Origin of the sequence: Crossiella sp. SN42, from assembly GCF_023897065.1 — a bacterium.
In the GTDB taxonomy this organism is placed as follows: domain Bacteria; phylum Actinomycetota; class Actinomycetes; order Mycobacteriales; family Pseudonocardiaceae; genus Crossiella.
Genome location: NZ_JAMHIV010000004.1, coordinates 171,061 through 286,403 on the forward strand (window position 1 = coordinate 171,061; position 115,343 = coordinate 286,403).

The following is a 115,343-nucleotide window of genomic DNA, read 5'->3' on the forward strand; positions in this document are numbered from 1 at the left end:
GGGTTGGAAGCGTTGCAGCGGGCCTTGATCTCCGCGTCGGTCATCGCCGCGCGGATCGCGCTGCGAACATGCGCGGCGGTGGAGGCATCGAGCGTCCAGGTCACCTGGTATGGCCCGTGCAGGACATCGGCCAGGAGGGCGGTTGAACCGGCGTCCATGGGATCAGCGGCGACCTGGATGGCAGTGGCGGTCGGGCGGGTGAGGCTCACGGCGCGGGGCTGCTGTGGCATGCCAGGTCGTCGCAGGGCGGTGTCCTCGCCACGCAGCCAGGCAGCCAGCTCATCGATCGACTGCACGCCGAGCACCTCAAGGTCGGCGCCGTACCTGGCCGCCTCGACATCGGCGGCCGTCTCGACACTAGCGGCGGGCACGATGACCCGGCGGATGCCGCGGACCGCGGCGTCCTGCACCATGGCCTGCACTCCGGGGACCTGGTGGAGGACGCCCCTGGCATCGAGCTCGCCCAGCACCGCGGTGTCTTCCAGTCTCTGGGCGCCATCACCGGTGGTGGCGCCCACAACGGCCACAGTCGCGCCCAGAGCCAGGGTGCCGGCCCTGGGCAGTGCGAAGTCCGGCAGGTCGAGGTGCACCTCGACGCGGTGGCTGGGTTCGGACTGGCCGCAGAGGGCCAGGGCCGCGCCCAGGCCCTGCAGTTCGCGCCCGTAGCGCCAGAACCCGTTGCTGAGGATGACCTCGAGCGGGCCGGGGACAAGCACGGCGGCGAGGGTGCTCAGGCGGCGGGTCGGGCCATCCAGGACCACCGTGCTGACGGTGGAGACGGTGCTGGCTACCGCGACGTCCAGGACGCCGGGGCCTGCGTACTTGGCGGACACGGTGCCGGAGCAGGCGCGGCAGTACATGCCGGTGTCTGCGTTGTTGCCCTGGGCGCGGGCGTGGCAACACGGGGTCAGGGGGATGAGATAGTCGGTGCCGTCGATGTGGCGAATCCGGCCGGTGAAGTCACCGAGCGGGGTGAGCACGTCGCCGTCGGAGTCGATACCGCGCACCCGGCCAGCGATCCTCGGGTGAACGTGGACAAGTTTGCCGTTGGCCAGGGCGAGTTCTACGTTGGCGAACCGGGTCGGTTTCGGCATGGCCAGGGTCCTCTCCAGGGGAAGAAGTGGGACAGAACAGCGCGCCGCGGCCGCTGCCGGCCGGGTGCTGGCGCGGTCACAGAGGCGCACCGGAGGTCCCTGCGGCCTGGTCCAACAGGGCAGGCCGTCACGCGAGCGGCCGGTCTCCCGCGTGACAGCGGCCTGTTCAGGTGTGCAGGGCGGTGAGCGAGTCGATCCCGGAATCGGGCTGTCGGCGAGGGCACGCAGGGCGGCTGCTGAGGTGTTCGGCCGCCCGCCCAGGGTCTTCATCTCCCCTACGAGGGGTGACAACGCCCGCATGGTCCCGGCGCGCGCCGCCTCCTCGCCAGCAGGTTCTAAACTGGCGCGGTGTCCAGCCAGACCGACCAGCTCATGGTGAACGGTTCGGGGCTGCCCCGTCCATGTGTGGACGGCATGCCGCTTCCCTGGGTAACCCGAATGGATCCGGATGGCCCCGCCTGGTCCCACATTGACCGGTTCCGTATCTGGCGTTGCCAGACCGAGTGGCTGTGCCAGGTCTGCGGCGTGACGCTTCCGGATCGCGCTGAACGGGAGGAATTGCATCTAACGCAACACGGCATTTGAGGGTGAGTCGCCGTCGGCGTCACGACCGTCAATGGCGTCGAGTTGCTGTTGTATCCGCTCGGCAGCCGGGCTGCGTCCCTGCTCTCGCAACAGTTCCAGCGCCTTCTGCCACGCCGCCCGTGCTTCGGCGCGCTGCCCCAGCACGGCATGCGGATGACCGAGTCGTGCCAGGGTGTCGGCGGCCTCGAAGTTGTTGCCGACCTCTGTAAACAGCGAGTGCGCCCGTTGATAGTGGGCGATGGCTCGGTGGTGGTCGCCGGTGCAGTGCTCGATGTAGCCGAGAGTGTCACGGGTGGACGCTTCACAGGCGAGGTCCCGATCCCGGCGGGCCAGCTGGAGTGCGGCATCGCAGTGTGCGCGGGCGCTGTCGTACTCGCCGCACTGAGCCAGGCACCACCCGAGTTGACCGCGTGCGTGGGCTTCCCGTGTCGGCGGTGGGAGCGTGAGGTAGATGTCGAGGGTCCGCCTGGCATGGGTGAGTGCCAGCTGATGCTGACCCAACTTGCCGTAGACGAAGGACAGTGCGTGATGGACGCGAGCCTGGCTGGAGGGCCACTCGGCCAGGGCGAGGGAGTGGTGGAGGTGCTCGGCTGCCTCCTCGTGGCGTTCCAGGTGAGACAAGGCGTTACCCAGCAGCCGGTGTGACGTGGCGAGCTGCGACCGATCGAGGTGCGCGGCGGCGGCTAGTCCGACTTGCTGGGAGGCCAATTTCTCCCGGAGGTGCCCCCGGCGTCCCTGGTAGACGCACAAGATCATCGCGAGATAGTGCGCGTCGATATGCCAGCCGTGGTTCATGGCGGTGTGCTGGGCGGCAAGCAGGCACCGGTGTTCGGCGTCAAACCAGGCCAGCGCCGCTGACTGGTCCGTGAGCAGCAGGGCGTAGCTGCCGGGCTCGGGCGGATCAGGCTTGTCGTGGGGCTCGGCGCGCACGAGCTGATCGGCGTGCACGGCGGTGTCGATGTAGAACGTCGACACCTGCTGGAGTGCAGTGTCCCGAACGTGCTCGTTGAGCTCGCGTGCGGCGATGTCGATGGCGTAGCGGCGGATCAGGTCGTGCATGGAGTAGCGGAAACACGCTTGCCGGATCAGCAGGGACGCGTCTGCCAGAGCGCGCAGTGCCTGGTCTACCCGCGGCACCGGAAGACCGGTGAGGCTGGCAGCGGCGGGTATGCCGATGTCGGGGCCAGGGGCGATGCCCAGCAGTGCAAACACCATGTGCTGGTCGGTGGTCAGGCCGCGCAAGGACAGGGACAACACGGCGGGCAGGCTGGCGGTCGGGTCGACGTCGTCCAGTGCGTCCACCCCGGACTCGCGCAGCTCTGCGGTGAACTCCGCCAGGGGCACCTGCGGGTGGCCGCGGGCACGTCCGGCGATCAGGCCCAGCGCCAGGGGAAAGCCGCCACACAGACCGATCAGTTCGGTGACCGCCTCCTCCTCGGCCGCCACACGTGCGGCGCCCAGCCGCTTGGCCAGCAAAGCGCGGGACTCGACGTCGGAGAGTGGGTTCAGCCGCAGAGGGTGGGCACTGTGCCGGGTAACCAGCCCACTCAACCGGCTGCGGCTGGTCACCAATACCGTGCAGGATCCGCTGCCCGGCAACAGAGGCGTCACTTGCTCGGTGGTGGCGGCGTTGTCCAACACGATCAGCATCTGTTTGTGCGCGACCAGGCTTCGGTAGAGCGCTGCCTGCGCGTTGAGGTCGGCTGGGATGCGGCCGGGCTCGACCCCGAGAGCGTCGAGGAACCCGCGCACCGCCACTGCTGGTGCCGTCGGCTCTCCTGCCGGACTGAAACCGTGCAGGTCGACGAATAGTTGCCCGTCGGGGAATCGTTGTGCGTGGCGATGCGCCCAGGTCAAGGCCAACCAGGGGGCCAGCCGGAATACGCCAGAAACGGGCCACGGGCGGTTCCAGACACTGGTAGAGGGCGCTAGCGAGTCGGCCGGTCAAGGTCGCTAAGGTGCGCCACGTCCGGGTGATGATCGTTTCTGGGGTGTGTGGGTGGCATCGATCGATCGCACCGCCTACCCGCGGTTCGCGCGGGTGGTGTCGGCGCGGGAACTGGCCGAGGGATTCACGCCGACGGCCGCCGAGGCCCAGTGGGCTCGTGGCCGAACGCAGGATGTGCAGCATCTGCTGGTCCTGGTGGTGTGGCTGAAGTCCTACCAGCGTCTGGGCTACTTCCCGAAGCTGCCCGACGTGCCCGAGGTCGTCGCCGCGCACGTGCGTGGCGCACTGGAGTTGTCGGCCGACGTGGTCTTGGAACAGGACGCGGAGCGCACTGCCAAGCGGCATCGGCAGCTCGTCCGGGACCGGCTGGGTGTGGTCTACGAGCCTGTCCGGGTCCGGGAGATCGCGGAGACCGCGATCCGCAAGACGGTGCAGACCAAGGACAACCCGGCCGACCTGATCAACGTGGCGTTGGAGGAACTGGTCCGCGCTCGCTGCGAGTTACCCGGCTACACGACTCTGGACGCGATGGCCTCGACGATCCGGACCGAGGTCAACATGGCACTGTTCACGCTGGTCGCCACCCGCCTGGACGGGATTGAGCGGTCCCGGCTGGCCCGGCTGCTGCTGGTCGACCCGATCACCCGGCGCAGCGGGTTCGACCGGTTGAAGGACGCGGCCAAGGCCGCGTCGCTGGGCAAGTTCAAGGCCCGCCTGGCGCACCTGCGGGACCTGGACGCGCTCGGTCCGACCGAGGTGTGGTTGCGGGGTGTGTCGCCGGGGAAGATCGCGCACTTCGCCGGGGAGGCGAAGGTGACCGACGTGGCCGACCTGCGCAAGATCGGCGAGGACAAGCGGATCATCCTGGTCGTCAGCCTCCTGCACACCGCCCGCACGAGTGCGCGGGACGAGGTGGTGACCATGTTCTGCAAGCGCATGGGCGTGATCCACAAGAAGGGCCGCGACCACCTGGAGGCCCTGCACGAGGTGTCGTGGAGGGTGTCCACGGCCTCGATCACGAGGGCGTCGTGGGCGTCGTGGGCGTCGTGGGCATCCCAGCATGAGTCGGTGGCCGACCTGTGGGTGAGGGAGCGGATCTGGTCGAGCGTCAGCGCGACCCGAGCACCGCAGAAGGCCACGTGCGCGCCCCACTCGTACTCGCAGCCGCAGCGGGCCGTGGTGCGGTCGATCACGAGCTCGCGGTCGCGGAGCGCCAGCGACAGCTGTCGACTCAGGTAGTAGCTACCCATGCGTTCAGGCCGGCAGCCATCGGCAGGTTCTGTACGAACGTGCGAAACAGCCGGATCGGTGGCTCACCCGGCGGCATCATCGCCTCGAGACGTTTGGCGACCTCAGGTGCATAGGGCTCGGACAGCGGCGCGATCCGCGGTGCCACGGAGAACCGCTCAGCCGAAGTCACGGCGGCGCAACGCCAGCAGCCCGCTCCCGACGAGCAAGGCGGACAGCGCACACATCACCAACAAGGGTGCCGGGTCGAGCGGTGCTCCGGCGGGCGTGTTCGGGATGTAGTGGAACGGCTCGAAGGGAGTTCCGCCCCACTGCCCGTACAGCGGCCCGACGACCTGCCCCACGGCCAGGGTCGCCAGCCAGACCGTCCACGAGATGGCGACCGCGGCCCGGGGCAGCAGACCGTAGGCGAGCACGCAGACCGCGGCCACCAGCAAGGCGGCCGGGAGGGTCGCCATCGTGCCGGCGAGGACGCGGGGCACGTCGGTCACCGGGTCGCCGACGAGCGCCGCGAAGATCGTGCCGAAGACGAGCCCGGCGACGGCCAGCAGCGCCGCCGTGCCCAGGCCGGCGACCAGTAGATGACCGACCGCCCAGCGCAGCCGGGTCGTCGGCGTGGCCTGCACGACATCGGCCCGCCCGCTGCGCTCCTCGGCGCGCAGCCGCTGCACCATGAGCACCGGGTAGAGCGTGATGACCTGGGCGAAGATGAGGATGATCGGCCAGAGGTAGGCATCCTCGATCCCCCCGGACCGACCGCCGAAGGCATCCAGCAGGAGGGCCACCGTGTCGCCGGGCGCGGCGGTCAGCTGATACGCCAGCGTGCTCGCGCCTCCGGCGCCGGCCGCGAAGACGGCGATCCCGCCCGCCCACGCCGCCAGCAGGCGCCGGTGCAACCGCCAGGACAGGGCGACCGGGCCGCGCAGCCGCGGCGCCGTCGCCGGTCCGAGGCGCTCGGGGATGAGCCCCGCGCCGAGGTCGCGACGGGCGGCCAGCCGGTAGGCCAGGGCCGACAGGGCCACCGTCACCGCCAGCGGAACGGCGAGGATCCACCACCGCTCGTCCCGGTAGGGCTCCACCAGGTGGCTCCACCCGATTGGGGAGATGTACTTCATCCAGAGCTGCCCGGTGAAGTCGCCGGCGTAACGCAGGAAATAGGAGGCGCCGAGAACAGACAGGCCGATGCTCCGGGCGGTCCCGGCGTTGCGGGTGAGTTGCGCGGCGACCGCGCCGACCGCGCCGAACACCCAGCCGGCCGCGGTGATGGCCGCGCCGTAGGCGATCGACCCCGTCGGCTCCAGCCCGACCGTGACGAGCGCGAGGGTGGTCGCCGTCCCACCCGCCAGGCCGACCCCGCCGGCCACCAGCAGCGCGGCGGTCAGCGGACTGAACGGGCCGACCACCCCCGCGCGCAGCAACTCGATGCGGCCAGAATCCTCATCGGCCCGGGTGTAGCGCACGACCGCCATCAGCGCGGCGAGCCCGTTCAGCACGTACAGCAACCCGCCGCTGCGCCAAGACGACATGACACCGAGGTCCGGTACGACGGTCCCGCCGCCGAGCGCCTGGAAGAAGGCGTTACGGCCGATCATCTCGGCGTAGACGGACTTCAGCTCCGGTGTGGGCATGTGCCGCTCGATGTAGGCGACCAGAAGCAAGGCCCCGGTTACCAGCAGGAGGATCCACCAGGGTGCGATGCTCCGTTCCCGGCGCAGGGCGAGCCGGACGAGACCGGCGACGCCGTTCACCGGTCCGCCGGTGCGTAGTGCCGCAGGAACAGTTCCTCCAGCGTGGGCGGCCCGCTGACCAGGCTGCGTACCCCGACCGAGCCGAGGTGGCGCAGAACCGGATCGAGGGCGTCGGGGTCGACGTCGAAGCGCACCAGTCCATCCTCGGTGCGCAGGTCGTGCACCCCGGGCAGCGACGCGAGGCCGTCCGCCGGGCCGGCGAACTCGGCCCGGACCGAGGTGCGGGCCAGGTGCCGCAGGTCGGCAAGGCTGCCGGAGTCGACCGCCCGGCCGGCGCGGATGATCGTGACGCGGTCGCACAGGGCCTCGACCTCGCCGAGGATGTGGCTGGACAGCAGCACGGTGCGGTCACCGCGGTGTTGCTCCTCACGGACGATCTCGCGGAACACCGACTCCATCAGCGGGTCGAGGCCCGAGGTGGGCTCGTCGAGGATCAGCAGCTCGGCGCCCGAAGCGAAGGCGGCGACCAGCAGCACCTTCTGCCGGTTACCCCGGGAATAGGCGCGGATCTTCGTCCGCGGGTTCAGGTCGAAGCGCTCCACCAGCTCCCGGCGCCGGATCCGGTCACCACCCCCGTGCAGCTGCAGCAGCAGGTCGATGACCTCGCCGCCGGTCAGGCCAGGCCAGAGCATGACATCGGAGGGCACGTAGGCGAGCCTCCGGTGCAAAGCCGTGGCGTCGGCCCACGGGTCGCCGCCCAGCAGCCGGACGATGCCGGCGTCCACGCGCAGCATGCCCAGCAGGATCCGGACGGTGGTGGTCTTCCCGGCGCCGTTGGGCCCGAGGAAACCGTGTACCTCACCGGGGGCGACCGTCAGGTCCAACCCGTCGAGTGCCGTGGTGCGGCCGTAGGTCTTGACCAGGCCGAGCACCGAGATCGCGTCAGTCATCAGGGCCTTCCTTCGGCGCGGTCAGCCCGGGGAGCCGGGATCGCATGGTCTCGGCCTCCTCCGGGCTGAGGTACGGGTGCGAGTAGAGGTCGAGCAGGATCCGGGCCATCAGGTCCACACCTTCCGAGCTGAGCAGGTCGACGCCGAGCCGTCGGGACACGTGCTCCTGCAGCACACTGACGGCCAGCGACATCGCCGCCACCACGGTCGCCCTGGCCTCAACCGGCACCTCGGGGCTGTCGGGGCGGCGGCGGTCGAGCTCGGCCAGCCAGTGCCCGCTCTGATCGACCAGCATGTCGAACATCGGCGCCGCCCTGCCCTCCACCAGTGCGCGGGTCACGTAGCTGCGGTAGGGGCCGAAGGCCGCCTGGGCGACCGCCACGTAGTTGACGCTGCCCGGCGCACTGTCCGCCTGGGCCCGGTCGCTGATCGCCTGCACGGTGCGGGCCAGGTAGGAATCGCAGGCATCGCGCAACCCCTCCTTGGAACCGAAGTGGTGGCGCACCAGGCCGGACGAGACGCCTGCGGCCTCGGCGATGCTACGGATAGTGGCCTGGTCGAAGCCGCGTTCCCCGAACTGACGCATCGCCGCGTCACGGATGCGGGCGCGCGCGGTGAAGTCCTTAGGATCGGGCGCGACCATTCCTACCTCAACGTGTCGTCTGCTACACGGACGGACATCAAACTACACACCGGTGTAGTCGCCTGGCAACCTCTCGGCGGTCGGGTCGGTACGCACGTCTCCGAGGGTCGGGCGGATCGCACGCCGGCGTCATGGCGACGGTGCCCGCTGCGGCGGGCCACCGGCCAACGCCCCTCGGTCGCCTCGCTCTACCGCGCCCTCGCCGACACCGACGCCTGACCAGCAGTTAGCCGATCCTGTGGCCCGTTTCTGGCGTATTCCGGCCGACCCCCAACCACGTCTTGCCGATCCCGCCCGCCCCGGCGAGGGCGGTGATCAGCACCGTCCCGCGGATGCGGCGTCCGGCGGACTCGCGCCGGGTCGGACGCCCGGGAAGCGGGATATGGCGTCGGCGATCCGGTCCAGCTCGATCAACGCGGCGGCTCGTCCTGCGAACAGGTCCGGCGCTCCGGGCAGTTGACGCGGCACCACGTGTACTGGCGGGGCGTGCACGTGCAGGCCACCGTGCACTACACCGGCCTGAACCACACCACTCACCGAGGTTGCGGAAACCTCGTTGTGTACCACCGGGCCGCTGCCCGGCTCGCCCACCATCGCGAAACACCTCCCCGTGACCGCACGCGCCCAGAGGCACACCCGGCAGCATGCACCTGGCGCCACCCCACCCCCGCCAAGGACGCACAGGTTCACCCGTCCGCCTGCATCGCTTCCAGCACATCGGCGCGGTTGCGGCCATCAACGAGACAGGACACGACTGGTTGCCCCCGTAGCCCGGCGCCAACGAACTCACTCAGCGGCCGTTGCTTAGCCTCCTGCCGGCGGCCCAGAGCGTTCGGGCCGGATCAAGCGCCCGCAATGCTGCGGGGCGCCTGGAGGCGCACCTCCACGCCCAGGAGCCGTCCCACTTCCGCATCAATGATGCATCTGATACAACCTGGGAGGTGACGAGTGAAGCCCCGGGATCAGCGCACCTGGTGCTGGCGGGCAACGTCGTTCACCTGGCGCCGGAGAAGGCAGGCTTCGAGGCGATGCTGGAGGGGTGGGCTCGGCAACAGGCCGCGAGGTTCTTGAAGACCTCGACAATCGAGGCCCGGCTGCGGCTGGTGCGTCGAATGGAGGAGTTTACCAACGCCTACCCATGGCAGTGGACGCCGGCCGACGGTGAGGCGTTCATCGCCCATCTGCGTGGCGGAGACAACGGGATCAAACTGACCACAGCTCGGACCTACGAGGTCGAGATCGGCCTGTTCGTGAACTACCTGCTCGACGGCCGCTACGACTGGGCGCGGGTGTGCCAGCAGCGGTTCGGCGAGGTGCCCCAGATGGTCTTCCACGAGGGCAACTCGGTGGTCCACGTCGCGGAGTACGAGGGCGACCCGCGGCGGAGGCCGTTGGACTATGACGAGGTCCAGGCATTATTCGACGCGGCCGATGCCCGTCCGGGAAAGATCAGGGGCCGGGGGCGCAAGGGCGCTCTCTGCGCGTTGCGGGACTCGGCGGTACTCAAGACGGCCTACGCCTTCGGGCTACGCCGGACCGAGTCGTCGATGCTGGACCTGGTGGATCTGCGGCGCAACCACAAGGTGCCGATGTTCGGCCGGTTCGGCAGCGTGAGGGTCCGCTTCGGCAAGGCGTCCAAGGGCGGGCCGCCCAAGCGGCGGACGGTGCTGACGGTCGGGGAGATGAGCTGGGTGGTTGAGGCCTTGGAGCATTGGCTGACCGAGGTCCGCCCACAGTTCGGAGCCGGACGGCATCCGGCGTTGTGGGTCACCGAGCGGGTCGGGCGCCTGTCACCGAAATCGATCAACACCGCGTTCGTCGCGGCCCGTGACGACGCCGGGCTGGACCCAGAGCTGGATCTGCACTGCCTGCGGTACTCCTTCGTCACGCACCTGATCGAGTTCGGCTATCCGGAGAGGTTCGTGCAGGAGCAGGTGGGTCATCGCAGCGCCTCGACCACGGCCATCTACAGCGGGGTGAGCAACGAGTACCGCAACACGATGCTGGCCTCCAGGCTGAGGGCGCGACTGGGCAAGGATTGGGGCGGGCAGGCGTGATCAAGAAGATGGGCTTCCGGTGGCGGTTGCGGCTGCGCATGGCTGAGCAGGAGTTGCACCAGACCACCGATCTGGTCCCGCTGCTGGCCGAGCGAGGCGTGGTGTTGTCCCGGGAACAGGTCTATCGCCTCGTCACCCAGCCGCCGCAGCGGCTGAACATGGACGTGCTGGTGGCGCTCTGCGACATCCTGGACTGCACCCCCAACGACCTGATCGAGCCGACCGTGGTCAATCAACAACTGCGCAAATCCGCCAAGAGCGAAGACGGGGCGACCGACATCACGGCGCCACCAGTCGCGCGGCGCAGCATCATCCGGCGGCCGGGCCAGTGACCTCGGCGGCGGTGCCGCCCATGCCCGCCAGGCGGGGACCTCGACGCGTCTACTCCGGAACCCTCGACCAGGCGCGCGACGAACTGGTCGCCCATCTGCGCAACCGGGTGGGCCCGGACCTGACCGAGCAGGCCGCGCAGGAGATGCTGACCGTGGCCGGGCTGACCGGGCCGCAGACGCTGCGCCCGCTGGTCGAGCACTTCCGGCTGCAAGCGACGGCGTTGATCGCGCCCGCCCGTGACTGCCCGGCGTCACTGGTCCGACTGCTGCTGGCGCTCGACGCCGCCGGGCACGGCGCGGCGGTCACCCTGCCGGCCTGCGCCGAGTGCGGCCGCACCGGCGTCAGGCTGCCCAGGACTTCGGCCGCCGGGCGGGTCTGCACCGCCTGCACGGACCGAGGCGCGCTGCGGCCCTGCGGGCACTGCGGCCAACCGGGTCCGATCGTCACGCGTTCGGCCGACGGCGTCGGCACCTGCCGACGTTGCTACCGCGCCGATCCCGACCGGCTACGTCACTGCGCGGGCTGCGGCAAGCTGCGTGTCGCCGCACGGCGCACGGGACCGGACTCCTGGCTCTGCCAGAGCTGCAACCCGCGGCCCCTGCACGAGTGCTCACGCTGTGGCACCAGGGCTCCGGCTCACGCCGTCGATCCGGGCCACGGCCCGGTCTGTCGGGCCTGCTACACCCAACCGCCGCGCACCTGCGGCACCTGCGGCCGGCAGCGACCCATCGCCAGACGCGCCACCGACGACCAGGCCGACATCTGCGTCGACTGCTACCGCGGCCGCATCGACCAATGCAGCGTCTGCCTTCGGGTCCGCACCAATGTCAGCCGCCTACGCGGCGGCGACCTGATCTGCACCAACTGCCGCCCGCGCACGCCTCGCACGTGCGGCCTCTGCGGCAGCCGCCGCGCGGTCAAGGCCAACTGGCCGGTCGGCGCGGTCTGCTCCCACTGCTACGACACCGCCACCAGGGCGCCCGCGGTCTGCGCGCGCTGCGACACCACCCGAGTGCTCGTCGGCCGCACCGAGGACAGCGAGCGCCTCTGCGGTCCCTGCTGCGGGGTCGACATCGACTTCTCCTGCCGCACCTGCGCCCACCCCGGCGACATCTACGCCGAGGGCCGCTGCGCCCGCTGCGTGGTCGACGACCGCGTCACCGACCTGCTCAGCCATCCCGGCCAACCCGTCGCCCCCGAACTACTGCCCTTGGCCGATGCCTTCGTCCGCGCCCGCCATCCCAGGTCGGTGATCGGTTGGCTGCGCACCAGCCCGACCGCCCGGCTCCTGGCGGGCCTGGTCGAGCAGCACGCCACGATCGACCACGACACCCTCGACGCCCTGCCGCCCCATCGCAACGTCGACTTCCTGCGCGCCATGCTCGTCGCCACTGGCATCCTGCCCCCACGCAAGGAACAGCTGGCCAAGCTCCGGCCCTGGCTCGACTCGGTATTCACTGACCTGCCGGCACGCCACCTGGGCTACCTGCGGCCCTTCGCCGAGTGGGAAGTCCTGCGCATCGCACGAAGCCAGGCCGCCCGACGCCGCTACACCGCCGGCTCCGCCGCCAACGACCGCTGCGAGATCCGCGTCGCGATCGAGTTTCTGGCCTGGCTCGACGGGCATCACCGCGACCTGCCCTCAACCACGCAGGCCGACGTGGACCTCTGGCTCACCACCGGGCCGTCCAACCGCCGCAAACTGCGCGCCTTTCTCCGCTGGACCAGCGCACGCAAGATCACCACGACACTGACCATCGCCGACCGGAGCCGAGCACTGCCCACCCGTTTCCTGGACGAGGAAGACCACATCGAGCAGCTCCGACGATGTCTGACCGACTCGTCGCTGCCGACCGAACTTCGCGTCGCCGCAGCGCTAATCCGGCTCTACGCCATGCCCCTGACCCGGGTTGTCGAACTCACCACCGACCACTACCGCCGCGACGGCAACGACGCCTTCCTCATCCTGGGCAAGAACCCCGTCATCCTGCCGCCTAGTCTCGGCGTCTTGGTCGAACAGCAACTGGCCCGCCACCAACCCGGCCTCGTCCCAGGCCGGACCCACTACCTGCTGCCCGGCGCTGTTCCCGGCCGCCCAACGCGCCCAGAACATCTGGCCAGGCAACTCGCCCGGCGCGATCTGGGAACAGCCGCCGCCCACAACACGGCCATGTCCATGCTGGTAGCCGACCTACCAGCCGTCATCGTCAGCGACATGATCGGCATCAGCATCAAGACAGCCAACCAGTGGCTCGGCTACGCCTCGATCAGCTGGACTGACTACCTCGCAGCACGCATGGAGGAATAGCGCCGGACACGAAAACCGCACACTCACCAGTTTGGGTTGCTGTGGGAGACGAGCGGCGCGTACACACCGACACGGCTATGCACCACGCCTGTCTGCAGATCGCCATGACTCATTGCCCCTACCTGCGTAACTCTGAGCGTGCTGTGAGGATCGTGGAAGTCGGGCGCGATGAGATCGTCGTCGACGGCCGCGCTCTCACCGACATTGCCGACTACGGTGACGACGGCCGCTCCTGGACGGTTTCCGGCCGGTGAGGCTTTGTCTCAGGAACAGTGAGCCAGCATGGCTACCACACCCTCTAATCGAGGACGGCGCGTTTCAACTGCCTAGGTGTGTTACTAGCCGACTATGGCGTTCCCGATGGTGTCACGGCCGGTCATCCCACTCCCTCTTGGTAATTGATGTGCTCGACTGAGCTGGCCACGCTTGCGGCGCCGGTGCGCAGCAGCTCGTTGACGCCCTTCGACGTCATGGAGTGGATCGGTCCCGGTACGCCGTAGACCCGCCGGCCGAGCTCGCCAGCGACTCGTGCCAGGGCGAGGGCGCCACTGCGCTGCCCCGCCTCGACGATCAAGGTCGCCGCGGCGAGAGCAGCCAGCAGCCGGCACCGTGCGTGGAACCGGATACGGGTCGGTCGTGTGCCGATCGGGTACTCGCTGACCAGTAATCCACCTCGCTCAATCACCGTTTGGTAGAGCCGGGCGTGCTGGTGCGGATGGGTCAGGTCGACGCCGTTGGCCAGCACGACAATCGTGCGGCCCTGTGCGGCCAGTGCGCCGCGGTGCGCTGCTTCGTCCACGCCGAGGCTCCCTCCGTTGAGGACGGTCACTCCGGCACGGGCGAGTTCGTAGCTGAAGTCTCCCGCGACTGTGTTTCCGTACTCCGTCGACGCGCGGGCGCCCGTGACGGTGACGGCAAACTTGGTGAGGTCGGCCAATGAGCCGTTGCCGCGCACCCACAGCGCGAGCGGAACGCCGATGCTGGCCAGGCCGGTCAGCCGTCCGAGCGGCCAGTCACCGTCCTCGGGCGTGAGCAGGCGCGCTGCGCCTCGGTCGAGAGCTCGCAGGTCGTCGTCAATCCGAGCGTTGGGCCGGGTGACCTCGCGGAGCACGGCGGCGGGGGCGGCGCCGTGCCGGATCTCCTCGACGACGTCGACCACCCCGCGGTCGGTGACGTAGTGGTGAATGGCGGGTGCGGGCGGTTCGGCCGCGTGCAGGAGAAACAGTCTGGCGTGCAGTTCGTCGTCTGTAGGCATGGTTCAACACCTTGATGGGTGAGGCTTGCTCGGTTCGGTGGGCTTCGCAGGTGTGGCTGGCGCGGTAGGCCTAGGGTTCGGTGCGGTCGTGCAGCGGGATGGGCAGGCTATGTCCGATCAGCTCGCGCCAGCGGGAGTCGCTGGTGTGGAGGTGAGCGCCGGAGGCCATGAACCACGTGCCGGGCGGGGCGTCGGCGGGGCGTGCGACGTAGCGGTCGTACTCGGAAAGCAGGTAGACCCCCGGCGCGTCGGCCGAAGGTTCGGAAACCTGCGCGAAGGTAGACAGTGTCCGCTCTTTGCCGGTGCCGAGGATCGTCACGAGGCGGACGCGGGAGGACAAGCCCTTGTTCGGGCTGTGGAATGGACCGGTCAAGATCTGTGCGCGCAGCCCTTTCCGGACCACCGGCACATCGATGACGCCGTCACCGAGCTCGGGGATCTGGTCGAGTTCCGTGATGCCCCAAGGTGTCTCGGTGTAGACAGTCAGCAGCCGGTAGGCCGGGACCTGCTTGGCTCCAGAGCGCACGGCCGCTTTCGCCGCGGCGGGCAGCCGGGTCAGCACTGTCTCGCGCAGGCGAGCCGTCCAGATGTGCGCCTGGCTGGTGTGCCAGCCGATCGTGCCGCTGGTCTGGTACTCGTAGCAGTCCAGTAGGCATTGCACGGCGATGGGATGCAGCGCGTGGTCGGTCACCGTGGCTACGTAGTCCGGCGACTCGTCGGCCCTCCTGCTCGACGTCGCGATAGGGCTGGTGCTGATGGAGCAGCATCTGACCGACCGGCGTGAGCTCGTCGACGGCACCGATTAGGCCGAACTGCAGTCCGGCGTTGACGAGTCCGTCGATGTGCCCAGGGTGCAGATCGAACCGAGACATGGTGGTATCCCTTCAAACGAGCGGAACTTGCGGTGGGTGGTCAGTTCGCGTTGTTGCGGCTCTGGCGTTCAATGAGGGCTTGCTGAACGACGGCGACGGCTGTGTCGATGCGGTGTTCCAGCCGGTCGAGCGCCTCATCGGTGTGGTCGGCTCAGGCCTCGGCGAAGCTGTCGAGCTCCTTGTCCCGCGTCTGGGCGGGAGCGACCGTGTAGAACTCCTCCAAACTCGGATAGATCCCGTCGTCGCGCCTGCGTAGCCACAGTCGGCGGTGGGTGTCTCGATCGCCATGACGGGCCGGTGCTCCGGCGATCTCCTCGTTCTTCGTCACCGCGATGTCGGCGAGTCGGCCGACGTCGGTCAGCGCGGTGTGAACAGTGCCGTGTGCTCCGAGCAGGACGCTGTCCACGGACCGGATCGCGGTGGCTTGCGCGTGGTAGAGCCGGCGCACTCGGTAGACGGCCCACGGCATCGTCTTCATCCGAGCGACGGCGAGGGTGATGGGCTCGGTCACCTGGTCACGGTGCAGTCGCGTGATCAGTGACCTGCCGGGCCCGAACAGGCCCGATCGAGGGTTGAGCGCCAAACAGACGTACTCATCGATGATGTGCTGTGCCGCTTCGGTTGGGAGCGCGGCGAACCGTGCGCGTTGCTCAGGCCAGCCAGGCTTGTTGCCAGCGTACGGGCAATGCCGGCAGCAGCTTTTCGGCCACTCCACACCGAGCCTGCGGTACAGGTAGTCCAGGCAGTCCTGCCGGCTCCATCCCCATTCGTAGATCGGGTACGCCGGGACACGCTGTCCGCCCATGGAGTACGCGGAGTCGCGCGTGATCCTGGTGTACTCGTGGATGTTGAAACCGAGCGCGTGGATGTAGGGCCTGTCGCCGAACTCGTTGGCACGCCAGGCATCTTGCGGTGCACCCTTCGCCTTTTGGCTGCACTTCCTGACTCCGCCGAGCTGCGGCATGGTGCCGGTGACGCGGTTCTCGTGGGAGAGCTTGTACACCCCGTTGAGGTGCAGTCGGTACGGCTGCCGGGAGTCCTGAAGTACGGCGACACCGTCCTTTTTGGTCGGCCCTCGGCGGGCGACTTCGACCAGGCGAACGTTGTGCTTGCGGAGCACGGGAAGAACGTAGTGCTGGACCAGTCTTCCGGTGGTGCTCCACTCGTCGCCTGTCTGCGCGATGACGACGACCAGGTTCGAGAAGTCCGGTGCGATCGTGTCAGGTTGAGTGGCCGGGTCGGTGAGCATGCGGAGGATTCCGGCAGTTGATTCCGCGCCCATCCCGTACGACCAGACGTAGGGCATCATCTCGCGAGATCCGGCGTTGGTTGGGGTCCTCCTTTGCATGTCGTCCTCCGTAGTGATGTCGTTGCGGGGCAGTTGATCCGCGACGGGTCGGCTGCGTTGGCTAGAAGATGTTCGGCAGGCGCCAGGTGATGGGCCGGATACGCAGAGGTCGTGTGCCGGCGTAGGAGGCTGCGAGGTTGCCGTGGTCGGTGATGACTCGATAGCTGGGGAGCCACACGGCGAACCACGGTTCGGCGGCAGCGCCTTGGCGGGCCGCTGTGTCGGGTGCCGGGAGCATGTCCGTGTCCAGGCGCGGCAGGGACGAGCGATAGTGGTCCAGTCGCCCGGCGATCATCGGGCAGGAAACGCTGGTGTACGCGGCGCACCAGGGGTGTAGCGCTGGCTCGTTCGTGCACTGCCGTGGCAGGTCGGACAGTCGCATCATCAGCACGGCGCGGTGCTGGAGCGGCTGGCCGCACACTCCGCACCACCGGTTGAGCAAGGCGTGGTCCATCCGATCGCGATCGAGCGATCCGAACAGGTATCGCCCGTTGGCCGTGCGAGGCGTGACCCAGGGCACGACCAGTCCGCCCAAAGTCGGAAGGTGCTGTAGCGACAACGGAATCGGGGGCACGGTAACATCGCTCATGATCCTTCTCCTGTTCTCTCTGGGGTTGGCGCGTCGCGCACGCACGCGAAGGCCGGTGTGTGACGCTGAAGGTGGATGAATGACGGCTGGGCGAAATGCCCGTCGGATTCGCTGCGGGCTCTCAGGCTGCGCGTGGCCTGGTGTCGCGTGCGTGCCCGTTGGTGTGGCTGCTGATGCGGAGTTCGAGCCGAACGGTTTGGTTGTGGCAGCGGTACAAGGCGCGTGGGTCGAGCCAGTCGGTGTCCCGGTTGTCGTCCGGCGCGAGGCCGACGGCGGTGGGTATGCCGAGATCGGTATCGGTGTCGGTGAACAACGTGCCGGCGCCGAGCGTGATCTCCTCGCCGACCGTCGGCGTGACGGGTGCCAGGGACCGCGCGATGTCGCCACAGTGCTCGGAGCGACGGGTCTCGACCACGATGGCGACGAGTCGTCCCGGTTGGCCGACGGGTGCGTTCTCGAACGAGACGTAGTCCTCGGCATCCGGACCGGTGAGCAGGAATACGGTGCCGTAACGGTCGGACTGGCGTTCGAGCTTCGGCCACCACAGTTGGCCCTGGCCGAGTTCGATCGTGGCTGTCTCCTCGGTGTGCTCCGCGGTTGCGGCTTGCTCGGCGGCGGCGATGATCTCGGCCATGGACAGGTCGTTGCGGAACCGGTGCCCGATCTCGGCTTCCAGTTCGGCGTACTCGGCGGCCAACCTCGGGCGTAGTTGTGCGGCGCGAACGAGATCCGCGCGGCTGCCGAGAACACAGAGCGAACACGACAGTCGGGTCATGCCCTGGTCGTAGGCCGGGTGGTACGGCACGCCGGACGCCAGGATGCGTTGCCATACCTGGGTTTCGGTCCAGTCGTGGATCGGAAGCCAGGTATCGACGGTGCGTCGGCCGCTGCTGGCGGCCTCGTCACGGCTCAGGCGAGCCTTCTTCAGCCGTGCCCGCGATTCCTCGGCGCGTAGGCCCATGCAGTTCAGCACGCGGGCCGGACGGCCCAGATCGCCGAGCTCGATGACCAGTTGCGTGATGAGTTTCCTTGCGGGGCCTCGCTTCTGGTCCGAAGTGCAGTAGCGAGCCGAGGCAGAAGGCCAGCGCCCCCGGCGGCGAACCTGATCGAGGAGCAGTCCTTGCTCGCGGTGGCGCTGTTCGTAGCGCACCCCGTAGTGGTCGGCCTGCTTGCGGGCGAGTTCACTTGTACCGGGCCACTCGACGTGGCCGAGCGCGCAGTGCAGGACTGTGATGCGATCGAGGACTCCCGCGGCCTCGGCGAGGGTACAGATTTCGTCGAGCATTGCTTGTGAGTCCTTGCCGCCGCTGCTGTTGGCGAGGATGACGTCATAGGCGGCGAGGTTCGGCATGTCGGTAGTTGACGCGTGCATGAGTCACCCCTTCATCAACGGGACGAGATTGGGTGTCCTGAGTGGACTAACGGTGGCGCCGTCCGGCGGCGCGCGAATGGGCGCGAGGGCGCGCCGGCGCTCGCGTGATGGGGTTGTCAGCCCTCGAAGGTGACGTCGTCCTGGACGCAGATGCGCAGTGGGACAGTGCTGTCCTTGTCGTTGCGCTGTAGCCACGGCTCGGTGTCGTCGAGATCGATCGATACTCGGACCTGCCGGCTGGCCGGGTCGACGTAAAGCGTGACGTGGACTCCGGCGACGGTGATCGTCGGCCGTTCGTCCTCGTTCGTCATCGGCTCGAAAGTGTCTGCACGGTTGGCCGTATCGGCGAGGGCGGGCAGATCGGTGTTGCCGGTGCTGTTCATGGTGATCTCCTCGGTCGGCGGGCGGCCGTTATCGCCGGCCCGCGCGGACGCGGGCCGGTGTGGCGTGGGTGCGGGTGGGGTGGTCCGGCCGCGTGGCCGGGGGGGACCGCGGCGCCTGGTGCTAGCGGTTGGCGTTTGGGTCGCGCTGCGCCGTGGTGATGTCGCGGTGGTCCGTGCTGCGGTAGCTGGTGTCGCGGTCGGTCGTGGGCGTCCAGCCCAGTGCGGCCAGCAGCGGCCGGACACCGGCCCACCAGCCACCAGGAAACCGCCGGAAGAGCCATTCCTCGGCGGTGTAACGGTCTAGGTCGGCAGTGGGCCGCGGGATCACGATCGAGGTGGGACGTAAGGTGAACATGTCGATCGTGATCACGAGAGCGCGGAAGGTGCCGCCGGGAGCGGTGCCGACCTTGGTGGCGCTGGGTGCCGCGTTGATCATCGTGGCGTGGTAACGGGTGGCGTCACCGGGGGTCCACCAAGCCCAGCGCTGGCGTTCCGTGGGGTTGTTGATCTCGGCGATGAGTTGCCGGGCGGCGTGAATGTTGTCGGTAGTCACGACGATTGCAGATCCTTCGGATGTCTCAGCGCAGGCAGCGCAATGCCCTTCCTTGGGTGGACTTCTCGTGCTGGGGAGGGCATCGCGCCGATGTGCGTAGCCGGTTGACGGAGTGGTCAGGATTGGCAGTGTCGCCGGATGGCGTGGGCGACGGCGTCAGTGATCGTGTCGCCCTTGGTCTGCGCGCTCGCGTGTTGGTAGAGCGACCAGGACCGGACGCAGTCGCGATCGTCGCAGTGGATGCCGACGTGTCCGTCGTCGTTTTTCTGGAGTATCAGGGGAAGGCGGTGCCGCTCGGGCTCCGGCCGTCGGGACGTGCTGTTCGATACGGTGAGGCGCGAGCCGTCCTGAAAACCTACGTCGACTCCGCGTTCGGCGAGGTGTTGCACGATGTTGCTGACCAGGTGTTGTGTGTTGATCTTGCCGACGGCCGAGCCGGGCCGGGCGGGATCTTTGATGTAGTTGTAAACCAGGCCTTCCAGCGTTTCGACCAGAATCATCGGTAGGGCACCATTGTCGGGAAGCGGATCGGTGGGTGGGGAGATCGGCGGGCGAGCGACTGGCGCGGCAAGTGGCGTTCCATTCCTCGTCGAGCGCCTCGGCAAGGCTCGCGGGCATGCACGTCGTTCAGGCGCGCCCGTGACAGGTTGAGGTGGGCGTAGGACTTCACGAACACCAGGACCCTTTTCCTTGTGGCGGGGTGTCACGCGCGAATCTGGCGAGCACGCGGGGTGGCAGGGCGGTGGTGGTCCAGCCGTGGAGGTCGAAGACCTGGCGGGCGTGAGTGCGGCAGTAGAGGTCGACGGCACGGCCCTGACCGGCGTGGGTGGCACGGCGGTGGCAGTAGCGCGGGGGCCGGCCGTTGCCGAACTCGGTTTGCCAGGTGCACACGCGCAGCCGGTGGACGCGGATGACGAGGCCAGGCCCGCCGTTGACGCCCGTCCAGCGGCCTCCGTGGGTGTCGGTGGCGTGCCAGACGTAGCGGGTCCACAGCCCACCGGATGGGGTGTAGGCGCGCCGCCCGACCTGGTGGCCCTCGGCGGGGTCGATCGTGGCCAGGTGCCCGCCGGGCCAGGTGGTCAGCGCGTCGCCAGCCGAGGACACGTAGGCGATGAAGATGTTCGCTCGGGTCATGGCCTCGCGTTCGCGTTCGTTCGAGCACGGGTAGCAGCTCGTGGTGCCGGTGGTCGGGGCGATCGCACGGCCGGCCCCGGTGCCGCCGGGGTCCAGGGTGATGGGGTGGCCGCAGTCGAGGACGTCCGACATAGAGGTGGATAAGGACGAGGAGGTCATGGCGGTGTCGGTCCTTTCCGACCGCAGGTGGTGCAGCAGCGGGACCAGAGGTCACCTGCCCGGCCGGTCGGGCGGGCAAGCCAGACCAGATCAAGGCGTGGTCGGCCGTCGTGTAGGCGGCACGGGACAGAATGGTGTGGTTAGGCCAGCAGCCGTCGACGGAACGCAGGCGACTCCTGGCACGGGTCGAGGTGGCGCGGATCGGCACCCTCACGGGCTCGCCAGGTGACCTCCCACCACCAGCGCAGCAGCGCGCGGACCGCGCGGACTCGGCTCGGGGCGTTCGGCAGGAAGTAGACGAGTCCCCCGCCGTCGAGGAGGTGGGCACGGTCGCGGTAGGCGGTGGGTGACCATCGGCCGCGAGTTCGGACCAGGCCACCGATGACATTGACCGGCTGGTGAATGCCGTAGGACTCGGCGGCGCGCTCGTCGATGGCGACGATGTGGACAGTGTGGCCACCGGTCGCGTCCACGATCTGAGTCAAGGTCGCCGTGCCGTAGCGGGAGTCTCGGCCGTTGACCCACAGCGTCACGCCGTCAGTGGTGCGGGTGTGCGTGGTGTCAGACATGGGAAATGCCTCTTTCGAGAAATGCTCAAGGTGCCGGTTGGTTCGGCGGGTGTCGGCTGGCGCTCAGCTCACACTCGTCCTGGGACCTCGTGCGTGAGCGGATTAACGATCGCCATTCAGCGGCACTGGCCGGTGATCCGGACCAGGTGAGCCATGTCGACCACCGGGCCAGCCCAGTAGCGGACGTGGGCCGGTTCGTTGCCGATTCCCCAGATATAGAGCCGGAAATCGGGGTCGCTCGGGCACGCCCACACGGAGGTGTTGCCCGCGCCATCGGGCTTGCGGTCTCCGAATTCGTCGCACCGGTCGGTGTCGATAGCGGTCCACGGTCCGGCCCGGAGGTGCTCGAACACCCGAACGTAGGGAGCGTCGAACGGCACGGCATGCGCTTTCTGCTGGACCGCGACCCAATCGGCCAGCGCCGATGTAGACAACGACCGTGGGGAGGTGATCACGACGCGCACGGCGTCGACGTCGGTGAGCCGACCGTGGTCGCTGCTGTCCGCGTAGGCCAGTGCGCACGGCCCGGTGAACCACAACGTGATCCACTGCGGGCCCCGATGCCATCCGCGCGTATCGCCGCGTCGGTCTCCCAGCTCCGTAATCGGGATCGGCGGTAACACGCCGTCCAGGCCCCGGTCAGGTCGGGGGGTCCATCCGTGTGCCCGGAGGTCGCCATCCACGGTCAGGTACATCATGTCCGTGGTCCGGGCGCCGGAGTAGCCGCGTGCCGCGCGGCTCAAAGTCCTCGCCAAACCGTTCATGCGGCCGGTGACGTTGCGTAGGCGCTGCACCGGCATCGGGTGCGCGCTCAGCGCGTCGTCGTGCAGGTCGGCCACCTGGCATCGGAGTTCCTCTGCAAGTCCGGCCAGGCTGGTGATGCTGCCGGCCTGCACACGGTTCACTGTCTCCAGGGATCTGGTCCGCGCGCGCTCTCGGTCGAACTCCGCGCGCAGCAGGTCGAGAGCGGTCGGGTGGTTGGTGGCCATCGGGGTGCTCACTTTCGTCGGGCGGAAGGTGTGAATGTGTTGCGGTGATAGGGATAGAGGCGCTGTTCGGTGAGCACGCGGTTGAGCTGATCAAGGCGGCACTCGACGTCTGCAGTCGCACGCATGGCGTCGCCGGACGGAGTCCAGGCGAGGGCATCGCCTGGGTCTGTGATCTCAACCCTGGCGAGCATCGCCGCACCCTCGCCGGTCACACCTAGTCGGTGGAGGGGCGAGACCTCGCGCGTGTAGTCAGTCGCTGGTGAGGATCAGTCGCGCCGCGGCACGGGCATCGCCATTGCACTGTCGTCGACATCCTTCCTTGAGCTGGCCGATGTCAATGCCCAGAGGATCGGTGTAGTCGGTGGACATACCCACCGGTGTCCACATGGGAGGGTGCTCGGAGTCGGGCTCTGGAATGGTGTCCTGGTGGTTGAGGCAGTGTGGATAGAGGTCCTCGAACAGCCCGCAGCTGATCGCATGGACGCTGGCCGCGCCTGAGAACCATTCCTCGCCGCTGGGTTCCTGTGTCGCGGCTGCACCTGGGCGACGGCCTTGGATCAGCGTGCCCTTGTCGTTGAGTGGATGGCCAAAGCGGTGGCTGATGACCCGGTGCAGATCGTCTGGGCTGGAGGCAGGTGCCGTTGAGCCATCCAGCAGGGCTCGGGCGTATCTCCGTGCGGCATCGTGGATTGATGGCTCCCAATCACCGAGGATGGTGCGGATCGTCTTGGTGAGCTGGGTGGTGGTGGCTGATGGCGGGTCGATGCGCCTCCAGCACAGCCCGAGGCCGGAGATGTCGAAGTAGCCGTGCTGGTCGGAAGAGAACCACTGCTGGCGGGCATCGGCTGCGGTCCAGTAGTAGGACTGGCCGTGGCGGATCAGTTGTGGCTTGGCAGACTCGGCTCGGAGGTGTTCCAGTAGATGCTGCATACCTTCTGTGGTGAGGCTAGGCGCGGGGTGTCCGTCACGCAGTTGGGGCGCTACCCGCGCAGACAGCACCAGGCCGCGGTCGTCGGCAAGTGTCACCAACGCTTCGGTGTGAGCGACAGGGTTTCGAGGATCGGCCACGGGGCTCCTTCAGTACGGACGGGTGTCCGTGGGTACGGGTCAGATGTCGACATTGCTGAGGTGCGTCTTAAACGCCAGGGAGCTGGTGCAGCGGCTGTGAACCTCGTGTACGAACGGGGGTGCCGGCGGTCGCTGTTGTCGTCGGCACCCTGGTTCGTCGGGAACCACGGCCACGCCTCAAGGGGGTGGTGGCGCGGGTGCTGGGCAGCCGCGATTGGTGTGTAGGGTGCGGGTGGCTCGCTGGGTACCAGTGGGGTTCCACGCGGCTCAGGCGCTGTAGGTGGTCTGGGCCGGAAAGGTGTCTAGCGCTGTCATGTCGAGCAGCAGCTCGCGCCTTCGGAGGCAGTCGCCGCCGGGAGTATGGCCACCAGCAAGTCGCATGTCCTGCCTCCGGTGACGGCAAGTAGGAACGACGCGCCGTTGAGGAAGTCACGAGAACTGCGGCACGCTGGGCCGACAGCTGCGTTTTCGGCTGGATTCGCGGCGTAGCAAGGCAGTTGCGTCCTGGGCCGATGTCCACCTGGCGCGCGGCGCGAGCTGTGCTAGACCATCAGGTAGCGGACTCACTCCGACCGCTCGACGCCGGGCTGACCGGCAGACAAGGACACCCGTATGGGCGGGATCAGCGACCCTGCGGTAAGCGCAGCTTTCACCTTGGCCCCTCGTTGTCATGCTCGGGTCGGCGGGGAGCGGTGCCGGTACTTAGAGGTGCCGTGCCGGTTGAAGCACTATGGGTAAGCACTGGCGGGTCGATGCGCTCCCATCCGACGAGTGTGCTGCGGTAGAACACCTCGTTGACCGAGACGACGTCACCGATCCGCAGCGCTCGATTGCCGTTGCTGAGGTAGAGCAACGTCTGCGGATCAAGGAGGCCACGGTCATTGCTGAAGTTGAACAGGTGGAAGGCCCGCCGGAGAAGGTTCTCGACACCGGAGCAGGTGCTGTCGTTGTAGCGGAACACCTCCACCGCGCACCCGTCGCTGACGGCGTGAAAGACCCGGACCTGTGTTCCACTGTCGCCGTCGCAGCCGAGGCCAAGTTCGGCACGCAGTGTTCGGGTCATAGCCAGCGCCAGATCGGCGAGATGCTTCTGCCAAGTGTCGACAGACAACAGCACCTGCGCGAGCCGCCACCAGTCACCCCCGCTCAGATCGATGTCGAAGTGTCTTCCCTCCATGCCTTTGCCCGCTGTCAGGACGGTGGCATGGTTGGTCTCCCGCACCGCAAGGCCCCGGGTGATGTCCCAGACCAGCATGTCCGCGGTGACGACGTCGGGTCCGACTAGCGGCACATCGCATGCCGCGGCACCTTCGAGGTGGGAGGGCAGCACGGCGGGCAGGGCCAGGATCGTGGCGACGACCTCATGTGCGTCGTAATAGGCAAGGTCGTCGCAGTCCAGCACAAGCGCATTTTCGACCGTGCCAGCAGCACCGGTGGCCAGGAAGAGGATGCTGCTGCGGTGATGCAAGACCACGGACCGCGAATGGTCCGGCTCGATGCAGATTCGTCTGCTGCGACCGGGACGGAACAAGGCGGTTACGGACTCGTTCATGAGATGAGATCAGTCTTTCCGGGTGAGCTGTCAACGAGTGAGGGCATGTGGTCATGTGCGGTAGCCGGGTGACGGCGCTGCGCACTAGATCAACGAAGGAGCGTCTTCAGCGTGATCACAGCGAGCTTCGCGATGCTCCCGCATAGTCCGAAGTGGACAGTGTCGATGAGAAATGCTGGCTCAGCAGAGGCTTCTCGTCTGGGCCGAGGTGCTTGAGCTGGATACTCAGCTACTGGGTGGTTGGCACCCGATGCGATCCGTGCCGCGCGCCTCATAGGTTTCGACTAACTCTGGTGGCATGCCGTCGGTGATGCGGTGACCGGAGAGCTTGTGCCAGGCGATGGTCCGAGTTTCAGTCACGCCGAACTGCCGCGGCTGGTGCCCTGCACGGTCGTGCCGGAGTGGCAGTCATGGTGAATGGTCAGCTCGCCAGCATCAGCCATCGGTAGCCCCTTGCCCGGCTGGCTGCGGGGCACCGGCGGCAACGTCCCAGGCGGCAGGGGCATCGGCGATCCGCTTCAGCGTGTCGAAGGTGAGCGTGTGTTCGGAGTGCCACTGACGACCAGTGCAGTCGTTGCGGAAGACGTGCAACTCCTCCGCGGTGAACAGGTACAGCCACTCGTACTTGGGGTCGGTTGTCTCATCGAGCATGCCGACTGCTGGGCTTCCCACCACGTCGGCGTAGCAGAAGCCGAGCCCTCCGTACGGCTGGATGTAGGCGGGCCGGTTCTCGGCGGTAATCCCGTTGGTCAGTTCGGCACTGGCCGCGGCCGGGTCGATCACAGACCAGTCGTTGGACAGGATCGCCGTAACCATCTGGTCGATCTCGCCGTTGTGGTAGCGGTGCAACGCCTCGGCCAGGGCAGGCACTAGGCAGACGGGATCACCGCCTTGGTGGCAGTACCGGGCTCGGTAGATCGTTGCGCACTCCCCGAGGGAGCCGATCAGGGATGGTGTGGCCATGGGTGTCCTTCCGTTTTCTTATGTCAGCCAGGGGAAAATGGCCAAGTGACATTGCCGTCACGATGTCGAGGGATGTACGGCGCGGGCCTGCTAGGAAAGAAGACCAGTGAGTCGTCGAGTTCACTGGACGGAGGGCTACGCCGGAGAGCGCACAGACATAGCTGGGTACGGGGAGACTGACGTCCTCGGGCGGTGAGTGGCTACCGCTTCACACCGGGGCCTTCGTAGGCCGCGGCACGGAAGTCCAGAACAGCCGCGCGGGATGCAGAGCCTGCTGTGACACACCAATCGAACCAGCCGGACAGCTGGAGGCCTGAGCGGGATTGCTTGGTGGCGCTGAGGTCGGCGAGCCAGACCGGCTTCTGCCGCTGGTGCCTGATGAGTAAGCGGGCGCGGGCGGCCAGGGCGTTGCAGGTAGGTGACTCCACCGCGCAGTGCCCTGGCCGCCCGCGTCTGCTTTCATGAGGTCACCAGCGGCAGAATCGGTCGCCGCGGCGCGAACCGCCACCAGTGTTACGACGCTGGAGCGAATGCATCCGCTATGGTGCAGCGCTTGGCTGCAGCGATAGCCTCAATGGCGAACATGGAAGGCCGTCCCAATCAGTATTGCGGCTCCCTGCCTCGTTCCTCTGGCCTCCTCGGCCGCAGCGCCCCTCTCGGCACCAGGTGCTTGAGGGCCAGGGGTGGCACCGTGCTCTCCGCCCGGCCCGCGATGCAGAAGGACACCAGCCCGGCCCAGTAGCCCTCCTCGGTGCGCAGCCAGGCGTGCAGGGTGCCCGGCACCCGGCCGCTGACCACCAGGCCCTGCTGGCGGATGAGCAGGGTGGCGGAGGAGGCGTCGCCGAGGAAGCCGTGCCGGTACAGCTCGTTGAGGTCCACCCAGACCGGTCTGCTGCGGTCGTAGACCCGGCCGAGGGAGGGAGCGAGTTGCACCGTTCGGTGGTCAGCGCTTCCTCGATCCGCTCGGCCTACGCACGAACCGAGAACTGCACAGATTCACACCGTCCCCTGTCTCCCACACCGCGCGCCACACCTCAGGCCCAGCGTGCCGAGCCGGCGGGGCGCGACCGGAGTGGACAACCGGGCGTCCGGAGCGACAGCGGAACGGGGTTGCCGGATGGGCTGTGCTTCGCACGAGACACGCCGCACCCCCTCGCCACTGACGTTGCCCCGATTGGGCAGTAGGGCACCTTGTCATACCCTGATTTCGACTTTGTGCCTTAGCGTCCTACCGCATGCGAAGACACCGACAAGTCGGGCGCACGCGCCAAGCTAGGGCACCACCGCGCCCAGCGGATCATCGCGACCCTTGCTCCACACAGATGCAGCGTGGTCGAAAAACGACCAAATCAGCGGCCCATCCGCCCCATAGGGCATCGTGGCCGCGTGCAGCCATCCGCAGACGCCCCAACTCGCCAGCGGCGACAGCCCCGACGTCATGCAGAAGATCACCGGATGCCAGATTTTCTGGCATCCGGGCAGTTTCGGTCTCCGTTGAGGCACACTGGTTCGACACCAGCCGCACGTCGGCTGGGTGAACTACGTCGTCCTCAATCCATGTGGACAATGGCGGGTTCGCCCTGCCCCTACCGTCCGGCTCAACAGGGCGACCAGAGAGGGAAACCCATGGCGGCCGAAGTCAACGGCGCTGCTCCCGCAGCGATGCCCCTTCGGAGTCCGCGCGAACACCGACGCGCAACCCAGCCAGGTCCAGAGAACTCCGGTCAACCCGCGGCCGTCAGAACCAGCTGACCACCACAGGTATCCGTTAGGTAGAGCCAGATCAGGCTGTAACTCCGCGTGTGGCCTACTCGGTGCATGACATCGGCGAACCTGCGGGCACGTGCTTGCCACGGTGGCAACGGGCACGGTGGCGTCATGCGCAAAGATCAACCGTCCGCTGTCAGCCCGAATATCCGACATCCAGAGCGGAGCGCTATGCTGCGGCGGCTAGACCACCCCTGGACAAGTACAACCCTGTTGCCACAACAGCGGGGTTCCTAACCATGTCCGGGGGACAGGAGTGGCAATGTCTTGGTCTGACCTGATGACCGGCGGCCCGTGGGTGCTGATCGTTCTCGGCGGGTTCCCTCTGCTGGCCCTGACCGTGATCGTGGCCCTGCTTCTTGGGCGAGGCCGGTCAGTTGATCGGCCTGTATCTGCCAGCTTTCGCATGCTCCGCGGCCTAGTCGACTTCAATGTGCAGTTCGGCGCTTCCCCGGAGCCGCGAGCGGGCGACGCTACACCGCCCAGCCTCGAAGGCGGGCCAGGTTCACGTCCGGCGCCAACGCCAAGAACGTCCCGTCAGCGGAAACGCACCCGAGGCCGACGGCGTGCTGCCAACGGCGGCCCGAGTTGACACGTCCCATGTGGACAGACAGCGCACGGTCGAGCGCGTCGGCAGCATGCCGCGCCGTCTGGCCGCCCAGCGCGAGGGGGCTACGGCAGGGTGGCGTGGGCGAGGTCGCGCACGCTCAGGTCGCCTTCTGGAGTGGTGACGGTCGGTGAGATCCAGGCGTGTGAGATCGCGCCGTTGCCGGACAGCAGGATGCGAGGCATGGGATAGACCCCAGCGAGGTGGCCGGTGTAGCCGGGCACGGAGGCGGCGAGATCTCGGGCGACCCCGAGAGTGCGGCGGTCGGCAGGGCTGTCCACGGCCAGCGTCACTGTCCTGCTGGTGGCCGGGCGGCCGAGTCCGGGCCGCAGCAGGCGTGAGACAGCTGAGTAGAGCGCGAGCTGGGCAGGGTCTGCGGGGCGGATGAGGGTGAGCATGCGGGCCCAGATGGGGTCGGTCTCCAGGAGTGCCAGTAGCCGTGGCAGATCGACGTGAGTCGGCGAGGTGTGCAGTTGCCGTCGAAGAGTGGGTTTCAGCGGACTGAGGCCGGCGGGCTCGTGGATCGGTACGTCGATTCGTCCTGCTCCTGCCAGCCCGCGTTGCACGTAGTACTTGAGCAGGCCCCGCAGTCGAGTGGAACGCGCTTCGTTCTCGGCCCACCAGTGGGCCAGTACCGCCTGGTTGGCTACTGGCGCCTGTGCGGCATGGTGAAGCAAGTGTAGATAGGGCTGGAGGTCGGGCACATCCAGCCAGATGACCACGAGCTGGCTCAGCGGCAGTGTGGAGACCAGGTCGGTGATCGCGGCCGCGAGCCGGACGATGAGCTCCCATTCATACAAGGTGAGGTGGTCGTCAACGGCGACGTGCGCGACCGGTGTGAAGCTGCCTGGGTCGGCGTGCAGGCCGGCGGCGCGGTGGCCATCGTGGGAACGCAGGCTCACGGCGGTCGGGCTGAGCAGGGAGGCGCCGGTGATCAGGTGCAGTTCGTCAACGTCGGCGATGGTCTCGGGGAGCGTCTCGGTGGCCTGGGCCGCCATGTGGTGCGTGCGTGTGCCGACTGTCAGAGGGTTGTAGGCGATGCCTTCGCTCGCGGTGCTGTGACAGAGGGCGGTGCCTTGCAGGGCTGTGTTTTCCAGCTCCAGCAGTTGGACTAGGCGTGTGAGTCGATGTTCGTTGAGGCGCAGCATCTGGCTGGCGCGGGCCTGGCGCTGTGTGTCGAGGGCGCTGTTGTGTTTGTGCGGCCCACACGCTCGGGTGGTGTAGACCAGCGGGAGGTCGGGGATCGGTTCGATGGTGTCCGACGGTTCGAGCGGATACCACCGGAGTGAGTTCGTGGCCTGGATGGTGGGTCGTGGTGTGATGATGCCGAGTCGTGGTGCGGCTGCCCCGTTGTCCCGTGGTGAGAGTGGATGGTGATCGCGCACGTCGACGGGTTTGTTGTTGTTTCCCTTGGGGACGGTCATGTTTCACCTCGCGGTTGCCTCGACTGGATGAGCCCGGGATTGTCGCGAGTGGCCGTTGGCCACGGAGTCGTCAGCAGGCTGGGTGATCGTGGCCGGGAGTGCAGGCGACTGGGGTGGAGTTGAGAGGGAGAGCAGACACCGGCCAGGGCCATGGTGTGGTCGTAGTCGGCGAGCAGGTTGGCCAGCACATGGTGGACTCCGTCGTAGCCGTCCAGGGCCACGCCGAGGGCGTAGGGCAGGCCGACGAGCACGGCCTTGGCGCCCAGGGCCAGGGCGATGAACATGTCCAGGCCGCTACGAATGCCGCCGTCGAGTAGCACTGGCACGTCGCGTGCTGCGTGCACCACGGCAGGGAGGGCTTCCAGTGTGGACAGTGTGCCGTCGAGCTGACGGCCGCCGTGATTGGACACGATGACGCAGTCGGCTCCGCAGTCCAACGCGTTGCGTGTGTCGCGTGCGGTGAGAATCCCCTTCACCGCAAGGCGTCCCGGCCACCGTCGCCGGAGCAGCGTCAGGTCGTGCCAGGTTCGGGAGCTGTCGGTGGACAATCGGGCGAAGGCTCTGCCTACCGAGGCTGGGTCATCGGGATCCTCCACGAGGGCCTGGAAGTGGGGGTCACTGCGGTAGGCAGCCGCACCGCATCCTCGATCGAAGGGCCAGGCCGCGGCGTCCAAGGTGCGGGGGCGCCAGCCGGGAAGCGCGGTGTCGACGTTGACGACCAGGACCTCGAATCCCGCCTTCTCGGCGCGAGTGAGCAAGCTGGTGTTGAGCTGATCGCTGGCGCTGAAGAGCAGTTCGAACCAACGCCGGTCCCGGCCTTGGGGAACCAGTTGCTGGATGTCCTCGGGGGTGACCGAGGCCGCGGGACTGAGGATCCAGGGCAGGCCGAGGTCGGCTGCAGCCTCTGCGATGTGGACATCAGCACTCGGGTGCGCCATGTCCAGCCCACCGATGGGGGCCAACATCAGCGGAGCGGCCATGGGCGTGCCCAGCACGGTGATCTGGTGGTCACGGATGTCGGCTCCAGCCAGGACATCGGGAATGATGGCGTGGTCGTGGAAAGCGCGACGATTGGCCGCGGCCGTCCGTCCAGCCCCTGCGGTGCCGCACAGGTAGGCCAGCACGTTCCTGCCACGTTCGTCCTGAGACAGGGTGGCTTCCACCAGGGCCTGGAACTCATCCAGGCCGGTTGGCCAGAACGGCACTTTGCCGCGCCGTCCGCCCTCCATGAGGTGGGTGTGCTGAGCGCGCAGGGGGTTGCGCTGATCATCGCCGGCCCAGCTGCCGCGACGATCGGTTGGGTCCCATGAGCGATGCGGGCCATTCTGTTCGCTTGCCATTCAACACTCCGTTCGCTTTTGCAAACATCGTAGCGGTTACGCAAGCCCCTTCGGCAACCGTGGACGAGCCAGGCGGATCTGCAGAGCCGGGCCTGCATGGAGTCGTCGGCGTCACCCCTGCCGCTGACCGCACCGCGTGGAGCACGCAGCGGCCACGGCGGCTGCACGATCCAAGGGGTGTTGCACCTGTTCCTGACACAGTGCTCGAAGCACAAGCAGGGGCGACCACGGGAACGGCGGATGCAGGACCGCAGGCGGCGCAGGGGGTAAGCCTCGGGGCGGGCGGGGTGTTGTCAGGCAGCCGTGGCTCACCCGTTTGGACGGCGTCGGTAATCGGTTTCCTTGATATAACCGCCGCTCTTCTCCCTTGCAGGTTCAACTCACTCTGATTGCGATGTCAAGGCGTATTGGGTGTCGTTGCGGGTACAACTGCTGCGGATGTGGCTTATGCTCAGGCCGCGCTGTCTGGGGAGCACAGCGGTCGAGCGGTCAGGGGAACCGATGCAGACGACACTGATGACGGCCCGGTTGGGTTGCGGAGTAGACCGCCTGCGGGTGTCTTAATGAGGGTTACGGCACTACACCCGGCTGAACCGAACAAGTTTGTCGGTCGACGAGAGTTGTTGGCCGCGATCGCTCAGGATTGGCTGGACGGCCGCCGAGTGGTTTCCCTCGTTGGCGTCTCAGGCGTAGGAAAGACCCGGCTTGCCGTAGCGGCGGCTCGGCACGCGGTCAAGGCTGATGATCATGCGCGCGAAACCGGCCGGACGCTGCTGTTCCCGGACGGCGTGTGGTTGGTGAGGTTGGTGGAAGCACGCGATCTCGAAACGCTGGTCGCTGCGGTAGCGCGAGCGCTCAGTCTCGCCGACCTAGGTCCGAGCCAGCACCAGAGACTCTTGGAGCTTCTCCAGGAGTCGCAGCTTCTGTTGGTGCTGGACAACTGCGAGCACGTGCGGGCCGAAGTAGCCGAACTGCTCAACGACCTGCTGCGGCAAGCGCCCGGCGTACGGGTACTGGCCACCAGCGTCAGGTGGCTGGGGATCGCCGGCGACACTCCCCGTGTGGTGAGACCGCTGTCTGTGCCTACGGTCGACGACACCTCGGGGGAACTGAGCGAGGCCATGCAGCTGCTGTGGGACCGGGCGTGCGCTGAGGGTTACGACCTGGCCAGCGCCTCTCCTGCTGAGCGTGCGGCTGCAGCCGAGGTCTGTCGCTTGCTGAGCGGCGTTCCCCTGGCCATCGAACTCAGTTCGCTGTATCTGGCTGATGCGACGGTCCAGGAGACCCTGAGCTTCCTGCGGAGAGAGCTGACCGCACGGAGATTCAGCGTCCTCACAGCCGATGACCGACAGGATCTGCCCGATCGCCAGAAGGACATGGAGCATGTTCTGGCCCTGCACTACGACAGCTGCTCGGCACCGGAGCAGAAGCTCTGGGAGCGTATGTCGGTGTGGAGCGACGGCTGCGAGCGTAATGACGCGGCCGCAGTGTGTTCCGACCTGGATGATGATGGGCAGCCGACCGGGCACATCGATGGCGAGCCGGTGCGCTGGCTGCTCAATAGATTGGTCAGGAAGTCGGTGCTGCTTGCTGATCGCAACAGCAAGCGGGGCCAGGTCCGCTACCGCCAGCTGGAGATCCTTCGCCTGTACGGGCATAGCATGTTGGAGCGGCGTGGCGAGGTTCTTGAGCTGCGTCGTCGTCACGCCCACCACTTTCACGCCCTCGCTAGGACCGCAGCGTTGGGATGGCCCAGCGGTGGCGAACTCGGGTACTTGACCGGCGCGCGGGCTAACGTCGACAACTACTACTCCGCGTTGTCCTTCTGCGCCACCACCCCGGGCGAAGAGATCACCGGCGTAGAGATCTGCCTGTTCCTGGCAGAGCTGCGATTCCCCTGGTACGGCGGGGAACTGCGGGCCATGTGGCGACGAGTGCAGATAGCTTCTGCTGCGCTGGAGCGAGCCGGCGTTGCCGGTGTCGACCGCGTACGCGTGCTGGAGCTGCTGCACTCCGCCGCGGCGGCGGAGGGCTGGATGGCGCTGTGCATGGGGGAGCAGGACCTCGCGCGGGCGTGCCTCGATCGCTGCATTCGACTGGCCGAGACGCAGCCAGCACTAGCGAAACTGCCGGACCGAGCGTTCCTGGAAGGGGCGTTCGCGTTCCTGGTCACCGGCGATCAACGGCGAGCGGTCTCGCAGCTGAAGCTGGCCCGCCGCGGACACGCCCAACACCCTGAACGGCGTGGCAGTTGGCACAACGCACTGTTGATCTTGGCGATCACCTGCGCCTTCGGTGACGATGTCCAGCTAGCGCGCACCGTGATCCACCATTGCCTGGAGGAAGCCAAGCATTTGCGGGCCCCGTGGGCGATCAGCTGGGCCGAGTGGGCTCTTGCCGTCTCGCTGTTGCGCCACGACGGGTCTGACAGTGCCTTACAGCAAGCAGACCAGATCGTCGATCGCATCTTGCCGGACCAGCACGAGATGGAGGACCAGTGGGGATACGGCTGGTCCTGGTCGGCGAAAGTGTGGATCAGCGCCAGGCGGAAGCAGTACCACCAGGCGGCCTTTTTCGCCGGCTGGGCTCGTCAGATGCAGCACAGGCTCGGAGTGGTGCTGCGCGGTATCGAGCCCTACAGCGCGGAGACGGTGCGCGCGGAGAACGATGCGAGGAAGCACCTGGGCGGTCGGCGCTTCGAGGCATTGAACGACCGCGGTGCGCGAAGTTCAGATGAGGAAAGCTTGCGGTTGCTGCGCTTCCCTAACGCTGCCGAGTTCTCCGAGGTCGCCGCGAGTACGGTGCTGACGCCCGCCGAAGAGCAGGTCGCTGCGATGGTTGCCCTGGGGTATGGGAACAAGCGGATCGCCGAGGAGCGCCACACGTCGCTGCGCACGGTTGAGACCCAGATCAGTAGCGCGATCAGCAAACTTGCGATCAAGGAAGACAATCCCCGCCGTCACCGAGATGCGTTGATCGCCTGGGCCAAGGAAAACCTTGAGGTGAGGATTGCCGAGATCAGCCACGCCGAGCAGGGCCGCAATCGAGCCGGATTCGCAGGCGATCCCACGGCGAACTCGTAGTAGTCGCCGAACCGGTAGGGGCGGGGCAGAATCGAGATGTGCGCACTGCCTCGCGGTGGGAGATCGCCTGCAGTCACGCCGACGCCTGGCTGGATCTGCTGGCCCCGGCTACACCCGAGGCCGCACTGGGGGCGCTGACCACCTCGCCGCTGTGCAACGCCGCCGTGCTGGCCGCCCGCACGGCCATGGACCTGACCGTCGGGGCACACCAGCAGGCTCAGCACCGCGACGAACTGCGCGACGTACTCGCTCTGTGTGCCTACCTCGCACCGCGCGGTCCTGACCGGCCGAGCTTGACGCAGCTGGCCTACCAGGTCGCCACCCCAGCCGAATACACCGGTCGCACAGCGGCCGGGCGCCTGCAAGGTCGGCTCACCGAGGCTGGCCACCGCCCGCGTGCCGGGCCGGACCCGGTGGACCGGCTGTGGTGGCTCCGCTCCTCGGGAGGCATTCTCCAAGCATGGAAGCAGAAGATCGCGGCCACCGGTGGCGGTGACGACTTGCCGATCCTGCGCGGGCTCGGTGAGGCGGCCTCTTTCACCGCCTACGTGCTGGACCGAACGTTGCTGGCCGAGTACGGCGGCCGGCGGCCGGGCAGCGCGGTCACCATCGCCACTCCGCCACCCGAGGCGGTCATCCCCGCAGGCACCCAAGCCGAGATCCATCAGGTGCACTGGGCCGTCGATGACGAGGCCGCCGACCTGGCCTCTGCCCCACCTGCCCACTACACGGTGCTGCTCGAGCTGGACGAGGTGGCCGCGATCTCCGCCCCTGCGCCCTACCGATTCGTGCTGCTCCCGTCCGAGGTGCTCGCTGACAGCGCGCACACGCAGGCACAGCGTGCCGCGGGGCACCTGCTGGAGGGCGACTGCTGAGCAGCGCTCCGGCAGGTGCCCCTGCCACCGGCGCGAGCTGCAGCTAGAGCTGTTCGAAACGACGAAGTTTGCCGGATCCTGCTGGAGGCGTTAGGACTACCACCTGTGTGACAGCAACGGAGGAGGCGAAGTGAGTACCGAAAGTGCGATCGTCAATTACGAAGCCAAGCGCAGGTTGCAGAATAGGTTCCAGGACCACTTAACCCAGCTGGCACGTCAGCGTCAGGCTCGGGCGGAGCTCGTTCAAACTCCGTATGGACTCGAGTGCGCATGGGCCGGATTCGAGCGCAGCAAGATGCTCGATCTAATCAACGACGAACGACGTCGGCTCGGCAAGAACATGATCAACCAGGACGACGTGGACCGCGAGGAGCGGCAGGCTTGCGGGCATGTCGACTACCTCTTCAAATTCAGCCTCTACTGTGCAGAGTTGGTTCTCCAGGGGTGAAAATCGACAAGGTCGAGCCGGACTCGTCTAGCTGATCATGGCCGCTGTGTGCCCCGACCGACCAGTACGACGCGCACGCGCTCGCCCAGCGTGCCGACGGCTTCGGCATCAGCCCGTCTGATGTTGCTGGAGCACGAAGGCGGGTGGCGCTCGTCGACCCTGCCCGAGCGAGCATGAGCGGGTGGAGATCAGCTTCCCGCGGCCGCGGCGGCGAGCATGGACTTGAGGTTGCCGAGCCCCACCGCGATAGGGGCACTCTGGTGCGGGCTCACCGCCGGGCTCTGCGAGCAGGCTGGTGACCGAACCCAGATGGGGTCGTGGCCGCCTCCCTCGGCCAGCCAGGTCACCGAGATTCGGTCCTTGGCCGGGCACCAGCCCGCCGCCCAGGTTGCGGTGGCGACACGTACACCACTCCGTCATCGCCGACCACTAATCAGCATTTAGCACTACCGGAATCTCCCTATACCCATGCATGATCGCACTATGTTGACGTTGCAGCAGCGACTGCGGACATCCTAGGCGAAGCTTCGGGAACCTGGCCGACAGCTCTTCCAACGCAATTGAAGTCTCCAACCGAGCCAGGCCCGCTCCGAGACAGTAGTGCGGACCGGAACCGAACGCTAGGTGCGATTGCCCAGATGGACTGTCGAGATTGAGCCGATCCGCCGCCGTATGCATCTGTTCATCACGATTGGCAGATAACAGATGGATCAGAACCAGCTCACCCGCCGGAATGGTAACATCACTGTATACGACCGACTCCGCAGTATACCTATGCGTAGCCATACGAACTGCTCCGTCATATCGAGCGACTTCCTCTACCACACGTTCGACAAACGAGGGATCGGACGCGAGCCTTTGCCAGGACCGCGGATCCCCCTGAAGTGCAACCACAGCATTGCCGATGAGGTTGGCGGTTGTCTCATGCCCGGCAACAAAAAGCAGAAATAGACTATCGACAAGTTCGCGGTCGGTGAGGTGATCCAGATCGCCGCGCCCTGTCGCAAGATCACTCAAAAGGTCGTTTCCAGGATTCGACCTTTTGCGCCGGATCAGTTCGACAAAGTATTCCTCCATTTCTTCCGAGGCCGCCACATTGATCTCTTGCCTATCTTCCATCAGCGCATTGGTCCACGAGCGGAAACTGGTGAAGTCACTCGAGTCGATGCCAAGAAGTTCACAGATTACGGTAACCGGCAGCCGGAAGGAGAACGACGAGACCAGGTCAACCGAGTCTACAGATGCCATCTGATCAAGCAGGTAGTGACAGTGGCGTCGTATTCGCGGAGCCAGAGCGCGCATCTGCCGCGCACTGAATACTCGCGACACAAAACTGCGCATGCGCCGATGCTGCGCATCCTCAGCGAACAGCATATGTTCGCCGAACATTCTGCTCAAATTGGTTGATTCGCCCGCCTCGGCTAACTGTGGCTGTAAGATAGCTGTCAGCCTTTGGTGATCCTTGCGGAGCCTGCGATCGTGCAGGGCAGTGTGCGCATCGTGGGCTCGGCTGATGATCCATGCCTTGGTACCGTTGATCAATGTCGCCGGATAGACCGGTGCAGAATGGCGGAGTTGCTCTGCGACCTGGTGGGCCTGTTGGTAGTAGTCGGGCGAGAAGAGCGGCGGGTGGATGGTTGCCGAGTGTGACGTTCGGTGATCATCTTCGTAGGGACAGCTTCCGCTGCCTCGCACGGGGGTCTCTGGCTCTGTTCGTGGATGCCTTCCGGGGTTGTCGGAACGACGGTCAGGGTGCTGCATTGCATGTCCTCCCCTAGGCTCAGCTCCGCGTGCGTGTTCGGGAGCCCGCGAAGCGACATGCTCAGCATCACCGTGCGCAACCAGAAATGCATCCGTGTAAGTAGTCGGGACTCGCGTCCGTAGTCCGTAAGCCGCCGTACGTGCAGCGTACGTACATCACGTTCTGCAGTGGCGGCATCAGCTGCGATGTCCGCGAGGTAAGTCACCACCGGGCCTCGGTGCGTGTGAAGTTGCGCCAACCAGTTGCAACACGCTTTATCTCGGCGGATGAGCTGACTGTGAACCAGCGGCGGCGTCTACGTGCAGACTTCGCGGCTGGCGCCGGTGCGTAGCCGAAGATTCGTCACCCCAGTGGCCGCTGTTCGGTAACCGGCAGTAGCCCTATGGGCCGAATGGGTCATAGTGAATGAGCGGTGACGCTTGGGGAGCTGGATCGCCTACTGTCCGATTGTGAACGCAGGGGAAGTGCGGACGCGGCGAAGAGTTCGTCGCCAGTGCGAGCAATAGCGCGAGCCCGACTGTTGACTCCCATGATCATGTGCGGCAGTGCTCTGCGGTGTCACCAGCATGTGGCACCGCAGAGCGGTCCCGACGATAAGCAGCTATGGGATGGGCTGCAGGCTCGGCCCATACGTCGCGTCGTAGGTGACTAAGGAGCTATTGACGCCGAGTCACCCGTCGCAGGTCATGGTGAGCTGCCGGGCAGGTGAGAACGCGTGGGGATGCCCTCCTCGTGCGCTACATAGGGGTGGATTATCACCGCCGTACGGTCGAGTTCCTGCGCTGACCGCCGCGGTGATAGCGACACAGAAACAGGGGTTGTATGTCTTTCACCATTCGCGACCGGTCATCAGCTACACCTTTCGATCAGGCCACTACCGAGGACGGGGCATCACCCAGGCCTGGTGATGGCAGAGGGGCGCAAGCACCGTCCAGTGTCGGGCATCGGGCTCGTCCTGGGTATGCGCTGGCGCACACAGCTGACCGGTCGAAGAGCGAGCTGGCTGCATTGGCCCGTCGGCGGCCGTGGGCAGTTGCCTACATCTTGAGTGTGGACCTCACCGCTGTCGCGCTGGTGGCGCTCATGTGGGCGACCGGATCAGGCTTGAGCGGTGACGCGCTGGTAGGTCTGGTGTTGGCGATGTGCGCGGTGGCGCACGCGCGGCTGGGCCGCATCGCGGAGGAGCGACGGCGCGCGACACATCTGGATCGACACGTCGACCTGGTCGAGATCTGGTGGGTGGCAGCAGCGATGCTCGTCCCGGAGTGGGCAGTGCTGGTCGTGCTCGTGGTTCGACTGCAGCGCTACCACATAGCTCGACGATCGCTGTACAAGTTCTTGTTCAGTACCGCGTCGATCTTGATTGCCGCGACAGGTGTTGGCTTTCTCGCGCGGTTCGGGGGAGTTCCCCACTATGCGAATGGCGACCGCCCTGTCGACTGGATGTTGACTTTGACGATGGTGGGCTGCGCCGCGCTGGCGATATTTGCACAGCAGCTGATCGTCGCCGGTGTCGTCGCTCTGACTCAGGATGCGCCCCGTCGGGCGGAGTTGTGGGGCAGCAGTCAGGAGAACGCTGCCGAAGCCACCGCGGTGCTGCTGAGTCTGTTCGTGGTGGGGCTGGGACCCCACTTGCCGGAGCTCTGGCTTGGGGTATTCGTGATCGGTACCAGGCTCGGCCAGCACCGAGCTCTGCAGGCTGAGGCTGACACGGATCTTCTGACGGGGCTGGCCAACCGGCGGGCCTGGCTCGAGCGGGCCGGCCGCGCCCACGGGCGAGCACACGGGCGATCTGCCCTGCTCATGCTCGACTTGGATCACTTCAAGCAGGTCAACGACACCTACGGCCACGTCGTCGGAGATGACGTTCTGCGCGCCGTTGCCAGCGAATTGGCCGCGTGCATGCGCGCGGGCGATGTGCTGGGCCGCTGGGGTGGTGAGGAGTTCATCGTGCTGCTGCCAGCCTCGGATGCCCGCGACGCGATGGCCGTCGCCGAGCGTATCCGCGCGGCTGTGGAGACCCTGACAGTGCCGACGACCCAGCGCCGCGGAGGCGCCATTCTTCTCATTGACGGCTTGTCGCTGTCGGCCGGGGTCGCCGTAGCGATCGACTGCGAACGTGTTCCGGTGCTACAGGAGCTGGCTGATCAAGCGCTGTATCGCGCGAAAGCGGCCGGAAGGAACCGCGTGGTCCTGGCCGACTCGGCCGAGACTGCTGCGACCAGGCGGGTGACCGACCATTGACCGGGCAGTCGAGCGTGTCCGTGGTGTGGACCGGGCGCCCGTCGCCCTCGGGGGGTAGAACGTGCGGACGCCCGGCCGAGTCTGCGTCGTCTCCTGGAGCGGCTGCGTTACTCAACGCTCGTCAGGGGTTGCTGATGTCCAGTCAGAAGAGCCTTGCGGAGCGGGGATAGCGGAGCCCTGGGGCGGCGTGGGCGCCCCCCTGCGGACGCCCACGCCGATTCCCCGTCCCATGACTACAAGGCCTGTCCCAAAGGCCACGGGTACCCCGTCTACCCGCCGACGACGCCATCCAACGCGTCGTCCTCACCGTTGTTGAAGGAGCACGATCGCCGTGCTCCGACAACGGATGTAGCCATGCCCCGAACGGGGCAACACCAGATCTACTTGACTACCTAACGTCATAGCAACACCGGACACCCAATCGGCCGTATGTACCAACCAGATAGACAGCGCGCAGATGCGGAACGTAGTTGCTACCGCTGGTACATACGTATGCTCCCGTACGTGGATTGCACTGATATTGATCTCCATCCGGGGTTCCTCCCAGATCAACCCGGATTTGCGAGCCTCCGCACGGCACCAACCATGGAGACGCCAGCTTCCGCTTGCGATCACAGTGCGTGTGCGTTTGCTTTCAGAAACGATAGGGACTATAGTCCATAAGGGTGAATCGACGTTCGATCCCGCTGGAGCAGTGGCGGTCACGTTGGGTGACATGCAAAGGTCGGTTCAACACGAGGTTTCCACAAGCAACGGGGGGCAACTTGCGATCATCAGTGTCACGCCGCAAGCACACGAAGCTGCTGCCGAAGGCGCCATCTCCGCAGTAGCCCCTAGAGCGGAAGATCGCCGTCCTCCCGTATCGCTGACGGTGCATCTTCTCCAGACGCCGGTTCCGTGACTGTGGCGGCACGGAGCCGGCCCCCGCGGCCGGCCTTCCTCCCCCATGGGTCGGCCGCGGGGTCTCCCCCAGTGCTGGTTTCACGTCGCCGTTGGCTCGAGCCAGCACCGTTGCGCCAGCCTCAGCACTTCCCAGGTCTGAGGCTGCCGCACCCCATTCACTGCAGTTCCCTGCACTGCACCACATTTGGGAGCTGTACCGATGACAGTGCTCGGTGAAGAGCGCGATCTCGATGTGATCGAACTGCGGCGCGTCTGCGAAGTGGTGGCCAGAGACAGCGGCGCGCTCGCGTCAGCGGCGCGAGCCCGTGCCAGCGGCTACTCCCCCGGCCCTTTGACCACGGTGGAAACGAAGTCGTCACCGTCGGATCTGGTGACCCAGATCGATCGCGATGTCGACGACTTCGTCCGTGAGCTCCTAGGGCGCGAGCGACCTGGCGAGAAGGTGCGCAGCGAAGAGCGCGGCGGAGCCTACTCGGAGTGGGGTATCACCTGGGTTGTCGACCCGATCGACGGCACGGTGAACTTCGTGCGAGGGCTGCCCTTCTGGGCAGTGTCGATCGCTGCGGTCTACCGCGGGATCACCGTCGCCGCATGCGTGCACGCCCCAGCATTGGGGTGGACTTTCATCGCTGCTGAAGGACACGGCGCGTACTGGAGGGACGGCACCAGCCTGCTCAGCCCACTGGTGCTGGACGACAAGGGCACCTTCGATCTCGCTGCCGGACTCGTCGCTACGGGCCTGTCGTACAACGCCGTGCAGAAGGCAAAGCAAGGCCGGCTGCTGCCGGTGTTGATCGAACACAGCGGTGACATCCGTCGTTGCGGCTCAGCCGCACTAGACCTGTGCATGGTCGCTGCCGGCGTTGTGGACGCGTATTTCGAGCACGGGCTCAGTGACCACGACTGGCGTGGAGGCGGCCTCATCGCCCAGGAGGCGGGCGCACTCGTCCGGCTACCGGCGGAGGAGTCCTGCGTGATCGACGACGGCTTGGGGACGGACTGCGTCTTTGCCTCAGCTCCTCATGTCGAGGCGGACCTGGAGCGGCTGCTGCGCGCCGGCGGCGCCGCTGAGCTCTCGCTTGCCGACCCCGCACCCGTTCATCCCTGACCCGGTGTGGCCTCGATGTGGCCACCGCCCACTGTCCTGAAGGGACGCTCATGTTTCTCACCAGTTCCGTGGCCCTCGGTGGAGGGGCTGCGGATGAACCAGACCGGGAGACGTGCGGGACACGTGCCGTGCGCATCCACGACAACCTCCCGTGGTGGGTACACCGCAGCATCTCCGGTCACCTGCAGGCTCCACGGCGCCCTGCCTCGGTGGCGCGGATGCGCTGTGCCCACATCCCGTGGCGCGCCATCTATGAGCGGGACCCGTCGCTGTTCTGGCTGGATCCGTTGTCCACACCTGACATGGCCTCGCTGTGGGCTGCGATCCATGTGGCGGAAGCCGCTGCTGTCTCGCTGGTCCTGGACGTCGAGCTTGCTCAACCTTCTCCGGGCACGTGCCCGCGGTTGCACGTTGTCGGCATCGGTACGACTGAGGTAGTGACCGAGCCGTTGTGGTACGCCTTGGCCCCGCTGCTGCAGCGCGCGACCGCGTTTGTCACCAGCGCGGCGGAACCTGTCGCGCTGCCCCCGGGGCTGCCAGCATGCGCAGGTTGGTTCTCATCGGCGGAACCCGGCACCTGGTGGTGCTACGTGCAGCTGGACAGACCTAAGTCCAGTCCTCCGCGTCGGACCTTGCGAGATTCGCGATGGTAACGCGCGGAGAAGCGAAGCAAGAAACGGCGGCCAACCGTGGCCGCAGGGCGGAAGCGATTGCTGCCGGCCTGGGCTGTTCGTTGTTGCTCTTCAGCATAGGGCTCTCGGTAAACCAGGCTGGGTCGTCGGTCTTCAAGGCACGCTCGTCAGGGGAGAACTCTGCTCAGACCGTGCGCACAACAGGTGTGGCCAGCGTTGTGCCGGATTCCGGAGGTTGCCTACGCCTGAGAGGCGATGGCGGCCGCTCCTGGCTCCTGTTGGGTACGGCCGCGCCGGCGATCAGCGATGCCGTTATCGGTTCGCGAGCCGGACAGGCTCGGATACGTGTCACAGGGCATGTCACCGCGGCAAGCAGGTCGTGGCCGGCCAGGTGCGGGTCTGGTCCGGCCCTTGCGTGTGACCGGGTGGAGATTATGCGCGAATAGACCGTTGCTGCGGCCCCAAACCGGGCTATCGCCTAACGCGGCGATAGCCCCATTCGCCGCGCCCATTATCATTCCGAGCGACCAGAAATGAATGGCGCTCAAGCTTGACGGGCACCATTCGCTGATGCACAGTGACCTTGTCGGTTATGAGCCGATGTCGTGTGTAGAGACAGAGTTCAGCCCGCTCGCCCGCTTCCCCGGCGGGCGCAGAAGGCGTAAGACGCGCTGGAGTTGAATTCGCAGCCGGGGGCCTTGTTCATCTCAGGGCCCCCGGTAACCCCAATCGTTCTATTCAAAGGTGCGCGCATGCGATTCGCGTTATCACGATGGACCGTAGTGGCCGCCGCAGCCGGTGTTCTCGCCGGATCCGCTGCCGGTGCTCCTGCGGCCGCCGCCGAACCCGATCGACTCGAGGTCACCGGCGTCCGCCCCGCTTGGGCAACCCCGCAGGCACGCAGTGGCGACCTCCGACCTGAGCAACAACTCTCCATCGCGCTGACCCTGCCGCTGCGAGACCCTGGTGCGGCACAGGCTTTGGCAAGGTCGGTATCCGAGCCAGGCCCCTCCTACCGACGGTTCCTCGACTCCGCGGAGTTCCGGAACCGATTCGGGCCCACAGCCGATCTCCTCGAGCAGGTCCAGACGTGGGCGCGCGCGGCCGGCCTGCAGGTCACCGCGACGACGACGGCCGGTCGGATGGTGACAGCTCGCGGCAGTGCGTCGGTGATCCAGCGAGCCTTCCAGACCACTCTGGGACGGTTTCGGCTCCCGGCGGGGACCGCGGGCAATGATGCAGAGGTCTTGGTGCATGCGCCGAGCAGCCCGGTGACGCTGCCTCGGAGCTTGCGGGCCATGGGTGTCAGCGTGCTCGGTTTGGACAGCGCGAGTTCGCTGCACCGGCCGATGTGGGCTCGCTCCACGGTCACCAAGCGCCCGGAAAGCAGCGTCGAACAAGCAGGGAGCTCGACCTACTGCGCCCCGTACTGGAGGGCGGAGAACAACACCTCGGTGCCCCAGCGCTACCCCGGGCGGCAGTCAAACCACAACTGTGGCTACGGCTACGCCCAATCCAGAGCGATCCACCAGCTGAACAACTCGCACACCGGTAAGGGCGCCAGCGTCGGGATCGTCGGCGCCTACAACCTGTCCACGATCCTCGCAGACGTCAACCGCAACGCCGCATCGGCAGGCGCGCCGCGGTTGAAGGCCGAGCAGTACATCGATCGGTCCCAGCGGGAGATCCACGACCCTTCGTGCACCAACCGCGACTCGTGGCTGGGCGAGCAGGCCCTGGACGTGACCGCGGTGCGTAACAGCGCGCCCGAATCGAAGATCTACTACTACGGTGCGGCGAACTGCACCGGCCTGTACGAGAGCCTGGCGCGCGCGGTGTCGGACAACGAAGCCGACGTTCTCTCACTGTCGTGGGGCACTACCTACGAGGCCGTTTCGGAAGCCACTCGCACTGAGCTGACGCAACTGGCGGTGCAGGCAGCCATCCAGGGGCAGTCGATCGTGGTCAGCAGCGGAGACAGCGGTGACAACAGCACGGCGAATCCGGCGCGCGTGGCCAGCCCGAGCTTTCCCGCGATCAATCCCTGGGTCAGCTCGGTCGGTGGCACGACGGTCGCGCTGCGCCGCGACAACGGCGTGGAGTTCGCCACCGGCTGGCAGAACACCGGCTACACCCAGGCCGGCGGCACCTGGCGCCCGCTTCAGGGCCGTGACGGTGCCTTCGCCGGAGGCGGGGGTGGTGGAATCTCGGCGCTCTACGAGCAGCCCGAGTGGCAGCGAGAGGTGGTTCCGCAGGAGATCGCTGGCGGCCGCCGGGTGATGCCGGATATCGCTTCGGCAGGCGATGCCAACACCGGCGTGCTGGTCGGATACACGACCGCCCAAGGCTATGCCGAAGGGCCGTACGGCGGCACGTCATGGTCAGCGCCGACGGTGGCGGCGCTGGTGGCTGATGCCAAGCAGCAGAGCGGAACGCGGACCGGCTTCCTGAATCCAGCCTTGTACGGCATGGCGGGCACCGATGCCTTCCTGGATGTGCGGCCGGTACAAGCCGGAGTCTGGCAGGACTACCTGCCGCGCTACCCCGGCAGCTCGACTCCGACCGAGCGCGGCAGCTACCTCAGCGTCAAGGACGAGAAGCCGCAGAGCTTGCAGAGCGCACCGGGCTGGGATGCGGTCACCGGACTGGGCATGCCCGCCGGCGCGAAGTTCCTCGACAGGCTCAGCGCACGTTGACTTCGGGCCCAGACCTGTAATCCCACATCCACCCGTTGGGCCCGGGGGCGGGAGGCGGGGCAGATCAGCCTCGCCTCCCGCAGCTGTGGACAGCACAGCACACCGATCGTGGGGCGCACCACTGAGGAGGATGCCCGTTGGCACCTGAGACCCAAGGCAGGAACCGTGATCGTGCCGCCGAGACAACCACGCTCGTTGAGGATCTCGTTGACGTGGCCGCAGGCCGTGAGGACCAAGCCGGAACTCCCGGGGCACAGGAACGAGCGCGTCGGGCGCGCCGCAGTGCCGGGCTGGGACTTCTGGCGGTTGCGTGCACGGTGTCCGTGGCGGTCTACGCCGTGGCGACCAGTGCGCACGTCGATCATCCTGCGGCTCTGCGAGGGCAGCTGCGCGTGGCGGAGCCGGAACGTACTCACCTCTCGACCACTCCTGCCTTCCCCGTCGATGCGGCGATCATGGAGGGGCTGCCCGAAGCGACGACCTGGGCGACCACGCCGCAGGCGCCCGTGGACACTGCCCCCACGACCGTCCCAGATGGACTCCTGGTGACGCCGAAACGGCTGGTTCCGATTTTCGATTCGGTGGGAGGCAACCCGATCGCCAAGATCGGCCCGCGGCAACTGGACGGCCCCACCGCGGTGCCAGTGCTGGAGACGGCACCTGGCTGGCTGAGGATCGCGCTGCCGTCGCGACCCCACGGTGCCACCGGCTGGATCACCGACTGGGAGGAGGACCTGGAGGTCAGCCAGACCGACCGGCGCATCATGGTGGATCTCCACCGGCGCGAGCTGAGCCTGTACCAGGCACAGCAGGTCGTTGGACGCTGGAAGGTGGGCATCGGCAAGGACAGTGCTCCAACACCTGTCGGACGCACCTTCGTTCTGGCCCAGGTTGCCCCAGCGAACATCAAGTACAGCCCGTTCATCGTGGTGCTGGGAACTCATTCTCTGACTCACGAGAAGTTCGGTGCCGGGCCAGGAACCGTTGGTGTGCACGGGTGGCCTCGCCAGGACGGGATCGGCACCGCCACAAGTGATGGCTGCATCCGCATCGGCCCAGAAGGCCTGCGCGCACTCGGTGACGTTCCTATCGGGACGCCCGTGTTGATCAGCTGAGCTTCTCAGTACGACGAAGGACAACGCCAACCCACACAACAGTCTCTGGTAGCAGAGACCGGGAAGCTTAAAGGGGAACCATGTCTACTCAACCGGGTGTGCGTGTCGCAGGCGTGAGTGTCGCTGTCCTGGCCGCGGTTATGGCGACAAGTCCAGTGGCCCAGGCCGATGCAGGCTCCAGCGCGTACGCACTGGCAGCCTCCGGGACGAGCACGATCCCGCCGACGGGAACCGCGGCATCGGTCCAATCCAAGGATGGAGCGATCCGCGCCAGCAACCTCCGGGCGAGCGCCAGCCCAGGTCGAGCATCAGCAAGCGTCGGTTCGGTCAGCCTCGGCAAGACCGTCATCGGTTCGGCGGTGTCGGCAACATGTACCCAGGGGCAAGGCACCGTCACGTCCGCGAGTGGCCACAAGGCGCCCAACACGATCCAGAAGATCGGCGCGGTCACCGTCACCTACAACGTCCAGACGCGTACCCCGGACGGTCGACTGTCCATTGTGGGCGCACGGGCCTCCATGCCAGGCCAGACCGTGACGATGGCAGTAGTCACCTGTGGGACCGCGGACACTCCCCCGCCGTCCTCGCCACCGCCGTCCTCAGTGCCTCAGCCGAGCACCAAGCCAGCCCCCGGGAAACCAGCACCCAGCACGAAGGCCGCGGAACGGAAGCCCGCCACCACGCTGCCGAAAAAGCCGGCCGCCAGGCCGCACACCATCCGTATCCCGAGGTTCGACGTGACCGGATAACTACACGGCGGCGACCAACACAGTCCACTGTGGTCGGTCGCCGCCGGAAAGGCTTTACGTTGTGATGCAACAGGAATCCGTCCTGGCGACCGATCGGGACGACCAGCAGGGCCGGGTCCAGGCCGGTGTGCTCGTGTCGCTGTGCCTAGGTGTAGTGCCGCAGGCGCTGGCCTCATCGGCGCTGGCGGTGGCTATGCCCTCGATTCAGGATGAGTTCCAAGCAGGACCGCACCTTGCCTGGGTGATCTCCTCGACGTACCTGGCAACCGGGGTCGGCGCGATCATCACCGGGCGGTTGAGCGATCTGTTTGGTGCCCGCCGAGTGCTGCTGTGTGGCCTTGGCGTGGCCTCGGTCGCCACTGTGGCGGCCATGCTCGCTCCCACCCTCGCCACCTTGATCGCTGCCAGAGCCGTCGCGGGCCTGGGAACCAGTGCGCCGTTGCCCGCCGCGCTGGCGCTGCTGCGGCGCGCCCGACCACAACAGGACCACGCGGCCAGCTCCGGGCTCGGTGTGATCGCCGCGTCGATGCAGGTCACCATCGCCCTCGGACCGCCCCTCGGAGGCCTGCTCGTCGAGCTCGGAGGGTGGCGATCGATTCTCGCGGTGACGCTTCCGCTGATGGCGGCCGCGGCGGGGTGCGTGTACACCTTCGTGCCCGCAGATGCCGTGGCCGCGCGGTCCGCCGGCTGGTGGAGGACGCTCGACGTGCCGGGCATGATCGTCATGGCGTGCACCACCACTGTGATCATGGTGTTCCTGCTGCAACTCAACAACGGTCTGGCGTGGGACGTCGCGGCCGGGTTGGCTCTTCAGCTCGTGATTTTGGTCTGGTGGTCGCGCAGAGCCGAACAACCCTTCGTCCGCCTCAACCTGGCTGCGGATCCCACACTCAGCCGGACATTTCTGTGCAATGCGGGGTTCTATCTTTCCTACTACGCGATCTTCTACGGCTTCCCGCTCTATCTCATCGGCAAAGGCCTTTCGCCCACGATGGCAGGTCTGATCATGCTTCCGATCGCCGCGTCCACCGCGGTGACCTCCGTTGTGGCCGCCCGCGGGGCGCGGCGTCGCGGCCCCGGGCATGTTCTGCTGGTCGGCTCGGTCGCACTGCTGCTCAGCGGCTTGGCGATCGTGGCCGTGATCTCGCGGCACCCCATCGATCTGCAGGCCTTTCTCGCGCTCGGCGCGCTCATCGGCGTACCGGCGGGATGCCTGGCGATCGGCTATCAGGCGCGCACGGTGGCTGCGGCTCCCGCTGCTGACGTGGGTGCCGCCGCTGGACTTCTCCGCTCCGCGCAGTACGTCGGAGCCGTTGCAGCCTCGGCAGTTCTCCCTCTGCTGAGCCTCGATGCTGGCGGTGACGCATCCGGGCTCGGCTGGACTGTGGCCGGCGTGGGCGCTGCCCTGGTGGCGATGCGCCCATGCCGGCCACAGGGCCAGGGGGGTGGGAGCTCATGAACAGCCGCCGATGGGCCGCACGACAGCGCGGGACGCCGCCGGGAGTCCCTGGTGCACGCGATGGCACTCCGGTGCAACGGGCTCAGGCTCATCAGGTTGCGGGGTCCCGTCCTCCGGGCCAGAGCGGGGCACCACGGCAGGGATGGTCGGACAGCGACGCCCAGACTCCGCCAGCAGGGAGCTCGGCGCCACCGGCATGGTCCATCGTGACTGGACGGCGTCGGCTCGGCCTCTGGCTGCACATCCGTCGTCTGCTGGTCGGCCTGGTGGCCGTGGTCGTCGCTGCGGCGGGTGTCTTCAGCATCGCGTCCTCGGTAGCGGTGTGGCTTCATGAACCGCCATTGCCTGCCAAGCCAGCACAGCTGGCGAACTCCGTCGAGGCATTCGCCGAGGCATTCGCGGTCGACTATCTCTCCTGGGACGCCGCAAGCCGCCCACACCGGGAGGCCGCACTGGCCCGCTACGCCGCGGCCGGCGCCAAGATCGACGGCTGGGACGGTGCGGGCCGACAGTGGGCGGACAGCCCCAACTCGGTGGCCACCACGCGAGATGGCCACCGCGCCATCGTGCTGACCCGAGTCCGGGTCATCCCCGCCGTCCCCTCGGAGCGAGAAGCGACGCACCCAGGCCAGACGACAGGGTCAGCACCACCTGGTGCCGCCGCAGCGCCGGGGCCGCCGGCGCACGGCTGGATCGCCGCCCCAGCGCGATGGATGTCCCTCGGTGTGGTGGTCGGCATCGACGGGGAGCGGATGTCGGTGTCGACCCCGCCTGTCCCGCTGGGCTCGCCGCCCACGACCGTGCCCCCGCCCACCATGGACAACGCCGGCGGGGGTGAGGACGCTGAGTTCGCTGCGGCGAGCCGTGAGACCGTCACCAGACACATCCAGGCCTACGCAGCTGGCGATCTGGACTACGTCCGTGCCACCGGCACTCGTTTCCGAGGGCTCGATCGCACGGTGACGCCTGAGCAAGTCGGACAGTGGCGCGCGAGCAAGCATGGAGAACCCGCCGGCCGAGTGGGCGTAGCCACCATCACGTGGCAAATCACCGGTGGCATAGGGAAGATCACCGGTCACTATCGCATCGAACTGCGCTTGCACGGTGACCGTTGGTATCTCGCTGATATTGGCGCAGAGAGCGGGGTGACTACCGCATGATCAGCATCATCTTCGCCGCTGACCTCGCCCTGCAACTCAAACCGACCTCTGGCGTGGAACTGCGGAACATTCTTCTAGGAGTCATGGCAAGTCTCATCGCGATCCTGATGGCGTACAGGGCTATGGCCGCATACGCAGCTGGCCACTATGGCCAGATGGTGACCAGCGTGCTGGCTGGCGCGCTCGCGGCGGGCTTCGTGGTCTTTCCCGACCAAGCAATGACTGTGGTGAAGGGTTTGTGGACCGCGGTGTTTGGTGGATGAGCGATGCCGCTGACACTTCCCACCGACACCGAGCACGCGAACTACGCGACTCGGCAGTACGAGCTTTTCAACAAGCCGATCGCTAAGGGGATCGATCGCACCAAGATGACCATCTTCGCCGTCAGCGCGGGGATCTGGTTCCCCCTCGTGGCGTTGCTGGGTGTTAGCCCGTTCTGGCGGCTGGGGCCCTCGATCTACCTGATCCCGGTGGCTGCCTTCGTCATCCTCGGTACACGCACGGACAACTCGGGACGGATGGCGATGGTCGAGTGGTACGACCGCATCCGCTACCGCTTGCCGGGACGGCGCAGGATCGTCACCGATCCGCTCGTGTCCGCGGATGCGCATAGCCGGGTCGCGATCGAGCTTGTCCTGGCAGCAGAGATCGCACACACCTTGCCAGGACAACAGGAGTGAATCGCCAACGTGAGGAGGGCATGTGAGACGGTGGTTTCGTCGACAGCGACAGACCTGGCGCCGGGTCGCTGACCGACCGGCCGCGCCGCGCCTCATCGTCGACGGTGCCGAGGTGACCGACCAGGCGATCTGGGCGTGGGTACAGATTCCGACGTTGTCGACGTACCTGCTCGAGGACGAACAGCTCGCCCAGACGACCATGGCGCACGCCTCAGCACTGGCAGCGCTGCTGCCCGAGCGGGCCGAATGGCATCTGAAGATCATCTGGGATCGGCATCGCGGGACGGAGTACCTGGCGAGCTGGGAGGGCGTGGACAGTGTGCGAGCGCCGAGGGCCGATGCCTACCTGGCGCTGGGTGCTCACCGCATCGACCGCAACGCCGAGGTCGGATACTTCCGCCGTCGTGTGGTCTTGCTGGGGGTGCGCTGGCCCGAAACCAGGCCCACAGGTCAGCACGGTCTCCCGCGCGATCTCAACCCGGAGCCGGACCCACGGCACGCATTGCAGCGCGCCCACAAGCGGCTGGCCGAGGTGGAGCAGGCGATCGGACGGTGGCACAGACAGATGGAAGCCAGTGTCCTGCACGCACACCCCGCCTCCGCCTCTCGCATTGCCTGGTCTTACGCGCGGGAGTTGCGGCGCGATATCGGCCTGACTCTCCCGGAGCAGCAGCTCCTGTCCGGAGGCGCGCTGGTGTCCATCGCCGAGGGCAGAATGGATCCCACACGCTCGGAGGACTACGTGGTCGTGACGGACCGGGCGACCGGTGAGTCCCGCTATGTGAGCGTGTTGTGCAGTGCTACCAACGGCTTTCCGGTGGCCGAGCTGAGTCTTCCCGGTGGCGAGTGGCTGGGGATGATCCTCAACGACGTGCCGGATGTGGATGTGTCCGTGCGCGGTGTCCACTATGGACCTTCGGGGTCGGTCGAGTTGCTCGGTCAGGCACGGGATGTAGTGCGCAGCCAACGTCGTGAAGCCGCCGCTGTTGGCGAGGATCCTCTTGAGGCGGCGGAGGCGGAGGCGGCCTTGGTCGCTCGACGGCAGGAGGCTCAACGGCGGCTGGACGTGCAGATCACCTGTCATCCCCGGTGGGTGGTCTCGGCGGAGTCACCAGCGGAGTTGGAAGAGCGCGTGTCCCAGCTGACCAAGACCTACGTAGGCACGGTCGAGCTGCATCGGCCCCGGGCGATTCAGGACCTGTTGTGGATGGAACTGCTGCCGGGCGATCAGTCGCGTGTTCCCGAGTTCGCTCAGGAACAACCCATGCGCACGCTGGTGGGCGGCTGGCCGCACGGAGGGTCCACCGTCGGTGACGCGACCGGTCCCTATCTCGGGGAGAATCTCGGGGCGTCTCCCGGTCCGGTGCAGGCACATCTGGTCTCCCGGCAAGGAGAGCACCGTACTCAACCCACGACGATCGCGGTGACCGGTCGTTCCGGCGAGGGCAAGAGCACGCTGGTCATGATGCTGCTTCTCGGTGCGCTGACTGAAGGGGCGTGGGCGCTGTTGGTCGATCCCAAGGGGGATCTGAGCGGGATCGTCGCGGTCGCACGTGACGTGCTCGGTGTTGACGTCCAGGTCATGCGGGTGATGGATCCGCGGTGCTCGGGAATGATGGATCCCATGCGCACGGCCCGCAGTGCCGATGAAGCGAGGCGCTTCACCCTGGATGCCCTGCTTGGCGCCCTCTCACCTGGTGACCGGGCACGGGGAGAGAACGTCCTGGAGAACGCCGTCGATGCGGTTCTCCAGCGGCCGCCGGAAACCTGGTCCTCGCCGGCGGTAATCGGCGAGTTGATAGCCGCCTCAGGCGGGGACCTTGCTGCCCGCACCGCGCACGAGCTCGGAGAGACTCTTCGGCTGCGTGCCCGGCAGCCATCGATGCGCGCTGTGCTCGGTCCGGCTGCGCCCGACTCCGTCGCGCTGATGACCGGCCGTGGTCTGGTCTATCTGGACCTGTCCGGTCTGGACTTGCCTCGTCACTCCCCCGACCCCGAGCGATGGTCGGTGCCGGAGCGGTGTGCGATGGCGACCTTCCATGTGGCGCTGGCCTACGCCAGCGTGCAAGGACAACGAATCCGGGAGCTGAAGAAGGTTGTGGCCATCGCCGAGCTGCACCTCATCACCTCCTACCCCGCAGGGGAAGCGCTGGTGAGCTGGGTGGCCCGCACAGGCCGGGCGAACCAGTTGTACCTGCTTCTCGACACCCACGTCGCAGCGGATCTGCTGCGAGTTCAGGGTTTGGCCGAGCAGATCGTGATGGCCTTCAGCTTCGCAGCCTCAGGGCAATCGGAGCAGGACGCTCAGGCTGAGCTGTTGCGGCGCGCGGAATCTGGGCCGCGAATCCGAGCCGCGTTGTCGTCTCTGGCAACCGGGGAGTGCATCATCCGTGACCGGAGGGGCAACCTCGCGCCGCTGTATGTGGATCGGCTCTCACTGCCGATCGCGCGGGCACTGTCCACCACAGCCGGAGACGACCGCCCGGATCTCATCGACGATCCGCCTGGGGCTATGGCGAACGAGGGCTAGCCGCCACAATCTGCCCTCGATTGTCCTCGGCAGTAAGGAGCAACGATGTCCAACCGAGTGTGGAAGCTCGTCCTCGCCGCGGTGGCGGCGGCGGTTGTCGTGGTGATCAGCCTCGTGATCAGCAGTGGTCCCGATCGAACAGACCCGCAGGCAGTGACGACGACGTTCATCAAGGGCGTGGCCGTAGAGGATCCGGAGATCTGTGAACTGGCGGTGCAGGAGGCCCTGCGTACGGCCGAGAAGCGTGGCATCTGCCCGCCCGGAGAGCGTCGAGGTGGCGACTTCACGGCCGGACCCGTGGTCACCGTCCTCCAGGCCGTGCCGTGCCCTGCTCACGCCGGCCTGGACGTGGAGGTCACCCCGCCGCTGCAGTCCGGCAAGCCGTTCGTGCACGTGCGTTTAGTGCGGGTGGATGACCAGTGGCGGGTGCGGTCCCTGCTGCACATGAGCGACCGCAACGCCATCCAGCCGTACCAGTGCGCCTCGGCCTGGCCCCCGACCTCCGCGGGCCGGTGACATGGGACGAGCGTCAACGGCCTATCCCCGAAAAGTCCACAGGCCCAGCAAGCCTGTCTCGCTTCGCGATGCCCTTGCGCTGCGCGTCTGCATGCTGCGTGTGGCCCTGCCGCGGCCTGTCAGCTGGCTGCTGGATGACCCGCGCCGTGCCGTGACCTTGATGTGGCTACTCGGCCTCATGACTGTGGGACTGGCACAGAGTGCTGTGGCGCAGAACGGGATCATCGTCGGCCCGGACCTGCGCGCTGGGGGCCCACCGACGCTGTTCGAGGCCTACGGTCCGCTTGACTACAAGTTGCTGATCAAGCCGGATGACGACGCATCAGGTTGGTTCAACCTGGGAAAACTGGCCCACAACATCGTCGGGTGGCTCAACAACCTGCTGCTGTGGATCTCCTTGGGCCTGCTCTACGGCGCCCTGGCGCTGCTGCAGTGGATGCTCGCACTGACGATCTATCAGGACAACGCCGGTCAGATCGACCTGGCCGTGCGGGTGATCGCCGACCACGTCTTCTGGCCGTTGATCGGCGTGACCGTCGGCATCGGCGCCCTGATCTCCTACGCCAAATGGCGAGGAGACGGACGAGAGTTCGTCGGCGACATCGCTTGGGTTCTCTCCGCAGCGGTGCTCGGCGCAGGGTTCGCGGCCGGCCCGTCAACGCTGGTGGGGTTGGTTGACCAGGCCCGCCAGATGATGGCGAACGGGATTATCGACGGCACCACCGGCTACCTCAAGATCAGCGGCAACCCCGTCGGGTTCGCCGACCCCGATCTGTCGGGCAACACAGCCCAGGCCGGCTCGCGCAAGCTGACCAACGGCCTGTGGAGCACATTCGGCGGCACCCCATGGTGCTTGGCAATGTTCTCCGACGTGGAGATCTGCAAGGTGGCAGGCCGCCACGCGCTGGCCAACGACGACACCTGGCGCCGGTGGATGAAGTTGCTCGATGACGAGGACCCGGTTCCGGAGTTCAAAGATCGCACTGACTGGATCCGCGGCCAGGACCCCACCCGGACCGGCATGGTCGCGATCTTGTTGCTGGTCATCCTTCCCCTGGCCTTTCACCTCCTCAAGCTGGTCGTGGCCGGGCTGATGGCCATCGTCGGCTGGCTACTCGTACTGATCATCGGGCTCGTCTTCCTGACGTGGTGGCCCATTCCTGGTTGGTGCCGCGAGATGGGCGTCCGCTACTGGACCTACCTCCTCGGGCTCCAGCTGCAGGCACTGTTCATCACGGCTGTGGTGGCGGCCGTGATGGTCATCGCATCGATCATCACCGCATCGACCCACCGGTACGGGTTCTTCATGGTGTCGGTCCTCAACATCATGTTGCTGGTAGCCGCCGCGCGCACGAAAGCCTGGCTGGACATGCTCACCACGGTGGGCGGCGGATCGTCGATGGGCTATGCCTCGGCTCTGCTGCTGAACTCGGCGTTGCGGGGCACTGGGCGCGCTGCGATGGGCATGCTCGGCTACGGCATGTCGAAAGCCAGCGGCGCGGCCGCGGGCCTGCGGCGGGAACTGGCGAGCCCGCAGCGTGTGCCAGCTTCGCTGATGAGGCCTGGGCGAGTTGCGATGCGCCCAGCCCTGGACTCCGGCCCCACACCACAGCGCCCAGGTGACCAAGGCAAGCGCGATCGGGCAGCAGAGACCCCCCAGCGAACCCCGGCGGAGCTCAAGAGACTCAGGGAGGACATGCGGGCTCATCAGGAACAGTACGAGCACGCGCGGGACAAGACCCGCCCCCTGCAGGACCGAATGCGCGACCGGTTCCGCATGGCTGCGCGCGACTGGCGGGTGCCGGAACGGTTCCTCCCTCCCGAGGCCAAGGAAAGAACCGGCGCAGGCGCCAGGACCGCCAGTGCCGGAGGTGCGGACGATCTCAAGGACGCCGCAGCGAGCGGCGGTGGCGGGCCGGAGGACGCCGCAGCCGGAGAGTCGGCGAAACGACGACGTGGCGCGCCTCTGGACCCGGACGACAGTCCAGATCCCGAGGTCCACAAGATCACCACGATGGGTCCCGACGAGGAACCCGACAAGCCTCCGAAGGGCCGGGGAACACGCGCAACGGGAGATGAACGCACCACGCGGCAGCGGCCTCCAGAACAAGCCCCGCCACCGAAGCAGAGTCCGCCACCTGATGACACCACAGGGGATGGTCGATCGTGAGCACGGACGATCCGGAACAGCCCATGGGGAGGAAACAGCGAGGACGCACGTCAGCGAGCGCGAGGGCCGTGATGCGCAAGCTCGTTGACAAGGAGCTGCTCGGTCCCTGGCCTGGGCTGCCGTTCGGAGCCCGAGCGCGTGCACGGCGTGAACGCCACAGGCAGATAGCTCACTCGGTCGGGCGGCGCACGGGCGAACTGCGCGAGGAACTACTCATCCAGGTCCGGGAGCCCAGCGTGAGACCTGCACCCGGCGAGCACCAGCCCAGCACGCGCCATCGCGGCCGGGCGGTTGCGCTGTTGTGCGGAACCTGCGCAGTGGTGCTGGCAGCCGTGGCGCTCGCCCCTGGCGCCTCACCCCCGAAGTCGGAGAACCGCCCGCCCGCGGCGAGGATGTCCCCGCCACACGTGCAGTCCGCGCCTGGCAGTTCAGCACCGACCACCACCGGCACCGAGGGCTTCTTGCCGCCTGTTCCGCCGATTCCCCCCGGCGGAGTGCCCAGCCAGGCGCCTCCGCCGCCCCGGGAACGACCATCCGTGGACAGCATTGCCGTGGCGGAGCCCCCTGCCGAGCTGGCGGGACCGCCGGAGCACATGGGGCCAGAAGAGGTCGCCCGAGCATGGCTGGACCAGTGGTGCTCCTTCGACCACACCGCCCCATTCGGAACGTCAGAAGCTCGGGCCCGTCCCCTGATGACCGACGTGGGCTGGGATGAGTTCTCGCCCCATCGCGATGCGGCAATACGGCGCTCCTGGGACAAGACCGTTCAGGCTCGCGAGGTGGGCCGGTGCTCACCCGCGGAATCGATCGTGCCGCCAGGGCCTGCGCGCACCGCCGAATCGGTAGTCGTGACGGTGGACGCGCAGAGGGTTGTTCGCGCTGGCGATGGAAGCGCCTACGTCGAAGACGTCTCCGACACTCGGATCGTGGTGCGCTCACACGGCAGGTGGCGCGTGGACATCCGGTCGATGGGCGGGTGAACCGTCATGAGGTTGGTCTTCGCCGCCGCGGGCGGACTTCTTGGACTGGTCCTCGTGGTTGTTGTCAGCGTTGGCGGGTCGGGCGGAAGTGGCCCACCGGCGACCCCTCCACCCGGTGGTTGCGTCACGGAAGGCCCTGGCGGCGAGGAACCTCCGCACTCGCCGAGGGAGTTGCGGCTCAACGCGAGCCAGATGGCAGCGGCCAGGGTTGTGGTGTCGGTGGGCAAGGGCATGGGAATCGCCATGCGCGGCATCGCACTCGGCCTGGCTGTTGCGCTGCAGGAGTCCTCACTGAATCCATCCTCGGTGAAAGGCCGAAGCGCCGGGCTGTTTCAGCAGCAGGGCGAGTACTACCAACACATCGACCGGCTCGATCCGGCCGCAGCCTCATGGGCCTTCTACGACATGCTGCTCAAGAGAGTCCCGGGCTACGCGGACCCGGCGAATGTGAGCTTTGCCGCTGCGGCACAAGAGGTACAGCGGTCAGGCGCCGGCGCCCACTGGTACGCGAGGTATGAACGCTGGGCAACTGCCATGGCCCACCAGCTCTATGACGGCGCACCGACCGAGCCACGCCCTGGCCAGCCACGCTGCAAGGTCGGAGGAGGCTCAGGCCCTATCAAGGTCCTGACTCGCGGGCTGACCGTCGTGCTACCGCCGGAAGCTGGAGTGACCGGAGAAGTGACGGCACCCACAGCACAGGCCGCCACGGCGATTGCCGCGGCCCTGAGCTACCTCGGCACACCGTATGCCTGGGGCGGGGGTGGAACGAACGGGCCGGGGAAAGGAATCCGAGACAACGGGCAAGGCGATCGACACCGTGACTATGAGAAGACCGGGTTCGACTGCTCAGGGCTGACCCAGTATGCCTGGGCACAGGCCGGGATCCACATCGCCCGACACTCCGGGACTCAATTCGTCACCGGGAGATCCAAAGTGGACTGGAACGCAGCCCAGCCCGGAGCACTGTTGTTCTGGACCCGCGCGAAGGTGACGCACGTGGCGATCTTCCTCGGCCGCATCAACAAGCAGCTCATGATGGTGGAAGCACCTCACTCCGGCTCGGTGGTCAAGGTGAGTCCTGTCCGGGAGGAACTCATGAGGTCCCAAGCCGTGCACAGTTGGACCGATGTCGCTCGCTGAAAGGTGGGCCGCCATAAGGACTCTTGTCACCGCCACATGTCATTCCGTGCTCGTGTGGAGGAGACATGCCTTTTCGTGTTGGTCGTACCCGCTTGGTGACACGGCGGGAGCAGCTGCAGCGCGTCATGCTGGGACTGGCCGCGATCATGGGACTGGTCGCCGCAATCTGGCTGGCGACTGGGGTACTGTCCTGGGTGGACAGTGGGCGGTGGCACTCGCTGACTGTTGAGCTGCGGCCCTTGGTTAAGGACGGCGGTGGTCACGGCCTACTGGGTCTGCCCCGGCCAGGTGACGGTAAGCCTGGCGAGTCCGCGGTCCAGCTTCCCATTGTTGTTGACTTCGCCGGTGCAGGCGCCGGGACGCTCGGTGTGGCCGCTGTGCTCTGGGCTCTGTGGTTGCGCTACGCGCTGCTGCCGATGCACCGAGTGTTCCGGGAGCCTGCACGGTGGCAGAACCTAGCGGGCAGGCGGCAGATTCGTGCTGTGCTGGGCGTACGCGCCAGCCGCCGGACAGGCAAGTGGACACTTCCCTACACGACGCGGTGGCAGCGATTCTGGTTGCCGGCCAACGCGTTCGGGTGGTCGCTCGGGCGTCCGATGCGGCCTGGGTGGCAGCCTCGCATGTGGATTCCGTTTGAGTGGAGGGTGCGGATCATCGCTCGCTCGGGCTGGGGAAAGACCGAAGCCGTTCTGGTGCCGACGATCCGCAGCCTTCCCGGCCCGGCGATCGTCGGCTCGATCGAGCCGGCGATTTTCACCCGCACCGTGATAGCCCGGCGATTCCGTCGACGTGAGCTGCGCTGGCGGTGGCTGAGCCTAGTTCTGCGTTTGTGGTGCAGGCCGCGGGAGTTCCCTGTGGCGGTGCTCGATTGCACGGACCCGGAAGCACGGCAGGGCGCTGGGTGGCCTCAGGTCACGTGGAACGTGCTCGTGGGCTGTGAGTCGCTGGATGTTGCGACCCGATACGCCACCGCGCTGGTGCACGGGATTGAAGCAGGGCCTGGCGAGGAGAGAGGAGTGGGCAACGATGGTTTCTTCCGTCAGTCCGCTTTGGAGGTGCTGGCTGCGTGGTTTCACGCCGCGCGGCTCGGCGGCCTGGAGATCGAGCATGTGCTGAAGTGGGTAGGCCGCATTGATCACCCGCAGCCGCGGACGGTGTTGGAGCGTCATCCGGATGCGGATCCGGCGGCCTTGCAGGCGCTGCGGACCCACTTGGACTCTATGGCGGCGGCCGGCACTACCAGCGGCGTGCGCCGCTATGTGAGTCTGGCTGTGCGGTCCCTGGGAACCGAGGATGCAGCCCGGATCAGTGGGTCCCAGCATGACCGTCACTTCGACATTGAGGACTTCATCCGGCGTGGCGGCACGTTGTACATCTTGGCCTCGCCCGAACGTCTGCAGCGCGTCGGTCCGCTCGTGGGGCTGTTCGTGGCTGAGGTGTTCATTGGGGCGCAGCGGGTTGCCTTGGCTCAGCCCGAGCCTCATCGGTTGCCGGAGACGATGATCGGTGTCTTCGATGAACTCTACGAGGGCGTGCCGGTTCCCAATTTGCCGTACATCGTCACGACGTTGCGCAAGTACAACATCTCCACGATCCACGCGGTTCAGTCACAGGTGCACGAAGACTCCTTGTATGGCCGTGCGGCACAAGCGCTGAGGGGGTCAGTGCGCTGCACTGTGGTGGGTGGTTTGGACATGGCCGTTGCGCAAGAGCTGACTCAACGGGCGGGTCCGAGCACGGTGGTGACGCCAACACGTTCGCATCACATCACCGGTCACAGCTCGGAGACCGTCACGCGCGAGGAGACTCTGCCGATCTCCGACCAGCAGGCGCTCGGTGATGGTGAGGCGATCGTGGCCGTGGCGGGGCTGCCACTGTTGCTGGCCCGCTTGCGGTCGACGCATCAACGCTTCTGGCTGAGCAGGAAACTGCGCAAGGAGTCAGCAGCGGTCAGTCGAGCAGTTCGGCAAGCACGAGGCCTCACCACAACAGATCGGGCCGGACACAGCGAGGCCGCCAAGCGGGCAGGGTTCGACCGGAGGGACGTGTCGTAGATGTGGCTGGATGCGTTTGATCCAGCGGATGTAGGTCCCCTGCTGGAGCTGTACTATGCCGAGCCGGCGCCGGATGAGAAGATGCGTCGGCCGGTGCGTCGGCCGTGGAATCTGGCTGCGCTGGACGAACAGGAGTCGACTGCTCAAGCACGTCTGTCGCATGCCTTCGCGGCGTCGTGGAACCGGACGTGCGCGGTGCGCGTCTCCGAGCTGATCCCTCCATGCTGGCCACAGCATGAGCAGCTGGCGCAGGAACTCGCAGTGATGGTGTGGTCCTGGTACTACGCACATCTCGACGAGCGTGCGGCACCGTTCACCGCGGTTGAGTTTCGGACTCGTTACGTTGTGGCTTTCCGGACCCGACTGCCGAAGACCCTCGGAGACAACGGATTGCTGTGCCAAGAAAACCAACATGATCAGCGCTGGCGCGAGGCCGTGGACAAGCAGCTAGAAGACTTCGAGCAGAGGATGCGCGACGACCAGGCCGATCAAGATGCGACTTGGCGCGTGTCCAGCCTCGACTTCGGTTTCGCCGTCGAACGTGCGTGAATCCAGAAGCTGCGCCTTCCCGAACAGTACGGCGGTCGGCAGCGATCCGGTCGATCGGTAACAGGATGCCGTCGAGGATGACGTAGACCTTGCGCGTGGCTATCCGTGTCGCGCCGGCCAGGTCCGGGGCGAGGCCCGCCAGGAGTTGGACCGCCTCGTGGATGTAACGACAGACGGTAGCCAGGCCGACGCGGAACCCGGCGGCAAGGCGGGTGTAGGTGTCACCACAGCGCAGGTGGACCAGGACAAGCAAGGCTTGGCGGCCGGGGTCGAGATTCCGCCGCCTGCTGCCGATCCGCCATCGATGCGAGCTCAACTTCCGGGCGAGGAACCGGAGGTGCGAACTGGACAGGTCGATCGCGGGTGGGCAGACAAGCACGCGAAGCTCTTGGTGATTGCCTTGCTCTTGGTCGAGAAGTCATCTACCAGGAGCTTCGCCAGTCTCCACCACGGCCGCAGCCCACACCGCCAGGTTGGAAAGAACTCACTGACGGGCGACCACCAGCCACGTCCGACCCGAGCAGTGGCAGCTCGCGCAGACGCCCCCGACAGGTGCGGATCTGCCACATCCACCGCTCACTCAACCGGACGCCTTCACGCCTCGCGTTCGCTTCGCTACCGTGCGTAGATGAGCTTGTGCTCCACGCAAGCCCTGATCAATGCGAAGGGGGCGCTAATTCTTTGTCTCTGACTGCTGCGCGCACTCGCTTATCTGACCAGGGAGATAGGAGTGAACATGTCCACCGCGATTCAAAATCTGCCGCCACTTCAGCAGCAAATCCTCCGGGAGAACTTCGACTACTCAAGCCCTTTCTATCGTGGCCGCGACCTGCATGCGATGCTCGACTGTGCATGCGCTCCGGAACTGCCCCTGGCATCTCCTCCGTTGCGAGGTATGCCGGTCCCGCAAGACGTACCGCTCAGCGTTCCGTTCAACGCGAAGCTTCGTGAAGAGTTCTTCGGTGGCATCCTGTACGACTGCGACCAGCACCGACACTACATGGTCGACTTGGCCGCGTACCGAATGCTTCGGGCTGCGACGCAGGGCGGGCGCATCGGACGCGAACTTGTGGCGGACACCGCTCGTGGCGGGGCAAGCGAGGCCACTCTCACCGCATTGGTGAGCAACGGCCTGCTCGCCCCGAATGCCAGCGCCAAGACCATCGAGCACTTCCCGGCACGCGATCTTAGCTTCGACTACCTACAGAGCCCGATCATCGTCGAGGTCGAGGTCACCTACGGGTGCTTCCGTGCCTGCCGTCACTGCGCATATGAGTCATCGCCCGAGGCCCGCATGCCGAACGAACTGACGGCGGAGCAATGGGCGACGGTCTTCAGGAAGCTCGCCGACGCGGGTGTCCTCATCGTCCAGCTTACGGGCGGAGATCCGCTCTTCCGGGATGACTCGTTCGACATCGTCGATGCCGCCGACGACGCCGGGCTCAGCGTCTACGTCCGTAGCGACACGGTGGCGCTCAACGCCGCCAACTTGAGCCGTATCAAGGGGCTACGCCACCTGTGGCACATCGGGACCAGCCTCGACGGTGCCGATGCAGCAACGCACGACTGGATACGCGGACGCGGCGCGTTTGACGTGTTCAAGCAGCGAGTCAGCGCCCTGGCGTTCGAGGGCGTCGACGTGTCGGTCGGGGCCACGCTCCACAAGAACAACTACACGACCCTCCGCCAGATGGGGCAGCTCTCGGCCGAACTGGGTGCGCAGTGGTTCGACATCGGCTTCCTGTCACCAGTCGGACGAGGCGTCAACCTGGAGCACCTTGTTCTGGACAGTGACGAGATCGCCCGGAGCCTCAATTCCTACCTGGACGGCATCCGAGCAGGCGAGTACGCACCGTCACACGCTCACTACCTACACCGTGCACAGCAAGACAAGCCGTTCGAGGACCTGGCCGAACTGGTCGACATGCTCCCCTACGTCACCGAATGGCCGTTCAGCCGGCTGCGCCTGAACCCCACGGGATCGTCCTACACCGCGGGCAAGCTCAAGGGTTCCGACTACGCGGGCGGATACAACGCGCTGAGCAACTCGATCGAACACATCTGGGATAACAGCCCGAACCTGCGGCAGCTCCGCCAGATCGGTGCTGGGCGGCGTGTTCACAGCCTTGACTATCGCCTCCTTCGTTCGAGCCACGAGTTCATGTGACCCATCCGTTCGATGACCGCAGCGTCCGGACGCCTCTCGGGCGTCCGGACGCTCGTGCATGGAGGAATTAGTGACCGAGAGCTTCGAGTTCCCAGGTGAGTACTACGAGATCATCCGGCGAGACTTCCGCAACCTGGCGGCCGAGACCGACTTTTTCGCCTCCTACCTGCCCAACGGCGGCCGGGTTCTGGACCTCGGCTGCGGAACGGGTACCAACCTCCGTGCCCTACACCAGCTCGGACACACCTGCATCGGCGTGGACCAGAGTCGCAGCTTCATCGACTACGCCAAGAACGCGGGCGGTGAGATCGAATACGTTCACGGGCGAGCGGTCGACTTCGAGACCAGCGAGAAGTTCGACCTCATCTACACCGTCTTCGTGACACTCAACTACCTACGGCGGGATGAGGTCGGACCACTGCTTGCCAAGGTCCGTACCTGGCTACGACCTGGCGGCCGGTTTGTCGTGGACATCGGCCACATGCTCAACTTCGTGGACAGCTACCAGCCGTACATCATCGCGCACCATAAGCACGACGGGGTCCTCATCACCCGTCTCATTCGCCACATGGTCAACGCGCACGAGGCCAACTGGCGACACGAGGAGACCCTCATCGTCCGGCAGCGAGACGACCAAGTCTCGATGTACGACAACTTCTTCGACCAGATGGCCCTGACCGCCCCGGAGCTTCGCAACCTGTTGCAGTGCGCCGGGTTGGAGGTCGTAGAAGAGTTCGGGAGCTTCCGCAAGGATCCGCCAGCACGGCAGGGCAAGGGACACCTGATCTTTGTCGCCGTTCACGCCGATGGATAAGACCCGGGCCGCGCTGTTCCTGGAGACCTCGTTCCCCACCGGCAACGGCCTCGTCGTGATCCGCGACGACGAAGTCCTGCTGGATCGTGAGCTTCGCGATTCGACGGGTGACCGGTGGTACTGGCACGTTCGAGCGACGGCCGCCCAGGACACCGAACTGCGGGTGCGCCTGGCAAGACCGCTGCTACTCGGTCAGTTCGGACCGGCGGCGCGAACAGCCGACGAGTATCACTGGCTGTGGCCCATCGCTGGACCGGACACCGCCTTCGATCTCCAGATCGCTGCGGGTACCACCGTCTACGCCAGCGCCACGATTCCCTATGGCGCGCACGAGATGGCTGGCTTTCGACGGCGGCTCGGCAGCGCGCTGTGGTGGGGAGACTTGACGACCAGCGAAGGCGGTCGAGGGGTCCCCGTGGTGAAGGTCCGTGCGCCGGAGTCGCGCCGCGTGATCCTGCTGACCGGCCGTCACCACGCCTGCGAAGCCATGGCGTCCTTCGTTCTGGAAGGGGCGATCGAAGAGTTCGTCGCCCTGCGGCGCGACGGAGACGCGACAGCCCGTACCTCCGAGCTGATCGCGCTGCCCATGATGGACGTGGACGGTGTCCACGATGGGGACCAAGGCAAGGCCCGAACGCCGTGGGACCATAACCGCGACTACGGGCCGACGAGCCGGTATCAGGCCGTCTCAGCGCTCCGCTCGATGTTGGCGAACGAGCGACGCGCTGTGTACGCGCTCGATCTGCACACGCCTGGTCTTCGTGGGCCTATCGAGGAGCGGCCCTACGTCGTGGCCTCAGCCGATCCTGGCGACGCCGAGACAGCCGCGGAACTGCTGAACCTGTTGAACGCCGCCGATGGCCGCGCGCGAGGCGGCTCGCGTTTACTGTTGTTCGAGTATGAGTGGAACTCGTCTTCGTCCTCGGGGCAGCGGTGCTGCGCCGCATGGCTACGAAGCCTGCCCTTGACGCGGCTGGCAACGACGATCGAGTACCCGAACGCGGTCGACCGGGGCCAGCCGATCAACCCAGCAGACGCGCGGGACTTCGGTGCGATCCTCATGCGCTCGCTGCTGACCATGGTCGAGTAGCGAGCGTTCGCGTGGTGGCCTGCGGCCCCTTGGCAGGCCACCACGCCCACAACTCATCCCACGACGATGTTCACCAGCCGGCCCGGCACGACAACCACGCGCTTGACCGACCGGTCGCCGACCGCCTGCTCAACCTCTTCCAGTTGAAGCGCGGCCTCTCGGATAGCGTCCTCGGACGCGTCCTGGGGAACGCTGATACGGCCCCGCACCTTGCCGTTGACCTGACAGGCCAGCTGGACCGTCTCGGTGCGCAACAGCGCCTCGTCGGGCTCCGGCCATGGCTGCTTCCAGACGTGCTCGCCCGTAAGCATGTAGTAGCACTCGCTGGCCATATGCGGCGCGAACGGGAGCAACAGCGAGGCGGCGGTGCTTAGGGCGAACTTCACCGTGTCACGGTCGATGCCCTCCTGCAGGGCCTTGCTGCATTCGTTGGTCAGCTCCATCAACGCCGCGATGGCTGTGTTGAAAGCGAACCGGCCCGACATGTCATCGGTGACCTTCTTAACCGCCCACGCGACCTTCCGGCGCAGCGCGAGGTCAAGCTCAGGATCAGCCGCGCCGCCGATGGTGGCCAGCTCGGAGGTCGCCACCTGAGTCGTGAACCGCAACAACCGCCGCAGGAAGCGGTACACGCCCTCGACGCCCGTGTCCGACCAGTCAGCGCCGGCATCCGGCGGCCCCATGAACAGGACGTAGCACCTCGCCGTGTCGGCACCGTACTTCTCGATGATCGTCCGAGGGGACACCACATTCCCCTTGGACTTCGACATCTTGGCACCGTTCCTGGTGATCATTCCCTGCGTGAACAGGGCACCGAAGGGCTCCTGAACCGGCAGGTGTCCGAGGTCGGCCAGCGCCTTGCACAGGAATCGCGAATACAGTAGATGCAAGATCGCGTGCTCGATGCCGCCGATGTACTGGTTGATCGGCATCCAGCGCTGTGCCGCGTCTATGCCCAACGGCGCCTGCTCGTTTTTCGGATCGCAGTAGCGCAGGTAGTACCAGGACGAGTCCACGAAGGTATCCATCGTGTCGGTCTCGCGCCGGGCAGGTCCGTCGCAGTGCGGGCAGCGCGTAGCTACCCAATCCGCGGCAGCAGCCAGTGGAGACTTGCCCTTCGGGGTGTAGTCCTCGATGTCCGGAAGCCGCACGGGCAGCTGGTTCTCGGGCACCGGCACCAGGCCGCACGAGTCGCAGTAGACGACCGGGATCGGGCAGCCCCAGTACCGCTGCCGAGACAGCAACCAGTCGCGCAGCTTGTACTGCACAGTGGCTTTGCCGTGGTCTTGCTGCTCCAGCCACGCGATGATCGTCTTCTTCGCCTCGGCAACGCCCATCCCGTTCAGGAAGCCCGAGTTGATCGCTGGGCCCTCGGCGGTGTAAGCCTCGCCGTCGAAGCCCTCGCTCGTCTCGACTGTCCGGATGATCGGCAGGCCAAAGGCGGCGGCGAAGTCCCAGTCCCGCTGGTCCTGGCCGGGCACGGCCATGATCGCGCCGGTACCGTAGCCCATCAGCACATAGTCGGCGATGAACACGGGAATCTGCTCGCCGTTGACCGGGTTGGTGGCGTATCCGCCCGTGAACACCCCGGTCTTGTCCTTGCTCTCCTGGCGGTCCAGCTCGGACTTGAGACCGGTCGCCGTGCGGTACGCGGCCACCGCCTCGGCTGGTGTCGCCGCGCCCGCCGTCCACTGGCTGTCGACTCCGGACGGCCAGGCGTTTGGGACGATTTTGTCGACAAGAGGATGCTCAGGAGCCAGTACCAGGTACGTCGCGCCGAACACCGTGTCTGGCCGGGTCGTGAAGACCTCGATGTCGGTCCCACCAGCGGGGAACCGGATCGTAGAGCCCTCCGAGCGGCCGATCCAGTTCTGCTGCATCAGCTTGACGTGCGTGGGCCAGTCCAACCCGTCCAGGTCGTTCAGCAGCCTCTCCGCGTACTGAGTGATGCGGAAGAACCACTGCTCCAACTGCCGTTGCTCGACCAGGCTGCCGCAGCGTTCACAGCGCCCGTTCACGACCTGTTCGTTCGCCAGGACCGTCGCGTCCTTGGGGCACCAGTTGACGGCCGCCTGCTTGCGATACGCCAGTCCGGCCTTAAACAACTGGAGGAAGATCCACTGAGTCCAGCGGTAGTACTCGGGAGAGTGCGTACTGATTTCGCGGGTCCAGTCGATCGAGATGCCCCACTGCTTGAACTGCTCCCGGAACGACGCGATCGACTCGTCCGTCGAGGTGCGCGGGTGCTTCCCAGTCCGGATGGCGTGATTCTCGGCGGGCAGACCGAAGGCGTCATACCCCATCGGGTGAAGCACGTAGTAGCCCTGGCGACGCATGAAATGAGCCACGGCGTCGCCGACGGCGTAGTTCTTGAGGTGGCCAACGTGCGGCTCGCCGCTGGTGTACGGCAGCATCTCCAGCACGTATGCGGTCTTGTCCGCAGGGGCGGTGTTGGATACCTCCCAGGACCGCTCGTCACGCCACACGCGCTGCCAGCGCTCGTCGATGGCACGGGGGTCGAAGTCTTCGTCCGTACTGACGCCCGGGACCGCTCCGGTCATGCCTTCTGACCCTTCACCCACCATGGTTGTTGCCACCTCGGTTACGTCGCCGGTTCGCGACTGACATCAGCCGCGAACATGAAAAAACCCCTCGTATAAGAGGGGTAGCCGTGCTGTCGCTGTCGCTTCAGCACGGCCTCATAAGGAGCAGGAAGGCTCCGTTCATATCCAGAGTGTAGCGCTAGGTGACGACTCGGTCGCAGCACCCCTACCACATAGCACCGTGCCAGCCAAGCGGCGTGTCTGTGGCACGTCGCGCGGGGTGCACGGCGTTCTGCCACGATATGGCGGCATGACGGACGAGATCGTCGACCGCGAGGTCGAGCACGATGTTGCCTGGAGGATGACTGTCGAGCTGTTCAACCGTCCCACCTGGCCAACGGCCATGTGGAGCGGTTCGCCAGCCGACGCGGCACGTCAACTTTTCGAGTTCGGTGACGTCATCGTTGACCTTGTGAAGCCGGTCCGTGACCGGGCGCCGCTCGTTCTTGAGCACGCGATCCAACTTGTGAGGTCGGCCGTAGTCTGTGCGAGCCTGCTGGACGAGCACGATATTGAGCGGATCAGTTCCGCCGATCGGGCAGGAGCACTCTGTGACAGCCTTGCCCCCTTCGTCGCGGTCGCCACCCGCGTGCTCAACGACCTTGCGGATCAGTTCGGTTTCCGAACTGTGCTCATGCCCAGCCCAGCGCAGCGCCGGAACCTATCCCTGGGTCATGAAGGGTTCGATCACCACGCGCTGAAGGACGGTATCCAGGCCCTCGTGTACTGGTCGGACGACAAGCGCCAGTCGCATCAGACGACCGTATGACCTGAGGAGCTCGGCCCTCGTCGCGCACGTTCGCATCCGGCTCGACTGCGAGGAACGTCCCGTGGACCGACGCGCACCCGATCCCTGCGACGTAACGCCAACGATGCCCCGAGTTGACCCGTCCCATGTGGACAGACTGGCCGCGGTCCAGCGCGTCGGTAGCGAGCCGCGCGGCCTGGTTGCCGAGCTTCCACCCCCTGGTGTGGCCGAGGAACAACACGTCCACCACCGACCAAGGCACGTCCGCCGCCGTCATCCCGTCCCGGGCGACCAGCGCCGCTCGGAACCCGCGCTCACGGATCGGCTCCAACCACGGAGCCTACCGGGCCAGCATTACCAACATTCCGAACACGAATAGCCCGGTGACCCAGTCCGACTTGACCACGAGCTGTCGGGCGAAGGTGGCCGCGGTGAAACGGCAGGCCACCTTCGATCGGGCTGTATCGTCGCGTCAGCGCACACGACCCGGCCCTGGCCGCCGTCCAGTGGCTGGCGGCTGAGACAGCCTGGACAAAGCCTGAGCGGATAGCTACCCAGCACCTCGGCGTTAGGCCACCGGCGCTCCTTCCTGGCCGCCGCTGACAGCGTGAACGGAGCCCTCGGCCTTGACGGAGGCGACCGGTTCAGCCTGGAGCAAGTCGCCGACCTCACAGCCCAGAGCGGCACGGATCTTGATGAGGTCCTCCAGTCGGAGTTAGGGCTCGGGTGCTGGGATGGGCTGAGGTGGCGGCTCGGGGTCGATGTCGACGACCGGGTGTGGTGTGGGAGTCGCCTGGTGGTCGGCGATGGGTGGCGGTAGCTGGGGTTGGTGGACGGTGATGTGGTCGCGGGCGGCGCCGCGGCGGGTGAGCTCTTCGGCGTGACGCACGGGATCGGGTTGGTCGTCGCGTAGTTGTTTCTCTTCGCGCAACTCCACCAGGTTGATCGATTCGTGTACGACGCGCTGGAAGACGAGTTCGTGATGCTGTTTCGCGGTTTGGGCGGTGGCGTGGTCTTCGGCTACTGCCTTGGCGCGTGCGTGATCCTCGAAGTCCTTCTGCAGGGCGCGGTGTCGGATGATGATCCGTTGGTAGTTGTCCGGTGGGCCGATGAGGCGGGTGATCTCGGAGGCTTCTTCAGCGAGTTGTTCGGCGCTGTGGAGGGATTCTCGTCGGACTCGTTCGGCCTCGGCGATGGTGTGTTCGATGCGGGCGTTTGCATCGCGGGAGAGGTTGCCTGCGGCGCGGTCGTAGAGAGCTGTGGTGAACCGCTGTTGCGCGGCTTCGGCGGTTTGGCGGTGGCGCTGGTAGCCGGCGTAGAGCTCGAGGCCGCGTTCGGCGAGTGCGGCGCGTTCGCTCCAGGTGTCGAGTTCGTCGATGAGTGAGGTGAGCTTGGGGCCGGTCTCGTTGTCGGCCTGGTCGAGGAGATGAGCGGCCTGGTCCTCGGCGAGCCGGCGTTGTGTCTCCAGGTGTTGCAGGGCGCGCTCGGTGACGGCGATGCGGTTGTCCAGTTCCTCGTGGGTGAGGTGACCGTAGGGACGCTGTTGCCAAGCGGCGCCGGAGGGCGGTTGCCGGGTTGGCCGTTGTGCTGTGTGGTCCTGGCCGACAGTGGACTGAGATTCGGGCTCGGGTTGTTCGCCGGGCTCCTGCGCTGGTTGTGGCGCTGGCGCTGGTGGCGTTGGTGTTGGTGGTTCCGGACTTGCCGGTTCGGTGGGCGTGGGCTCGGCGAGGGGCTGGGTCGCCTCGGGTTCCTGCTGTGGTGCGTTGTCCGGGGCCGGGGCGTGGTGGTAGTGCTGGTCGAGTTGGGGCAGGTTCCGCGTGAAGGAAAAAACAAGGTAGGCCCCGGGCCGGCGGGCGGTGGCGACGTTGTCGGGGTTGATTTTGACGATGGCGTTGCGGACGTCGTCCGGGTCGATGTTGTAGTCGTTGAGCGCGAGATGGATGCGCTGAGCGAGCACGGAGAAGGTGGGGCTGGTGACGACAGCGTGGACCGCGGGGTGGGTTCCCCAGATGTCGTCGAGGGCGTCTCGGGCTAGGTCGAGTCGTCGTTGGTGTTCGGCTTGTTGTTCGGCGGCACGTGCTTCGGCGTCGTGGCGTGCTTGGTCTCGTTCGGCCAGTTTGCGTAGGGCGTAGGCGGTGAAGGTCGCGGGGTCTCGGATCTGGGGTTTGGCGATCTGGCTGAGGTTGAGACGGCTGAGGAGGTCGTGGACGTCGCGGCCGTGGCTGTGCTGGCGCTTCATCATGTGGACGAGGGCGTCGAAGCGGTCGCTGTTGATGACGCGATCGGCGAGTTCGGGGGCTGCTTCCCATGCCTCACGCAGGATGTCGGCGGCCTGGTCTTGCTCTTGTTGTTGTTCTGCTTCACGTTCCGCTTTGTCTTCGGTTTGGCGGATCTTGCGTACGGCGTCGCCGATGCAGAAGATCAGGAAGCCGTTTTTGTCGGCGAACTGGTCTGTGGCGAGGGTTTCGATGGGGACGTGTTCGAGGACGGCGCGTTGGTCGAAGCCGGCGTAGGTGGCTTCGTCGAGGTGCTCGATGACGCGGTTGAACTTGCTCTCGGTGCTCATGCGTTCGATGAGCGGGTAGTGGTCGGGCCAGAGGTCTTGGAGGAGTTCGACGACTTCGCGGTGGCGGCGGGCGAGGTGGTGCTGCTGTTCTGTGCGTTGTTGTTGTTCTTGGCGTTGTTGGACGCGCTCGGGTTCGTCTCGGGTTCGGTTGAGGTGGCTGCCGATGAGGTTGCCGTCCTCGTCGACGAATTCGGGGTCTTGTAGGTCGACGACGATGGGCCGGTCGTCGCCGTGGGTGGCGGTTTGGCGGGCGCGGTCGGCGATCTGGGCGATGACGCGGTCTTGGAGGTCTCGGCCGGCGGGGGTTCCGTAGAGGTGGGTGTGGTCGTCGGTTTCGTAGTCTTGGCGGGCGGCGAAGATGAAGACGGTGTTGCTGTGGCGTGAGGTGGCGACGTGGAAGCCTGCTGTGTCGGCACCGTGGGCGTAGAACAGGACGGTGCCGCCGCGGTCGAATCCGGCGGGCAGTGTCCAGGTGTTGTTGACGGTCAGGCCTTCTGCTTTGTGGATGGTCATGCAGTAGGCGAGGCTGAGGCCGCCGTTTTCGATGTAGTCGGGGTGGAGGTCGGCGGTCATGGTGCGGCGGCCTTCGGTGGTGTCTTGTTCCCATTCGACGCGGATGCTGCCGCGGTCTCCGAGGCCGGTGACGACGCCGCGGTAGCCGTTGAGGACGGGGTCGCCGGTGGTGTGGTACTCGGTTCTGTCGTTGGCGCGCATCATGACGTGATCGCCGAGGTGGATGGTGAGTTCTCGGCCGGCGCCGAGGTTGTAGGTGCGGCTGTCCCCGAGCTCGTCGTGGTGCAGGCGTAGTGCTTGGGCGGCGGCGTTGAGTCTGTCGACGGTCTCGTTGGTGGCGGCGAGGAGGATGAGGCCACGGAGCTCGGTGTGCGCGTCGGGTGTGTGCGTGCGTTGTTCGAGCCAGGTGGAGAGCATGGCGGCGTAGGCTTCGTCGCCGGATTCTTTGATGATGAGTCGTTCGTTGTCGCGCCAGAGGTTGAGGGCGTCGACGTAGTCTCCGTGGCGCCAGGCCTTGATGGCGGCTCGTTCGTCTTCGAGTTTCTGCCGGCGGTTGTTGCGGAGGGTCGCGCCGTTGACGATTTCGTGGACGTGGCCGAACAGGCTTCCGCAGCCGACGCCTCGGAGCTGGTTGCGGTCGCCGACCTCGATGATTTTGGTTCCTGTTCGGCGGGCTTCTTGGTAGAGGACGGAGCGGTCGCGGTCGTCGGAGAGGTTGGCCTCGTCGACGATGAGGACGTCGATGCCTGTCAAGCCGCGGAGATCGGCAGTGGATTCGTTGGCAGGGCCGAAGATTCGGTAGCGCCACTGAGCGACGGTGCGGGAGTGGACGCCGGATTCGACTTCGAGGTTGGCGGCTGCGACGGCGGCGGTTGCCGCGCCGGCGACGGTGAAGCCGGCGGCGGTGTAGATGGCGCGTAGGACATCCATGGTGGTGGTTTTGCCGGTACCTGGTCCGCCTTGGATGGTGTCGAGTGCGCGTCCGCGGCTGGCGATGTGGCGTAGCGCGGCGGCTTGTTCGTCTGCGAGAGGGTGACCGCGGGCGACTTCTGCGGTGTCGAGTGTGAGCTCGATGGTGTCGGGTGGGATGGCCAGGTGTGGGAGTGCGTCGTCGGGGTTGTGCTTGGCTGCGCGGAGGATGACCTTTTCAGCTTCCAGGACATCTTCGGTGGAGTAGGCCTCGGCGTTGGCCATGTGGGCGGCGGCGAGTCCGGCGGTGCCGCCTTGGTGGTCTTCGCCGTCGGTCGCGCTCCGTCGGGGTAGCTGGATGAAGCCAGCTTTGGCGAGGATTGTGTCGGTGAGTCGCTCGATTTCGAGTGGAGAGGCGAATCCTTCGCGGACTGCGTCGGCGACGCGGGCTAGGGCGTCGACTCGGGAGAATCGCCTGCTGTGTCCGGTCAGTCCGGTGTCGGGGTCGAGCAGCTGCTGGGTGATTTCGTCGATGCTGAGTGGGGGCGGGGCTTCGTCGCGGTGGTGCAGGGTTCGTGCGATGTGCAGGAGGGGGTTGTGTCCGGCGTCGCGTTCGATGCTCTGCCAGACGTGGCGGAGTAGCTCGTCGTCTGCTTGGGCAGTGGCGTCCTTGGAGCGCCGGGTCTGGGTTTCGGCTTTGCGTCGTTGAGCTTGGGTGGCTTGGGGCGGGTCGATGCCCATGGCGGTGAGGGCGGCGTGGATCTCGTCTTGGCGGCGGGAGAAGCGGTCGATGGTGTGCTGCGGGATGCCGGTGATTTCCCAGGCTCCGGTTCGTTGGGATCGTTCCCAGCGGATGCCGAAACGCTTGTTGGTTTCGTACCGGATGAGGGCCTGTGCGATGGCGCCGGCGGCGGCGGCATGTCGGATGAGGTCGCGGCCACCCGAGGCGATGGTGCTCCACTGTCCGTCCTCGCCGAGGGCGAGGTTGGCGATGACGACGTGGACGTGCCAGTGCGGGTCTCCGTAGAGGGCGCCTGCGACGGGGCGGGCTGCCCGGTGCGTCATCTTCCATCCCAGGAACCCTTCTGCGGGTATGGCTTTGGCGCTTTTGCCTGCTCCGTGTTTGCCGCGCAGGACGTAGCAGGTGGTGGATTCCAGCCAGGCCATGGCGCGGTCGATGGCGTGGGCGTAGATGTCTTCGAGCTGTTGTGCCATGGGCTGGCGGGCGAAGGCGAGCAGGAGGCTGGCACTTTTGCTGATGGTGAAGGTGATGTCGTAGCCGGCGTTGCCGACGGCGATCCGGCGCTTCACTCGGGTGGTGACAACGGTTCCGTCGTCGTCGAGGGTCTCGACGGTCTCGAAGAGGTTGGCCGCCGCGGCGGTGAAGACGCCGCTGCCCCAGACTTCTTCGACGTCGAGTTGTGCGGCGTCGGCCAGTCGACCGGCGCGGTCGGCTGCCAGGTAGGCGCGGTCGCCGCGGCGGTTGACTTCGCGGGTTGCCGTCTCGTACCAGGAGATCAGTAGCTTGTCGTGGTCGAGGACGTCCTCGACGTCGGCGGCGCCTTCTGCAGCTACGGCGTGGATGTGCTGCAGAAGGGGTCGGGCACGGACTTTCGCATCGTGGGGTACAGCGAGCTTGGGGCGCACCAGTTGTTCGCCGGTGAGCGGGTGCCGGCCGACGCGGAGGCGGCGTGCTGCGGTGCGGTGGGAGGTGGTGAGCTCGGATCCGGCGCGGATGCCGACAGTGGCTAATCCTTTGCCCAGCCATACAAGCGGTCGTTCGCGGGAGTCCACGCGGTAGGCGTGTTGGGCGTCGTCACTGTCTGGCTGGCAGGGGTGACCGAGGCCCAGGCGGTAGTCCCATTGCGCTGGGCTTTGACCGATGACTGTTACGTGGGCCAGCTTGTCCGATCCCGGGTCGGTCGACGCTTAGTCGCGTCGTTGAGGGCCCACATCCGTATCCCGTTGAGGGATACCATAGTACTGGCCTTGGTGTTTCGCCACCGGGATCGACCCTGGCTGAGATAGGCGTGGCGAAGGTGAGTAGCTGCCTGGCCGAAGGTCGCGGCCGGCGGTGATGTGCTGGCGGCGACCTGGTGACGGGCGGCCACTGCGCGGCTGGAACTCGAGGCCGGCGGCTGGCGCGCTGCGGTAAAGGCGAGTGCAGCGCAGGTCGTGCTTACACTGGGATGCGGGTGGGTGTGGCTGGGAAGCCTGGGAGGGCTGGGAATGCGCACCCGCAAGCGGTCGGCACGAGAGCTGGCGGCGGAGCTGGCTGAGGAACATCGAGCGTCCTTTCAACAGAGGGCGGAAGCGCTGGTACAGGTGAAGGATTCCGCAGCGCTGGTCGGCAGGGTCCAGGGCGAGACAGAGGAGCGGCTGAAGGCCGCTCGCGATCGGGCGCAGCAGCGGCGGAGTGACCTGGAGGCGGAGCTGAAGCGGCGGATCGCGGAGCTGCGAGAGCGTTACGGAGCCGGTAAGACCAAAGTGGACACATGGCTGGCCGAGGTGAGCGCCGGGATTCAGCAGCGGCGCAGAGAGGCCGAGCTGACAGCAGGGCGCGCGGTTCTGGATGCGCTGGAACTGGAGGGGTCGCTGGAGGCGATCGCGCGGCGCACCGGCGGTGATGCCCGGGAGTTGGGCAAGTGGATGAAGCTTGCGCAACGGGACCACGCTGAGCCGGGTTCATCCGGCGCGGCAGAGGTGCCAGCGCCCGCGTCGCAACATCCGGACGGGACGGCCGTGGCAGCGGATGACGTGGCGGAGCCGGACGGCGGTGCTGGCGGGCAGGATGCGGAGCTGGAGACGCGGCCGCAGTGGTGATCTGGTCAAGGCCGCGAGGGGCAGCACCGCGCCAGCGGTTCCGCTTTTGATGTCCTGGCCGCGAAGCGGCCAGGACCAATGAGACAGTGGCGCAGCCCCGAGCTTGCGAGGGGCTGCGCCTCCGCTTCCCGGCGAGCGTGCTCGCCCGGGGGCCGGAGCGCGAGGGCGGCCGCCCTCGCTGTGGTTTGGCGGGCTCGATGCCCGTCAAACCACGCTCCGCGACGCTGACCCGGCCCGGGGTGGGCTGGGTCAGCGGTGGGTTAGAACGGGGGCGGGGTGTAGGCGCGGAGTTGCCGCAGGGCTTCGGCGCGGCTTGGGCTTTGGGCTGCGCCGATCGGCATGTTCAGGCGGTTGTAGGCCACGGCAAACCAGATGGTGGCTCCGGCGTCCTCGGGCAGCCAGGGATCTTGTAGTTCTTCCCGTGGCACCTCGGCCACGGTGACGTGCCCACCGGAGCGGTTGACGTGGTCGGGGTTGAGCCTGGGCGCGTTGTGCCAGATGTGTTCGCACCGCACGTAGGGGTTCGGGTCTCCGTCGTGGGTGATGTAGGTCAGGGTGTCGCAGCGGTAGCAGGGGTCCGGGGTGTAACCCTCGTAGAGGGCGCGGACGGTGAGGTTCACGCGTTCATCGCGAGTGGCGCTGAACCACTCGCGTGTGGTGGGCAGTCTGAAGCGGTCAACGGTGAGGGTGCGAATGGTGTCGTTGATGTGGTTGTCTGCCTGGACAGGGGCGGTCGCGATGGGGCGTCCGGTGTCGTCTCGGACGGTGAGTTGTTCGTAGCCGCTGCTGTGGCGGTGAACCCTGAGCACTGAGTAGGAGCCTGAGTAGTTCGCGATGAGTTCGAGGTGCTTTGGGCAGGTAGGGAACTGGGGACCGTCCAGGTGCTGGGCGAGAGTGAGGATTGACAGGGCTTTCGTGTGCAGGGCGGCCCTGTCCAGTGGGGTCAGGGCGTCGTAGGAGCGGTTAAGGACGCGGCAGGTTTCTCGGATAGCTGCGAAGGTGATGCGCTTGCGGCACAGTGGCGATGCGGCGCAGAGGATCTCGTGTGCGTGGGCCAGGCTGACGCGATGACACGCGCGAATGGCGACGATGGCGGCAAGGGTCGGGTACACGCGCTACCTCCGGTTGGTTGGTCTGTGGTGGGGAGGGAGGCCCGCCCCTTGGGTGGGGGCGGGCCTCGGGCGTGTCAGGCGGCGTTGCTGGTGGCCTGCTGGCTGAGGTGGTTCTTGGCTTCCACTGCGGCGCGGATCGCGCGCTGGATGGCGGGGTTCTTGTCCTTGCGGCGGGCGGGGTTTCGCTTGTAGTCCTCGGAGACGATCTCGCCGAAGGCGGTGATGGCTGCAAGGCCGTAGGTGCCGTCGCTCTGGCGCTTGGCGTAAGCCTGGCGAAGGGCCATGGTGATAGTGGAGTCGCTGGCCGCGAGGTTGGGGATCTGTTCACGGACCGCGCGAAGGATGGCGGGGTGGGCGTTGGCGGGGGTTGCGGTGGTGCGAGGCTGCGGAAGGGGGGTGTCGCACCTGGCGTCGCGTGCGGCGGTGAGCGCCTGGTGAATCGCGGGGTCCATGTAGGCGCGGACTTCGGGGTTGTTCCGGTAGTCCTCGGACAGGATCCACCCGGCTGCGCACAGCCCAGAGTTGATGTTCTTGTCTTGGCTCCAGGCTGCGCGGGCGGCCTTGATCGCGGCGTCAATGTCGCGGTCGGTCAGGCTGCGGGAGCGGATGACCTTGCGGAAGGCGGCGAGTTCGGCCGCGCTGGTGGTGATGGTGGCGGTAGAGAGCGGGCTATGCGTGGGGGCGGCCTGGGTGGGGGCGGGTTCGGCGGTGCGGGTCTCCACCGGCGCGGCGGGCGGGATGACGGCCACGGGGGCGGGTACGACCACCTCAGCGGGGGCGTCGGGGTCGCTCGGGTCCTGGGCGACGGTGACGCCGGGGACGGCGATGATGGGCTGGGGGCGCTGGGGGAGGTCAGCGGCGGCCAGCTCGACGACGCGCTTTTCTCCCGTCACTGCGCGCTCGGTGTCCTCGACCGGGGTCGGGGTGAGCGGGTGGGGTTCGGCGGGTGAGGGGGTAGCGGCCCGGTCGGCGCAGTTCTCGCACTGGTCGCCCTTCTTGCGCTCGGCGGGGGTGAGTTCGAGGTTGCAGCTTGAGCAGCTAGGGGCGGGGTTGGCTGGGTCGAAGTCCTTAATGGCCGTTTCGATAGCCGGGTCGAGTTCATCAACGTAGGCGTCGAAGTCCACCGCTTCTTGCAACTGCTGCGACATGTCGTTTCCCCTTGCGATGTGTATGACAGGTTCCGGAGGTACCAGCCCCGGGCGGGTTATTTCCCGCACTTTCGATTGTACGCATTTCGGCCCCGACAGGTGAGCGAATCGGAGTGACTGGTTCGGGTTCACTGAAATAGTCCAGCGCGATTCGCTTCATGCGCAGGTCGAAGCCTGACGACTTTGGCGACTTTCGAGTTTTCTATACCTCCGCGTTTTCCTGCGGACTGAAGGTGCCGCGTCGGCACCTGCCGAGAGTTGGGCTGTGAGCTGCGAGTTTGGGTGAGCAGCCTCGGACAGTGCCACCTTTTCGGTGGCAACCTGTGGGCAAGTCCGTGCGTTCTACGCGCGGACTTGTCCATAGGGCGGCAGCAGGGCCTGGAACTCAGCCATGCTGTTAGTTGAGAGTGGCAATGGGACGCGATCGGGCGTGGTGGCTGACAGGTGTGGCTGGCTGCTGTTTCAAGGGCAGGGCGTGCCACGTTGAGGCTGGTTCATTTCTTCAGCGGATTGGTGCTGCCACCCTGGGATGGCGAGTCCGGCTTCCCTGCTGTGTTCTTCTCCGCAGCCGGCTGATTCACAGTGGCTGGAACTGCGGGGGAAGCGCTGGTAACCACCGGTTCGCCCTCTGGCTGGGAAGTACCCCTGCGCACCGTCCCCGGAGAAGCTCGTGAGCGGTGCCCGCACGGCACCGTGAAGGACCGATATCGCTGCTGGCGGACAGTCCGCGGTGGTGGGCGCTCAGTCGGTCCTGATGGTCGCCGCGGCTTCGGCGGCGGCGTCGCGCTGCTCCGGCGGCAGGCCGAGCAAAGTCCAGGACTCGGTGAGCAGGCCGCGGCAGCCGTCCTCACCGAGCGCGTTGCGGCGCAGCGTCACGGGGTGGCCAGGCGTGATGCCGATGCGCGTGTCGTCCCGGTTGGCGAGCAGCTCTGCCGATGCGCTCCAGCAAGCTGCGTGGAGAGTGCGAGTTCGGGCGAGGACTCCCGTGGGGTCGGCTAGTTCCTCGTGGCGGAGCACGTTGTAGATGAGCGCTGCCTCGTCGAGTTCGCGGATATAGGCCATGACCTCGCAGTGGGTGTCGTCGAGGCGGTTGGCCCAGACGGTGGCAGGAACCAGTTCGCGCCAGCCGGGGCTGGGTGCTCCGCTGAGCCACCTCAGGTAGGCGGTGGCGTCGGCGGTGTTGTCCACGGCGGCGATGGTGAGCTGATCGATCATCGGCACTCCTCGTACGGAGTTGATGCACCGGCGATGGCTCCCGATGTCGGTCGGGTCCGGGTGCGTGGATGGGGACTGTCCACCAGGGCGCGGGGCCGGCGGGGGGCCGTCAGGCTCTCCGCCTGCCCCGCGCCCTGGTTCGCTGTGCACAGCAACGCACTCGCACCACCGGTCAACTCACCTCATGGTTGGTGTAGCTGTTTTCTGGGGCGAGCGCGGTGGTGGTCCGGTGTGCGCAGCGAGTTCACTGGCAGAGGCAGTCGACGAAACCCAGCAGGGTCGACACGTGATCGGTGACGACTTCCTCGAAAGCCGCACCCTGCTTGTACAGCTGAGGGATGAGCCGATCTGCTGCTGCTCCGGCGCGAAGGATGTGGCGCAACGCTCCCTCATCGGTGACAGGCAGGTGCAGATGGCTGGGGCTCCCCCACCATGCGGTCAGCTGACGGCAGTAACGGTCAATCTGCGTCTCGGAGGCAAAGCGAGGAAGCGTGGGCCGCGCTTCCCGTTCCCGGGCGAGGTACTCCTGGGAGTCCATGCGGCTCTGTGCGTGCAGTCCGGCACGCTGGGCGGTGCGGCTTGCGAGGTCGTAGAGCACCGCGATCCGGGTGAGGGCAGTCGCCTCGTCTTCGTCACTGGTGGCTTCCGAGAAGTTCAGCCAGTAGCGCGTCGCGATGGCGGTTTGCCAGAACAGGTAGTGGGCGTATCCGGTCAGACTGTTGACGAACTTCTCGAGGGGGGCGTAGCCGGGAAGGCACGTGGCCAGCTGGCGGCAGTTTCCGTGGATAGCAGTGATCACCCACGGCGTGACTGCCTCCGACGCCGCGTACAGGTTGAACGTCAACGCCTCCTGGACCAGCCGCTCGTTGGCCTCGTTCACCTCGTTGACGGTGAGGCAGGCGTTGTGGTCGATGAGGAGGGCTCGACCGCTGCTGGTCTGGATGGTCCAGGTGGCGACGCTGTTGGGCTCGGCGTGCCTGTCGGGAGCACCGAGTGCTGTCGTCACCTGGTCGAGAGTGGCCGCCACCAGGAAGTGCCTGTCCTCCGGCACGGTCTCGATCTCCGGCTCGACGACGCCGTCACTGTTGATCACAAGCATGGGTGTCTCCTCAGAACTGGGTGTGAGGCTGCTGAACGGGGAATGGGTCGGCGAGATATCGCCGTGGCCTGCGGTGGCTCGCGGGGGCGCAGGGGACTAAGGTGGTGTCTGTATGACAGGGCTTGGTCCGTACCAACACGCTCGCGTGAGGGCCAAGCAGAAGGCCCGCCAGGTGTCGCGGACATCTGGCGGGCCTTCCTTATGCAGGAGCGCAGGTAGCGCTCACCATGTGGTGTGGCCGACTCTCGGGAACGTCGGTGGCCCACCCGAGGCACTGGTTAGTGCCCGCTCTTCTGCCAGTCGCTGCTGTTGCGGAGCGTCATCGTGCTGCTGGGCATGGATCACCTCCTTGGAGGAGTGGGCGGACTGGTGGACACCAGTGGTCGCAGGCACTGGTGTTCTCCCGGGGGGAACCGGGACGTGGGGCTGCCTTTGCCCGCCTGGTGTTCGGCGTGGCTAGGGCTGCGGCGTGGAGGCGGCGGTGCGGGGCGGATTCGTCGAGGCGCACCGGCCACTCGGGCTGTGTGGCAGGTCGCAGCCGGCACCGCACTGCAGGCACCACGCGGCCGGGCAGGCGGGGCTGGAGCAGTCGGAGGGAATCAGGTAGTCGCTGCAGCGGAACGCTTCGCCGCGGGGTGCTGGCGGATCAGCGGGTGAGGTGATGGTCGACTCCTGGTGGCGCGGCCGCGGCCGTGGACGGTGGATCACGGAGAGGAGGGAGGGCCCCGGCCGAGAAGGGAGGCGGCCGGGGCCCTCGGGCAGGCGGCGGGTGGCGTCCGGGAGAACCGCCTGCCATTCGGGTGGTCAGGTGCGGTCGAGACCGCAGCCGTTGCAGACCCACACGGCGCCTGCCGCCTGGGGCGTCACGTCGTCTGGTGATGCCGAACAGTCCTCGGGCTGGGCAGCCGGCCACGTGTGATCGGCGATGTCGATGAACGGCACATGCGCTGCGACAGGCTCAGCGCAGGGACCATGCTGGCGCTCGGCCGGGTAGCACCGCAGGCTCAGGCCGAACCAGGCCAGGCAACGGGCGTAATGCACCGCAGAGTCGCGCTCGCAGGCATCGCTGCATTTCGTGTCAAGCTCGTGCACTGCGCCGACAGCAGCTCGCAGTTGCTCGATGAACAGTTCCACGGCCTGTAACCCCAGCGGGGTGAGCAGTTCGATGCGGAAGCGACCGCCACCCCTGGGAATCCATCCGAGGGTAGCGACGTCCGTGATGAGGCCACCGACGTGGAGGGCGTTGACAGACTCGCGCAGCTTCTCCACTGCCGCTGGGTCAGCTTCCTCGCTGGCGGTGCCGAAGGGCACGATGTCACCGTCGCGGCCGACGATGGCTGCCACCTTGTAGCGCTGCGCGGGATCGCCGGAGTAGATGTGCTGGACTTCGATCTCGGCGGCCTGGTCGCTGATGGCGAGAGCGTGCTGGGTGACCTGGACCAGTCGCGCCGGGTAGGTGCGATAGAGCAAGTGGTACAGCTGGTCGCGTCTGAGGTCGCCGTTGCTGTGGACTGCATCGTGGATTTCGTGATAGTCCGGCAAGAGGTCGTCCATCTGCACTCCTGTCACTGATACCGGTGGGATGAGGTGCACATCGCTGGGCGATGTGGTGCGGGCACAGCCGCAGCTTCGGTGTGGTGCCGGGCCGCTACCGGGAGGCTGGCGGCCCGGCTGTTCCGAGGACTCAGCGGTAGAGCCGACGAGTGCGCTACCGCGCACGTGGCAGATAGGTTCCGCGGCTGTGCTCGGTCGGCTAGTCCGCTACTGCGCGGATGCCTTGAGCAGGCGGGTGGTCCGCGTTTTCGGGTCCACGAGGACAATCGGCCGCTTGTGCCGGGCAGCCGAGACGATCGTTGCGGTGTTCTTGGATGGTGTGGCGGAGTCGAGCACGGCGATCAGGACGGAGCTGTCTCGCAGGAGCCATCGGCAGTGGGCTTGCACAGCCTCGGGGCTGTAGACCGGGTTGAGCACACGTGTGTAGGCAGCGGACTGCACCGTGGCGTGATACAGCTGCCGGTCCTGGGCGTCCCAGGTTTGGGCCTTCTGCGGGTAGGCGGAGTAGAGCCACAGTGCGATGCCCTGGGACTGGGCTATCTCCGCCCACCACAGATCGCAGCCTGGGATGCCGCTGGTGATGGCCACGCGCAACCCGTGGTGGGTACGCAGCTTGTCAGTGATGCGCTGGAGTTCGGTGAGTACCCATGCGCGGTCCGGGGAGGTGATGCGGCCGGGCCGGGGGCCGATGCAGGTTGCGCGCTGCCACGACTGGTCCTCGCGGCCGCCAAGCTCGGCACGTAGCCCCATAAGCTGAGATCCGAAGAGGTTTCGTCCTGGTGTGCTGGCGTGTCCGGAGCATCGGCAGCATCCCCACAGCATCTGGTGGTGCTCGCCGCTGGCGATCAGGAGGGCGTTACCGGTGGTTCGCAGAAGTTCCCGCAACCGCTGATCTGTCAGCTTCGTGCGCAGGATCGCGCGCATGGCCAGGTGCTGCCCCGCCGTTGCCCAGTTGATGTCCAAGCCAGTATCGGCGATCCGTTCCTGGACAACCGATTCAGAGGTTGCGCTGAGGACCCAGTCGGCGAGGTGCTTGCCCTTGGCCCAGGCGATGGCCGGATCCGGCTCCTCTGCCAGCGCGGCCCGAAGGCGAGGGTTGCTGAATCGGGACGCGGCGACCGCGGCACCCACGGAGAGATACCGCTGGCCTTGCCAGTTGAACGGTGCCTCAGCGAAAAGATCCAGTGGAGCCAGCGGCCCGGTGAGTCCGTCAACCAGGTCGAGTCGATCACCGTGGTGAACCAGCATCGTGAAACTCCCTAGCTCGTCGCACAGAGCCGGACGCGGCGGCGTGTGCTGGGGTGTGGACGAGCGTGGGAGAAGCATGGCGGCGAGGGTGGGGTGGACTCGACGCGTAGTCGTCGGTCCACCCCACCCTCGCCGCCATGCTGTGCTGAGGGAGTTCACACCCCAGCACACGCCGCCGCGTTCAGAAGGGAGGCTCGACCGCCCCTGCCCCCACTGAGGCGAGTGCGGGCCGGGCAGGGCTGGCCATGGGCACCTCCCATGGGTCGGCCGCGACCGGGGGCATGTCCCACGGATTCTGTTCGGCCGGTGCCGCCGGGGTGTTGACCGGTGCGCCAGGGGGGTTGTCGGCGCTGTTGCGCGTCACCGTTGCCGAGGCGTAGCGCAGCGAGGGGCCGATCTCCTCGACCTCCAGCTCGATGACGGTGCGCTTTCCGCCTTCCTTCGCGTCGAAGGTGCGCTGGCGCAGCTTTCCCTGGGCGACCACGCGCATACCACTCTTCAAGGAGGAGGCGACGTTCTCCGCGGCGGCTCGCCAGATGCTGCACCGCATGAACAGTGCCTCGCCGTCCTTCCACTCGCCGGTCTGGCGGTCGAAGGTGCGGGGGTTGGAGGCGATGGTGAAGCTGGCCACAGGGATGCCGGACTGGGTGAAGCGCAGTTCCGGATCGGCCGTCAGATTGCCGATGATCGTGATGACAGTTTCGTTAGCCATGTGCGGTTCTCCTTCTCCGTAAGTGTCGCCGCGGGCATGGGGCGTCACGGCGTGTGGCGTGGCGTAGGTGTCGGAGTGGTGGTGCGGTGGAATCGCGCTGAGAGACCGGCCCAGAAAGCTGTCGGAGACCGCCACCGCGGGGCGGGACAGTCGCCTCTGTCCGCCAGGTTCTGGCTGGGACTGTCCACAGTGGTCATAGTGAGAGCTGGCATGGCCAGCCGACGTACGGAGGGGCCGCCGTCTGCGCTGGGCCGCTGCAGGCTCAACGCTGCTGCAGCCCACCTGGCCGCATTGGAAAACCTGAACCCTCCATGAAGGAGCGTCCAGGTTCCGGACTCCAGAATGGAGTTCACATGTCAAGGGCCAGTCGGGTGTTCGGCCTGGGGGCGCGAAGGCGTAGGTGGCTCCCGGCGGTTTCATCCACCGGCGGGTTGCGGCTGGCCGGTGCTGAACACGGATGGGCCTGGACGATCACGTCCAGGCCCATCTTGAGCTGACTGGCAGGATCAGAACGGCGGCTCGGCACCGAATCCGCTGTCTGCCGGAGCCTGCCCCCTCGGGTCGTCCCTCGGCGCGCTCCTCGTTGCCAGTCGCGCAAGCACGTCGCCATGGCAAGCGTGTGGGGCACACCAGCATCCGAGCGTCTTGCCGGCGAGTTCACCGAGCGCGGCGATCAGCTGCGGCTGGTCAAGCAGCCACTGCTCGTAGCGTTCGATCACGTGCTCGCGAGTGCCGTCACGACCGATCACGAATGGGTTGCCCCACTTCGACGGTCGGCCAATGTAGACGTCGTAACGTGAACGCTTGCAGTGAACTACCAACGGGTGCGCCATCTCGTGCTCCTCTATTCTATCTCCGCGGCCGACCGCAACGACCACCTGGAACTGGAGGCTCTGGTCGATGCCGTCGCGCCGGTCAAGGGACCTGCCGGGTGGCCCCGTCGCCCGCCTCGCACGCTGCACGCGGACAAGGGCTATGACCACCCGGCCTGCCGGAAACTGCTGCGCAAGCGGGATGTCCTCACCCGGATCGCCCGCAGGGGCATCGAGTCGGCCACCCGGCTGGGGCGCCATCGTTACGTCGTGGAATGCACCCTGGAGTGGGTTTCGCGGTTCCGTCGGCTGGCACGCCGCTACGAGCGCAAGGCCGCCCACTTCACGGCATTCCTCCGGCTCGCCTGCGCGGTGATCTGCTATCGCCGAGCCGTCAAGCTGGACCTGATGATCCACACCAACCTCAAATGAGATGTGGTCTAAGCCGATGTTCTGTGAACACAGCGGCGGTCTGCTCTCCCGAGCGGCACAGTTCTTTCGCCTCATGCAAGGCGGAGTTGGCTGTGAACATCAGGCACCTCAGGCCTTGCCGAGGGCGCTGCCCCTCGAGGAGATGGCTGGCCGAATCGGTGTGGGCCACTCCGAAAGCGGCGCTGGCGACACGGACACCGTCGATGCCGGGCACTCGGTTGGTGAACTCGACCTCGAACTGTGCGACCGCGCGCCGAACCCGCATGTGCTGCGCCGAGGGCACATTGATCAGAGCGATGAACTCATCGCCGCCCAGGCGCCCCCACGCCGGGGTGCCGAACTCGTGGGCAAAGGTGATGGTCGCCGCCTGGGCGAACGCACTGATGAGATCGTCTCCGGCCTGGTAGCCATAGCGATCGTTGATCCACTTCAGCCGGTTCAGGTCCGCAATCACCAGCACCGGATCGGCCATCGTCGGCAGCTGCGCCACAGCCTGCCTGAGCCAGAGTCTCCTGCCCGGTAGCCCGGTGAGTTCGTCATGCTCGGCGTGATGAAGCTGATGCCGAAGTGCCGATACTGCTCGCTGCTCTTCAGCCAGACGGCAAGACAAAGCGGCGCACAAAAGGATCAAGACTCCCAGGAGAACGACAACCGCGACTAGAACAGGCATGACCGCTCCTGTGGCTCGCACCGAGCGTGTCCCTAGCTCCTCCTGCAGGGCTGGTGCCGTGCTGGATGGGGAGCAGGGCCGCGTGGACGGGCCTGCGCAGCCCTCGGGCGCCCTCCCCTGTCAAGGCGCGCTAGGTCGGCGACCGCAGCATGGGCTGGTCCTGGCGCGCCTTGACAGGGAAGGGTGCTCGCGGGCCGCATCGGCTCGCCGCCGCGCGGGCCTGTGCATCCGGCACGGCAGCAGCACAAAGCCAGATCCCACTTCGACGCCACGAATGCAGCCCGGCAAACCTTGCACCCTCCCAACAGCTGCGAAGCACCTCGGCGCTTCACCACTACAGCCAGGGCGCACAGCGCGTAAGCTCGTGAACCTGCTGCGGCCCGGACCTTCGGAGCAAGATCAAGTTCAGGCACTCATTCATCAGCCAGGCGACACAGCCCTTGAGCACCACAGTGTTTGTCGGTTGATCGTGGCCCCAGCTGTCCAGGTTCGTCTGGCTCCAGCGGCTGCTCGCGGCGCGGGCCTCATCCCGCACCAGGCGGGTAGCATCCGGTGAGTGTGGGACCCACTCTGGTCTGGAGGATCCTCGTCACTTCGGCCGGACCGGACGTCAGGCAACGAGCCGCAGCGGAGAGGTTCGTCGCGCCGGGTGTTCACGAGCTCGCCACCGACAGGGCTGTGTCCGTGAGCAGCCGGCCTTCCCCTGTCTGGATCCGATGAGGATTCCCGCTGGAGTCCCGGCGGTAGAGTGATCGCCATGGCATCGCACTCAACAGAGTCTGGAAGGGTGTGGCTGTGGGGAGCGCACAAGATTCCGACCTGCCGCCAGTGCATGAACGCCATCCTCGTGGAGGGCGGCCAGTGGATATGCCTCTGGTGTTGCTATGAGGAACCGATTCCCGAGGCTTCGACGGTGCATCAGGCCTAATCCGGGAGACGACGTCAGCTCTGCTGGCCGAGATCACCTCCTGGCCTCTCCAGCTGATGATCAATCGAGCAGACGTTGCTGTGTGGCGCGCAGCCGGTCGGAGGTTGTGGCGTTGGTTTGGGCAAACCAATCGCGGCCAGCTTCCTTCGCGGTCTGAGGTGATCGCGCCGCTGAGGATAGGCCTTCGACTCGTCCGGAGATCGAGCGGCCGTAGTACTGTCGGCGCGGTTTTCGTGTGATGTCTACGTCTGCGCTGAGCAGAGGAATGGACGACGGAGTAGCCGCTGCGGCAAGTTTTGCCAATATATGGTAAGGCTGGTTGCCTGTGCGTTTAGTGGGTGAAGTCAGGGAGCCTCAAGAAAGTTCCGACCCCCTGACTTCACGACCAGCAAGGGCTGCGGATATTGAGCAACGTGGCCGCCGGCTCCAGTGAGAGCAATACTGGTTCGCCGGCTGACGCGTCATGATCTAGCTGTCAGGTTCGGGGTTGCCTTGATTGGTTGCGTCGCACAATGGGGGCCAGTGCCCGGCGCCCGTACTTGATACCGTCACGGATGGCGGCGAACGTCTCATCACCTGTCAGCGGTTCACGATCCCGTTGGTTGATCAAGGATACGGCTTCGTCAAGCGCATCCCAGATTGTCTGGTCAGAGATTTCCGACCTGCGAGCCATCGCTCGAGCGGACTTCAGCAGGGTTATTCGCCGTGCGCCTGGGCGAGCATTCAATAGCGCGGTGACCTCTCCGGAGATGACAGCTTGCAGGTAAGCAGACGGTCTACGAATGGGCTTCCGGTGCGCATTTTCCCGCCGGATAGGTGGAGACGGCTTGAGACGGTCGTATATCCATTCCGGCAGAAGCAGTAGTTCCTCTGTGCCAACAGGGCCTCGGTACTCGCCCGTGGGAAGTAGAGAGCCTGCCGCGACGACGTAGCCGCCACGGCCGCGCAGGTCGATCGAGGGCCCCAATTTGCTCGTGGAGTTCGAGAGCACGCGCCCGCAGTCGAGGCGCAAATAGAGGTGGACGCCGCCGGGGGTGTCAACCCAGAATGTGCGGGTGGGGTCCGCGCGATTGACAGCGAGTAGCCTGAGGGTGTCTAGGCCATGTCTGGCTCCTGAGTTTGGCCTGTAGCGGCCGTGGCGCGTTGGGTCATCCAGGTCCAGCACAACCAGGTCTCCGCTGGTGCCGAGCACGGGGCGCCCGGTGGCGATGCCGATGTTGTAGGGGCGATTATCCCACCATCGATGGATTTGAGTGGTGTCGGCGGTAGCATTCTCTTGCCATTTCGCAAACTGTGGCACCTTCGTGCCCGGCTTCAAGGGGAACACGCTGAAGCCGCGGCGAGCGGCCGCCATTGCGGCCTGCCGCAAGTTTTCGCGTTGCCCGGATAGGTATCTCCAAGAAAATGACCTGGACAATTCAGCGGTGACGACGGGAGCCCTCCCCTGCTTCTTGGGAAGCGAGTTCGCCACTTATCTGAACGGGCGACACGCTCTGGTGTTCACAATGGCAGTCAGATGTAGGTCCGGCGACAGGATCAATGATCCGGCAGGCAGCATCGAGGAGCTCTTGAGCTACTTTTCTGAGTTCAAATAGGGGTTTCTCCTGGTCTTCGACAGAGAAACTGTCTCCCCACCCCGACGCACGATCGTGCCACTGAATAGCGGGAACCTGGACAAGTTCAGTCCAGTGCCCGCACAGAGTGAGCAGCCTGGCCACGGCAAGCGAGCGGATAATGTGAGGTTCGCGTTTCACCGATATTTGAAGCGAGCGGTTGCGGAACTGGAAGTACTGAATCAGATGATACGTTCCCTCCGCAGTATTGTTCTGAAATTCACGCAGAAACAAGGATGACCTTCAGGAGTTGCAAGGAGGTGGCGGATCAGGGAAGCCTGGATGCCCTGGTAGGTCGGGGCTGGTCTGGGCCGGCAGGACTGTAGGCGGGGCTGCGATCACGCGGTGTTGGTGACCGTCAGGTGGAGATGTCACTTCCCATGATTCGGCTGGATCGAGGATCCAGCCGTGACGTATGAGGCATGCAGCTACATTGCTGCGTGTTATCCCGGAGCCGTAGGAGACCACCAGGTTGCCGTCCGGACAGTAGATCCAGGCGGTTTTTGTGGGTTGGTCAATAACCACGGTGTGCACGGCGTGGTTGCAGGTTTCCATGGCGGGTTTGAGGCAGCGTTGCACAGCGGCCTTCCCACGAGGAGGCGGAAGTTGGATCATTGCTGGGGGATGTCCTGCGGTTGAGCACCCTGAGGCCCTCTCCGCCACGGCAGGCGGACTGCGTTGCAGAACGGCCACTTGCGCGCTGAGGTGGCGGCGTGCCATGACGAGCTGGCGCCAGACAACCCGCTGTGTCCGAGCAGAGCCGCGGCGTTCGAGCCCGGAGGTGCAGGCCGCGTGGCCGTTCATTCTGCAGCGGCGGAGAGGGACTCGGCGGGGTCAGGGACTGGCCGAGTCAGGCAGCGGCGTCCGCAACAGCAGCGGCGTCGCCGTCGGCCGAGGGAGCTTCGGTGAGTCCAGTGGGATCGTCCTGGCTCTCGACCATCGCGATGAGTTCCTCGCCGGGGAGGTCACCGACGTCCGGTACCTCGTCGTGCTCGGCGGAATCGGAGTTGCCCAAGACCGCGGCGAGTGGGCTCCTGTCGAGGTCGTCCTTGGCACTGGGATCGTTGACCATGCGCTCGACGGGCTGCAGCGGCACATTGAGGTCTTCCAGGATGCGGAAGTAGATCTTCTGCAGCTGGGTGGGGTCGCGCCAGGACCGCTCGTTCAACCCGAGCTCGGCTGCGGCGGCGAAGCGGGCCACCTCGACGCGGGTGAGCTCCTCGTGTCCCGCCTTGTTGATGTGTTTCTTCATGGCACCAGGGGCTTTGGCGTCGGGGATAGCCAGAAACTTTGCGGCCAAGGCATCCACGCCGTAGCTGCTGCTGTACAGCTCCGGGTACTTGATCGGGTGGTCGGCCGCGAGTGTCATGAGCCGTCGGCGGAGCGTCAGCAGGGGCAGACGATTCCTTGCGAAGAGTTCGGGGAGGTACTTGTCCTGGCGGACCTTCTGTGCGGACTTCCACAGCGGGTTGGCCTTGCGTGCCAGCGCCGCCTTGGCCTTCTGTTCCTCCGACCTCGGGCCCTGAGCACCGCTCATCGGAGTGTCGATAACCTCGTGGTGGCCGTGGTCACGCCACTTGAGGCAGATCTCCTCCAGTCGGGTGCCGAAGGTGCCCATGACAAGTAGAACCGCGTGACCGGGGCAGTTCCGATGTGGGCCAGAGGTTTCCTCAAAGCTTGCGCGCGACTTCGGTTCTGGGCTGAGATGACGGATCGGCTTGTCGGTTGCCGGGTCAAGGTCGTAGACGACCTTGATGCCCTCATTCAGGGCCGCCGCCACCAGGGTGCCGGCCTTGTCGTACATGGCGGAGTTGTCCTCGACGTTGGCCAGGACGTGGTCGAGGCCGGAGGGATCCTCGGTGATGGTCTTCTCGAGCAGGGTGGAGACCACCGGATTGTCGTCGTAGTTCGCGAATGCCTGGCCCTGGAACATGTCGAGGTGGCCGTCCAGGACCAACTGGGCGGCCGCGGTGGAACGCCTGGCTGCCAGGGCTGCGGTGACGGTCTTCTCGGGCAGTGGCACCGCCTTTCGCAGCGACTCCTCGGGCATGCCGAGGTCCAGCAGTTGTTCGACAGCACGCAGCTTCGCACCGTCGGAGTAGTCGCTTCTCGCGCAGTTGACGTTCACCTGCCCGACGATGGTTCCCTGTGTGTCAGACGGGTCGCGTTCGCAGATCAGCACCTTGACGGTCGGCAGACCGTGGTGGATCGCGGCGGCCTGGCGCTGGTGACCCTCGAAGATGCCGAGTTTGCCATCGGGGAGGACGAACACCTCGATCGCTGTAAGCACGCCGAACTCTCCGACGCTGTCGACGAGCGTGGTGGGCACATCGCTGATGTCGAGAGGCTTGTCGTCGGTTCGAATGTTCTTGACCAGGACGAGGTCGGCCGGGTCGACGTCGTAGGTGCGACCGATCTCCCAGCGGGTGCCGGAGTCCGGCGGCGGGGCTGTCGTCTCGCGCTTCTTCGGGGGCATGAATGTTCCTTTCGTATAGGGATACCGGTGCGGACGAACGAAACGGACAACGCCACGGGTCCTGGAGGATCGCCGGATAGTGACGTTGTCCGGTCGGCGGGATGCTGGAGGTGGTGCCGTCTGCCGCTTGCCCAGTGGTTGGTTCCGCGCATGGGCTGCATGAGATGGCCGGCTACCGCGCGTCCGCTCGCGGAGGTCAGCCGATGGGATCAGTGTCCAAAGCGGACTGGAACTGGGGACAGTAGAACCTCACCGCTGCCACGACGATCACGCTGGCGTGATTCGTGGAATAGTCTCGGCGCGCCCGCGTCCAGGCATTGAGGATGCTCTGTCCCCTTTTTTGGGTCCAGCACACCTCGTGGCCGGTCTCGATGACGTGCGAAGTGGGCTCGGTGTCAGCAAATCCACGACTGACGTGGTCGAGGAACTTGATGTCTTCAACGCTGACGGAGTCACGAGCGCCTGCTGTGTCGGTGCAACTGGCCAACGCTACGAGGCTGATGATCATCGTGATCACGGCCGCGAGCGCGCTTGTGGCCATTCTGGACATGACGACTCCTTGCAAGGGTGCGGATCCTGCCTCTGGGCTGAGGGCTCTGGCCCTGGCAAACCGCGAGTTCACGTTCCTGCGGATACCGGGGTGTGCGACCTGACCGGCATGACAGGATGTGGCGAGTCGGATGTGGTGGTCGCGAGTGTCTACAAAGGACTAGTTTCGTTGCCTGGGTGAGGATGTTCGCGGACACCCTGGGATCGACGCTCCGGTTGTGCGGTGGACTACCTCTGGAACAAGCCCAGGATGTCGGTCAGATCCTGGCTGTGCAGCAGGGTTGCGTTCGAGTCAGACTCAGCCTGACGAAGCTTGTCCGTCACCGCTACGAAGATCTCGTTGAGCAGGAGTTCCGCATCACCGCACGAGGCCGCCTTCTCGACGTCGGTGGCCAGAGAGGCCCTGCGTGCGGCTGGATGTCCTAAGTGGACGCCGCCGTGGACCTCCCCAGTCTGGATTCCGCTGAATGGTCCGTTGGCATAGTTGTTGACGTTCATGGCGATCCTTTGGGTTGCAGTGTTCTTCTGGTGCGGGTTACGAGCTAGAGGCGAGAGGGCCGCGGCCAGCGCGTGACGTCGGCGCACGTTGCGGGGTCACGCGCTACAGGACAGGTAGGCCGGCTAGGGACCAGTACAGGTCGACGCATCCTCTGAAGTAGTCAGGCACTTGGCGTTGCACCGCCGGAACGACAGGTGGATCCGGTGCGAGGTCACGGAGGCCGGCGAAGCTCAAGACTGTGCGTGACGTTGATGATCGACGTGTGGGTTTAGCGTTGGGGAGTCTCGGTGGCCAGCAGAGCGACGGCCTCGCGGTAGTGGTCGGGTGTCGGCTGATCGGTTCCGTCGATGTCGGACAATGTCCAGCCCAGTTTGTAGGCGCGGAGGGCGGTCTCAGGACCGACGTCGTGGCACTTGCTGATGTCGGTGTGGTTGGCGTGCAAGTGCTGCGCCAAGTCCTGGTGATTGTCCAGATGCTCCGGGCGCACGTGCTCGTTGAGAACTGAGGCGACGGCGGTGAAGGAGCGGAGGGCTCTGTCCGGCCACTTAGCCATTCTGCGCTCCTGGGTTCCGGGCCAGCGACGGTCTGCGCGCTCGCGGGCCTGGCTGACGGTGGCGCGCCATCGCGCCCAGGTTTCAGGTGACGCGGTCCCCTCCACGGCGTGGGAGTGGTCGAGGTTGATGCGGATGCTCACGAGGCTGAGGATGTCGCGGGGCACGTGGCGGAGTTCCTGTGCTCCGCCGAGGCCGGAGAGCAGCAGTTGGACTTGTGGCGGAGGAAGTAAGTGGCCTTTGCCCGAAGGCCGTTCCTGGGCTTCCTGCACGATGGAATGGACCTTGCGCCAGAAGTATCGTGACCAGTAGCCGACATTGGGCATGTGGAGCAAGCCTGAGTGTGCGGTGTGGACTAGTCCCGCCTGGCCGTCGGCGCCGATGAGGTCGTCGACGTTGTGTGCCTGGTGAATCGACACATAGGGCCGCTGGCGGTCGAGCCGGGAGGTCGGTGGCTTCGGGGTGAGGGATCTGATGGCGGCGACTTGCAGCGCTTCGTTGGTAGTAAGGGCAGGTGCAAGGGCGGCGATCGCGGCGGCGCACTGCCCCGGGGTGGACGCGAGGAGGTCGGTGGTGGCGAGGACGTGGTGACCGCCAGCTGCGGCTGCGGCGAGAAGTCGCCATGTCTGCTCGTCGCAGTTGAATCGCGGCGGGGATGGCTGGTAGTGGCCTGGGTGGTCCAGGGCCGGTGCGCGCCGTGGCGGAGCGGACTGGACTGCGGTGGCATCCCCGTTGAGGTAGCGGACGAGGTGGTTGAGGGAGGCCGCGCCGATCACGTTGATGTGCTTGGCATGTCCTGTTTGGGCGAGCATGCTGGAGGGCACGATGGCGTGACGGATTCCCTGGGTTTGGGCGGCCAGCAGAGCCAGAAGCACGCCGGGAGCGGGGCAGATCCGGCCGTCGTCTGACACGGCTCCGAGCAGGACTGTGGAGTCGATCGGGGCGATGACGCGGCTCACGACCAGTATCGAGGCTGCGGCTGCCAGTTGGTTGATGGGTCCGTAGCGATCGTCGTGGATGTCAAAGGTCTTGATATAGACCGGCTTCCCAGGTGTTTCAAGTCCATCCGCCGCGATGGCCCGGGTGAGGCGACTCGCTTCGGCGGTCTGCTGCCACCAGTGGGCGGCGGGCAGCACGGTGCTCCAGGGATCGGGACTGGGGGCGGGAGGCTCCGGGATGTCGGCGACGATCTGGGTGGTGGATACCCTGCGGCCGGCGATGGAGACAGTCCACGTCGCAGCGGGCGTCACGGTGCGTCCTCTCCGATGTGTAGTTGCGGGGTGGGTTCGCCTGCAGCGCCTCAGCTAGCTCGATGGGTGAGCAGGTCGTAGGCCAGCTGCTTCTTGCGGCTGATGCTGGTGCTGGTGAGAGTGCGGTAGGCGCGGTCGATGGCCGATCGTGCTGGAGCAAGGTGGTCGAGGTACTCAGCGATCACGTTGAAGGCGGCCCAGCCGGTGTTGCGGATGTTCTGCTGGGTGCGGGCCGTGCTCCACAACAGGGTCAGACCGCTGTTGCGCTTCTCCAGGTTTTGCTTGGCGCGTGGGGAGATTCCGTCGTTGTTGTCCGGCCAGACCGCCGCAATGAGGTCGCGGAACTGGGTGTCGGTAAGCGTGGCGTCCAGCAACCGCTCGGCTTGACGGTGGAAGGACGTGGCGTGACCCCGCAGGATTCGGAGCTGGCTTTGGATCTCGATGGGGTCGACTGCGGCGTGTGTGTTGTGCCGGATGCTGACCTCGGCGGTCTGGCGTGCCAACGCGACCCCGAGCTGGTTGCAGCACACGACCCGAACCGGGGTGATCATCATGCGGAACTTGGCGGTGCCGTCGTGGGAGGAGGAGGCGACGAGATACTGGTCGATGAGGTCGACTCCACCGACGTTGACCTGCTCGGGCAGTCGCATGGTCACGAAGGTCCGCCGCCCCTGGTCGAAACTGCCGGCCGCGGTCAGGCTTGAGGCACCTGTCTCGCTGAGGAGAACGTCGAGCACTGCGGCCTGGTCCTCGTTCTGCAAGATCCCGTACTTGCGGCCGACGGTGGACAGGTACTGCGGCTCGCCGGCGTGGTTGTCGCGGACCAACATGACGTGTTCGGGATTGCGTAGGTTGAGAACCTGATCGTTGCTGCGCTGGAAGGAGAACATCGGCAGCGGCCGGATGTTCCAGTTGGCAAGTCCTGCCATCTCCAGGGCTTCCTGGGCGGAGCGGGCATGGCGAACGTCGGTTCCCAGACGAGTCCACGGGTCTGTTCGCCGGGGATCCAGCGGTGCACGAGGGGGTGCCATGATGGGCAACGGGACTCCTTCGCTTGGTTGAGGATGGGTTGTGCTCAGGTAAGGAGGCCCGCCGCGGCGGCGGGGCGGACAATGCGTCCACCACCGCAGCGGGCCGGTTCAGTCGGCAAGGAGCAACTGCGCTTGGCGTCTACTGGTCGTCACGATCGGCGACGATGTCCAGCAGTTCCTCGATCGCGTTCAGCGCTTCGTGGTTGGCTCCGGCCTGCTTCCTCATCGCAGGCAGTGCCTCCTTGGTCTTGTCAGCCGCTTGCTGCAGTTCGGCGGCGCGAGATCGGTCACTTCGACGAGAGTCGGAGGAGGACGGCATGGGTGTGTCTCCGTTCGGTCGGCCTGGACAGGCCAGGGCGACCGGGCACTCTCGGGCGGGCCGGTCCAGGCCGTGGCTGGTAGCCGCCGATCGCAGCGTCTGCGGCCTGGACCGGCCCGTCCGAGCGTGCTTTCGTGGCCCTGCTGTGCGGGCTGACCGAGCGGTACCGGCGTCTTGCCCCTGGGGAGTGCCGGTCACGACGCGGGAGAACGACTCCGAGGTTGGTCGCCGCACGACCCCAGGGCATGCTCGTTGGCCTTGGCGCCAGCACGAGTTGGGTCCGGTGATCGTTACGTGGACTGGGCTTGGACTGCGGCCGGGCCGGAGCTAGGGGTGTATGAGCGCTGAGGTTGTCCTGGCCGGTGCTGAGGTGGGACGGCGCTACTGTGCTCGGCTCCGGCATCGGCGTTGTCGCTGCGCCTTCCCGCGCTCTGTGGTGGGCGAGCGAAGGGGGCGATGGCAGCCGCGTGGTGGTTGGCAGCAGCGCTGGAGGCGTACTCGACGCCGCACGTGTCCTCGGGGCGGCACCCGTGCGGTCGTCCGGCGAGCACTACCGGCCACACCGTTCACCGGTTGATGATCAGATGCCCTCGATGCCCAGGGTGGTGGCAATGGCCGAGAACAAGTCCACCGCCTGGTCGCTGACGGTCTCGGTGTAGTCCTGCCAGCCCAGGTGGCTCGAGGCGGTGCTCAGTGCTGCGAACAGCCCCGCGAGGTCTGCACAGGTCGACCGGTGGGGGTAGGTCGCCACCTTCTCGGTGACTTGGACGAGCGCTCTCAGCGCGTGGGTGCGGGTCTCGTCCGAGATGTCTGCCCAGCCGATGAACCCGGCGGCGGTGGCCAGGGCGACGACGATGCCGCGCATCACTGCTGGTGGGAAGGCGAAGGTGAGGTCGCCTGGGAACTGCATGGTGTATGGCTCAGTCTGACTGACCAGCTTCCTCGTCATCGCGTGCACCATCTCTGCGCAGCCCATCGTGAAAGTCTCGTTGGGGCGGTCGGCCTCGTTGTTCTGGCACGGATTGGGCGCCAGGTCAGCAGGCCGCCGGGTCGCCTCGCCCATGTCGGTCCGCCGGGTTCGGATGCTGGGTGGAACATGTCCTGCCGGGGCGTGCATGGCAGTCTCGACCAGCTGCAGGTACTCCGATACCGGTTCCGCCGCAACGAATCGCGGCAGTGTCTGTAGGCAGTGGTAGGCGGTGATGATCAGGCAGGCGGTGTTCTCGTCAACAAGGCGCAGCAGCGGACCCGTGTAGCCCTCGGATGAACAACACTCGATGCTGCGGAGCAGATCGTCAGCGCGGCGCCACAGAAGGTCCCAGAGGATCTCAGCCATGGCGCTGGCCTTGATCTCCAACGCTTTGACCAATGCGTCGACCCGCCCGACTGCTTCGTCTGAAGCGGACAGTTCAGGCAGTAGAGGGGCCTCCCCCAGCACCGTCGAGCACAGTGCATGTGCCTCTTGCAGAGCAGAGGGAGCGACCCGCAGTTCGTTGTCGTACAAGGAGGCCAGAGCTTGGCTCAGCTCTTCCACATCCCTGTGCAGTGCATCAAATCGCTTCCGCAGGGAGGTCGCGAGCCTCGCCAGTGCAGCACCTGGCTCGGTGCCGTCAGCCAGCAGGGCCGTTAACGTTTTCTGCCGCAGTGCGGTGATGCACTCGACGAGCCGGTCCTGCGCCGCCGGGGGGATGGTGACATGGGAAATCAGGCACGGCTCGTAGATCGTGAGCACCATGTGTTGGCCCTGCGATGTCGTGTCAGCGCTCAGGGCCGCGGTCAGGCTGGTGTCGTGGTGCGTTGCGCTGATGAACTCGGCTTGCAGGTCCGGTTCGCAGTCGGGAGGCTCTTCCAAGGAGTCAGAACTCATCGTTTCGATGCTCCGGTCACGTGTCTCATGAAGGTGGGTTCGACTAGTGGGGCTGACGCGCTCGCGAGGTGGATCAGTTGATCCGCACCAGCCAGGCGAAGCGCGGCCAGGCTGAGTGAGCGGTCCGGGCGGGATGGGCCTTGGGCACTGTCTGCTCGACCAGGAGTTCGCGGATGCGGTGGCAGTCACCGACAGTGGGACCACACCGAGCGGCGTGTTCTAACCAGGGTTGAGCTCTGAGTGCGCGCCGCGGTCCGGCGTTGGCCGGTAGGCCCAGCAGGACGGAGAGGATGGCGCGATCCTCTACCTCTTTACGGCTGCCATTCGAGGTCGTCTGGCGTGACGGCGAAGTGCCCGGTGTTGCGCCAACGTCTCAACATTGGGATGGCTGACACGAATGCCGCTTTGAGACGGTCGATGAGGTCGTCGGAGATTGAGCACCAGGCGCCGGTTTCCGGGACAACTCCGAGGACGACTACGGGGCCGCACAGCATGAGGTCGGACAGTTCGGCGGTGAGCAGGTCGCGGGCTAGTGCGACGTCGTTGTCGCTTGCAGCGATCTGCCCTGTGACAGTGGACCGCCAGAGGCAGATTCGCAGGAGGGTGGCGCGAATGTTGCAAAACGTCGTTGGCTCGTCCAGGTAATGGCCATCGTCGTTACACACGAAGTCCACGGTGGCCAGGCAGGTCGCTGCGGTGACTGGTTCTCCCAAGTGGGGCCTGAGGCCGTCAAGCAGTGTGCCGGGACCGTCGTTTTGCAGCACCACGGGACGGATCGGATCACCGTCTGTGTAAGGGATCAGAAGTCCGTGAACGGCGTCCTGATCGCTAGGTGCGTCGTCTGTGGGCGCTGATCGCATCGCGTCGTTCAGGAAGCTGAGTTCCAGGCTGGGGACCTCGTGCGCGCATTCGTGGGCCGGATCCGGCTTGGGCGGTGTGGGAGGTGGAGGCTGAAGCATGAGGACTCCAGGGGAAGGGAGGAGCACAGGGAGATCGTTGGAGTGCTTTATGCCCCTGTGGAGGACGTCCGTGTTGTACGTGTGCTTTGTTCGCCGGCCGCTGCCGGTGGTGACGGCGGCGTGAGCTGACGTCAGAGAGGAGTGCGGTGTGTGGTGGGCGGCCGTGTGGGCCGCGGGCCAGGACAGGCGTGAGAGCAGCTGTCCGGCCGACATCGCTGGCTACTGGGGCGGCGCGGCGGTTGGTGCGCATACGGGCGGTGGCGTGCCCGCAGCTGCGCTCATTGACGGCTCGTCAGATCGGGTGCCGTCGTAGTTCAAGGTCGCCGTCCGGCGTGTGCTCGAGTTTGACTTCGAGCCCGTAGTCGGGCGTGCAGTATGCACTCTTCAGCACCTCGTCGGCCCTTTCGCGGAGTACTTTCCCGATTACCTTCAAAGCAGCGGGGTTATCGAGCGTCTTTTTGAGGATCCCCACCAGAAGTGATTTTGGTTTGCCTGCTTGCGCGTGCTTTACTGCTGCGTAGGCGGCATTGGTGTTGAAGTCGAGGCAGTGCGCGAGTGCCAGCACTGCGGCCGCCGGTGCGGCATCGGGCTTAAGCAAGCCTCGAATTAAGTGTCTCCACAGGCGACGTGAGGCAGTGCGCTGGCGGGTGCCCAGACACAGCAGTAATGCGACGTCGCGAGCTTGCCGACAGTTGAGGGCTAGGGCGAGGTTGATGAAGTCCTCATCCGTGACAGGAAGTCGATCCGATTCGGCGTCGTGCACAGCATCCAGGATCCGGTGAACTGCCTTGACGATCTGCTTGGATGTGACGATCGGGTCTGCGGCCGCAAGCTTGCGGCTACGCCGTTCGCAGTTGCCTCGGTCGATCGGCCGAAGTTCATCACCGAATGCCTCACGGGAGGACCGTACTCCGTCTCCAAGGACGGCTGTGTGAAGACTGAGCGGTTGGTTTTGCCAGTCTGCAAGCAGGCCGTGAATTGCGTCGTCCTCGTAGCTGCACCACTGGGCTCCCACAGTGATCGCCTGAGCCCACAGCGAGTCGACGGTCTCGATGCCGTGGTCCAACAGTGCTCGGGACATATCTTCTCTCTCTGCCTCATACGGGAGTCGGTCACGGCTACCGGAGCCACCCACGATGACGACGACTGCGGTACGGACACCGGAGTGCTGCATCTGGACAGCTACTGTTGAGGCCACCTCAGTGGAGTGCGTCCCTCGGATGACCGTCAGGTCGAGGTGCGCTATGAGATCAATCTCCGGGCGACCGCTTTCGACGGCAGGCTTGAGTCCGATAACTACAAGCGATTCAAGTGGAACGTAGCCTAATAGCGCAGGCACGGACATTAGCAGCTTTGCAGGCCCATCGACGATGAAGTTGTAATGTTTGCCGCTTGCAATTCGCTCCGGATCGTCGGCTTCCATAATGGCCCTCCAATACAGGCAGAATAGATTGAGCTCGACAATGCCGCTCGTTCAACGGCTGCAGCACGGCGGCCCGAGGACATGAGGTGACTACGGATCGGCTTCATCGACAAAACGAGGGTGGCTGCTGAACGCACAGCATCTCCCCGCTCTAGCCGGGAGTTGACGGGTGAGGTTTTGACGCCCAAGGCATGGTCGAGTGACTCGAGTCCACGCAGGGTCAGGTCGTACGCAGTCGCTAGACCGCGGCGATCCACGTGAGCGGCAATGACCCGACACACAAGCGGAGCGGAACGTGATTTATATCACTACACTCGCGGCTCTCCAGGCGACCCGTCCCGCACGGGGACGCGAAAACAAGGGGGCGACAACACGCAAAAACAAGGGGTGATACGGTGTGACACGCGCCAACCGCACGCGACCTTGCTGCAGAAAGAGTGTTTCCGCAGGTCAGAGTAGGTAAGACCACTACTTTGACACGGTAGGGGTCACTGGTTCAATCCCAGTATCGTCCACCAGAAACACGCAGGTCAAAGACCCGCCGACATCGCGTCGGCGGGTCTTTCCTTCTTTCTGACCGTCAGCTGACCGTCAGCGCGCCCGAGAGCGCCCCGGCCGATATGAGCTGGATATCAGCACCTTCTCCGGGTAGATCAAATCGTTACGCTGGCCGGGCCTCCGGAAGAGCCGGGGCGGGGAGGGTTCCTCCCCGCAGAGCACGGCGAGCCTCGGCTGGAACGGAGGAACCCTCCCCGTCTCGGCTACGCCTGGAAGGGCCGGCCAGCGTCACGATTTGACTCTCCAGGAGCACAGGAGCACGTCGCAGCAACCATTCCCGCCGTCTGCTTCGAGCCTTCCCGGGTTCGGGCCAAGGCATCAAGCGCATTGTCCTCACCATCCGGCAGTGAATGCAGGTACCGCTCAGTGGCCCGCAGACTCCGATGCCCGAGCCGCTCACGGACATCCTGCACAGTGGCACCACCAGCGAGGATCCAACTGCCATGCGCATGACGAAGGTGATGGAAAACCACGCGTCTGCCAAGGTTCGCCGCCTCCAACGCCGGATGCCACACCTTGCCCAGAAACCATCGATGAGGAACGTGGCCGCCGATACCGACGTGCCGCGCGGTCGGTGGCCTGTCCTTGCCCATGGCACGGCGCCCAGCCCGGTACCTGCTCATGGCCAGCCGGCAAGCCTCGCAACGACACCGGCCCAGGGTGTAGCCGGTCGTGGTCCCATGCCGGTAGCTGCACCCCGCAGGATTCGCATCCGTCATCCCGAGGTCGTCCGGAATCTCCTGTTGCGGTCTGCCGGCCGTTACCTCGCTGATCGGAGTGATCCCAAAGAGCAAGTCCTCGCTCGTGAAGTCCAGGCGCACGATGTGCTGGGCGAGGCTGACCGTGATTGCTTCCCGAAGCCTCACCTGGCGGTAGCGCCCATTCTTGGGGTACTCCTTGACCAGAAATCTCTGCCCGTTGACCCGAAACCGCGGGCTCACCTCGACAACGACGCGAGCAACGGTCAACTGCTGCACCATCACACTGAGGTCGCGCACCCTGAGTTCGCTGACTTCGCCCCACCGGAGCCCGGACTCGACGGCCAGTTCGACCATCAACCGCCATCGGGGATCCTTCACCGAGTGGTGGAGGCGGTCGAACTGCTCGGGAGTGATCACCTTCAAGGGCTTCACCGGTGCGAGAGGCGCCCGTACCCCGGTGCAAGGGTGAAGCGTGATGAGCTCATCTGAGTGAGCGGTGGTGAAGATCGCTCCTAAGACGGTCTTGCACTTGCGGATGGCGTGCACCGAAACGCCCTTCGCCTTCAGCGCGGTGAAGAACTCCCGCACATCAGAAGGGCGGACCTCGTTCACCGGCATCTTGCCGAACCGAGGCACGAGGTACTTCTCGACGATGCCCGTATACGCCTCGCGGGTATGAGCCTCGATCTGGTGGTTCGGCAACCAGGTCTGGAGCACGTAACGCGCGAAGCGTTGCCGCCCCAAAAGAAACCGGCTGCTGCGGGCTTCGCCGACCATGGCCTGGGCATCCTGCCAAGCGCGCTCTGCCTCAGCATGATCGTCGAAGGTGCCTGCGGAGCGCTCCCGCCTCAGAGCATCGTGGTAGTAGGCCGTGTAACGGACCCTCCCGTCCTCAAGCCACCTTCTCCGTGTGAATCCCAACTGGCTCCCCTTCGACCTAGCAGCAGCGGTCACGTCACCCGCTGCTCGTAAGCTGTTGATCAGTGCGGGGTGAGTTCTACAGGGCCGAGGCAAGGGTGCGTGCGTAGGTATCTGGGGAGAGCCAGGTTCGTCCTTCCCGTATCCTGTTCCTCACCCTCGTTGCCCGACGGGTACAGACAAGACCTGAGATCAGCTGCTGATGCTCAGCGGTGTGCCTGACGCAGCCGGGTGAGAAGTCCGGCGCCGAGGTCACCATCTTCACCGTCCACGCCGCCAAGGGCCTGGGAATGGCCTGCGGTACGAATCGCAGACGACATCGCCGCCCTGATGCCTCTGGTCAGCGCGACGGCCCGGGAAGCCGGCGCCGGGCTGGATCACCCCGGCCGAGACGCGACTGGTCTACGTCGCGGTCATTCAGGCTCAGCGCCACGTGGACCTCTGTGGCCTGGGCTCACTGCCCCGGTCAGGCGTGCCACTGGTGCTGCCAACTGTCGTGTGTTGGAGTTGCTCGGTGGTGCGCTCAGCCTTCGCCGTTTCGTCATCCCGTCGGATCAGTTGACACTGGTCGACAACGACGGGTTTCTGCTCACGCCATCGGATTACTGTTGCGCGGTATCCGGGGCGCGAATCGATCACCGTGTGGGGCGAGGGGCCAACTGAACGGCACCGTGCGCTGGCCATAGATATCGCCACCGACGGGGATGAGTCCTGGTACGCCCTCTTGACGTTGGCTCTGGTGACGGAAGATGACATCGACTGACTCCTGGACAGTCTGTCCACCGCCCCTGCTCAGGTGGTGGCAGCGCTGGCGGAACGCGCGCTGCCGCTCATGCACGAGCCATCGGCCAGGTTGGCCGACCGCATCCTTGATGCTGACGCACGACCATCCCGCTTACCACGCAACGAAACGCCTGCGCGGACACACCCCGCTCGATGCCGACTACGTCCGATTTGAACGCGAAGACGCGGCCCGTAAGCACACACTCGCACAACGACAAGCCGACCATGACGCCTCCATGCAGGCCGAGCTTGCCGAGGCTCTGGAGCAGGGCGAAGGCAATGCCGTTGAGCAGACCGACCTGGCGCCGGAGAATCAGTTCGGTCTCGGCCAGCTCCAGTGCGGTGTCGAAGTCACCTTCGGTGGCGGCGATCTGGCTGAGGTTGCAGACGATGATGGCTTCGCCTGCCACATCGCCGGTGGTGCGTGCCAAGGGCAGGGCGGCGGTGTAGTAGTCCCGCGCCTCGGGCAGCCGCTGCTGAGATCGTCGGACGAGGCCGAGGGCGCACAGGGCATCGCACACGGCAGCGGGGTCGCCGAGCTCCTCGGCGACAGCGAGAGAACGGGCGAAGTCGGCCTCGGCCGCTGAGAGCTCACCCAGCATGCGGTGGGTGCCGCCATGGCGCAGCAGAAGATCTGCCTCGGCGAAGCGGGTGCGGGCGGCGCGGGCCGCGGTCAGCCCGAGTTCCTCGGCGCGCAGTCGGGCCGGCCACAGTGCAGCCGGGCCGAGAGTGAGGAAGCGCGCCGCACCGGCGATGGCCATCACCGCGGCGTGGTGGTCGCCTGCGGCGGCGGCCTTCTGGACTGCCCTGAGGGTATTCTGCTCGGTGCGCAGCCACGTGATCGCCTCGGTTCGGGTGGTCAGCGGGATCGGTGTGCCGGTCTCTTCCAGGTCCACCTGCAGGCAGGAGGTAGGCGGGAACAGGAGCCGGTCGGCCTGGTGGGTGGTGTGGGCGTACCAGGTCACCATCGCCGCCAGCGCCTGGTGCCACCGCGGTGGTGGCTCGTCGCTTTCTGCTCGGGCGGCGGCGTAGGCGTGCAGCAGATCGTGACACTGGTAGCGGCGTCGGCCGGCGGGTTCGATCAGGTGATGCTCCGCCAGCCTGCCCAGCAGCTTCCGCGCCTGCTGCAGCTCGACCCCGGCAAGCGCGGCGGCGGTGTGCACACTGAACTCGGTACCGGGGTGCAGGCCGAGCAGCCGGAACAGACGTGCGTGCTCGGCCGGTAGCCGGGTGTAGGACCAGTCGAAGACCGTGCGCACCGCACTGCGCTCATCCCCGGAGCTGCTCAACGCCTCCAGCCGGTCCTCCTCCTCGGTGATCTCCTCCACGATCTCAGCCACCTCGGTATCGCGGCGAGCGGCGATGCGGGTGGCCGCGACCCGCAACGCCAGCGGCAGGCGCGCACAGACCCGAATCAGCTCCTCCACCGCCTCGGTCTCTGCGGCGGCCCGCTGCGAGCCGATGATCCCGGCGACCAGCTCCCGAGCTTCGGTAACGCTGAACAGGTCGAGCCCGAACTGGTGGGCGGATTCGGTGACAGCCAGCCCGGACAGGTTGTCCCGGCTGGCGACCAGCACCAGGGAGGCGGAGCAGCCGGGCAGCAGAGGGCGGACCTGCTCCGCACTGCTCGCGTTGTCCAGCAGCGCGAGCATGCGGCGGCGGGCCAGCAGCAAGCGATAGAGCGCGCTCTGCCCGTCAAGCTCAGCCGGGATCGATTTCTCCGGCACGCCCAAGGCGCTGAGAAAGCCGGTCAGGACGGTGCTGGGGACCAGCGGAGCGCTAGGACCGTAGCCGCGCAGGTTGGCAAACAGCGCGCCATCGGGGAAGCGGTCCTTGACCTGGTATGCCCAGTGCACCGCCAGGGTGGTCTTACCGACCCCGGCGGTCCCGTCCAACGCCGAGATCACCACCGTTCCGGCGCCGGAGCCGGGGCGGGCAGCAGAGCGTCCAGGGCGGCCAACTGCTCGATGCGGCCGGTGAAGCCCCGCACCGGCGGGGGAAGCTGCTGCGGGATCGGCGGGGTCTCCGGCGAGAGCGGTAGGACGACCTGGTGGATGGTGCCCGCTTGCACGACCGAGCCCGCCGCCCCGCTGACCACGTTGTGCACATCAACCCGGTTGCCCATGCGCCTGAGTCTTGCCGCTACGGCCACCGGGACGGGCCCACGATGACCCGGTCCACCCGCTCTGAGCATCCAGGCCACACGCTGCGGCATTGACACCGTCCGGGCCGACCGCCGTCACCCCGGCCGCAAGGGGGCACCGGCGTCGAGAACCGCGGCCAGCCGGGCAACAAGGCACGACGAAGTTGACTACCGCCGTCGCTACCGACGAGTCACCGCAGTCAAGGGCGAACAAAGTCGCGACGGCAGGCCGCTCACGTCCGCAAAAGGGGTATGACGCTGAGTGTCGGTGCACTCCCCTACCGTAACCGTCGTGACTTCACCGCAGGCCACCCCGGACGTGGTCAAGCAGCAGGTCCGGTTCGCGCTGACGGGCCTGAGTGCAAGGAACGGCCACCACGAGTTTGAACACCTCTGCCGCGCCTATGCCTGCCAGGCGATCAGCCCAAACATCCTCCCCGCCACCGGACCGGTTTCCTCGGGAGGAGACGGAGGCCGCGACTTTGAAACCTTCCTGACCTTCCGGACTGCCGGAGGTGACCGAAGGCTGGTGTTCGCATGCACCCTGACCCAGACGAAGGACCTTCCCCAGAAGATCAGGTCAGATGTCAAAAAGATCATGTCCGGCCCGGTCGATGTTGTCTTCGCCCTGTGTAGCGAGGACCTGGTCATCGACAAGCGGAATCAACTGATCGACTGGGCAAGCACAGAACACCAGGTGACGTTGCAGATCCTCGACGGCACCGCCCTGGCAGAGCAGCTGGCCACACCGGAGATGTATTGGATCGCACAGCAGTATCTCGCGCTGCCCCCGAGGAACGTTCTCACTAGCTTGGCTGTCTCGTACGTGCCGCCGCGGCCGCCGCGTGCCGCACGACCACTAGTCGGGCGAAACAACGAACTCGCCCAATGCGCGGAGTTGCTGTCAGTCCGGGAAAAGTCGCGTCAGGTGGTCGCGGTGACCGGTCCACCGGGTGTGGGCAAGACCGAGTTCGCCCTCGCACTCGCGGAATCGGTCTCGCCGCACTTTCCCGACGGCTGCTACCTGGTGGAGGCGCCCACGCCCGCTGCTCCCGGCGACGAGCCTGACCTCGTGGATCTTCTGGCCGGTGTACTCGATGGCGGCGTGGTCAGGCCGACAGAGACACGCAGGCAGCAGACCGCGCGTCTGCGATCGCAGTTGGCCGGGCAGCGGGTGCTCATCGTGGTCGACAACGTCACCTCTGAGCAGGCGCTGCAAGACCTGCTGAGCATCGACGACAGCTTCGTGGTCCTGTGCACAAGCCGGACCAAGCTGACCGGCCTTCTCCTCGACGATGTCGTGCCCGTCGAACTTGAGCCACTCTCCGACGAGGATGCCGCGTCCTTGGCAGCCGGCAGGGCGCCGAGGCTCACGTCTGAGGAGAGCAGTTCCCTGGCCGCGGTGTGCGGTGGCCTGCCCCTGGCAGTGCTGATCGCCGCAGCGCAGATCAAGAGCCGCCCGAACCTGAGCGTGCCGGCTTACCTTGACCGCCTTGCTGATCCCGATCACGGCATGGAGATGCTGGCCGCGGGTAAGTGCTCAATGGCCGTCATCATCGAGCACAGCTACCGCGGGCTGGGTGTGGAGCACACCCGGCTCGTGCAGGCACTCGGGCTACTGCCCAACACCACGGTGCCGCTGGCAGTCATCGCCACAGCGATCGTGGACGAGAACGTCGAGCTGACCGAGAACCATCTGCGCCGGGCGGCTCGTCTGCTCGACGACTTGTTCGAGCTGAACCTCATCGGCCAGCCAGAACCCGAGGGGTACCGGTTGCATGACGTGCTCTACCGATTCGCCCGCACCAAAGCCTCTGACGCTACGCCGGGCTGGAGAAACCAGGTCGTTCGCAACGGATGCCTGGCCTACGCCGCACGGGTGGCCGTGGCCGCGCGGTCCATCGGCTTCACTGACCAGGACGCCCGGATTCCCGCGCACAGCAATCGAAATGCGCTGCTCGTACTGGAGGCGACCCGCGTTGGTGCCCTGGCGATGGCGGAGCTGGGTTGCCGCGCAGAGCAGTGGGACCGTGCCGTCACCCTGTCTTATCTTCTGGTGTCTGTACTTCGACACCTCAGCCGTTGGGATGACCTCGCGCGTGCCTGCCGCTGCATCCAACAGGCAGGCGAGCAGACCGGAAATCAGGAGTGGATCGCCGAAGCCTTGCACAGCCTCGGGGCTGCCGAGTTCCATCGCGGCAACTCCGATGAGGCAATCGCGCTGTACCGCCGCAGCTCCGAGGTGGCACACGAAGCCGACGACCTGGCCACCAGTCAGGCCGCGTACAGCAGCTACGGTCAACTGCTTCTGAGCCTGGGGCACACCGGCAAGGGCATCGCCGTGTTGCGCACAACGTTGCGTGTGTGGCGGGTCCTGCAACAGGACGGCATGCTCGCGCAGACGCTGGGCAATCTCGGCATGGCGTACCTGGAGGATGGCCGCCTCGACAAGGCCGAGCAGTACCTGCGTAACGGCCTCAAAGTGGCCCGGCGCGCGAAGCTCGCGGTGCTCTTGCCAACACTGGACACACATCTTGCCATCGTGCTGCGTCTGAGCGGTCACGAAACCGAAGCGTGTGAACACGCCAACGACGCTCTGCAGCGCGCCCGTGCTATCGGCAGTCCGGGGATGGAAGCGGCCGCGCTCATGGAACTCGGCCTGTCCTACGCCGAGGTCGACGACAACGGCGAGAGCATCGACCCGCTTGCTACCGCGTTGCGCATCTACCGCGAGAGCGGCGACGTCCAGGGACAGGTCATCGCACTGCGGATCATCGGCATCCGCACCAGGGAGAACGGCGAGCTCGATCAGGCAGCCGAACTGCTGGGGGAATGCGTTCGCCTCGCGACTCAGATGGGAGATGCTGCTCAAGGAGCACGGGCCATGGCACACCTGGCCAGGATTCACGGCGAAACCGGCCAGGTTACGGACGCGGCCAGCATGTTCGACGAGGCGATGGAAATTGCTGAGTCCACCGCCAACGACCTCCTCATCGCCGAGGTGAGAAGCCAACAGGCCCTCCTCCTGCGGAACACCGGGTATCCCGATAAGGCCGTCACGCTGCTGCGCTCAGCGGTGCGCGCGTTGAGCCAGCGCGGCTCAGCCGACATCCTGGCGAGCACCCAGGTGCTCCTTGGAGAGGCGCTGATCCAAAACAACGAGTGGGACGAGGCTGGACGGGTACTTCGCCCCATCGCGGAAGCGCCAGCAGGCACGGTGCGGACGGTCGTACGGGCCACCGCGTTCCGGCACCTTGCCGCCCTCTACTCCCATCGCAACCTGTCAGACGAGGCCGAGCACGCGGCGCGGACTGCGCTGGACCTAGCGAAGGAATGCGGCGCCACTAAAGAGGCCATGCACTGCCATCTCACCCTCGGCAACGTTTTCGGCCGGGGGACCCGATGGGCGGAGGCACTTGAGCAGTACGACCAAGCCGCGCCCACCGCTGCCGCGCAACCGGACATGCGCACTGTACTCACTCTCCACAGCAACCGGATCGTTTGTTCGCGGAAACTCGGCGACCAGGACCAGGTGATCGCTAACAGCCGGCGGGTAGCCGAGATCGCCGCACGATTCGGCATGCTCGACATGGAGTCCGGACTGCGACTCAACCTCGGCTCCGCTCTCGCGGAGAGCGGAGCCTTCCAAGAGGCGATCGCCGAACTAGTTAAGGGGCGCGAGCTCGCCACTGCGCTCGGCAACATCAACCAGGTGGCCACGGCTGAGATGAACCTCGCTCGGGTTTACAAGTCAGTGGGCGACGGTGCCCGCGCCCTGCAGGCAGCACGTAGTGCGAGGGAGGCGTTCCAGTCCCTCGGCAACTTTAGCTCAGCGGCGAAGGCTCTCGGCATGGAGCTATTGCTCCAGTCCGGAGGCGACACAGCCGCTCTCGCCTCTACTCTGTCCACACTCCGCTCGGCCGATACTGGTATCCCGCCCGCCCTCATTGCCGCCTTCTCCTCCTTGACCAACCGCGCACGCCCGGCTCATCGCCGGGCCTCAGACACCGCTCTACGTCGCGGCAGACACATCCACGTGGCCGACTCCGTCCGCGAACTTCTCGACGGAATCGACGTCGACGGGCTGTGCGCACCGATGATGGATTCACGCCGTCACTGTTTCCTGTGCCGGCAACCAATCGCGGCAGTCGGCCAGGCTGAACTGCTCGCCGTGGTCTCACCACGTTCCCCGATCACCGTAACGCTCGCACACACCGGGTGCAGCCCATCGACAGTGATGAGGTGTTCCGCCCCGGTACCGGAACTCGACCACCGCCGCTTCGATATTGAGTGCGCCCTGTTTAGTGAGACCCAAGCGGGCATCATCGTCGACTGCATTGGCGGGCAAGCAGCTGACATGGACGGCAGGCCCATCGACACCATGCTGGACCTACTGGTGAACGTCGGCTTCACCACGATCTCCTCCGACGTCACGCCCGACTCCGACGCTGAAGCGTTCCGCATGCCCGCCCTGCCGCAGGGCGCGCTCAGCGCTCACCTTGTCGGCGACCAACTCACCGTCACGGCTGGCGACACCCTGATTGTGGGAAACGCGCCGCTCTCTTTCCTCCCTCGGTGGTACCGCGCCGCACGCAGCGGGGTCCTCGTCGTCCTGTTCGGCCGCAACCTCCAGGGCATGACCTGGGAGGATCTCAGTTACATCAGACACGCTGCGGAAACCGGCAATCTCGTTGGGGCGGCCCTCAAGCTCACCGTCACCCCGCCCGGCCGCAACAGTCAGTGCGTCTGTACTCCACGGACCTTCCGCAAGTACAAGCGCTGCTGCGGTCAGCCTTCGAGCAGTATCGGGCCCTGAGTACATCCTGACCTCCTCCGGGCGTATTTAGGTCGACAGCGCACGGCATTCGCATGAAAGCGGTAGATCCTGGCCACGCCCGCCCTTCTGCCGCGCAAGGCCGCTAGCCGATGCAAGTCCTCGACGACCACGGCAAGGTAGTCGCCTCCGTCTGGAGGCTGGTGCTCGCTCGATCGCTCAGAGCACGCTGATGCGTTCCGACTCAAAGCTGCAACGAGGGGTGACGTTGGAGATCCGGCTGCTAGGCGCTCGATGCCGTGCGGGCACCTCATGCGATGCGGTGGTCGTCGAGGGCATCGAGGTGTTGTTGGATGCGGTTGGCGTCGGCGGTGCGGCGTTGGGCTGGTACAGCGTGAGCGCTTGTTGCCATGCCGTGCGGGCATGCTCGACTGGGCGGAGCGCGTGGTGGGTCTTGGCCAGTGAGCGATCACCTGCTAGACACGCGCTGTTCGGTCACGGCGCACCAGGCACCGACTCTGCCGACTGTTCAACGAAGTCGCCATCCGCCTGTGGTTCTCGATTCGAGCCCGCCGAGGCTCTCCGCCGTAGGGCCGCGCAACTGCCTGGACGGATGCTCGTCAGACGTCTTCGGCCCCGGTGCCCGGCGCCCTGTGTGCGGGAACGGCGCATTCGTGGGTTGGTGTGACAATCCAGGCCGCGAGCTGAGGCGTGTGCCAGTCGTTCGTGTGGTCGGCCAGGATGATCGCGACGAAGTAGTCGAATGCGAGTTCCGGGTCGCCAAGGAGGGCCTGGTAGGTGGCGAGGTCCCTGGAGCTCGGCCGCGGTGATGTGTGGAGGTGGGTGTGCCATTCCCCGATCCAGATGCTGCGATCGAGAGTGTAGGCCCGGTCGGCGAAAGACTGTGCGTGGTGGAGGTCACGTTGGAAGAAGTCCGGCTGTCGGATGGCGTCCGGGCCGGGGCGTCCGGCATGGCGGACGATGACCGCGTCGGGCTCTGCCGTGCCGAGCAGGATGCCGCCGGTCTCTGAACCGTCGGTGGAGGCGCGAGCTTCGTCCGTGATGACGGATATTGCTGACGCGGTGAGGACGATTTTCTTGGGGATGGGCGTGGTCATGGCTGGCTGCAGGTAGGGCAGTCGGCTTGGGGCGGGGCCGCTGGTGCCCACCGCATGTTGCCGGTGTAGCCGAGGTCGAAGGGACCGGTCCAGCCTCGACGGGCGTGCAGGCCGATCGTGAAATGTTCGCCAGGGAGGCGATGGCTGAAGTGGCCTGCGGCTTCCAGGGCGGTCGAGATGGTGACTTTGGCGGCGAGGTCCCCGACGAGGAAGAGGTCGGAGCCGACGGCTGTCATGGGTCGGTGGAGTGTTCCGGTGCCGTAGCCGGCTTCGAGCGCCGGTTCGGGATCCAGAGTGCCTCCGTCGGCGAGTGCCTGTCGTCGGCAGAGGAGGCAACCGTGGTCGAGCCAGGGCCGTAGTCGGATGACTTCGCCGATGCCTCCGTCGGCGAGGACGCAGGCCAGGATCGCGGGCTTGTTGGTGCGGCGGGCCAGATGGCTGGTGCTGCGGCGTGGTGCCACGTCGTCAGCACAGCAGAGGATGATGCTGGTCTCGTCAAGGAGGCTGCGGATGCGATCGGCGTCATCGACGACGTCGTACCGGAACGCGGTGATCTCGGTGTCGCCGCGGTGGTCGGCGAGATGGTCGCGGAGGGCGTCGGCCTTGTACTGCCCGACGTAGCGGCGGGGTAGTACGTGGCGGATCAGGTTGTGCCACAGCAGCCGGTCGGGGTCGACGAGCAGGAGCCGTCCGAGACCGTAACCGGCGAGCGCGGTGGCTGCTGCTCCCCCGATGCTGCCAACGCCCACCACCATGACCGTGACGGTCGAGAGATCGGCTACTGGCCAGTGGGGATGCAGTTGTGTGATGCCGGTGGTCTCGGGCTCGACGGCCACCGAAACGCCGAACACTCCCGTTCGTGTCACCCGCCACGCTGCAAGTCGGGAGACAGGTGTCTCGTCGTAGGGCGGCATATCGGCGTCCGGCGCGTAGGTGAGTACGACGTATCCGATCGCACCGGGGTCGGCGGGCGTCCTGGGTAGCCGCTGGGCAAACTCGTCGAACGGCACCCCGACGTGGTCACCGCGTCGGATGATCTCGTACCACCAGCCGTGCAGCTCAACCGGTACCCGGAACCAGAATCCCTCCCCGCCGGGCAGCCCGGAGTTCAAGGGGTTGTCCCTAGGTTCCAGCGTCAACTGGTAACCGGCGGCTCCCGTGCGGATGGAGCTGATCAGGAGCAGGTCATCGGGCTCGGAGCGTTTGAATTTGATGGTCCCCAATGCGCCTGCGTTGGCCGCGGTGAGGTGACGAATGCCGTCACGGGGCAGCAGAAGCAACGTGCTGGTCATTCGGTGGTCCCGGTGGGTTCCGGCGCCGCGGAACTGTCGTCGTCCTCGGGTGTTTCGCTGGCCGTCGTGATGAGGTCGTCGAGGGCCGGGTCGCTCACGATCCCGTGCAACGTCATCTGTTCCAGGGCTCCGGCCTTCATCAGGGCGTACTCGACTCGCCAGGCCGCAGCCTTCAAGATGAGATCACAGATCGAGTCGCGGGGATCCCACGCGGTATCGGTCTGGAACTGACACAAGCTTCCGTCACCGTTGACATGCCACCGGTGCTGAGTGCACTCCACCGGTTTCGGCCGCGGGGCAACCGGATAGATCCGAGGCGGCACCATCGGGTACGCCTGCCGGTAAGCGATGACCACCTGCAGGCCAGCACCACCGAGCAGGCGCCACAGACCGGGGGGCTCAGGCCGTTCCAAGGGCCACATCGGAAGGCTCCCGCCCCAGCGGCCTGCACCACTCGACGTCCAGGTGAGTTCAGGGAACCGGCCAGTGACTTCGTCTCGGTCTCGAGCGAAGCGGCCGGGCTCAGCGTCCCACCAGTTGATCGGCGCGATGTCACGCAACGCTGTCATGGTCCGGTCATCCCTGCGGGGCGTCCTTGATCGGACGCGGCGCCACAGCCGGAACGATCAACGCGGGACCGGCCTTGGGCTTACCCTGCGGTGCCGGGAAGTCGGTGCCGAACACCTCGCGCCACAACTTCTTGGCGTCGTCAGCGTGGCCCTCGTCGGATGCGTCGCATGCCTGGTCGGCGAGGTCGGCGGCGTCCAGCAACGAGTTGCGCAGCCCCATCCGGTCTAGATCGGGCTGGATTTCGCCACACAATCCGGCAGGATCCACGACCGGCCCGTTCCCAACCGCCGTCGCCGCCGCTGTGAAGAACCGCTTGAGGGCCTCCGGACGCGAGAAGCCACCAGGCAGGTGGTGCAGGGCGAGGACCTCCATCACCAGGGACTTAACCTTGCCCTCCACCTCGGCGCGCTTTCGCCACGCCTTGAGCACCCGGACCATGCGCAAGAAGTAGTCCCAGTCCGCGTTGCGCTTCTTGACCTCTTCAACCAGGTACAGCGGGTCAGCCGAAATCCAGAGGGACGAGTTCTTCTCCGGGATGAGCAGGGCACCGTAGTGCTTGAGTGCTGGCATCGCGTCCACGGTGAACCCGTTGTCATCACCTGGCAGGTCGATGAAGCACTTGACCGCGTGGTTGCGGGGGCTGGCAATGCGCACCAGCTTCGCCACGGTCCCGTTGGTGGCACCGAGCAACTTGTTGACCTTGCCGCCTAGCACGTTGAGGGCATCGGCGGCCGAGTCGCCGGGCTCACCCCACCCCGGATGCTCATCCGGGTTGAACACGACTACCAGGTCCAGGTCGTGGATCTTCGGGCCGATATGCGTACTACGCCGCAAGGAGCCCGAACCCCAGACCTCGACGACATCGGACTCCCCACCCAAGGAGGTCTTGAACATCTCGCGCCGCTCGCGAGCCTCCGTGACCTGCGTCGGATTCGCGTCAACCTGCTTCTGGAAGGCGTCGAACGCCGCACCGAGGCTCATCGGGTTTCCTTTCGCCGCAGAGACCCGTTAGAACGCCTCGTCCCGGTCAACCAGCGTCATGAATGGGCCATGACCTGCATCACAACCATCCAGCGGCGTCGTGCAGACAAGCGTAACGCGACCACCGACAATCCCGGCCGTACCCGCCGCGCCGGAGCCCCTCTCACCGGTTCAATTTCAGCCGGAGGCATGAGCTGGGAAGGGCTCGTAGGTGTTGCTGGCCGCGTCGAACGTGAAGGCGGTCCACCGCCCGTGCTCGGGCGATGCCATCCGGGCACCCAGCGCCACCGCGATCGCAACGGGTCCGCTGAGGAAGATCGCGTGTCGGCCGGTTCGCGCGCCAGCCGCAAGCGGCGCCTCCCGCCAGGCGCGGCAGGTCTGCTCCACCACTCCGGTGAAGGTCACGCTGTCCTCGGCCAACCGGGATGACGCATTGCCGAGCCGGAGGAGGTAGCCGATGCCGTGCTGGCGGCACGTCGCCAGCACCTGGTCGAAGAACTGGTCTCCCCGGCCCTGCAGGTCCAGCGCGAGGGCGACCTTGGTCGGGTCGCCGTTGTCAATGGCCTCCAGCTGATCGGTGGTGAGCGGCTCGGTGCTGGAGTCGACCGCGCGCAGCGAGGTCGCCGGGAAGTACGCGGGTGCCCCATCAGCTTGCCGGATGGCGTGCACCGCGACCTCGCGAGCGTGGGTGTAGCCCAACCGGGCGCCGAACCAGAACGCGACATGCAGCGGCATGGTCGGGATCAGATTGATCCGGACGGCGTCCGGGGTCAGACGTTCCGCCATCGTCGTGGCCGAGAGTGTCTCATCGGCCAGGGCATCGACCAGTTGCCGGTCCAGGATGCCGTCACCAGACAACTCGATGCCGGTCTTCAGGGTCACCGTGCACGCACTTCGGCTGTACGCCTCCGCCTGCTGGTCCAGCTGCTGGGCTCGGGCCAGCCCGCGACGAAGGTCCGTCGCGGTGACCACGATGCCGACCCTCGCTTGACGGCGTGCTCGGCTCCTCAGCCAAAAGCCGAGGGCAACGAGCGCCAGCCCTACGACGGATAGCAGGACGAACCACCATCGCCCAGCAGGCTCGTCCGCCAAGAACGACTTCGCGGCCTCAACCCCGAACCCACCCGCCGCCATTCCCCCCACAGTGAGCGGCGCCGTCCCATCGGTGACGACCGCCCACCCTCCATGCGAGCCACCGGAGGCGCTGGCAGAACCGACCACCGTCAGCCCGGGCGACCCTGACCGTTCCGAACCTGTCACCATAACCATCCGTTCGCGGGCCGACACTCGCGGCGCGATCAAGCCAGCAGAGCCGTGCCACTCTATTCCGCCAGTACGATCACGGCGACGGCACCAGCGGACACTCGTCACCGCATCGCCCGCAGCGAACTCGATCCCCGCGACCCGGTGCTGGCGGTGGTACTGGAACGCCTGGCCCGCGCCCGGCTGATCACCCTCGACCACAACAGTGTGGAGATCGCGCACGAGGCGCTCATCCGCGGTTGCGGTCCTGGCTCACCGACGACCGCGGCGACCTGCGCGTCCACCGCCAGCTCACCGAGGCGACCGCCACCTGGCTGCGGGACGGTCGCGATCCCGGCCTGTTCTACCGCGGCTCCCCGTCTGGCGCTGGCTCGTGACAGGGCGGCCCGCAACAACAAGCTGGCCAACGCCAAGGAACGGGAGTTCCTGCGGGCCAGCGCAGCCACCGAAGCCCAAGAACTGGACATCGCGCGCCGCCGCACCCGGTGGCTCCGCCGCCTCGTCGGCCTGCTCACTGTCACCACGCTTCAGCGTGGTCGCCACCGTGCACGCTGATCAGCACCCAGCGACAGGCCGCCGCGCGCAACACCGCGAGCTGCTGTGGCCCTCGGCCTGCGGCGTGATAGGAGACGCTGTTGGGTTCGTTCGATGTGCCATTGGAGGCCCGGTCCGCTCTTGGTGTGGTCGCGGGGCGGGGCGTGGGTACCTGAAAGTCCGCAGACGCGGCACGGGCTTGCGATGCGCAGGGCGTCCCGAACGGGTGATCATGGATATGAGCAGCGGTCCGCTCCTCTTGTGCGACCTTCACTGACGGGTCACACACCAGGTCACCTTATGGAGTGATTGCATCCGGGCATGGCCGCGCTGCGCCGAAGATCGCCCCGCCTCACGCAGTCCTCACCAACCTTTGAGGCACGAGGGGCTCACGCCTCGTGGTGACGCGCCGTTTCGTGCTGTAGCAACGTGTCTCAGCCAGCTGAGTGTTGCCCCCTGCTAGCGTCCGCCTCGGCGATAGCTCTCCAGTTCTGCGTCACGCGCCGAGGGTGACCGGATTTCATCTTCGACGAAACCAGCACGAGCCTCTCGTGGCTGTTGAACGCGATCTTGGTTCTGGTGCGCTCCACCCAGCCGATCCGGGCACGCCTTGGCCGTCTGAGTGGTGATGCCGGGATCGGTCCCTCGCATTGATCGCGTGAGTTCAGCGCGTGCACGCAGCACGCCCCGTGGGCAACGAGGGATATCGGATGGGTCACAGTCCCGTGTTTCATGCTTCGCCGCGGCACCACGCTTCGACTGACCGTCAGCACGGTCCATCGGCTGAGTCTGAGCTCGTGGTGGACACGAGCAACGAGTTGCAGGCCCGTGCTTCGCAGCTTGGCCGCCTGACCTACCGCCAGTTCCAGACCATTCGCGACCTGGCAGCTGAGGCCGGTCTGGCTCCGCAGGTCGCCGCTGTGACAGCGTGGCTGGCCGCAGATCCTCAGGAAGCGATCTCTCAGCTCAAACGCCCCCGTGTCGAGGCCATCGCCGCAGGCATCACGGCCCGTGTGTTGGACATCGATGTGCTCACCGCACCGCTGGTGAGAGCACCGGAGAACCTCAGGATGGGCGGGAAGCGCTACGAGGGCCTCTACCTGATGCCGGCCTACACCTGCGCACCGGACAACTCGGCTTTGTTGCTGCGTCTGGAGTCCCACCGCGACGTCGAGGCGGCGATGCAGTTCTACTTCACCGAACTGGCCAAGGTTGATGCGGAGGTCGGTGAACAGAACCAGTACGGCGATGACATCCGCACCAACGGAATTCGGGTCGGTGGCACGCTCTTCCCGTTGGTCATCGAGTTCGCCGGGCACGCGCCTGGCGTCGCGGGCTGGGAGACCGCCGACAGTTACGGCCGGACCTATTTCACCCAGGACGCGGAGGGCATCGAGGCTGCCGACGTGCTGCAGTGGATGAGCATGGTCCCTGTCGACGGCTCGGAACTCGCCCGGCATCCCCTGTTCGCGCGGCGCAACGAACTGCTGGCGATTGCGGGCAAGGTGCTGAGCGGTACACGGGTCTCCCGAGGTGAGGCGAAGAAGCTGCGGCGAGCTGTGATGCCGCGAACTCGTGTGATCTTGTCAGTGGACAGTGAGGTTCCACTCGATGAGATCCGCCGCCGGGTGGTGGCCCTGCAGCATTTGGACCGGCCCACACCTTTCAGTGCCGCCACGGATTGGCAGACGCGGGCGGAAGCAGTTCTGACGATGCTGCAACACCGTGGGAAGTTTGTCGGTCGGACTGGCCAGCCCTCTGATCAGATCAGGCGCTGGCTGGATCACCCGGTCGAGACGGTGGCCGCGGGCTGCTGTGAGAGTGACGACCTAGCGATGATCGCGGTGGCCTCGCTGCTGGCCTCCCCTCGCACCTATCAGGACAAACTGATATCCAACGCTCTCAAGACTCGTGGTGTAGCCGGCTCCGTACGCACCAATGCGCGGACGGAAGTGGTCGCGCATGTCGTCGCTCGGGCGCTGCGCGGCCGAGCAGATGCCGACAGTCGGCGGGCGGCGTTGGAGCGTGCTTTGCAGTGGAAGCCGCTGCACGATCAGGCGTTTGACTCACGCCCGATCCCGACCCTACTGACCGAGGCGTTGGCCGAGGTGCAGGCTGCGGCGCTGGAGCGGTCGTTGGGGAACAAAGCCGGCGTGGGGCCTGCGCAGCGGCAGTTGGCGACCCGGGCGCTGTTCCACCTGATTTGTGCCCCGCCAGGCCAGGAGCTCTTGTTGCCGTTCAGCCCGCACGGTGCCAAGGGACAGAGCACGAAGCCCGATCATTTTCTGACCGCACTGGCGAGCACTCCAGCAGGCCTGCATCAACTGGCTCAGGCGATCTTTGATGGCCGACGC

The 115,343-nt window shown here is 66.3% G+C and carries 85 protein-coding genes and 1 pseudogene (2 of these 86 only partly in view); 31 read left to right on the plus strand and 55 right to left on the minus strand.

Features of this window, described 5'->3' with window-relative positions:
- Together M8C13_RS07185 and M8C13_RS07190 are read right to left on the minus strand one after the other, a co-directional pair.
- Positions 1 to 1,094 carry the 5' portion of a S16 family serine protease gene (locus tag M8C13_RS07185; RefSeq protein ID WP_252479689.1) on the minus strand. Its footprint begins 100 nt before the window's first position, so 1,094 of the gene's 1,194 nt are visible here — the first part of the coding sequence; its start codon is at positions 1,092 to 1,094; its stop codon lies off the left edge, out of view.
- Positions 1,095 to 1,658: 564 nt separating this feature from the next.
- Positions 1,659 to 3,431 (minus strand): tetratricopeptide repeat protein, encoded by a 1,773-nt coding sequence (locus M8C13_RS07190; RefSeq protein ID WP_252479690.1) that lies wholly within the window; start codon positions 3,429 to 3,431, stop codon positions 1,659 to 1,661.
- A 247-nt stretch (positions 3,432 to 3,678) separates the two neighbouring features.
- Between M8C13_RS07190 and M8C13_RS07195 the strand changes: the two genes are divergently transcribed.
- Positions 3,679 to 4,866 (plus strand): DUF4158 domain-containing protein, encoded by a 1,188-nt coding sequence (locus M8C13_RS07195; RefSeq protein WP_252479691.1) that lies wholly within the window; start codon positions 3,679 to 3,681, stop codon positions 4,864 to 4,866.
- Here M8C13_RS07195 and M8C13_RS07200 read toward each other — a convergent pair.
- From M8C13_RS07200 to M8C13_RS45000, 4 genes are read right to left on the minus strand one after another with little or no spacing between them, the layout of a single operon-like run.
- Positions 4,859 to 5,023 (minus strand): hypothetical protein, encoded by a 165-nt coding sequence (locus M8C13_RS07200; protein WP_252479692.1) that lies wholly within the window; start codon positions 5,021 to 5,023, stop codon positions 4,859 to 4,861. The two genes, M8C13_RS07195 and M8C13_RS07200, sit on opposite strands and share 8 nt — an antisense overlap.
- A gap of 10 nt (positions 5,024 to 5,033) precedes the next feature.
- A complete protein-coding gene (locus M8C13_RS07205) occupies positions 5,034 to 6,623 on the minus strand; it encodes an ABC transporter permease (RefSeq protein WP_252479693.1) in 1,590 nt (529 codons plus the stop codon).
- Complete coding sequence (locus tag M8C13_RS07210) at positions 6,620 to 7,513, minus strand: ABC transporter ATP-binding protein (protein ID WP_252479694.1); 894 nt, start codon at positions 7,511 to 7,513, stop codon at positions 6,620 to 6,622. The genes M8C13_RS07205 and M8C13_RS07210 overlap by 4 nt, the downstream gene beginning before the upstream one ends.
- Positions 7,506 to 8,156, minus strand: a complete 651-nt coding sequence (locus M8C13_RS45000; protein WP_305883925.1) for a TetR/AcrR family transcriptional regulator — start codon at positions 8,154 to 8,156, stop codon at positions 7,506 to 7,508. Before M8C13_RS45000 ends, M8C13_RS07210 begins: the two co-directional genes overlap by 8 nt.
- A 974-nt stretch (positions 8,157 to 9,130) precedes the next feature.
- Between M8C13_RS45000 and M8C13_RS07220 the strand changes: the two genes are divergently transcribed.
- From M8C13_RS07220 to M8C13_RS07235, 4 genes are read left to right on the plus strand one after another with little or no spacing between them, the layout of a single operon-like run.
- Positions 9,131 to 10,213: a tyrosine-type recombinase/integrase gene (locus M8C13_RS07220; RefSeq protein WP_252479695.1), complete on the plus strand. Its 1,083-nt coding sequence runs from the start codon at positions 9,131 to 9,133 to the stop codon at positions 10,211 to 10,213.
- Positions 10,210 to 10,545: a helix-turn-helix transcriptional regulator gene (locus M8C13_RS07225; RefSeq protein WP_252479696.1), complete on the plus strand. Its 336-nt coding sequence runs from the start codon at positions 10,210 to 10,212 to the stop codon at positions 10,543 to 10,545. Before M8C13_RS07220 ends, M8C13_RS07225 begins: the two co-directional genes overlap by 4 nt.
- On the plus strand, positions 10,542 to 12,854 hold the full coding sequence (locus tag M8C13_RS07230) for a hypothetical protein (RefSeq protein WP_252479697.1): 2,313 nt from the start codon (positions 10,542 to 10,544) through the stop codon (positions 12,852 to 12,854). The genes M8C13_RS07225 and M8C13_RS07230 overlap by 4 nt, the downstream gene beginning before the upstream one ends.
- 41 nt (positions 12,855 to 12,895) lie before the next feature.
- Complete coding sequence (locus M8C13_RS07235; protein ID WP_252479698.1) at positions 12,896 to 13,108, plus strand: hypothetical protein; 213 nt, start codon at positions 12,896 to 12,898, stop codon at positions 13,106 to 13,108.
- 122 nt (positions 13,109 to 13,230) lie between these two features.
- Here M8C13_RS07235 and dprA read toward each other — a convergent pair whose 3' ends face one another.
- The 18 genes from dprA to M8C13_RS07325 all read right to left on the minus strand — a co-directional run bounded on the left by dprA (position 13,231) and on the right by M8C13_RS07325 (position 30,798).
- The gene (gene dprA, locus M8C13_RS07240; protein WP_252479699.1) at positions 13,231 to 14,109 is read right to left on the minus strand and encodes a DNA-processing protein DprA; all 879 of its coding nucleotides are present in this window, start codon (positions 14,107 to 14,109) and stop codon (positions 13,231 to 13,233) included.
- Positions 14,110 to 14,179: 70 nt separating this feature from the next.
- Positions 14,180 to 14,800: a hypothetical protein gene (locus tag M8C13_RS07245; protein ID WP_252479700.1), complete on the minus strand. Its 621-nt coding sequence runs from the start codon at positions 14,798 to 14,800 to the stop codon at positions 14,180 to 14,182.
- A gap of 332 nt (positions 14,801 to 15,132) precedes the next feature.
- Positions 15,133 to 16,230, minus strand: coding sequence for a hypothetical protein (locus tag M8C13_RS07250; RefSeq protein WP_252479701.1), 1,098 nt, complete (start codon positions 16,228 to 16,230; stop codon positions 15,133 to 15,135).
- A gap of 160 nt (positions 16,231 to 16,390) precedes the next feature.
- Positions 16,391 to 16,918, minus strand: a complete 528-nt coding sequence (locus M8C13_RS07255; protein WP_252479702.1) for a hypothetical protein — start codon at positions 16,916 to 16,918, stop codon at positions 16,391 to 16,393.
- A gap of 121 nt (positions 16,919 to 17,039) precedes the next feature.
- The gene (locus M8C13_RS07260) at positions 17,040 to 18,269 is read right to left on the minus strand and encodes a phosphoadenosine phosphosulfate reductase family protein (RefSeq protein ID WP_252479703.1); all 1,230 of its coding nucleotides are present in this window, start codon (positions 18,267 to 18,269) and stop codon (positions 17,040 to 17,042) included.
- Positions 18,270 to 18,406: 137 nt separating this feature from the next.
- Positions 18,407 to 18,673 carry a hypothetical protein gene (locus M8C13_RS07265; RefSeq protein WP_252479704.1) on the minus strand — a complete coding sequence of 89 codons (267 nt, stop codon included), beginning with the start codon at positions 18,671 to 18,673 and terminating at the stop codon, positions 18,407 to 18,409.
- Between the two features lie 121 nt (positions 18,674 to 18,794).
- Positions 18,795 to 19,226, minus strand: a complete 432-nt coding sequence (locus M8C13_RS07270) for a hypothetical protein (protein ID WP_252479705.1) — start codon at positions 19,224 to 19,226, stop codon at positions 18,795 to 18,797.
- 116 nt (positions 19,227 to 19,342) lie between these two features.
- Complete coding sequence (locus tag M8C13_RS07275) at positions 19,343 to 19,726, minus strand: hypothetical protein (protein ID WP_252479706.1); 384 nt, start codon at positions 19,724 to 19,726, stop codon at positions 19,343 to 19,345.
- Between the two features lie 166 nt (positions 19,727 to 19,892).
- Positions 19,893 to 20,492, minus strand: a complete 600-nt coding sequence (locus tag M8C13_RS07280; protein WP_252479707.1) for a hypothetical protein — start codon at positions 20,490 to 20,492, stop codon at positions 19,893 to 19,895.
- Positions 20,493 to 20,659: 167 nt separating this feature from the next.
- On the minus strand, positions 20,660 to 21,088 hold the full coding sequence (locus M8C13_RS07285) for a hypothetical protein (RefSeq protein ID WP_252479708.1): 429 nt from the start codon (positions 21,086 to 21,088) through the stop codon (positions 20,660 to 20,662).
- Between the two features lie 116 nt (positions 21,089 to 21,204).
- Positions 21,205 to 22,077: a hypothetical protein gene (locus M8C13_RS07290; protein ID WP_252479709.1), complete on the minus strand. Its 873-nt coding sequence runs from the start codon at positions 22,075 to 22,077 to the stop codon at positions 21,205 to 21,207.
- A gap of 8 nt (positions 22,078 to 22,085) precedes the next feature.
- Positions 22,086 to 22,289, minus strand: coding sequence for a hypothetical protein (locus tag M8C13_RS07295; protein ID WP_252479710.1), 204 nt, complete (start codon positions 22,287 to 22,289; stop codon positions 22,086 to 22,088).
- Between the two features lie 37 nt (positions 22,290 to 22,326).
- Positions 22,327 to 23,145 carry a hypothetical protein gene (locus tag M8C13_RS07300; RefSeq protein WP_252479711.1) on the minus strand — a complete coding sequence of 273 codons (819 nt, stop codon included), beginning with the start codon at positions 23,143 to 23,145 and terminating at the stop codon, positions 22,327 to 22,329.
- A gap of 649 nt (positions 23,146 to 23,794) precedes the next feature.
- A complete protein-coding gene (locus M8C13_RS07305; protein ID WP_252479712.1) occupies positions 23,795 to 24,697 on the minus strand; it encodes a hypothetical protein in 903 nt (300 codons plus the stop codon).
- A 435-nt stretch (positions 24,698 to 25,132) separates the two neighbouring features.
- Entirely contained in the window at positions 25,133 to 25,567 is a 435-nt protein-coding gene (locus M8C13_RS07310; RefSeq protein ID WP_252479713.1) for a hypothetical protein, read from the minus strand.
- A 693-nt stretch (positions 25,568 to 26,260) separates the two neighbouring features.
- The gene (locus M8C13_RS07315; RefSeq protein WP_252479714.1) at positions 26,261 to 26,593 is read right to left on the minus strand and encodes a hypothetical protein; all 333 of its coding nucleotides are present in this window, start codon (positions 26,591 to 26,593) and stop codon (positions 26,261 to 26,263) included.
- A 1,506-nt stretch (positions 26,594 to 28,099) separates the two neighbouring features.
- Positions 28,100 to 29,458, minus strand: a complete 1,359-nt coding sequence (locus tag M8C13_RS07320; RefSeq protein ID WP_252479715.1) for a hypothetical protein — start codon at positions 29,456 to 29,458, stop codon at positions 28,100 to 28,102.
- Positions 29,455 to 30,798 (minus strand): alpha-hydroxy-acid oxidizing protein, encoded by a 1,344-nt coding sequence (locus M8C13_RS07325; RefSeq protein ID WP_252479716.1) that lies wholly within the window; start codon positions 30,796 to 30,798, stop codon positions 29,455 to 29,457. Before M8C13_RS07325 ends, M8C13_RS07320 begins: the two co-directional genes overlap by 4 nt.
- 563 nt (positions 30,799 to 31,361) lie before the next feature.
- Between M8C13_RS07325 and M8C13_RS07330 the strand changes: the two genes are divergently transcribed.
- From M8C13_RS07330 to M8C13_RS07340, 3 genes are all read left to right on the plus strand, one after another.
- Positions 31,362 to 33,881: an AAA family ATPase gene (locus M8C13_RS07330; RefSeq protein WP_374213036.1), complete on the plus strand. Its 2,520-nt coding sequence runs from the start codon at positions 31,362 to 31,364 to the stop codon at positions 33,879 to 33,881.
- Between the two features lie 38 nt (positions 33,882 to 33,919).
- Positions 33,920 to 34,756, plus strand: a complete 837-nt coding sequence (locus M8C13_RS07335) for a hypothetical protein (RefSeq protein WP_252479718.1) — start codon at positions 33,920 to 33,922, stop codon at positions 34,754 to 34,756.
- Between the two features lie 130 nt (positions 34,757 to 34,886).
- Positions 34,887 to 35,204, plus strand: coding sequence for a hypothetical protein (locus tag M8C13_RS07340; protein ID WP_252479719.1), 318 nt, complete (start codon positions 34,887 to 34,889; stop codon positions 35,202 to 35,204).
- Between the two features lie 429 nt (positions 35,205 to 35,633).
- On the opposite strand, the gene M8C13_RS07345 is transcribed toward M8C13_RS07340, so the two are convergent.
- On the minus strand, positions 35,634 to 36,746 hold the full coding sequence (locus M8C13_RS07345; RefSeq protein WP_252479720.1) for a cytochrome P450: 1,113 nt from the start codon (positions 36,744 to 36,746) through the stop codon (positions 35,634 to 35,636).
- A gap of 1,270 nt (positions 36,747 to 38,016) precedes the next feature.
- On the opposite strand from M8C13_RS07345, the gene M8C13_RS07350 reads away from it, so the two are divergent.
- From M8C13_RS07350 to M8C13_RS07415, 14 genes are all read left to right on the plus strand, one after another.
- A complete protein-coding gene (locus M8C13_RS07350; RefSeq protein WP_252479721.1) occupies positions 38,017 to 39,210 on the plus strand; it encodes a diguanylate cyclase in 1,194 nt (397 codons plus the stop codon).
- Between the two features lie 1,102 nt (positions 39,211 to 40,312).
- Positions 40,313 to 41,221 (plus strand): inositol monophosphatase family protein, encoded by a 909-nt coding sequence (locus M8C13_RS07355; protein WP_252479722.1) that lies wholly within the window; start codon positions 40,313 to 40,315, stop codon positions 41,219 to 41,221.
- A gap of 1,384 nt (positions 41,222 to 42,605) precedes the next feature.
- Positions 42,606 to 44,549, plus strand: coding sequence for a protease pro-enzyme activation domain-containing protein (locus tag M8C13_RS07360; RefSeq protein WP_252479723.1), 1,944 nt, complete (start codon positions 42,606 to 42,608; stop codon positions 44,547 to 44,549).
- A gap of 323 nt (positions 44,550 to 44,872) precedes the next feature.
- Entirely contained in the window at positions 44,873 to 45,664 is a 792-nt protein-coding gene (locus M8C13_RS45330; protein ID WP_252479724.1) for a L,D-transpeptidase, read from the plus strand.
- 813 nt (positions 45,665 to 46,477) lie between these two features.
- Positions 46,478 to 47,872 carry an MFS transporter gene (locus M8C13_RS07370; RefSeq protein ID WP_252479781.1) on the plus strand — a complete coding sequence of 465 codons (1,395 nt, stop codon included), beginning with the start codon at positions 46,478 to 46,480 and terminating at the stop codon, positions 47,870 to 47,872.
- Between the two features lie 206 nt (positions 47,873 to 48,078).
- Complete coding sequence (locus M8C13_RS07375) at positions 48,079 to 49,032, plus strand: conjugal transfer protein (protein WP_252479725.1); 954 nt, start codon at positions 48,079 to 48,081, stop codon at positions 49,030 to 49,032.
- Positions 49,029 to 49,295, plus strand: coding sequence for a TcpD family membrane protein (locus M8C13_RS07380; RefSeq protein ID WP_252479726.1), 267 nt, complete (start codon positions 49,029 to 49,031; stop codon positions 49,293 to 49,295). Before M8C13_RS07375 ends, M8C13_RS07380 begins: the two co-directional genes overlap by 4 nt.
- Positions 49,296 to 49,298: 3 nt before the next feature.
- Positions 49,299 to 49,712 carry a hypothetical protein gene (locus M8C13_RS07385; RefSeq protein ID WP_252479727.1) on the plus strand — a complete coding sequence of 138 codons (414 nt, stop codon included), beginning with the start codon at positions 49,299 to 49,301 and terminating at the stop codon, positions 49,710 to 49,712.
- 112 nt (positions 49,713 to 49,824) lie between these two features.
- Positions 49,825 to 52,242, plus strand: a complete 2,418-nt coding sequence (locus M8C13_RS45335) for an ATP-binding protein (protein ID WP_252479728.1) — start codon at positions 49,825 to 49,827, stop codon at positions 52,240 to 52,242.
- A 45-nt stretch (positions 52,243 to 52,287) separates the two neighbouring features.
- Positions 52,288 to 52,758, plus strand: coding sequence for a hypothetical protein (locus M8C13_RS07395; protein ID WP_252479729.1), 471 nt, complete (start codon positions 52,288 to 52,290; stop codon positions 52,756 to 52,758).
- Positions 52,759 to 52,849: 91 nt separating this feature from the next.
- On the plus strand, positions 52,850 to 54,928 hold the full coding sequence (locus M8C13_RS07400) for a hypothetical protein (RefSeq protein WP_252479730.1): 2,079 nt from the start codon (positions 52,850 to 52,852) through the stop codon (positions 54,926 to 54,928).
- Between the two features lie 1,151 nt (positions 54,929 to 56,079).
- Positions 56,080 to 57,051 carry a C40 family peptidase gene (locus M8C13_RS07405; protein WP_252479731.1) on the plus strand — a complete coding sequence of 324 codons (972 nt, stop codon included), beginning with the start codon at positions 56,080 to 56,082 and terminating at the stop codon, positions 57,049 to 57,051.
- Positions 57,052 to 57,695: 644 nt separating this feature from the next.
- Complete coding sequence (locus M8C13_RS07410; RefSeq protein WP_252479732.1) at positions 57,696 to 59,105, plus strand: type IV secretory system conjugative DNA transfer family protein; 1,410 nt, start codon at positions 57,696 to 57,698, stop codon at positions 59,103 to 59,105.
- The gene (locus M8C13_RS07415) at positions 59,106 to 59,654 is read left to right on the plus strand and encodes a hypothetical protein (RefSeq protein ID WP_252479733.1); all 549 of its coding nucleotides are present in this window, start codon (positions 59,106 to 59,108) and stop codon (positions 59,652 to 59,654) included.
- Positions 59,655 to 59,685: 31 nt separating this feature from the next.
- Here M8C13_RS07415 and M8C13_RS07420 read toward each other — a convergent pair.
- Positions 59,686 to 60,033: pseudogene (locus tag M8C13_RS07420) on the minus strand (transposase family protein); the annotation flags it as partial.
- 357 nt (positions 60,034 to 60,390) lie between these two features.
- On the opposite strand from M8C13_RS07420, the gene M8C13_RS07425 reads away from it, so the two are divergent.
- From M8C13_RS07425 to M8C13_RS07435, 3 genes are all read left to right on the plus strand, one after another.
- A complete protein-coding gene (locus M8C13_RS07425; RefSeq protein WP_252479734.1) occupies positions 60,391 to 61,821 on the plus strand; it encodes a radical SAM protein in 1,431 nt (476 codons plus the stop codon).
- A gap of 70 nt (positions 61,822 to 61,891) precedes the next feature.
- Positions 61,892 to 62,635: a class I SAM-dependent methyltransferase gene (locus M8C13_RS07430; RefSeq protein ID WP_252479735.1), complete on the plus strand. Its 744-nt coding sequence runs from the start codon at positions 61,892 to 61,894 to the stop codon at positions 62,633 to 62,635.
- Positions 62,628 to 63,725, plus strand: coding sequence for a M14 family zinc carboxypeptidase (locus M8C13_RS07435; RefSeq protein ID WP_252479736.1), 1,098 nt, complete (start codon positions 62,628 to 62,630; stop codon positions 63,723 to 63,725). Before M8C13_RS07430 ends, M8C13_RS07435 begins: the two co-directional genes overlap by 8 nt.
- Before the next feature lie 53 nt (positions 63,726 to 63,778).
- Here the strand turns inward: M8C13_RS07435 and leuS are convergent, their stop codons facing one another.
- Entirely contained in the window at positions 63,779 to 66,286 is a 2,508-nt protein-coding gene (gene leuS, locus M8C13_RS07440; protein ID WP_252479737.1) for a leucine--tRNA ligase, read from the minus strand.
- A 292-nt stretch (positions 66,287 to 66,578) separates the two neighbouring features.
- Here leuS and M8C13_RS07445 point away from each other — a divergent pair, with 292 nt between their 5' ends.
- On the plus strand, positions 66,579 to 67,097 hold the full coding sequence (locus M8C13_RS07445; RefSeq protein ID WP_252479738.1) for a hypothetical protein: 519 nt from the start codon (positions 66,579 to 66,581) through the stop codon (positions 67,095 to 67,097).
- A gap of 694 nt (positions 67,098 to 67,791) precedes the next feature.
- Here M8C13_RS07445 and mobF read toward each other — a convergent pair.
- Positions 67,792 to 72,966, minus strand: a complete 5,175-nt coding sequence (gene mobF, locus M8C13_RS07450; protein WP_308202773.1) for a MobF family relaxase — start codon at positions 72,964 to 72,966, stop codon at positions 67,792 to 67,794.
- A 327-nt stretch (positions 72,967 to 73,293) separates the two neighbouring features.
- Here mobF and M8C13_RS07455 point away from each other — a divergent pair, with 327 nt between their 5' ends.
- The gene (locus M8C13_RS07455; protein WP_252479740.1) at positions 73,294 to 73,887 is read left to right on the plus strand and encodes a hypothetical protein; all 594 of its coding nucleotides are present in this window, start codon (positions 73,294 to 73,296) and stop codon (positions 73,885 to 73,887) included.
- Positions 73,888 to 74,147: 260 nt separating this feature from the next.
- On the opposite strand, the gene M8C13_RS07460 is transcribed toward M8C13_RS07455, so the two are convergent.
- The 8 genes from M8C13_RS07460 to M8C13_RS07495 form a co-directional block, all read right to left on the minus strand.
- Positions 74,148 to 74,999, minus strand: coding sequence for a carboxypeptidase-like regulatory domain-containing protein (locus M8C13_RS07460; protein WP_252479741.1), 852 nt, complete (start codon positions 74,997 to 74,999; stop codon positions 74,148 to 74,150).
- A gap of 74 nt (positions 75,000 to 75,073) precedes the next feature.
- Positions 75,074 to 76,147, minus strand: a complete 1,074-nt coding sequence (locus M8C13_RS07465) for a hypothetical protein (RefSeq protein WP_252479742.1) — start codon at positions 76,145 to 76,147, stop codon at positions 75,074 to 75,076.
- A 741-nt stretch (positions 76,148 to 76,888) separates the two neighbouring features.
- Positions 76,889 to 77,362, minus strand: a complete 474-nt coding sequence (locus M8C13_RS07470; protein ID WP_252479743.1) for a hypothetical protein — start codon at positions 77,360 to 77,362, stop codon at positions 76,889 to 76,891.
- A 244-nt stretch (positions 77,363 to 77,606) separates the two neighbouring features.
- On the minus strand, positions 77,607 to 78,461 hold the full coding sequence (locus tag M8C13_RS07475; RefSeq protein WP_252479744.1) for a hypothetical protein: 855 nt from the start codon (positions 78,459 to 78,461) through the stop codon (positions 77,607 to 77,609).
- A gap of 804 nt (positions 78,462 to 79,265) precedes the next feature.
- A complete protein-coding gene (locus M8C13_RS07480) occupies positions 79,266 to 80,015 on the minus strand; it encodes a hypothetical protein (RefSeq protein ID WP_252479745.1) in 750 nt (249 codons plus the stop codon).
- A gap of 207 nt (positions 80,016 to 80,222) precedes the next feature.
- Positions 80,223 to 81,263 carry an SLOG family protein gene (locus M8C13_RS07485; protein WP_252479746.1) on the minus strand — a complete coding sequence of 347 codons (1,041 nt, stop codon included), beginning with the start codon at positions 81,261 to 81,263 and terminating at the stop codon, positions 80,223 to 80,225.
- A gap of 181 nt (positions 81,264 to 81,444) precedes the next feature.
- On the minus strand, positions 81,445 to 81,975 hold the full coding sequence (locus M8C13_RS07490) for a single-stranded DNA-binding protein (protein ID WP_252479747.1): 531 nt from the start codon (positions 81,973 to 81,975) through the stop codon (positions 81,445 to 81,447).
- 506 nt (positions 81,976 to 82,481) lie between these two features.
- Positions 82,482 to 82,808: a DUF4326 domain-containing protein gene (locus M8C13_RS07495; protein ID WP_252479748.1), complete on the minus strand. Its 327-nt coding sequence runs from the start codon at positions 82,806 to 82,808 to the stop codon at positions 82,482 to 82,484.
- On the opposite strand from M8C13_RS07495, the gene M8C13_RS07500 reads away from it, so the two are divergent.
- Entirely contained in the window at positions 82,800 to 83,219 is a 420-nt protein-coding gene (locus tag M8C13_RS07500; RefSeq protein WP_374213037.1) for a transposase, read from the plus strand. The genes M8C13_RS07495 and M8C13_RS07500 overlap by 9 nt on opposite strands.
- On the opposite strand, the gene M8C13_RS07505 is transcribed toward M8C13_RS07500, so the two are convergent.
- The 14 genes from M8C13_RS07505 to M8C13_RS07570 form a co-directional block, all read right to left on the minus strand.
- Positions 83,212 to 83,889, minus strand: coding sequence for a diguanylate cyclase domain-containing protein (locus M8C13_RS07505; protein WP_252479749.1), 678 nt, complete (start codon positions 83,887 to 83,889; stop codon positions 83,212 to 83,214). The genes M8C13_RS07500 and M8C13_RS07505 overlap by 8 nt on opposite strands.
- 1,403 nt (positions 83,890 to 85,292) lie before the next feature.
- Positions 85,293 to 86,171 (minus strand): bifunctional DNA primase/polymerase, encoded by an 879-nt coding sequence (locus M8C13_RS07510; RefSeq protein WP_252479750.1) that lies wholly within the window; start codon positions 86,169 to 86,171, stop codon positions 85,293 to 85,295.
- Positions 86,172 to 87,280: 1,109 nt separating this feature from the next.
- Positions 87,281 to 88,906 (minus strand): hypothetical protein, encoded by a 1,626-nt coding sequence (locus M8C13_RS07515; protein WP_252479751.1) that lies wholly within the window; start codon positions 88,904 to 88,906, stop codon positions 87,281 to 87,283.
- A 196-nt stretch (positions 88,907 to 89,102) separates the two neighbouring features.
- Positions 89,103 to 89,456: a DUF732 domain-containing protein gene (locus M8C13_RS07520; RefSeq protein ID WP_252479752.1), complete on the minus strand. Its 354-nt coding sequence runs from the start codon at positions 89,454 to 89,456 to the stop codon at positions 89,103 to 89,105.
- 227 nt (positions 89,457 to 89,683) lie between these two features.
- The gene (locus M8C13_RS07525) at positions 89,684 to 89,953 is read right to left on the minus strand and encodes a hypothetical protein (protein WP_252479753.1); all 270 of its coding nucleotides are present in this window, start codon (positions 89,951 to 89,953) and stop codon (positions 89,684 to 89,686) included.
- A 269-nt stretch (positions 89,954 to 90,222) separates the two neighbouring features.
- Complete coding sequence (locus M8C13_RS07530) at positions 90,223 to 91,755, minus strand: ATP-binding protein (protein WP_252479754.1); 1,533 nt, start codon at positions 91,753 to 91,755, stop codon at positions 90,223 to 90,225.
- Between the two features lie 50 nt (positions 91,756 to 91,805).
- On the minus strand, positions 91,806 to 92,786 hold the full coding sequence (locus tag M8C13_RS07535; RefSeq protein ID WP_252479783.1) for a DUF932 domain-containing protein: 981 nt from the start codon (positions 92,784 to 92,786) through the stop codon (positions 91,806 to 91,808).
- 139 nt (positions 92,787 to 92,925) lie between these two features.
- The gene (locus M8C13_RS07540) at positions 92,926 to 93,105 is read right to left on the minus strand and encodes a hypothetical protein (RefSeq protein WP_252479755.1); all 180 of its coding nucleotides are present in this window, start codon (positions 93,103 to 93,105) and stop codon (positions 92,926 to 92,928) included.
- A 580-nt stretch (positions 93,106 to 93,685) separates the two neighbouring features.
- Positions 93,686 to 94,972, minus strand: a complete 1,287-nt coding sequence (locus M8C13_RS07545) for a hypothetical protein (RefSeq protein WP_252479756.1) — start codon at positions 94,970 to 94,972, stop codon at positions 93,686 to 93,688.
- Between the two features lie 311 nt (positions 94,973 to 95,283).
- On the minus strand, positions 95,284 to 95,931 hold the full coding sequence (locus M8C13_RS07550) for a hypothetical protein (protein ID WP_252479757.1): 648 nt from the start codon (positions 95,929 to 95,931) through the stop codon (positions 95,284 to 95,286).
- A 292-nt stretch (positions 95,932 to 96,223) separates the two neighbouring features.
- Positions 96,224 to 97,354: a DUF4192 domain-containing protein gene (locus M8C13_RS07555; RefSeq protein WP_252479758.1), complete on the minus strand. Its 1,131-nt coding sequence runs from the start codon at positions 97,352 to 97,354 to the stop codon at positions 96,224 to 96,226.
- 761 nt (positions 97,355 to 98,115) lie between these two features.
- Positions 98,116 to 99,390, minus strand: a complete 1,275-nt coding sequence (locus M8C13_RS07560) for a tyrosine-type recombinase/integrase (RefSeq protein WP_252479759.1) — start codon at positions 99,388 to 99,390, stop codon at positions 98,116 to 98,118.
- A gap of 971 nt (positions 99,391 to 100,361) precedes the next feature.
- The gene (locus M8C13_RS07565; protein ID WP_252479760.1) at positions 100,362 to 102,221 is read right to left on the minus strand and encodes a tetratricopeptide repeat protein; all 1,860 of its coding nucleotides are present in this window, start codon (positions 102,219 to 102,221) and stop codon (positions 100,362 to 100,364) included.
- The gene (locus M8C13_RS07570; protein WP_252479761.1) at positions 102,218 to 102,439 is read right to left on the minus strand and encodes a hypothetical protein; all 222 of its coding nucleotides are present in this window, start codon (positions 102,437 to 102,439) and stop codon (positions 102,218 to 102,220) included. Before M8C13_RS07570 ends, M8C13_RS07565 begins: the two co-directional genes overlap by 4 nt.
- Before the next feature lie 310 nt (positions 102,440 to 102,749).
- On the opposite strand from M8C13_RS07570, the gene M8C13_RS07575 reads away from it, so the two are divergent.
- Complete coding sequence (locus M8C13_RS07575) at positions 102,750 to 107,273, plus strand: tetratricopeptide repeat protein (RefSeq protein ID WP_252479762.1); 4,524 nt, start codon at positions 102,750 to 102,752, stop codon at positions 107,271 to 107,273.
- 578 nt (positions 107,274 to 107,851) lie between these two features.
- On the opposite strand, the gene M8C13_RS07580 is transcribed toward M8C13_RS07575, so the two are convergent.
- The 5 genes from M8C13_RS07580 to M8C13_RS07600 all read right to left on the minus strand — a co-directional run bounded on the left by M8C13_RS07580 (position 107,852) and on the right by M8C13_RS07600 (position 112,164).
- Positions 107,852 to 108,349, minus strand: a complete 498-nt coding sequence (locus M8C13_RS07580) for a Mov34/MPN/PAD-1 family protein (protein WP_252479763.1) — start codon at positions 108,347 to 108,349, stop codon at positions 107,852 to 107,854.
- On the minus strand, positions 108,346 to 109,641 hold the full coding sequence (locus M8C13_RS07585) for a ThiF family adenylyltransferase (RefSeq protein ID WP_252479764.1): 1,296 nt from the start codon (positions 109,639 to 109,641) through the stop codon (positions 108,346 to 108,348). Before M8C13_RS07585 ends, M8C13_RS07580 begins: the two co-directional genes overlap by 4 nt.
- Positions 109,638 to 110,201 carry a hypothetical protein gene (locus tag M8C13_RS07590; protein ID WP_252479765.1) on the minus strand — a complete coding sequence of 188 codons (564 nt, stop codon included), beginning with the start codon at positions 110,199 to 110,201 and terminating at the stop codon, positions 109,638 to 109,640. The genes M8C13_RS07585 and M8C13_RS07590 overlap by 4 nt, the downstream gene beginning before the upstream one ends.
- Positions 110,202 to 110,217: 16 nt before the next feature.
- Positions 110,218 to 111,192, minus strand: coding sequence for a hypothetical protein (locus M8C13_RS07595; protein ID WP_252479766.1), 975 nt, complete (start codon positions 111,190 to 111,192; stop codon positions 110,218 to 110,220).
- A 177-nt stretch (positions 111,193 to 111,369) separates the two neighbouring features.
- Positions 111,370 to 112,164, minus strand: coding sequence for an SAVED domain-containing protein (locus tag M8C13_RS07600; RefSeq protein WP_252479767.1), 795 nt, complete (start codon positions 112,162 to 112,164; stop codon positions 111,370 to 111,372).
- Positions 112,165 to 112,506: 342 nt separating this feature from the next.
- On the opposite strand from M8C13_RS07600, the gene M8C13_RS07605 reads away from it, so the two are divergent.
- Both M8C13_RS07605 and M8C13_RS07610 read left to right on the plus strand, forming a co-directional pair.
- Positions 112,507 to 113,010, plus strand: a complete 504-nt coding sequence (locus M8C13_RS07605) for a hypothetical protein (protein ID WP_252479768.1) — start codon at positions 112,507 to 112,509, stop codon at positions 113,008 to 113,010.
- 776 nt (positions 113,011 to 113,786) lie between these two features.
- Positions 113,787 to 115,343, plus strand: the 5' portion of a protein-coding gene (locus tag M8C13_RS07610; RefSeq protein WP_252479769.1) for a hypothetical protein. The gene runs 399 nt beyond the window's last position; only the first 1,557 of its 1,956 coding nucleotides appear in the window; its start codon is at positions 113,787 to 113,789; its stop codon lies off the right edge, out of view.

What these genes read in the sequence shown, in the direction of transcription:
- M8C13_RS07380 (WP_252479726.1), top strand. Translation starts at nt 49,029, where the DNA reads ATGATCAGCATCATCTTCGCCGCTGACCTCGCCCTGCAACTCAAACCG.
- M8C13_RS07255 (WP_252479702.1), bottom strand. Translation starts at nt 16,918, where the DNA reads ATGAGCGATGTTACCGTGCCCCCGATTCCGTTGTCGCTACAGCACCTT.
- M8C13_RS07480 (WP_252479745.1), bottom strand. Translation starts at nt 80,015, where the DNA reads ATGGACGACCTCTTGCCGGACTATCACGAAATCCACGATGCAGTCCAC.
- M8C13_RS07260 (WP_252479703.1), bottom strand. Translation starts at nt 18,269, where the DNA reads ATGCCGAACCTCGCCGCCTATGACGTCATCCTCGCCAACAGCAGCGGC.
- M8C13_RS07465 (WP_252479742.1), bottom strand. Translation starts at nt 76,147, where the DNA reads ATGTCGCAGCAGTTGCAAGAAGCGGTGGACTTCGACGCCTACGTTGAT.
- M8C13_RS07495 (WP_252479748.1), bottom strand. Translation starts at nt 82,808, where the DNA reads ATGGCGCACCCGTTGGTAGTTCACTGCAAGCGTTCACGTTACGACGTC.
- M8C13_RS07580 (WP_252479763.1), bottom strand. Translation starts at nt 108,349, where the DNA reads ATGACCACGCCCATCCCCAAGAAAATCGTCCTCACCGCGTCAGCAATA.
- M8C13_RS07445 (WP_252479738.1), top strand. Translation starts at nt 66,579, where the DNA reads ATGACGGACGAGATCGTCGACCGCGAGGTCGAGCACGATGTTGCCTGG.
- M8C13_RS07275 (WP_252479706.1), bottom strand. Translation starts at nt 19,726, where the DNA reads ATGATTCTGGTCGAAACGCTGGAAGGCCTGGTTTACAACTACATCAAA.
- dprA (WP_252479699.1), bottom strand. Translation starts at nt 14,109, where the DNA reads ATGCCTACAGACGACGAACTGCACGCCAGACTGTTTCTCCTGCACGCG.
- M8C13_RS07385 (WP_252479727.1), top strand. Translation starts at nt 49,299, where the DNA reads ATGCCGCTGACACTTCCCACCGACACCGAGCACGCGAACTACGCGACT.
- M8C13_RS07525 (WP_252479753.1), bottom strand. Translation starts at nt 89,953, where the DNA reads ATGAACGTCAACAACTATGCCAACGGACCATTCAGCGGAATCCAGACT.
- M8C13_RS07490 (WP_252479747.1), bottom strand. Translation starts at nt 81,975, where the DNA reads ATGGCTAACGAAACTGTCATCACGATCATCGGCAATCTGACGGCCGAT.
- M8C13_RS07520 (WP_252479752.1), bottom strand. Translation starts at nt 89,456, where the DNA reads ATGTCCAGAATGGCCACAAGCGCGCTCGCGGCCGTGATCACGATGATC.
- M8C13_RS07505 (WP_252479749.1), bottom strand. Translation starts at nt 83,889, where the DNA reads ATGCCTGTTCTAGTCGCGGTTGTCGTTCTCCTGGGAGTCTTGATCCTT.
- M8C13_RS07210 (WP_252479694.1), bottom strand. Translation starts at nt 7,513, where the DNA reads ATGACTGACGCGATCTCGGTGCTCGGCCTGGTCAAGACCTACGGCCGC.
- M8C13_RS07510 (WP_252479750.1), bottom strand. Translation starts at nt 86,171, where the DNA reads ATGGCGGCCGCTCGCCGCGGCTTCAGCGTGTTCCCCTTGAAGCCGGGC.
- M8C13_RS07585 (WP_252479764.1), bottom strand. Translation starts at nt 109,641, where the DNA reads ATGACCAGCACGTTGCTTCTGCTGCCCCGTGACGGCATTCGTCACCTC.
- M8C13_RS07280 (WP_252479707.1), bottom strand. Translation starts at nt 20,492, where the DNA reads ATGTCGGACGTCCTCGACTGCGGCCACCCCATCACCCTGGACCCCGGC.
- M8C13_RS07475 (WP_252479744.1), bottom strand. Translation starts at nt 78,461, where the DNA reads ATGCTTGTGATCAACAGTGACGGCGTCGTCGAGCCGGAGATCGAGACC.
- M8C13_RS45000 (WP_305883925.1), bottom strand. Translation starts at nt 8,156, where the DNA reads ATGGTCGCGCCCGATCCTAAGGACTTCACCGCGCGCGCCCGCATCCGT.
- M8C13_RS07485 (WP_252479746.1), bottom strand. Translation starts at nt 81,263, where the DNA reads ATGCTGGTTCACCACGGTGATCGACTCGACCTGGTTGACGGACTCACC.
- M8C13_RS07355 (WP_252479722.1), top strand. Translation starts at nt 40,313, where the DNA reads ATGACAGTGCTCGGTGAAGAGCGCGATCTCGATGTGATCGAACTGCGG.
- M8C13_RS07595 (WP_252479766.1), bottom strand. Translation starts at nt 111,192, where the DNA reads ATGAGCCTCGGTGCGGCGTTCGACGCCTTCCAGAAGCAGGTTGACGCG.
- M8C13_RS07545 (WP_252479756.1), bottom strand. Translation starts at nt 94,972, where the DNA reads ATGAGTTCTGACTCCTTGGAAGAGCCTCCCGACTGCGAACCGGACCTG.
- M8C13_RS07305 (WP_252479712.1), bottom strand. Translation starts at nt 24,697, where the DNA reads ATGAACGAGTCCGTAACCGCCTTGTTCCGTCCCGGTCGCAGCAGACGA.
- M8C13_RS07330 (WP_374213036.1), top strand. Translation starts at nt 31,362, where the DNA reads ATGAGGGTTACGGCACTACACCCGGCTGAACCGAACAAGTTTGTCGGT.
- M8C13_RS07395 (WP_252479729.1), top strand. Translation starts at nt 52,288, where the DNA reads ATGTCCAACCGAGTGTGGAAGCTCGTCCTCGCCGCGGTGGCGGCGGCG.
- M8C13_RS07370 (WP_252479781.1), top strand. Translation starts at nt 46,478, where the DNA reads ATGCAACAGGAATCCGTCCTGGCGACCGATCGGGACGACCAGCAGGGC.
- M8C13_RS07515 (WP_252479751.1), bottom strand. Translation starts at nt 88,906, where the DNA reads ATGCCCCCGAAGAAGCGCGAGACGACAGCCCCGCCGCCGGACTCCGGC.
- M8C13_RS07250 (WP_252479701.1), bottom strand. Translation starts at nt 16,230, where the DNA reads ATGCTCACCGACCCGGCCACTCAACCTGACACGATCGCACCGGACTTC.
- M8C13_RS07360 (WP_252479723.1), top strand. Translation starts at nt 42,606, where the DNA reads ATGCGATTCGCGTTATCACGATGGACCGTAGTGGCCGCCGCAGCCGGT.
- M8C13_RS07535 (WP_252479783.1), bottom strand. Translation starts at nt 92,786, where the DNA reads ATGGCACCCCCTCGTGCACCGCTGGATCCCCGGCGAACAGACCCGTGG.
- M8C13_RS07560 (WP_252479759.1), bottom strand. Translation starts at nt 99,390, where the DNA reads ATGGTCGGCGAAGCCCGCAGCAGCCGGTTTCTTTTGGGGCGGCAACGC.
- leuS (WP_252479737.1), bottom strand. Translation starts at nt 66,286, where the DNA reads ATGACCGGAGCGGTCCCGGGCGTCAGTACGGACGAAGACTTCGACCCC.
- M8C13_RS07400 (WP_252479730.1), top strand. Translation starts at nt 52,850, where the DNA reads ATGCTGCGTGTGGCCCTGCCGCGGCCTGTCAGCTGGCTGCTGGATGAC.
- M8C13_RS07265 (WP_252479704.1), bottom strand. Translation starts at nt 18,673, where the DNA reads ATGAACAGCACCGGCAACACCGATCTGCCCGCCCTCGCCGATACGGCC.
- M8C13_RS07540 (WP_252479755.1), bottom strand. Translation starts at nt 93,105, where the DNA reads ATGCCGTCCTCCTCCGACTCTCGTCGAAGTGACCGATCTCGCGCCGCC.
- M8C13_RS07435 (WP_252479736.1), top strand. Translation starts at nt 62,628, where the DNA reads ATGGATAAGACCCGGGCCGCGCTGTTCCTGGAGACCTCGTTCCCCACC.
- M8C13_RS07470 (WP_252479743.1), bottom strand. Translation starts at nt 77,362, where the DNA reads ATGATCGATCAGCTCACCATCGCCGCCGTGGACAACACCGCCGACGCC.
- M8C13_RS07325 (WP_252479716.1), bottom strand. Translation starts at nt 30,798, where the DNA reads ATGGCAAGCGAACAGAATGGCCCGCATCGCTCATGGGACCCAACCGAT.
- M8C13_RS07455 (WP_252479740.1), top strand. Translation starts at nt 73,294, where the DNA reads ATGCGCACCCGCAAGCGGTCGGCACGAGAGCTGGCGGCGGAGCTGGCT.
- M8C13_RS07285 (WP_252479708.1), bottom strand. Translation starts at nt 21,088, where the DNA reads ATGTCTGACACCACGCACACCCGCACCACTGACGGCGTGACGCTGTGG.
- M8C13_RS07550 (WP_252479757.1), bottom strand. Translation starts at nt 95,931, where the DNA reads ATGCTTCAGCCTCCACCTCCCACACCGCCCAAGCCGGATCCGGCCCAC.
- M8C13_RS07570 (WP_252479761.1), bottom strand. Translation starts at nt 102,439, where the DNA reads ATGGGCAACCGGGTTGATGTGCACAACGTGGTCAGCGGGGCGGCGGGC.
- M8C13_RS07320 (WP_252479715.1), bottom strand. Translation starts at nt 29,458, where the DNA reads ATGACCGTCCCCAAGGGAAACAACAACAAACCCGTCGACGTGCGCGAT.
- M8C13_RS07425 (WP_252479734.1), top strand. Translation starts at nt 60,391, where the DNA reads ATGTCCACCGCGATTCAAAATCTGCCGCCACTTCAGCAGCAAATCCTC.
- M8C13_RS07555 (WP_252479758.1), bottom strand. Translation starts at nt 97,354, where the DNA reads ATGGAAGCCGACGATCCGGAGCGAATTGCAAGCGGCAAACATTACAAC.
- M8C13_RS07415 (WP_252479733.1), top strand. Translation starts at nt 59,106, where the DNA reads ATGTGGCTGGATGCGTTTGATCCAGCGGATGTAGGTCCCCTGCTGGAG.
- M8C13_RS07290 (WP_252479709.1), bottom strand. Translation starts at nt 22,077, where the DNA reads ATGGCCACCAACCACCCGACCGCTCTCGACCTGCTGCGCGCGGAGTTC.